The sequence below is a fragment of the Verrucomicrobium sp. BvORR034 genome, from assembly GCF_000739635.1.
Taxonomy (GTDB): domain Bacteria; phylum Verrucomicrobiota; class Verrucomicrobiia; order Verrucomicrobiales; family Verrucomicrobiaceae; genus Verrucomicrobium.
The window spans coordinates 1-115,343 of the sequence record NZ_BATQ01000163.1 but is presented as its reverse complement, the minus strand read 5'-3'; the positions used below and the strand labels follow the sequence as shown (position 1 = coordinate 115,343).

Genomic DNA, 115,343 nt, shown 5'->3' with positions numbered 1-115,343 from the left:
AATCTGGCTGGCTATACGGGCACTCTCAGTAACCTGGCGGGCAATCTGGTCATAGAAACCAACAGCTCGTTGAAAGGGGCGGTGGTCGTCAGTGCGGGAACCTTGTCTGTGGGAAACAATGGCAATCTGGGGTCGCTCAAGGACGCCACCTCCATCACCATCAACGGGACCTCCAGCCTCTATATCCGCCGCACTGACGTGACGAGCGCATCCGCAATCCTGCCGACGAGCATCACCTTCGGTGCCGCAGGATCGATTCTCGAGTACAACCCAACCGACGCCGCGGCCGTTTTGAATCTCGATCTGGACATTGGATCGAGCACGACACTGGGGACCTTCAGAGTTTCAGGTGGAACCGTCAACATGCTAAACGGCACGGATGTGGTGGTGAATTCCGTGATCATGGGGCTTCAATCGGCCACCAACCGGGGCACCCTCAATATCGGGGCGGGCTCATCGTTGAGCACCTTGTTCTTTAACATCGGCGCGACTTCCAACAACTCCGGCACCGTCAATCAAACTGGGGGACTCGTGACCGTTTTGAGTGGCAGCAGCGGCTTCAGGGTGGGGCATTGGTCCAATGGCAGCAATCCGGGGAGCGCGTACAATCTTTCGGGGGGCGTGCTGGACGCCACCGCACTTTCCGCGAACTCAGGATCGGACCGGTTCATCAACGTGGGATGGGATGGCCTTGGCACCATGACTGTGGGCGGTGGAACCGGAACCGCGACGTTGAAGGCGTTCGGAATTCAACTGGACATCCGTTCACCCGACGCCGCATCGGTGAACACCCTGACGGTTCTGAACAATGGGGTGGTGGAGGTCGGCGCAGGAGGCACTGCGGCAGGCAATGTTACGGATGTCATTTACCTGTCTGGAGGCAGCATGAAAGCGACGGCTGCCTCGACTTGGGCTGCCACCATGTCAACAGTCGCAGACACCGTTTCCACGGTGGATACCAATGGGTTTCAAGTGACCGTATCAACGTCCATTGACGGGGCTGGTCGCATTCAAGTGTCAGACTCTGCTGGTGGCGGGGTGTTGACCTTTAGCGCTGCGTCGGGCACCCAGACCATTGCAGCTGGACTCACTGGCACCGGTGCGGTTTCCAAAACTGGGGCTGGCACGACGGTGTTCTCTGGCACTGGGACTTACTCTGGCACGATCTCCCACACTGCCGGCACCCTGCTTGTGACGGGGAACCATCAGTCGGCCGCCATCAATGTTTCAGATGGGGCGGTGTTCGGTGGAGAGGGTTCAATTGGAAGCCTTGTGATGGGCAGCGTTGCCGGGACAGTGTTTCAGATCAATCCGGTCACCGGAGGAGCATTGAGCGTGACGGGCAATGTGGCGTTTAATGGCACCGTTTCCCTGGAATTTGCCGTCCCTGCCACCGTTGTGGGGCAGCCGATCAAGTTGTTTGCCTACGGTGGAACCTTGACCGGACTGGGTAATCTGACCTTTGCTGGGCAGCAGAACTATCGTTCCTTCAGTCTTGTGGATACTTTGGGCACGGTCACGATGGATCTCGGCACCAAGACCCTTCTTTGGAATGGAACCAGTGGTGGCCAATGGCAGGTGGGCGGCGGAGTCAACCGGTGGAACGCCTCCCAGGCTGATGCCTTCTATTGGGGGGATGTCGTCACCTTTGATGAAACGGGGACCACCACCGACATCGTGCTGACCGGCGAACTGCGCCCTGCTTCTGTGGTCATCAATTCCAGCTCCAAGAACTACACCTTCACCGGGGGCACGGGGAACTTCATCTCCGGCATCACCACGGTTCTCAAGTCGGGCACTTCAACGGCAACCTTCACGGGTCCAAACACCTATACAGGCGGCACATTGATCCGCCAGGGACGGGTGGTGGCCCGCAGTGCGACCGCTCTTGGTGCAGGGACGGTGACCTTGGGTGATGGCTCGACCACCGCTGGTGCCCTCGAGCTTTTCATCGATCCCATGGGAGCCGGCTCCAATATTACGTTCGCGAACGCGATCAACATTGGTCCAGTGACTGCCGGAACCACGGCCGTGATAGGCACCCTGGGTTCTACCGTCAATGTAGTGACGCGGTCGGGAGCCTTCAGCGGCTCCATCACCCTGAACGATGACGTCATCCTCCGTTCAGGTGCCCACGACAGCACCACGTTCTCCGGTGCCATCACCGGGGCAGCGGGACTCACCATCACGGTGGAAAACGGCCTGATCCAACCCGCCAACGTGACCAGCACCCTGGTTGGGAAAGGGCAGGCGGGCAATCGTGTCATCCTGAGTGGGGACGCCAACGGATTCGTCGGCAACTGGGTGATCAAAAGTGGCACGTCAGACAACTACACCCTGCTTCAAATCAACAGCGGGAACCGGATCAACGACAGCTCCAATGTGCACATTGAGGAGTTTGCCGTTCTGCGCTTGAACGCGGCGGAATCCATCAACGCCCTCACGGGGAACGGTCGGGTGCGAGGCGCTGTTTCCTCCCGCACCCTGACTGTGGGGGCGGGCAATGGTTCCGGGACCTTCTCGGGAGTGCTGGAGAATGACACCTTTGACGCCGGTACGCTGGCCCTGACCAAGAGCGGAACGGGGACGCAAATTCTCACTGGCGTGAACACGTACACCGGGATCACCACCGTGACGGGCGGCGCTCTGGAGGTGAGCGTCCTGGCCAATGGTGGAGTCGCAAGTTCCATCGGTATGTCAGGAAGTGCAGCCACGAACCTTGTGCTCAATGGCGGGGTGCTGCGTTATGCAGGCAGTGCCAGTATTGCCATTGATCGTCTTTTCACGGTCGGCACCGCAGGAGGAGGGATTGAATCCTCAGGTGCGGGAACGCTCACGCTTTCCGCCCTGGATGCGATCACCCTGTCCGGGACAGATACAGCCCGGACCTTCACCCTTGGGGGGAGCAATACAGGAGCCAACACCTTCGCCGGGATCATTGGAAACAACGGGACCGGAGTCACATCCCTGAGCAAGACGGGTGCCGGAACATGGGTGCTGACTGGTGCCAATGTGTACACGGGCACGGTCACTGTCAGTGGCGGCACCCTGGCGGTTGGGGATGGCGGCACCACCGGCGCCTTGGGTGGAACCAATGCCATCACCGTGTCGGCGGGAGGGACGCTGGTTTACAATCGTTCCGATCTTGTCACGCTGGACCGGGCGTTTGCCACCGGGAGTTCGGGCACCCTGATCAAGAACGGGGCGGGCAACATGACCATCTCCGCCTTCACCCTGTTGCCGACCAGTTTCATCGTCAACAGCGGCGTCGTCACTGTGAACGGAGGCAGCTTTGGGGGCAATCGTCTGGAGGGGAACGGCACGATCACGATTAACGCCGGGGGCAGTCTGGTTCTGGCCTCCACTCATGCTTTGGGAGGCAGCAACGGCGGGATGTCAGACTCCGTTGTGGTCAATGGCGGCCTGCTCACAATCAATGAGGAGCAGTACTTCAACAACCTGACGCTTCAGAACGGCGGCAATGTGAATGGGATAGACGAGGTTCGAGCCTCCAACGCCACCAACTGGCAGGTCACAGGAAGCAGCGCGACCGCGTCGGTGATCAGCACGCTTGTCAGCCATGTGGCGGCTGCCAACTGGACGGTACAGGATATCACGGGAAACTCGGATGCTGACCTTGTCATCAGCGGGCGGATCACCAGTTCGGGATCGCTGAATAAAGGCGGCGCCGGCACGATGGAGCTTAGCAATGATGCCAACAGCTACAGCGGTGGCACCAACATCAACGCGGGTACGCTCCTGGTGAATACGCTCACCGGCAGCGCCACCGGCACGGGTCAGGTCACCATCGCAGCGGGAGCCACCCTTGCCGGGCGTGGCGCAGTCAACACTACGAATGCGAACATCACCATCAATGGCATCCTGAGCATTGGAAACAACGGCGACGACCTGTTCACCTCGGATCTCAATCTCCATCTCGGCACCGGTACGGGGGCGGTGATTTTCAATGGTGTGCTGGTCTTCGACATCTTTGGCCAGGAAGACGACACGCTGGGAAGTGCACACGGGCAGCTCTATGGAGATGTGCTGAAGTTCAATGCCACCGGCTCTGTCCAGCTCGGCGGCACGCTCAAGGTGAATGATGCTACATCTGATGCCTTGAACTGGAACGAGGGAGATTCCTGGCAGTTGATTGACTGGACCAATGTGGCGATCAGCGGCATCACTGGAAGCTTCAGCAACTTTGAGCTTCCCACCCTGGCAGAAGGCCTCAAGTGGGACACCAGCCTGCTCGCGGAAACGGGTGTCATTTCCGTGACTGTGGTCCCCGAACCGGGGCGGATGGTCTTGCTTTCTCTGGCTTGTGGACTGGCCCTGGTCCGCAGAAAACGAAAAGTAAATACACCAGCGGGAAGCGTCGCAAGTCGCGGATGATCAACGTGTAACAGGTGGTCTAATGCATCATTTGAGAATGATCTTTCGCACTTCGGGAATCCAGACATCTCGCCACATGACGGCATTTTGTTGTTCAATTCTACGTGACGCTGGCTTCGCGGAATCGGGAAAGCTGGTTCGTCAGCCTAGTGACAGAGCATCCCGCGTGATCGGGTGACTCAATCAGTGCCCTCCGGGCATCCCGGATGATCTCATGAGAAACAACCCACAGTCCAAGTGCCACAATCCCGATGTCCGGTATATCGGACAAGTGTTCCGATTTGTTGTGGGTATGTTGTTTCCTATAGGTGAGGGCGGATTCTGCCCAGTTTCCCCTGAGAAAACAGCGCTTTTTGCATCGAAGAAGGTGCCGTGCTGGTTTCCTGGTGATGCGTCAAAAGCGAATGCGAATGCGCAATTTGCGAATCTGTCCCGTGCCCTGTTTGGCATGAGCGGCATGCTCCTAGCTTTCATCCAACCCAACTCCGCTTGGAATGCTTGCTGAATTCTTTTCAGCTTTTTTCGAGACTAACGAAACGCCCACTGATTCACAATGAAAAACTTTGAGTTTGTTTTTCTGCCGACAAAAAAGGCTTACGAAGCCGGAAGAAAATTCTTCAAGGCAGGGAACATCCGCCGCCGTCAGTCGGGGGTCGCCTTGATCATGGTATTGAGCGTCGTCGCCTTGCTTGTCCTGCTGGTGACGGGGTTTCTCTCCATGGTGCATACAGAGACTCGCGCCAGCGGATCTTATGCGAAGGGGGAGGAAGCCCGGTTGCTGGCAGACCTGCCGCTTAACATCGTCATCGCCCAGGTGCGCAAGGCGACGGAGAACAACGGCAGCACCAAGACCTGGGCATCACAGCCGGGCATGATTCGCGTGTTCGGCCAGGATGTGGATCCGACCACGCAGCGCACTAAGATGGACCGTGCTTTCAAGCTTTATTCCGCAGCCCAAATGGAGGTGCAACCAAATGCCGGGGGGATGTCCCCGGACATCAATGCGACCGACGAGCTTCCGGACCAGTGGCATGAGAAGAAGGCGTTGTTCACCGATCTGAATGCCCCCGTCTATACCAGCCGTGATAGCTCAGGAAAGGGGATCCAGCCGGTCTATCCGATTGTTGATCCCGAAGGGTTCAAGGATCAAGCTGCGGCGGTTGGGAACCAGGCCAGGGTTGCGGGAGCTGAAATCTTGAGCTCGGGTACAGGACTGGAAAAGCTTGTCCTGGCTCCTGCCACTGGCAGCAACCCGTCCAACCCGCTTCCGATGCCGGTGCGCTGGATCTATGTCCTGCAGGACGGCACGATGAGCGCTGGCACCGAGAGCGGTGCGGATGGTATGAAGGTGTCCGTGCCTGGTGCCACGGTGGACAACCCCGTCACCGGCCGGATCGCCTTCTGGACGGACGACGAATCGTCCAAAGTGAACATCAACACGGCGGGCGAGGGAGCGTTCTGGGATCTCCCCCTTGGCAACACCAACATCGAACGCGGCAACGCGGCTTCGCTAAGCGCCGCGGCCACCGCCCCCTACGGGTTCGCCACCAGCCTGCTGGTGCGGGATGAGTTCACCCGATACCCGGGACATCCCAGCCGCACCAGCATGAGCGCGGTGTTCGGCCCCTGGCTGCCGATGAACAAGTCTCCGCATCTCGCTGCAGAAGCCACGGAATACGCCACCCAACTGGATGCCTACTACAAACTGTCACCGCGGATTGCCATGGGGGGCACGAGAGGGGGCACGGCATTCACGACCAGTAACAATTCCGTCCCTGCGAATCCCCGTGATGCAGACCGCTATTATGCCTCCCCAGATGAGCTGATCTTCAACCCCGCCCGCACCAATGTCGGGGTGGGTGCCATCAACTCCGATGTTCTTTCCAAAACCCGATTTTTTCTCACCGCCCACAGCCGGGCTCCCGAGGTGAACCTTTTCAACAAGCCCCGCCTCTCCATCTGGCCCATCAATTTCAACACTGCGCATCGCAATGCAGTGGACAACATGATCGCTTTCGCCTCCACGGCCAACAAGCGTCCCTTCTATTTCCAGCGGGCCAGTTCGAACGCCCTCGACAACACACAAAACCAGCTCACCAGCGCCCATTATTTGTCGAATGATTATACCGAGGCCAGCATGACCCGGAACCGGTCGATTGTCAGCTATATGCAGAAGATGGCCGGAACCAACATTCCTGGGTTCGGCGGGAACTTTGCCCAGAAATACGCAGACGACTCCGACCAGATTTTGACCGAGACCTTCGACTACGTTCGCTCGGCCCCGAACATGTTGTCCAAGGCCCTGGCACCAAAGTACAGCTATCCCGGCACGGGCGGACCTAATGGGGTCCTTGGTGAAAGCTACGTAGTGCCGCTTCGCCTTGACCTGAACGGCAAAGCCTGCAAGGGCTTCGGGAGGTTTCCGACTCTCACAGAGGCGGCGCTGGTCTTCACGGGTACGGAGAAGGATGCGGAGAAGCGCGTGACCAAGGTGGAGTGCTTTCTCCTGCTCAACTTCCTGCGCCTCATGCCCGGGGAGCCGCAGTTGTCTCCTCGTTACCGTGTGAAGATCACAGGCATGGACGGGTTCCGTCTTGGACCGGTGCTGGCCTCCACGTCCAACCCGCCGACCGCACCCATGGGCTTCGTCAACAGCGCCACGACGCGTCTCAACACCAATACCACATCCGGCGGATGGGGGTCCTGCCAGGCTTACCAGAATCTTCTGGTGCTGCTGATGAAGGATCTGAACGGCTTCAAGAATCCGGTCAAACCAGGTGGCGATGAGAAAGTCGACTACCCGTTCTTCTCTGACCAGGTGTCGGTGCCTTTGGGAGATGACCCCACCAAGATGACCTTCACCGGCAGCAACATCACGATTGAACTGCGGACCGTGACGGACAGCCCCCAAAGCGGCGGCGAGCTCATCCAGAAGCTGACCATGGACTTTTCAGGCACTCACGTCTTCCCGCGCCCGAAGATGGACGATGACAACATTGACGGTACCAACACCAGCACCACCAAGGATGCGGCCTCGCTGGAAGGAAAGGAACGGCGGACCTTCGCCCAACGCCTCAAGCGGCTGAGCATCAACAGCGACTACAACTATCCCGCCGCACCTGCGGGAAAATTTGGCGGTCCGCTGTACACCAGCATGGGTTATTGGAAGGACCACCGCTTCACCCTGATCAACAAGGAGGATGTGGTGCGCGCCGTGCAGCTCAATCCGGCCGGGCCCAGCAAAGGAGATTTCCGTCTGCTTGCCGCCACCCCTGAGGTGCCCTCAAGCTGGTTCTCCAAAAACACCAAGTGGAGCAGCTCCAACTATGCGGATCGCGACGGATGCTCGCTTCGTGAAGACCGGTGGAACCTGCTGGGTCAAGTGGGTTACAACCCCACGCCGAACACGACGGATGCCGATATCGCCCTGACCGGCATCGCATCGAACGCCAACCGGCCGACCAACATCTCCCGGGCCGGTTACCTGGTTTCAGGAATCAAATATGGCCCCAGTGCGGTTCCCATTGTGCCCAAGGGGCTTGCGGCGGCTTTGAATGCCGACAACCGCCCCGGGGACTGGGAGACGGGGGTGGGCATCTTCTCCGACGGTCCTTTCCTCAGATACCCCATTCTTGCCAGCTTCAAATACAACGGCGGAGGTTTCTACTCCTACGGATATGACCCCAGTGATGGCACGGACACGAATTTTACCCCGAACCGCCAGATCGCGTCTCCGGTAACGTTTGGCGCACTGCCCACAGGAGTAAAGGCATCCCGTCCCTGGCAGACGCTTCTCTTCTGCGCGAATCCCGCCTCCCGCCAGACGAGTTCCACCGCGCTGCCCAACGTGCAGGATCACTTTGGATTTGGCTCTCCCAAGGACCACCTGTATCTGGACTGGTTCTGGATGCCCGTGGCGGAGCCCGGTGCCATCAGCGAACCCTTTTCCACGGGAGGCAAGATCAACATGAACACGGAGATCTACCCCTTCCGCTACATCAAGCGCCGCACGGGTCTGCATGCGGTCTTGAAGAACACCCGCATCACCGCCCTGCCGCCCGATCTGGCGGCAGACAAAACGATGGGAAACTCGGACAACTACAAGGGGCTGAACAAGTGCCCGTACGACTTCCGCTATGACATCAACCTGGATGCCACCACCGGCACTCTGCGTGGTTTTGAAATGCGCTTTCAGGCAGGGGATGTCTTCCGCTCCGCCTCTGAGATTTGTGACATATTCCTCGTACCTTCGGCGTTGAAAGGGGCGACCTATCACCCCAATGCTCCGGCGGTGCCCACTTATTCCAGCTCCGTGCTCTGGTGGCGCAAGATGACGCTGACTGGAGACAACGCGCGTGAGAGCCCCTACAACGACATCTACCCACGCCTGACGACCAAGTCCAACGTCTTCCAGGTGCACTACAAGGTGCAGCTTCTGCGCAAGGCCCGCAGCACGGACCCCACCGTGTGGGATGAAGAGAAGGACCAGATGGCCGCGGAACAGCGTGGGTCCTCGATCTTCGAGCGCTACATCGATCCTGGCGACCGGAACATGCCAGACATGGCCAGTGCCTCCGAGTTTGCCAATCCCAATTACAGCCTGGACCGCTACTACCGTCTTCGCGTCATCCAGAACCGCAAGTTTGCCCCTTGAGAAGACTGAACCCACCCCAACTGAACCCCGATATCCCGCCCTATGAAACTCATCACCCGCCGCCCCCTTCGAAGCCGGGGCTTCAGCCTGGTTGAAGTAGTCCTGGCCGTTGGCATCGCCGCCACCACCGTGGTGCTGCTGATCTCCCTGCTGCCCGCCGGCATGGACCAGATGCGTGCTTCATCGAACCAGATGGCCACCGCGCGAATCCTCCGCTGGATCTCCCAGGACCTGCAGATGCGTGACTTTGACGAGTGGGCGAACAATGCGTCCGCCATCACCTACAAGTTCGACGCCGGCGGCGACCCCGTGCAGGGTGGAAAGGTGGATGCAGTGAACAGCATCTATACCGTGCAGGTGTCCCCAGACACCACGGGCAATGTCTCCGGAGTGGATCTTCCTGGGAATGCCCGCAATGGATTCCTCCGGCAGGCGACGGTTGCCATCAGTGACAGCCCGCGCACGGATCCCTTCAGCGATCCCCGCCGCGTCTGGAAGCGTGCAGTAACCGTCGTGCGGATGGAGAAGACGGAAGTGGCCGGTCCGGCCGCCGCATCGCTCTGAATTGCCCTGCTGCTCTTCCGGCTTGAGCTAGCCCAACCCTGACTGACAGAATGATGACTCGCTCCTATCTTTCGCCCCGTGCCCGTAGCCACGGCTTCACCCTGGTGGAGTTGCTGGTGTCCATGACTGTGGTGGCTCTCCTCATGGGGGTGCTGTTGCAGACGGTGTTCCAGACCCAGGTCATCTGGACTGGGGCGAGAAACCGGGTGGAGGAGTTCCGGGAAGCCCGGATCGCGTTCGAGGCAATTACACGACGCCTTTCCCAGGCGACGCTGAATTCCGTGTGGGACTACGACAACCCCACCACGCCCACGCGGTACCAGCGTTACTCGGACCTGCACTTCGTGACCGGGCCTTCGCATAAGACTTCCGGAGGACAGGGATTGCTCCAGACGGTCAACAACACCTGTGGCCATGCGATCTTCTTCCAGGCTCCGATGGGCTTCGCCGGCCAGGAGGTGGGCGGCACCAGTGCCTCTGCCGCCTACGACAACATGGAGGAACTGCTGAATGGCTGGGGATTCTATGTGCAGTACCGCAGCGATCTGGCCGACCGGCCGGAGTTCCTGAGAAAGGACAGTGGGCCCAATGGTCGGAATCCCGAGCGGAACACCTTTTCGCTCATGGAGTTCCGTCAGCCTTCAGAGTCGCTCCCGGTCTTCCTGCAGGGGACGGACTTGAAGCCTCTGCTCGCCACCCAGACCGCCTCTGCCGGACTCTACAGCTGGTTCCGTGACGGCACGGTGGGGGGCGTGAACCCGCCCGTGACGTGTGACATCAACACGGGCTCCCGGGTGCTGGCCCGCAACATCCTGGCGCTGATCATCAGCCCCCGGGTGCCCACCCAGGGGGTGGGAAGTGCGTGCGACTACGATGTGGCCCCGAGTTATTTCTATGACTCCCGCGAGTTCCAGATGGCCACTCCCACGAACAGTGGGACGGATCGCAATGGCACGCAGCTTATCCAGGCCTCCCGGCATCAACTTCCGCCGGTGCTTGAGGTGACGCTCGTCGCTCTGGACGATGCCAGCTGGGGAAACTACCTGGAAGGCGGTGGAGACGAATCCAAGTACCTGGAATATGTCCGCACCCACTTCCAGTCTGTGGGGACGGTGACCAACCGCAATTCTTCGAGCTATGAAGGCACTCTGAGAACAGACCTTGCCAATCTGGAATCCATGCTGGCAGGCGACAGAGTTGCCTACCGGATTTTTTCATCCTCGGTCGAATTAAGGTCGGCCAAATGGACCACCGACGCGGACCTTCCCGCCACGGCATCGACGAACCCATGAATCACCCTATGAAACGGCACCCACTTGCTATCCGGGCCGCCAGCAGGCAGGCCTTTACCCTCATCGAGATGCTGGTTGTCATCGGCATCGTTGGTCTTCTGCTTGCTCTCACGGGAATGGGTTCTGTGGGCAGCCAGACGGCGCAGAAGCTCAAGACCGAGGCCATCAATCTCGCTGGTGACGTCCACAATGCGCTCCTGGAAAGCGTGAAGAACAATCACCCGGTGGTGTTGCGGTTCTACGAGCATGCGGACCCTTCCCAGCCTGGCACGGAGGTAAAGTGGCGCAGCTGGCAGACCCTCCGTCGTACGGACGAAGGGGAGATGAAGGCGGTCACCGAACTCCACCGCATGGACAGCGGGGTCATCATCAATGAGCGTGAGCAGTTCTCCACCATCTTCAACCAGGCGGCCTTGACCAAGGGAACGCAGAGTGCCGATGCCAACAAGGACCCTGAGTTGACCGCGGGCATTGGGCACAGCTACCGTTTCATCGAGGTGGAAGTCCGGCCCAACGGCTCCAATTCCCTGAAATGGAACGCCGCGAACCGTACCTGGGCGGTGGTGTTTGTGGCCGAGCATGGTCCGGCTTCAGCAGACACGGAAGTGCCTGCGGACAACTACCGGGCGGTCTTGATTGATCCGTTTAACACCCGGGCCACGGTTTATTGAACATCGTGGCGGTTGCGATGAGATGAGGTGACGATGCAAACTATCGCATGCGATAGAGCTCCATCATCTGAATGGATTGGCGGGAGGGGAAAAGGCGCACCTTCTCGAAGAGTGCCGGGTCCTCCACCATGGCGATGATCTCGGCATTCGAGGATTCTGCCAGGGTCCGGAAGCCCACCACCATGTAGAGCTCGCCTTTCTTGGATTTTATTTCCTCCATCCTCGCCCGCAGGCCCGGTCCTGAACGCACTTGAATCTCCCCTCGCGGGTCATAGACGGCACTGTAGCGCCACAGCCAGCACATGAGCACATTGGAAGTGGCCTTGGGAGAGAAGCTCTCGTGTTTCTCCCGTGAGGCCGCCAGCACCCCGCGGTAGTCCTCAAAGGGGAGGTGCATCTGGCTCCAGTTCATGGCCCATAGTGAGCCGGCCGCGATGATCAAGAGGCTGATGGTGACCCCTGCGGTGATGGCAACTTCGCGCACCCGAAACAACTGGCAGAGACACCTGCCCAGCAGAGACATGCCGAAGGCTACCGTGATGCTGAGGGCGGGCAGGGCGAAGATGAGATACCAGGAGCGAAGCTCGTCCTTGATGCCGAACTTGAAATGCACGGTGCAAAGCACCACCGCGGCGAAGGTGCTGATGATCAGTAGAGCCCGCTGCCGGTGCCACTTCCACAGCCCGACGAGACCGGTCAGAAAGGCAAGGATGATGAGGGCGAAGCCTGAATAGGTCAGCACCGGTGATGTCTGCATAAGGCCTTCCCAGCTGATTTCACCCGGATTGCTTGCGATCTGGCGATGATAGGGGATGCCGGTAAAGAATTCCGCCACCAGATTGTGAAACCAGACGGCATCCATGGGCAGGCCGCGCAGCCATTGCAGGCGTTCGTGGGCTTCTGCGATCTGTGGCACATGGGGCGCATAGAGGGAAATGAACAGCATGGCTGCGACGAGGTTCACCGTGACCCAGCGCACCATTTGCTGGACCCAACCGGCCTTGGAAACCATCAGCCCCATCGCGACCAGATTGAGCAGGGCCATGGCGTAGGCCATGCCTGCCCAGGAATACATGATCAGGAACTCCAGCAGCCCGAAGGTCAGCCACGCGCGCCAGCGGCCCTGATCAAGCGCATGCGAGAGTGCCAGCAGCAGGAAGGGGTAGAAGGCCAGGGCCAGCGCGTAGCCCCGCGCCTCTGCCGAGTAGCGAACATGCCACGGATGGAGCGCCATGAAGAGCGTGGCCAGCAGGCCGAGCCATGGCACGCCCCACCGTCGCAGTAGCAGAGCCAGCCCCGCCAGGGAGACGAGGCCACCGATGAGGCTGGGGATCCGCGCCACCCATTCCGTGAACTCCGTGTCCTTGCGGCTCGTGATCTTCCGCCAGGCCTCAAGGCAGAGCCGACTCGATGCACTGAAGAGCACATGGTTGTTTGGGCCATGTCGGGCGCTGAAGAAGGTCTGTGGCCAGATGGCCCCCTCAAAGTACACAGGACCTTGCCGGTCCTTCTTCTTCAGAGGCTTGTACATGCCGTGCACATAGGTGGCCAAGGCGTCAGCTTCGTCGCCCCAGAGGGAGTGAGTCATCCGCGGTGCTCGCATGGCCAGGGCCCCCGCCAGCACGGCTCCCAGAAGACTGTAGAAGACGACAGGTGATGGCGATGACGCCGCCCCGCTGGTCGCCAGCAGCTTTTGTGTGCTCGTGGAGGCCGGCGTGGTCGTCCTCCGCCAACCCAGTGAGAGCAGCAGGATGGCTCCCGCGATTCCGGCACGTGCCACGGCACCGTACCAGAGTCCGGTGGCCACGTGTTCCCGGAAGCTCGGATCCACGCCTTCGGCCTTATGGCGTCCCCATGCAGATTTCCACGGGGGCTTTTCCTCGCGCAGATGCCCAATGGCCTGAACGCAGATGATCAGCAGGACGATACGAAAAACGTTGGGGAGAGTGAGAAGGCTTCGGAGTCTGGGCATGGCAGGCTTGCTGCTTGAACTTTGGCCTGACACGGCTAGCGTCCAGCGCCTTTTTTTGGACCGGTTTTCATGATTTTCCCCCGCCCATCAGTTCTGCTTCTCCTGACCGGGTTACTCGGTCCACTCACCGCAAGCGCCGCGGAGAAGATTAGCTATAACTTTCAGGTTCAGCCAGTTCTGGCGGAACACTGCCTCAAGTGCCACGGGCAGGATGAGAAGCAGCGAAAGGCAAAACTGCGTCTCGACGTCCGTGAAAACGCCCTTCTGAACAAGGTCATTGTGCCCGGTAAGCCAGATGAAAGTTCGTTCATCGAAAGGCTCCTGACCCATGATGAAGATGAGGTGATGCCTCCGCCGAAGGAGAACAAGAAGCTGACGGCTGCCCAGATCGATCTCTTCAAGCGCTGGATCGCTGAAGGTGCCGTCTATGAACGGCACTGGTCCTTCATTCCACCCGCGCCGGTGCCCGTGCCAGAAATCGCCAATCGCGAGATCGCCATAGAGAGTCCGATCGATGCTTTTGTAATGCAGCCTCTGGTGGCGGCAGGAATCTCCCAAGCGAAGCCTGCTGAGCGCGAGGAGTGGCTCCGCAGGGTGACCTTTGACCTGACGGGACTGCCCCCCACGCTGGAGGAGCTCGACAAGTTTGCCGCTGACACAGCGTCGAACGCTTATGAGAAGGTGGTGGATCGTCTCCTGGCCTCCAGTGCCTATGGCGAGAGAATGGCGATCGAGTGGCTCGATGTTTCCCGCTTTGCCGACACCTACGGCCGCCACGAAGATCATGATTGCCTGACCTGGCCGTATCGCGACTGGGTGATCCGGGCGTTCAACGACAATCTTCCTTACGACCAGTTCGTCACCTGGCAGACGGCAGGAGACATGTTGCCTGCGCCAACTCAGGACATGTACCTGGCCACGGCTTTCAACCGCCTCCCCCAGCAGTCCAATGAGGCGGGCAGCAATGAGGAGGAGTTCCGCCAGGACATTGTGGCGGACCGTGTCCACACCAATGGCATTGCCTTCCTCGGGCTCTCCATGGAGTGCGCCCGCTGCCACGATCACAAGTACGATCCCATCAGCACCAAGGACTACTACAGTCTCTCCGCCTTCCTCAACAACATTGACGAGTGCGGCCTGTACACGGTTTACACTTCGAACATTCCGGCTCCGTCCATGTTTGTCTACGATGGCGATGATGAACGCCGCCACGCGGAGCTGAAGCTGCAGATCAACCTCAAGGAGCAGCAACGTCAGGCCATGCAGGAGTCTGCGCGCGAGCGGTTCGCCCACTGGATGGCCTCCCGGGACTCCTCAGTCACACCGGTGAAGCCGCAAGTTCATCTCGACTTTGAGTCTTTGAACGATGACAAGGTGCTGGCCAACCGGGCGGATGAATCCAAGCCGGGCAAGGTGCGGCTTAAGACGAAGTTGATGGACGGGCATGTTGGGAAGTCGATCCGCTTCCAGGGGGACAACTCCCTGAGCATCGCCAACGCTGGTGACTTTTCCCGGACGGATCCGTTCTCGTTCTCCGTCTGGATGAAGTTGGAGAAACCTCTCGCGCGGGCTGTCGTAGTGCATCACAGCCGCGCCGGCCTGGATGCAGGCTCCATGGGATACGAGCTCCTGTTGGAGGATACGAAACCCTCCTTCGCCCTCTGCCACTTCTGGCCAGGCAACGCCGTGCGGGTGCGGTCCACGAAGTCTCTGCCGCTCAATCTGTGGACGCATGTCGCCGTGACCTATGACGGTTCCAGCCGGGCCTCAGGCATGCGTATCTATGTGAATGGCCAGCCAGTAGATCAGGAAGTCGTGCGCGACAATCTCTACAAGGACATTGTGTATGACAACTCCTACGAGGGCAAAGACATGGTGGAGATCGCCACGCTGACTCTTGCGGGCAGGCACAATGACGTCACGCTCTCTGCCGCATTGCTGGATGACTTCAAGGTGTATGGCTGTGAGCTCTCTCCAGTTGAAGTGCGTCTGGATGCCGGTGCTGCCGTGTTGAATCAACCCCGTGAGTGGTTTCAGTGGTGGCAGCGTGAAGCGGATGCTCCTTCCAAGAAGGTGGTCGCCGAACTCAAAACCCTCCGTGAAGAGGAGAATGAGATCTCCAACCGCATGAGGGAGATCATGGTGATGCGGGAGATGCCCGGCGAACGGCGCCCCACTCACGTGCTCAATCGGGGGCACTTCGAAGCCAAAGGAGACCGGGTGGAGCCCGACACTCCCTCCAGCGTGTTCCCGTTCCCGTCTGAGTTTTCACGAGACCGCCTGGGTCTGGCCAAATGGCTGGTGGACCGGCGCAATCCGCTGACCTCCCGGGTGTACGTCAACCGGGTCTGGCAGATGTTCATGGGACGCGGCATTGTGGGCACCAGTGAAGACTTCGGTGTTCAAGGACAGCTGCCCACGCATCCGGAACTGCTCGACTGGTTGGCGCTCTGGTTCATGGACAATGGTTGGGATACCAAGGAACTCTGCAAGCTTATCGCGATGAGTGCGACCTACCGTCAGTCTTCCCTGCCGCAGCGGGTGGAAATGCTGAAGGAGGATCCGGACAACAAGCTGCTGGCCCGTGGGCCGCGTCAGCGCCTCACGGCCGAACAGTTGCGCGACAATGCTCTCGCAGTTAGTGGACTGCTGGATCGCCGTCTGCTCGGTCCGCCGGTGATGCCCTACCAGCCTGCTGGCCTTTGGGAGGACTCCGGTACTCAACACAGCTACAGTCAGAGCAAGGGGGCGGATCTGTTCCGTCGCAGCGTTTACACTTTCTGGCGTCGGACCCTGCCGCCACCTGCCATGAGCGTCTTCGATGCTCCGACCCGGGAGTTTTGCAAGACACGTCGTGATCGCAGTGCCAATCCGTTGCAGGCACTGGTGTTGTTCAATGACCCTCAGTTTCTGGAGTCTGCCCGCGTGCTGGCGGAGAATCTGGTCCGAGAGTTTCCGAATGATGATGCTGGACGGATTCGCAAGGGTTACCGGCTGCTCACCTCCCGTCATGCAGCGGACTGGCAGGTGGAGCTCCTCACCGGGCTTCTCAAAGAGCAGCGCGAACACTTTGCCAGCCAACCTGCGGATGCGGACAATCTGCGCCGCAAAAACGGTGAGGCTGCAGTGGATGGCAAACTGCCAGCTGTAGAAGTCGCTGCCACCACGCTGGTCACCCGGGCGCTCCTGGCCATGGACGAATGTGTCATGAAGCCCTGACCTTCATTGTTCTCTTCCTTTTCTTAATTTCATCCCCCAGACCCCACTCATGTTTTGCCAACAGCGCACCTCTGCTTTCGGACTGACCCGCCGGGACATGCTGAGCCGTATGGGCCTGGGATTTGGCGGGCTGGCTCTGGCGGACATGCTCCAGCAGGGGCAGGCCGGGGCTGCTCCATCGCCATCGGTTGTCTCAGAGGGCGGCCTTCCCGGACTGCCTCACTTTGCCCCCAAGGCCAAGCGGGTGATCTTCCTTTTCATGAGCGGCGGCCCTTCGCAGCTCGACAGCTTTGACTATCGTCCTGAGCTGATGAAGCGGCAGGGGGAGGGGCTGCCGGACTCCTATTTGAAGGGGAAACGCCCGCCTGGCATGGCCGGTTCCCAGACATCGTTTCCGCTGGTGCCGTCTGCCTTTGCCTTCAAACAGCATGGCCAGAGCGGCGCATGGGTGTCGGAGATGTTTCCTGAGACCGCCAAGGTGGTGGATGACCTCTGCTTCATCAAGAGCATGACGTCGGAGGCCGTGAACCATGACCCGGCGCTGACCTTCATGCAGACGGGCGCCCCGCTGCCGGGCCGCCCGAGCATCGGGTCCTGGTTGCAGTACGGGCTGGGCACGGACAATCGTGACCTCCCGGGCTTCATCGTCCTCATTTCCCGCCGGCCGGTGGACCAGCCTCTGAGCTACCGTCTCTGGGATGCGGGCTTTCTGCCCACCCAGTACCAAGGGGTGCAGTTCCGCGCCGGGAAGGATGCTGTGCTTTATTTGAGCGAACCCGAGGGGATCGCCCGCGGGGCCACCCGCAAGATGCTGGACACGCTGAGGGTCATGCACGAGCGGCAGTTCGTCTCCCGACCGGATGCGGAGATTACCGCTCGCATCGAGCAGTATGAGATGGCCTTCCGCATGCAGGCCTCCGTGCCGGATGCCACGGACTTCAGCAAGGAACCGGAGTCCGTTTTTGAGATGTACGGTCCGGATGCGAAGACGCCGGGGAGTTTTGCCTCGAACTGCATTCTCGCCCGCCGTCTCGCAGAGAAGAACGTCAAGTTCATCCAGCTCTACCATCCGGGCTGGGATCACCACGGTGGCCTGCCCATGAACTACCCTGTCTCCACCAAGGAGATCGACCAGCCGTGCGCCGCGCTCATCAAGGACCTGAAGCAGCGTGACATGCTGAAGGACACCCTGGTGGTCTGGGGCGGGGAGTTTGGCCGCACCAGCTATTCCCAAGGCAGCTTTAGCACCAAGAGCAAGAGCTACGGACGCGATCACCACCGGGAGTGCTTTACCTTCTGGATGGCTGGTGGCGGCATCAAAGGCGGCATCACCTATGGCGAGACGGACGACCTCGGCTATGAGGTCGCTCGCGATCCCGTGACGGTGCACGACTTCCACGCCACCATGCTCCACTTGCTGGGCATCGATCACGAGCGTCTCACCTATCGCTTTCAGGGCCGGGACTTCCGGCTCACGGATGTGGCGGGGAACATTGTGAAGGGGATTCTGGCGTAGGCAGACCGGGCTGTCGCCCTCTCGTGCACCGTGCGCTGGCTTTTGCAGGCCAGCACCCGTTGACGCGGTGAGGAGGAGGCATCAACCCGGTAGTTGGCGGAGATAGTTCCGGCCTGCCCAAGACCCCTCGACAATGCTCTGCGCCTGGATGGTTTTGGACGTCGTTCCTTCTGGCAACCTCCCGCCTGGGAAGGCTTTCTCCGCTGCCTCATCCCGGGCGGCATTGTAGAAGCTGGACCAGCTTTCAAAGCGGTCATCGCCAAAATCAACATGGTGGGTCTCGGGCTTGTTCAGGATGTAGGGGTCGAATGCCTGGCAGAAGCGGTTCATGCCCTGGCTCAGGAGGAAGTTCGTGAAAATGATGTTGGTCATGGTCACCGTCCTTTCACCCTTGAGCTGGGCCATCTGACTGATGTGCTTTTTGCCCTGGTCGGAGACGATGCTGAGAGAGGCTTCCACGGCGTGGTTGTCGAGCAGGGCATTCACCATGGGGAATTTCCTGTCGAGCATGATGTCTTCCAGGACCTTTTGATTGCGGATGAGCTGCTGTTTGCCCTCATCACTTTTGTACTTGGAGTTCTTGAGCTCAGAACACACGTGATAGTGCAGGCGGGTGAGCTCTGCGGTGGAGAATGGGGCGAGCATCTCCGGGGTCAGATCCGTGGTGCGGTAGGGCAGTTGTTTCACCGAGCCCCCGGAAAGGTCCGGCACCAGGAGGTCCAGCGCCTCATCGCGGTTGCTTCGGGGGTGATCGGGCGAGAAGTGTGCCATGTGATCGAGGATCATGGCGGCGTAGATCTCCCCGTCGCCCTCCTCAGGCATGGGAATGGAGGGGTCCAGGACGCGATGATGATGGGCGAGCCCCCTGGTGACCTCGGCACGGAACGCGTTCATGCTCGTCCAGAGCCGCTCGAGATGGATGGGGTTGGCACGCATCTCGGTCAGCACGGCCTGGCCGAGGCGACGGACTTCCGGGTAGCTGGATTCGATCCTCGCCGTGGCGATCGTGCGCACTTGTTTTCGTATATTGATCTTCGAGGCGGGCAGTTCTTCAAGGTTGACGCCAGCTTTGCCGCCGATCTCCAGCAGCGTGGTGAGATCCTTGCTGCTGAATTTCTCAAGCAGACCGTCCGTCTTCGCGACATTTTCGAAGACGGAGGTCATCACGCCCTCAAAGCCAGCTTTGAGCATGCTTGAGAGGGTGGTCTCACCTGTGTGGGATTCCAGTTGCTGTGCGACCTTGAGAATGCTGAAGAAATCCGAATAGGCGGCTTCCAAAGCGGGAGCGATTTTGTCCGGTGCTTCGGGGTCCAGCGCGGCGAGCGGCCCTGTTATGGAGTTCATCCGGTCCACGAGCGTCTGGGTGATCACCTCCTTCAAGACGCCAAGGAGGGGTTCCTTGGCATTTTTGGCCATGGCCGCCAGTCGGGACGGCTCAATGAGCTGGGCCACCTGTTTCATTTTGTCCGGATCAGTGAGCTCCGATATGAGCTTCATCCGGATGTGGGTCGACATGGCGAACGGCAGGACGTCGACCCCATTTTGCTGGGGGAGTGGTTCTCCCTTGAGGCGTTTTGCCACGATCCAACGGTCGATCAACACTTCGACGTCATCATTCAAACGCCGGGCGGCTTTTCCGGCGTCCAAAGTGGGCTTTGAAAGCTCTGCACGTATTGCTCCCAGTCCGCCTGCGAGGCGGGCATCGGCCTCCTTAATCACCGCCTGACGAAGGAGCGGGCCATCGGGACCCAGCTCATTTTGCGAGTCGGTATTCAGGAGCTTGGCCATCGTGAACAGGGTGCTGTCGTCGATCTGTGTAAGGTGTTTTCCAAGCCGGACCAGCAGGATGTGATCAGCCACTTCTTTGGGGGTGTGTTGCCTGCCGGAGAGCTCAGAGGCCTGATCCAAAACCGCCTTGTCGAGCATGGGTTCGAGGTTCTGACGGGCCTGGGACAACCACTTTCCTGCCGTGGGGATGCTGCCCGAGGCCAGTGCGCCCAGCGCCTCGCCCATGGCGCGACTGGCCGTGCGCACCGATTTTTCAGTGATGCGGGTGGCGCGCGTCGTGGGCTGGCCTACGGTGGTCAGCTTGATACGAGTCAGATCGGATCCGGAAAACCGTGCGCTGCCTCGGGCAAATGGCGTGCGCTCTCCCCGACCCACGTCAGGGCGGCGTCCGGTGCTGAAGTCTTTGGTGACGAAAGCGGACAGGTCGACACCGTGGATGGTAGGTCCTATGGAGGGCATAAGTCTGGCTTTTTACTTTGGGGGAGGGGAGGTTTACAATGCTGCGATGTGAGCTAGGGAGAAGACAGGTCTGAGAGCAAAAGGTCCAGACTGTCCTGAGGACCGGACCTGTGACGCTTCATGCTCAAGGCGCGGTTCAAGTCTCCTCGCAATTCATCGATCTGCTGAAGTGTCTCTCGCAGGACGTGCGGGTGAAGGTTGTTCTGAGGCCATTCCTTTTTCCAGACGATTTCGCACTCCAGCCTGTCGTAGGAGAGGGTTCCCATCCCTGCGGCATGAAGGTCCATGTTCGCTTTCAGCACCGCCAGCATGCCATCGGGATGCAGGGATTCGGGCCGGGACACGGACGAAATCACTCCAAGACAGCAGAAGCGTTCTCTCGCTTCATCGTGCTCCAGCATGAAGGTGGTGTTTCCCATAACCATTTCCAGCGCAGATGACTGCGGAAGGTTGCCGGGATCGTTCCCCAACAAGGCGTAAGTCAGTTCGTGCCAGTCCATTCTTGGGACAACTTGAGGGTTTCAGGAAAGTTAGGCGGTGAAGCGATAGAAGTCTGGAGAGGCTTGCAGCCCGACCGCAAAAGGCTCTTCTTCGCATGCAGACAAGCCTGTTGTGGCCAGGCTTCCATCGAGCCGTTCGGGAATCGTTGTGCCAAGTTCCGCGAATCGCTTCAGGCAGTCCGCGAACTCGCCTGTCGTGTACTCTGTCGCATTGACCGACTGGAGCAGATGCAGTTCACCGGCTTCATCGCAGGCCAGTGTGGAGTCCTGCAGATCCGCATTGAGAGTCAGAACGTCCAGATAGTGTTGTGCGAGGTCCTCTGGAACGCTGACCAGGATGGACCGGTGCAGGGTGACCAGTGGCCAATTGGCGAGGTTCATGCTGACCACTTCGTCGTGGCCGAAGCTGAGACCGACCGTATCCCCGCCTTCTGGAAGGGACAAAGGAACATCGAGGATGTTTCCAGCTTCTTCCAGGTATGTCGAACAGGTGAGCATGGATGAGGGACGGTGGTGGAGGGGGCACCAGCTTGGCGGTGTGATGAACCCTCCTGTCTCTCATTGAACTACCTGAGTGGAAACTGGAGTTACTGAAAAAACTGTAAAAAAAATACTTTCTGGGCAGTCTTTACTTCTTGTCTGTGGCTGGCCTCACTTTCACGGGTTCACCCTCGAGGCCTCGCTCCTCTTTCGCATCCTCGGGAGAGGCGTCATCCTCAGATGACTGTTGGGTTTTGGCGAGAGGCATGCTGCGGGTGATGTCCACACTGGCCGTAGCGCTGAGAACGGGGATCCCGTGTCGGTCGGGATCGTGATCGAACGCTCCAATGTCTTGTCCTTGAATCACGGCTTTTTCCAGCCTCACGTAAGAGATGAGAATGCTCAATTCCTCCGACAGATCATTGCTGGCGTGGAGGGTGTGGAGATGGCCCTCCAGTTCGTCAAGATGCTGGAGCATGTCTTCTGCTCGGGCCGATTCATCTTTGAGCTCTTCCTGGTAGCGGTCAGCGGCTTTCAGGGCGGCTTCGGTCTCTGTGGAAGTTGAGGAGATGGATCGGGATACCAAGGGCTTGAATCCCTCCCGGCTGATTCGTTGGTCCGGGGCCAGGCTCTTCCAGTTTCCAGAGGAAGCTTCGGTCCGCACTTTCATTTGCTGCCACAGAACTTCTTGAGTCTCGCGTACCTCCTCCACCGGGGCTGATGCCAAAGGACGCTGCACATCACGGTTGCCGGGCTCAGAGATAGAAGCGTTCATGGGATTGCAGGATGGAAGGTAGGAGAACAAAGGAAGTTTGCGCACGTTCCCCTTGTTCCAGACTCTGTCCGCAACTCCTTCTGGATTACACTGAAAGCTTTGTTTGTCGGTGAAGCCTGATCAAGGCGGCGACATGGAAAGCACGCCTTGAAGTCTTTCGCCATCCAGCCAATAGCTGGTGCTCGCCAATGCGGGCACCTCCCAGAGGCCGGGAGTTGCGAAGGCGAAGGACAAATTGATGCTTTTGCCTGGGAAGGGGCGGGGGAGTTTGATCATCTCCCACCATTTGACCTCGCTGAGATGCGCGCTTTGTCCTGGTTCCAAGACGACTTCTCCTTGCTGGGAGAGTGAGTCCATCTTCGGGGTGGCAGTGACGAATTCCTGTGAGTCATTCAGCGTGACCCGGACGATGAGTAGCTTCTGCAAATCCCTGACAGGCAGGCGGATTTTCTGTGGTGAGATGTTGGTGATCGTCAGACGTTTGATGGGGGTGGCTTGATTCTCGTGCCCCTGGTGTTCGAGGGTCAGTGACACAAAGGGATTGGCGTACTCGCGTTCAAAAGTGCCGCGTGCGACCAGTCGGGCCGCAGCCGGATACTTTTCATTGGCTGTCGCCGCTTTTAGGAGGGAGGAGGCCTCAGCCTTGCCGTAGGCCTTGGGAATTGCCCTCAAAGCTGTCTCCAATGCTGCATGGTTGGGAGTGGTCAGCGCCAGCTCAAGGAGCGGGCGCAGCTCCTGGCCTCGCGAGTAGGGGGAACTGAGCAGGGTCTGGAGCACCAAGTCACTCCAGGGATTGGTTCGATCCCGATACTGACCCTCCAGATAAAACCACAGATCGCTTCGTCCGGGATAGTAGAGTGGGGATTTGATCAAGATTTGCAATGCTGACTGATATCGGATGCGTGATGCTGATCGGGTCAAGTTGTCCGCATCGTTGCCGCTTTCATTCCGGCGAGCTGTTGCAGCGACACGAGCACGTTCCAGTACTGTCTGGAGAGTTTCTGTCCAAGCCTCCTCCCCTACGAATCGCTCCAAGGCCCTGACCGCCGCCTCTTCTGGATCCTGCCATTGAGCCTCGTCCTGTCTTACCGTCACCGCGCCAGTGGCGAGGGCCGCCACATCCTCAAAGGGGGCAGTTTGCATGGCCAGCACGTCGTACCGGCATTGTAGGATCTCGTCAGCGGCAACGGTGGCCTCTCCTTCGTTGGAGACAAAATCATTGGGTGCTGGCTGATAGAGGCGAAACCGGACCCGTGACTTGACCCCGCTGGAGCTATTGAGAGTCTGGCTCCATGAAACAAACTCTCCCTGAGGCACTGCCCGGCCGCCATAGCTGTTGCCACAATCGCTGAACCGATGGCCGTCGCAGCGACGCCAGACGTCGTCAGGCGCGAAGACCTCCCGCTTGGAGTACAGGCTTCCATCTTGGGCAAGAACCTGGATGGTTTTCTTGGTGGGATTGAGCAGGTAGACCTGAACCTGATTGTCCGCGACGTTTTGAAAGTCTGCATACAGGGTGGCTTTCCCTAAGGAGGCCTGTTTTTTGATGATGTCGGGAAGGCTGGAGATCTCGCCTCTGTTCGGGGGACCAAAGAGAGGGGCAAGATTGTCTTTCGCCTGGGCCTGGGTTGTGAGTGGCAGGAGGACTGCCAGGAGGATTGCCCGGGGGTTGGTAAAGAGCATGAGAGGAATTTACCAGAGCTGCGCGTCCAGATTCCAACTATTTTTTCGATGGGAACGGGGCCAACGAAGGGCCTGGAGCTGCTGAATTCCCCGGGTGCGGCCGGCAATCTTGAACGTGAAGTCTGCAAGCGACGTCTGCCCATGGCGACATCCGTGCTTGCCGATGGTGGCAGGCTTACGGTAAATAGAATCCCTGTGATGCGTGGAAAGAATCTGATCCTGCCGCTGGTTTCGCGGGTGCTTGGCGCCGGCCTTCTTCTGTTTTCTCCGACCCTCGGGTTGGCCCAAGGAGGGAGCCGGGAGTTCCAACTGAAACTCGATCTGGCCCCGTTGCTGGTGATTCCGGAGGTCTGGCAGATGTCCCAGGACAATCTGACAGGCAAATTCCCCGCAGACGGATTCCGTTCCAACCCCTACATCAACTGGCAGGGGCGCAGTCAGGGCGCAAAGGATCTGGCGGTATTCTCCCCCCGACCGTTTGAAAATGTCGGGGTGGATCTGAGCCTTTTCGAACAGAAGGTTCCGGTGGAGCGCGCCATTGTGGAGTTCCGCGAAGGCAAGGCGATCCGGACCCAGATCCTGGTTAATGCACCGGGCAGCTCACCCAGTGGGGATCTGAAAACGCTGAAACTGACCTGTGAACAGCAGCTGAGCGCCCTGCTGGGAGTGCCAGCGGCTCCGCTCAAGCGGGACTTCGGGACCGTAGCAGAGAGCAAGGCGGAGTGTCTGGTGTGGAAAGGGGAGCGCGGGGTGGCCTGCCTCGATTATTCCAGCTCCAGTGGCTTGCTGAGGTTTTCGATCGCTTCTGCCACCGTGAACCCGGGAAGTCTGGCGGCGCTCTATTCCAACGACGGCACGACCGTGGGGGAGGATGGGAAGCTCCAGTTCTTTCTGAATCTGGACTCCATGCTCAACATGCCAGACCTCTGGAATCTGACAGCTGATGCCGTTGAGAAGAAGTTCGCTCTCAGCGGCATGAAGGAGCCGCCTTACTTTCAATGGCTCACGGCAGACAAGTCGGGCGTGCGGTTCACCCGCCGACCCTATGGCAATGTGGAGGTGGATATCTCTCTCTTCAACGGCACGGTGCCCGTGGAGGAAGCCGTGGTGGAGTTTGTGGATGGCAGGGCTGCCAAAGTCTCTGTCTCCCTCTACAACCGGGGTGACAGCGGCGGCTTGAAGCGGCCAGAATTTGAGCAGCGCTACAAGACGGCGGGCGTCGCGATGGGGAAAATGCTGGCGGTCCGCCCCACAGAGCGGAAGCCCAACGCGCAAACAGCCATCAAGATCAGCGGCTGGATGTGGAACTCTCCAGGCGGGCTGGCGGCGCTGGAATACAACACCGAGGCGCTGACCGGCCCTGCTGAGCCGGAGTTTCTCCGCATCAAGCTCGCGGCTCCGGGCCAGAAGGCCGCGTTCCTGCAGGAGAGTGGGCAGACCATCCGAAAGACCTCGCTGGGCCGCTCGGAATTGCCCCGGTTCGTGAAACGGGAAAGCAATGGGGATACCTATGTGAGCAGCGTGCCGATGGTGGACCAGGGGGCCAAGGGCTACTGTGTGGTAGCCTCCTGCCAGCGCCTGTTTGGCTACCTGGGCATCCCGTGTGACCAGCATGAGATGGCTCAAATTGCGGGCAGCGATGCCGACCGAGGGACCAGCCCCATGGCCATGGAGGAGGCTTTGAAGAAGATCGACTCAAGGTTCAAGGTCAACTTCAAGCCCCTGGCTTACCGTCTGCGCGGCGGGGGGCTTGGCGTCCCCTCGGGCACCCGTCTCGTCGATGTGAACCAGGCAAAGTTTCAGAAGTCGATTCAAGACTACACCAGCAAAGGGGTGCCTCTGCTGTGGGCCTTGCAGTTGGGGATCTATCCGGAAGTGCCGCAAATCTCGTTGCAAGCGGGTGGTGGGCACATGCGGCTCATCCTTGGCATCAACGCGGAGAAAGGAGAACTCATTTTCACCGACTCCTGGGGAGCCGGACACGAGATCAAGCGCATGAAAATCAGTGACGCATTTCAAGCCACGCTGGCGGTCTATGTGATTGAGCCCAAGGAGTACTGAGAAGTGCGCTTTTGTGGCGGAAAGAACTTGAAATGGGATCAAGTGAGGTTATTTTTTATATCAAATGAGGAAAGAGGAAAGCAAGGTGAAATACCGAACCACAGCTTCCGCAGAGCAGGCCCCTTTGGTTGTCTCGGATGTGGTGGCGACGTACATGGTCCCCTCAGCCGCCACTCACTGGCCCACCTCGGGTGAGTTGATCGCGTCCATCGTCAAAGGCCTCGCTTTCAAGGAGTTGACCGCCCTTCAGGAAGGTCTCGGCGTCAGCCTGGACAAACTGGCTGGCACGCTTGGCATTGCCAAGGCCACCCTGAGCCGCCGGAAGGTGCAAGGGCGGCTGGATCCTGAGGAGTCTGACCGGGTGGTGCGTTTTGCCCGGCTCATGGGCAAAGCCGTAGAGGTGCTTGAGTCCCAAGACGCTGCCCGCCAATGGCTGAATGCTCCGCAAACGGGTCTCGGCGGGGCCATCCCGCTGGACTACGCCCGCACAGAAGTGGGCGCGCGAGAAGTGGAGGCGCTCCTCACCCGTATTGAGCACGGCGTGTACGCATGATGCTGGAGGCCTGGCGCATCAGCAAAAGTCGGCACGCCGCCACCGCCTTTACGGGTGAGGGGGCGGCGATTGCTGGCGGTCGGTGGAACTCACCGGGCATCCGGCTGGTCTATGTGAGTGCGTCCCAGTCACTGGCGCTTCTGGAGAATCTGGTGCACGTCAATCCAGCGGTGCCTTTTAAGTTGGTGGCGTTTCACATCAAGTTCCCGTCTGCCGTGGTCAAGGTGCTGGAGCTGGCTGATCTGCCGTCGAACTGGGCCGAGTCGCCCGCACCCGTGGCGAGCCAGAAGGTGGGCGATGCGTGGGTGGCGGCGGGTGATTCCGCCGTGCTGGCCCTGCCCAGTGTGATTGTTCCCGGCGAGCGAAATTATCTCCTGAACCCGGCTCATCCCGACTTCAAGAAGGTTGAAGTTCGTGGGCCGGCCGATTTTCCTGTCGATCCTCGATTGCTCTGACGCTGGTTTGTCAGTTCTGTCCTGCCTGGATGGAGGTGAGGGCAATGGTGTACACGATGTCCTCCACCAGGGCACCCCGCGAGAGGTCGTTGACCGGCCGGCGCATCCCCTGCAGCATGGGGCCGATGCTCACCACGCTCGCACTCCGCTGCACGGCCTTATAGGTGGTGTTTCCCGTGTTGAGGTCTGGGAAGATGAAGACTGTGGCCCTGCCTGCCACCTGACTGTCGGGGGCCTTCGAGGCCGCTACGGCGGCCACCGCGGCAGCGTCATATTGCAGAGGGCCGTCCAGCATCAGGTCGGGGCGCTTGCTCCGTGCGATCTGCGTGGCTTCGCGAACCTTTTCAACATCAACTCCGCTGCCGGACTCTCCGGTCGAGTAGCTGATCATGGCTACCCTCACGGGAAGGCCGAAGGTCGCTGCCGAATCGGCACTTTGAATGGCGATGTCCGCCAGGGTCTCGGCGTCCGGGTCCGGGTTCACTGCGCAGTCGCCATAGACCAGCACCTGATCGGGAAGACACATGAAGAAGATGGAGGAAACGACTTTGGCCCCGGGCCGGGTCTTGATGATCTGCAGCGCCGGCCGTATGGTGTTGGCAGTGGAATGTACGGCCCCTGATACAAGACCATCCACCTCGCCCAGCGCCAGCATGACCGTGCCAAGCCAGACGTTGTCCTCAAGCAGCTCCGCAGCGGCTTCAGGAGTCAACCCCTTTGCCTTGCGCATCTCCACCAGGGGGGCGATGTAGTTCTGCCGCAGCGGCGCAGGATCGAGGATCTCCACCAGTGGGGGGAGTTCGACCTCCTGACCCCGGGCGATGCGTCGGATTTCTTCAGGAGACCCGATGAACACACAGCGGGCAATGCCACGCTGGGCGCAGATCGCCGCTGCGCGGATGGTGCGGGGCTCATTGCCTTCAGGCAGGATGATGCGGCGGGTGGTCTGACGGGCCCGCTCCGTGAGGCGGAAACAGAATGCGGCTGGGGACATGCGAGCCTCCACAGGGATGGCGGCATGAGAGGCGATCCATTCACTGTCAATGTAGCTCGCCACGTAGTCCATGCTCTGCTGCACCCTCTCGATGTCATCCACTGGCACCTCCGCGCTCATGCGGGTGAGGGCGGTGGCGGTGTGCCAGCTGTTAGTGGGCACCTGGAGAATGGGCAGTCCGGTGGCCAGTCCGGCGCGGCAGAGATCAAAAATGGCAGGAGGCACTTCCATGTCACCCGTCAGCAGCAGGGCGGCGATGGGAATGTCATTGAGAGTGGCCATGCAGGTGGCGACGATGACGTCACTGCGGTCCGAAGGCGTGATCAGCACGGAGCCCGGCAAAAAGGTGTCCAGCATGTTGGGCACGGTCCGGGCCAGCATGGTGAAACGGCGCACCCGTCGCGTGCTCAACTCCCCTTCATGCAGCACGGTGGCATTCAGATAGCGGGCCATATCCACGGCGCGACAGGAGGCAAGTTCCGGCTTCTCCGGCACCGCGCCGATGAGGTGGAATCCACTGCGATGGAACAAGCGGCTGCGCAAGGCGAAGGTCATCGCCAGCTCCTTGAGCGACTGATCAACGGCGTCAGGAACGCGATTGATGATGCAGCCCACGACGGAGTCGCCAAACTTCCTGGAAGTGTACTCCATGCGCGATTCGAACTCACCCAACGGTACGTCTCCGAGGGAACCGACCAGGATGACTTCGGCGCTCAAGGTCTTGACCAGCTGAAGATTGAGTTCATCGGCCTGAGGCGTCTCGGCCGTGTGGACCAGACCTTCGACGATCACCACATCCGCATCGGTCGCAGAGGCGTGATAGTTTTCAATCACCCGCTCGAGCAGTTCATCCATGCGACCGGTCGTGATCAACCTCTCTGCCTGGTCCAGCGGAATGGGTGTGGATGGCCGCAGATGCGTTGCCTCCCGCACGAAGTGGGTGGAGCGTTCCGGGCCCTTGTCCTGACTGGTGGACTGGCCAATGGGTTTGCAGAACGCCACCTTCACGCCGTGAATGTCAAGGGAGCGAACCAGGCCGAGGGCGATGGTCGTGAGGCCGGCACTGCTGCCGCTGGGGGCGAGGTAGAGGGTGTGGGGCATGCAGTTGGAGGGGGATCAGATTTCTACCAGGCGAAGCCGGTCAGCTTCGCGGGCAATCACGAGTTCTTCGTTCGTCGGCACCACCATGGCCAGGAGTCCTGAGTCCGTCGTGGTGATGCGTCCGGCGACCGCAGAGCCGTGTTGAGCATTCAGATCATGATCAATCCGCGCCTTCAACAGGCCCAGATGAGCCAATGTGCGTGCGCGCACCGGGGCGGAATTTTCGCCAATCCCGCCCGTGAAGACCAGGGCATTCACGTGATCAAGAGAAGCGCAGAGGCCGAGGATAGCCTTGGCAAGGCGGTAGCAAAAGACCTCGATGGCGAGGTGGGCGTGCGTATCGCCCTGTTCGCTCGCGGCCACCAGAGTGCGCATGTCATTGCTCAATCCTGAGATGCCCAGCAGACCGCTTTCACGGTTCAGCAGATCGGTAATTTCCTGCAACGTGCGTCCGGTGTGCTCGGCCAGGTACTGGTGGAGATTGGGGTCCACATCTCCGCTGCGGGTGCCCATGACCAGCCCTTCCAGGGGCGTGAAGCCCATGGTGGTATCCACGCTGCGACCATGCTTTACCGCACAGGCGCTGCAACCATTTCCCAGATGGGCGGTGATGAGCTGAAGCTCCGTCGGCAGCCGGCCCAGGCGGGTGGAGGCCTCACCCGCGACATAGCGGTGACTCGTGCCATGGAACCCGTAGCGCCGGATCCGGTGCTTCTCGTACAGTTCGTGCGGCACCGCATAGAGGTAGGCATGCGCCGGCATCGTCTGGTGGAAAGAGGTGTCGAAGACTGCGATGTGAGGCAGCTCAGGGAAACGTTCCATCGCCGCGCGAATACCGGTGACGTTGGCCGGATTGTGCAGAGGAGCCAGTTCATTGCAGGCCTCGATGCCGGCGAGAGTGTCCGCATTGAGCCGGACACTGTCGGAGAACTGTTCTCCGCCATGCACCACGCGATGCCCTACCGCGCCCAGTGCAATGCCCCTCAGCCCCGACAAGATGAAGTCGAGTGCTTCTTCATGGTCGGCCCTAGGCAGGAGCTTGGTGTGCTTCTCGCCATCGGTTGCCGTCCAGATCAGCCGTGCCTCCGGGGAGCCCAGCCTCTCTGCCAGACCCTGGCTCAACACCTTGCCGGAGACGGGCCAGATCACTGCGAACTTGAGCGAAGAACTGCCGCAGTTGATGACAAGGATGTTGGGGGAATCCATCTCGGGAGGGAATAAAAATTCGGGCAGCCACAGGCATGCTACCCGGCCGGGTGAATCATCTGCGGGAGGGCGGGCGGCAGAAGAATGTTGTGGTGACGATTTTGTGAGGTGCTGGGTCGAAATTCACTTCATGCGCTCCCGCCACCAGCCTTCGTACAGGCCCATCCAGCGTTTTGCGGGTCCCTTGCTGAACTGATCGGCAGGGAGGTAGAGGTAGGCGAGCCAGGATGGGGTGTCATCACGCATGCCGCAAACCATCGATTTGTGTTTAACGGCAACCATGACGCCGTCAGGACCGGCATAGGTTGTCGTTGTAGAGGGAGACGATGTGCTGGAGAGGCCCCTCTGATAGCGCGCCTGCAGCGGTGCCCAGGTGGCGAGTTCGAAGAGAAACACTGCCAGCAGCCATGTGATCAGGGTGGTTGTCTGTCTCCTGTTCATGGTGGCATTGTGCAAAAAATTGAGGCAGGTGTCGAGCCCATTGTCCCTCCTCCGCCTTGCTCCCTGCTGCATCGAAAGTTGTGCGGGACCCGACTTTGTCCCAAAGTGAGCTCATGAGATCGATTGCCGCGCTTTGCATCCTCAGTGCCAGTATTTCCTCCCTCCATGCGCTGGAGGTGCAGGTCAGCCCGGATGGGGCGGTGAAGACAGTAGAACAGGCCCGGGACGCGATTCGGGCCTGGCGGGCCGCGGAGGACAAGGGGAAAGTCGAGCCCGTGACGGTTCGTCTGGCGGCGGGATCTTATGAGATCACCCAGCCGGTGATCTTCGGTCCTGAGGACGGTGGCACCTCCGAAGCTCCAGTGACCTATCAAGGCGAGGGCAAGGTGGTGATCAGCGGCGGCCGGGCCATCAAGGGTTGGCAGGAAGCTGAGGATGGCCTCTGGGTGGCTGAGATCCCGGAGGTGAAGGAAGGCAAGTGGTACTTCCAGGACCTCTGGATCAATGGCCGGCGAGCCACTCGCGCCCGCACACCCAATACGCGCTATTTTCACGCCACACGTCCCGCTCTGGAGGCTCCGGAAGGGGCGCCTCCCATGGGCAAGCCGGAGTTCACTGCCTTCTATGCGGAGGTGGACGACCTCGCTCCGTTGGGCAAGCTGGGGCAGCAGGAACTCAAGGACGCCGAAGTGGTGGTGTTTCAGACCTGGCAAATTGCCCGGCACCGGGTGGCGTATCTGAAACCTGAGGCCGGGTATGTGCAGTTCACTGCGGGCTCACGCTGGCCCTTCCTGGTCTATGAGACCCGGCAGCGTTATTTCCTAGAAAACATGAAATCTGCGCTGGACGCCCCCGGAGAATGGTTTCTGGACCGCTCCGGCAAGCTGTTCTACAAGCCGCTTCCAGGGGAGGAACTGGGCAAGGTGGATGCCGTGGCTCCGGTCGCGGATCAGCTGATCCAGATTCAGGGAGCGCCAGAAAAAGGCGAGTTTGTCCAGCACCTGCATTTCAAAGGCCTGGCGTTCAAGCACAGCCGCTTCGAGCTGGGCAATGATGGGCACATCGACTCCCAAGCTGACTCCAAGGTGCCGGCGGTGGTGATGCTGGACGGCGTGAAGAACGTCACGTTTGAATCATGCGAAATCGCCCACACCGGGATCTACGCGATCTGGTTTCGCAAGGGGTGCACTGAAAGCGCCATCACCCGCTCCTATCTCCACGACATGGGGGCGGGAGGCGTGCGGATTGGCGATGTGCCGCTGGACCCGGATCCTCGGGGACGCACCCACCACATCACGGTGCACAACAACATCATCCACACAGGTGGACGTTATTTCATGGGCAGCGTGGGGGTTTTTATCACGCATAGCGGAGAGAATGTCATCACCCACAACGACATTGGTGACTTCTTCTACAGTGGGGTCTCCGCTGGCTGGGTGTGGGGGTATGCGGAGAGCGTGGCGCACCACAACAAGATCGAGTTCAACCACATCCACCATCTGGGCTATGGGGTGCTGAGTGACATGGGGGCGGTGTATCTGCTGGGCCCGGCCTCTGGTACCACGGTGTCCAACAACCATGCCCATCACGTGAATGGCTACCGTTACGGCGGTTGGGGGCTCTATACCGACGAAGGCAGTTCTGGCGTCCTGATGGAGAACAACCTCGTGCATCACACGCGCCATGCGGGGTTCCACCAGCACTATGGGAAGGACAACATCATTAGGAACAACATCTTTGCCTTTGGGGAAGAGGCCCAGATCCAGCGCTCGCGAACGGAGGAGCACCTATCCTTCTCGTATCAAAACAACATCGTGTACTTCGACAGCGGACTCCTCCTCTACGGCCAGTGGAAGAGCCCGAAGGTGCGCATGGAACAGAACCTTTATTGGGACGCCTCCAAGCGCCCAATGGACTTTGGGGGAGGGGACTTCGCCGCGTGGCAGAAGCAGGGCTATGACCGCGGATCAAAAATCGCTGACCCGCTCTTTGTGGACGTGGCGAAAGGTGACTATCACCTGAAGCCGGAGTCGCCCGCGCTGGCCATGGGTTTCAAGCCCTTTGACTACAGCCTGGCCGGGGTCACGGGCGACGCTGCCTGGAAACAACTCGCCGCCAGTCTGAAGCCCCTGGAGCTGGAGCGCGAAGAACTGCCCAAGTTCACTCTGCATGATGACTTTGAAAGCACTCCGGTGGGCAAGACCATGTGGAATGGCCGGGTCAGCACGGATGAAAAGGGCGGCACCATCCTGGTCAGTGAAGATCACGCAAAGAGTGGGAAGCGCAGCCTGAAGTTTCAGGACGCACCCGGCCTCGCCCAACGTTACCAGCCGCATCTTTCCTTTGATCTGAATCACAAGACGGGCACGACCACTGTCGGGTTCAATCTCTGGCTGGAACCAGAGGCTGAGTTCACCCATGAGTGGAGGGACAAGAATGCGCCCTATCGGTCAGGTCCAAGCCTCGAGATTCGCAAAGGCTCGCTCAAGGTCGCCGGCAAAGAGTTGTTGAAACTTGAACCCGGCCAATGGGTGCGAATTGAAATCCGCGCTGCCCTCGGGGAGTCCAGCACCGCAAAATGGGATCTGATCGTGACCTTGCCCGCTGGCATCCGCAAGGAGTTCAAAGAGCTGGCCTTCAAGAACCCCGACCTCAACGCCCTTGAGAGCATGGTGTTCGTGAGCGATGCCAATGGGGCCACTTCCTTCAACCTGGATGATCTCGACATTCACAATGAGTAGTCATCGTGAACTTCGCGTTGGCATCATTGGGTGTGACACGTCTCATGCGACGGAGTTCACGGCCCGCCTGAATGATGCGGGGCACCCTGGTCATGTGGCCGGGGCCCGGGTGGTGGCAGCCCATCCCACGGTGAGCCCAGACATGCCCTGGAGCCAGACCCGGGCGGCTGGGTTCGTGGAGGAACTGCAGACGCATCATGGTGTGGAGATGGTCGGGAGCATCGACGCACTGCTGGAACAATGTGACGCTATCCTGTTGTGCAGTCTGGACGGTCGGGCTCATCCAGACCAGGTGGCACCCGTGTTGCGGGCAGGACTGCCGGTGTTTCTGGACAAGCCTGTCGCGGGCAGTTTGCGCGAGGCAGAGCAGATCTATGAACTGGCCGCGGAAACGGGCACGCCCCTCTTCAGCAGTTCCGCTTTGCGGTGGTATCCCGGCATTCAAACTCTGGTTGAAACCGATGCGGGAGTCGTTCGAGGAGTAGTCTCCTATGGGCCGGCCCCGATCGAGCCCACGCATCCGGACCTGTTCTTTTACGGCATCCATCCCACCGAGGCTTTGTTCACGGTGTTGGGGACAGGCTGTCAGAGCGTGCAACGCACCACCACTCCGCATCTGTCTGTGGTGACGGGGCTTTGGGATGAGGGGAAGGTGGGCACACTCCATGCCCTTCATCGCTGGCCTGCAGAATATAAGGTGATCAAGTTCGGTGATGCTGCCGTGGTGGAGCAACAGGAGGCCGGAGACTACACGCCGCTGCTCAAACAGATCATCGCTTTCTTTGGCTCAGGTGTGGTCCCAGTTTCTTCGGCCGAGACACTGGAGATCTACGCCTTTATGGAGGCTGCAGACGAGAGCAAGCGTCGTGGCGGGACCAAGGTGGAGCTGAACGAAGTGCGCGGTGAGCGCTGGCGGATCTAGCTAGCGGATGCTCCGGGGATCGAGCGCGTCACGCAGGCCATCACCCACGAAGTTGAGCGAGAGCAGGGTCAGGGAGAAAAAGACACCCGGGAACAGCAGCAGCCACGGGGCGGTGTCCATACGCTGGGCTCCGTCATTGATGAGTACTCCCCACGACGAAGCGGGCGGCTGAATACCGAGACCGAGGAAACTCAGCGTTGCCTCCAGCAGCATCACCCCTGGTACGGTGAGGCTGGCGTACACGATCACTGGTCCGATGACGTTTGGAAGCAAATGCCGCAGAAGGATGCGCCCGGTACCCGCACCGTAGCTTCGGGCCGCGGTGACGAACTCCTGATTCTTCAGCGATAGCACCTGGCCGCGCACGACGCGGGCCATGGTGAGCCATTCCACCGCGCCGATGGCGGCAAACAGCAGGAGGAAACTAGCATTGAACCCGAGATCCGTTGCGGCCCCCTTTAACGCAGGGATCACGGAGAGTTTGTCCAGGACCCAGGCCTCAGCCCCTACCAAGAAAGGGTGAGTTCCGAGAACCGCTGTGAGAATGATCACGAAGTTGAGGAAGGGGAAGGCATAGAGAATGTCCACCACCCGCATCATCGCGGAGTCTGTGCGCCCCCCCACCAGCCCTGATACCATGCCGTAGATGACGCCGATCGCCACGGCGACCCCGGTCGCCACAAAGCCCACCAGCAGCGTCACCCGGCCCCCATACATGGTACGGGTCATCACGTCCCGGCCCAGGGGATCGGTGCCCATCCAGTGACTGGCGCTGGGAGCGGCCGTCTTGTTGTCCAGATTCTGCTCGGTCTGTTTGTAGGGAGAGAGGGCCGGACCGACGATGCAAAAGGCAAAGAGCAGGGTGAGAAAAGCGAGGCCGGTCACTGACCGCGCATTGCTGAACAACCGCCGCCTTGCTGTGCGCCAGGGAGATTCGATGAGGGCCTTGGGAGGCGCGGGAGGAGCCAGGGTCATGACTTCAGTCCGATTCGCGGGTTGAGCGCTGCCTGGATGATGTCCACCAGCATGTTGAAGACGAGGATGAGGACAGCAAAGAGGAGGGTAATCCCGACAGCCAGCGTATCATCCCGGTTGATGGCTGAACTGATAAAGTGCTGGCCGAGACCGGGGATCTGAAAAACGGTCTCCGTTACCATGGAACCCGTGAGCAACCCCGCGGCCGTGGGGCCGAGGAAATTCAGCAGCGGAAGGCAGGCCAGCTTCAATGCATGGCGGATGACCACAACGGGTTCACTCGCCCCCTTGGCGCGGGCTGTGCGGATGAAGTCCTGAGCGAGAGTTTCCCGAAGCCCACCGCGGGTGAGCCGCGCTACATAGCCGCTGTAGATGAGCCCCAAAGTGAGCGAGGGCAGCACCCAGTCCGCGGAATCGTGCCAGCCCGCCACGTTGAACCAGCGGAGGTAGAGCCCGAAGATCATGGCGATGAGTGGTCCAAGAACGAAGCTGGGAATACAAATACCCAGCGTGGCCGTTGCCGTGGCCCAGTGGTCGTCAAAAGTGTTGGGACGCAAGGCGGCGATCGCGCCCAGTGGAATGCCTATGGCCAAGGCGATCAGCAGTGCAGGAACCGCTAGGGCGACAGAGACAGGAAAGGCTTGTGAAATCACCTCTCCAACACCGCGGCCGGGTGACTTGACGCAGTCGGGCGGGTTGAAAGTGGCGAAGGCCTTGATGTGACGCCACATTTGGACCAGCCAGGGTTTGTCGTAGCCATAGTAGGACTCAAGCGTTGCTCTCACTTCTGCGGACACATTGCGCTCCCCGTTAAAGGGACTGGTCGGCGAAAGCTTTTGCAGGACAAAGGTGATGACGAAGACCGCCAGGATCACGACGATGCCTTGCAGAAAGCGGCTGAGAAGGAACCGGATCATGCGATGTCAGGGGGCAGGGGTAGCAACGGTCGCGGGTTGATTGAGGACGGAATGGTCCAGGTACCAGCCCTTGTAGGCGCGGTGCTGCAGGACACTTGGCATACGCCCTTTGAGCTCGGGGCGCGAGGCATACACCTGCACATACCAGTAGAAGGGGATGATGGGCATCTCATCCAGCAGGATGGATTCCGCCTGCCCCAGCAAATTCAGGCGTTTGGTAGCGTCGGCTTCCTGGTTGGACTGGTTGATGAGATCATCAAACTTGGCGTTGCTCCAGCCAGTCTCGTTGTTGCCATCACCAGTCTTCCACATCGAGAGGAAGGTGAGCGGATCTGGGTAGTCGCCGCCCCACGCTGCACGGCACACGGCGTAGTTCATCTGGCGTTGCGATTCCAGGTAAACCCCCCAATCCTGGTTGTAGATGCCCACGTTGATGCCCAGATTTTTACGCCACATCTCCTGCACGGCTTCCGCGATCACGCGGTGGGCTTCGTGAGTGTTGATGAGGATGTCGAACTTCGGGAAACCCTTGCCATCGGGATAGCCTGCTTCAGCCATCAGTCGTTTGGCCTCAACGGGATCAAAGCGGATCGACTTGGGGGCCTGCGGGTAGTCGAGGCTTTCAGGATAGGGGGTCAGGCCCAGCGAGGGCTTTTGGCCGGCGCGCAGGATGTTGTTGATGATGCCGTCGCGATCAATGGCCAGACTGAGGGCCTTGCGGACCCGGACATCTTTCAGCATCTCGCGGGTGGTGTTGATGCGGTAGAAGTAAACGCTCAGGATAGGATCGCTGGTGAGCACGTCCCTCCGGTTCTTCGCGTACTCCTGGATGAGCGGGTTGGGCAGTGTGAAAGTGGAGTGAATCTGGCCGTCCCGAAAAGCGCGCTCTTCGGTGGTGTCACTGGCAATGGGGACGAAGACGATCTTCTTGATGCGGACGACGTCGGCATCCCAGTAGTAGGGATTTTTGTCCACAGTCAGGGAATGCGTAAACCGCCACTCCGTGAGGGAAAAGGGGCCATTGCCCACCAGATTGCCCGCCTTCGTCCAACGGCTGGCCCGGTCCGTGGGGCTGCCAAATTTCTCGATGACATGGCGGGGAACTGGAAACCAGGAATAGTGCTTCATCATGCCCAGAAGGTAGGGCATGGGACCCACGAGAGTGATTTCCAGCGTGTAGTCGTCGGTGGCCTTTATCCCCACCTGGGAGAAGTCTTTCAGCGTGCCCTTGTTGAACTCCTCGGCATTCTTCAGGGGAAAGAGCATGGACGCATACTGCGCGGCGAGGGCAGGGGTCAGAATGCGCTGGTAGGACCAGACGAAGTCGTGGGCGGTGAGAGGGGTGCCGTCGCTCCACTTCCCATTGGGCCGGAGGTGGAAGGTCCAGTGGATGGAGTCTTTGGTCTCCCAGGATGATGCTGCACCAGGAGCGGGTTTGTCGGGATTTGCCGGGTCGGGGGCGACGAGACCTTCAAATAGGGCGGCAAAGACCATGTGCTCGGGCTGGCCCGTGGCAACCTGGAGATCCAGGGTGCTCAGCTCCGTGGCGTTTCCCAGCAGCAGCGTGTCCTCCTTGGTGGCCTCATTCACCCTTAAAGGTCTGTTGGACCGGACGATGTGAAAGCACACCAGCCCGCCGGCGAGCACGGCAAGTACCAGGAGGCGGGTGGTCCACTTCATGGGCGCGCATTCTAGGAGGGTTGAGCGGGCAGTAAAGCGTGGAGGTGAAAATGCAGTGTTTTAGGCGGTTTCATGAAAGAAAACACGTCCCACCCCCGCGAGGGTGAACATCCGGACCGGACAGATTTCTCAACCTCGATCCGGCGGATGTTGACGATGAAAAACTTGTGCGGCCGTGCGTTCTGTACGAAGCGTTTTGATTGACTGAACATGAGGGACTATTTCATTCGCCGCCTTCTCCTCATCATCCCGACTTTGCTCGGGGCGACGATCGCCGTGTTCTTCATCACCCGGATAGTTCCCGGAGGGCCGCTGGAAGCCCGGATGCGACAGGCCATGGCGATGGCCTCCGAGCGCAGCATGAAGGATGCGGGTGGGTCGCTCAGTGAGGAGCAGAAGGAGCAGCTCGCCGCCTACTATGGTTTCGACAAGCCTTTCTTCCCTGCCTACCTGATCTGGCTGGGAGCCGCCCCCCAGGAGGTGGAAAAGCAGTTCATCAAATTCGAAGAGGGGCAGAATGAGGCCAAGGTCACCTTGAAGACCCTGCTGCCACGGGCGCAATGGACGGCCACGAATGCTTTCAAGGTGTCAGAGGCCACAGTGGACCGGAAGGGGGCGTTGACGGGGCCAGATGTCGTGGGCTGGAAGACCAAGGCCGAACCTGAAAAGCAACGGGTCACCGTTTTCCGGACCAAGTTTAATGGCCTGCTTCAGGGCAATCTGGGCGTCTCAACCCGGTACAACGACCGGGTGTGGGCCATGATCAAGGAGCGAATGCCGGTCTCGATCTTCTATGGATTGATCACCTTCATCCTGACCTACGCCGTCTGCATTCCTCTGGGCGTGATCAAGGCGATCAAGCACCGCACGGTTTTGGACAACGCTACCTCGGTGGTCATCTTCATCGGATACGCGGTGCCTGGGTTTGTGCTGGGAAGCCTCCTGGTGGTTTACCTTGCGGCGAGGATGGGCTGGTTCCCCACGGGTGGGTTTGTCAGTGACAACTTCAGTCAATTGTCGGTATCAGGGAAGGTCTGGGATTTGACTCACCACGCCATTTTGCCGTTGATCTGTTACATGGTCGGCGGCTTTGCCTTCATGACCATGCTGGTGAAGAACAACCTGATGGACAACCTCGCGGCGGACTACGTGAGAACCGCGATTGCCAAGGGAGCGACTTTTCGCGGTGCCGTGCTGGGGCATGCGTTGCGAAACTCGCTCATCCCCCTGGCCACCACGCTGGGCCAGATCGTCACCGTGTTTGTGGGTGGGTCCATCCTGATCGAACGGATTTTCGACATCGATGGATTTGGCATGTTGAGCTTCCAAGCCGTTACGGACCGCGACTATCCGCTGGTGATGGGTGTGCTGGTGGTTTCCGCCTTTCTCACCCTGTTGGGGAACATTCTTTCTGACTTCTTCGTGGCGCTGGCGGATCCGCGCATTCGTTTCCGATGAGTTTATCTCCACGCAAACTAGGTGTCGCCCTGCTGGGCTGGGCTTTGGGGTCGGCAGCCTTTCAATGGGCTGGCCTTCGGGTGCCGTTCTTCAAGCTGCCTCAACTGGCCGGGGAGGAGTTGACGGAGGTGACCTTCGCATTGGCCCGGCTCTGCGGGGCCAAAGGGACCTGGACGGCCAACCCGGTGGGGTTTGCAAGCGTCGTCTCATGGATCTTGCTGGCTCTCGTGGTGGTGGTCAGCCTGTATTTTCTGCTCAGGCATGCCCCTGAGTGGCAGTTCAATCCGCTGACGAGGAAGAAGATGCACCGGTTCCGCTCGATCCGGCGTGGGTATGTGGCATGGATGATTTTGCTGGGGCTCGTCTTCGTGGCGTGTCTGGACAATCTGCTGGTTGGCAAGCGGGCCTTGGTCGTGAACTACAATGGGAAGTACTATTTCCCGTTCGTATCTCCTCTGATTCCAGGCAGCACGTTTGGACTGCCCTATGATAGCGAGACGGAATACCGGTCGCTCAAGAAGAAGATTGCCGAAGAAAAAAGCGGATCCAACTGGGTGCTCATGCCGCCTGTGCCCTATGGGGCTCATCTGGATGCGCCAGAGGTGGTGGAGGAGTTGGAGGACCGTAGCGGAGTCATCTATCGCCCTGGGGCCGCCCAGCCTTTTGATGGTCGCGCCTACAGCGTGTTTCCCTCCAAGCCCAGCCAGCCGCGCCAGGAGTGGACCTATCGCAAAGGCCTTCGACAGGGCGACATGCGTGGCTGGAACTCCGCAGGGGAACAGGTGGAGAAAGGCAAATTTGAGGAGGGGAAACAGGTCGCGTACAGCGATTTCACCGATGGCAAGGCCGCCGAACTGGAGGCAGGGGCCGGCCTGCAGACCCAGTTGTTCCCCCCGATGGCACCCTCGCTGCAGCATCGGCATTACCTGGGTACCAACACGAGCGGCGGGGATGTGCTCGCCTCGCTATTTGGCGGATTGCAGCAGTCGATCTACGTGGTGATCTTCTATCTCGTGGTCACCGTGACGCTCGGGGTGGTGGTTGGTGGGCTCATGGGTTTCTTTGGCGGATGGATCGACCTGTTTGGACAGCGTCTCATCGAAATCTGGTCCACCATGCCCTTCTTCTTCATCGTCCTGATTGTCAGCTCGGTGATCCAGCCGCAGACTTCCATCCTCGTGCTGATCATCTGCCTGTTCTCATGGGTGGGGCCCACGCTCTACATGCGTACCGCCACCTATCGTGAAAGGGAGCGTGACTACGTGGCCGCCACACGTCTCCTGGGGGCGGGAACGGGGCGGATTCTGTTCAAGCACATCCTGCCGAACACCATCGCCGTCTTCGTCACCCTGGTGCCCTTCATGGTGCCAGACATCATCATCGCTCTGGCAGGTCTCGATTTCCTTGGATTCGGTCTGCCGCCTGACCAGCCCAGCTGGGGGCGGCTCCTTCAGGAAGGCACCGAGAATTTCAACTATCCCTGGATCGTGAGCTCAGCCTTCTGTGCACTGGTCTTCGTGCTCGTGCTGGTCACCTTCGTCGGGGAGGCTGTGCGTGAGGCATTCGACCCCAAAAAATTCACCACCTATCAATGATGCCTGCGATGAGGAAAGCCCTATGGTGGGGCGTACTGGCTGCATCCCTTGCCATGGGAGGATTCTCCGCCCGTGCGGAGGATGATCGTTTTCCCCCGTATGACAACACAGAAGAGGTCAAGGCGTTCTGGAAGTCCAAACCGGACTTCTTCCAGTGGAAAACACCTGCGGACCTTCCCAGTGACCTGAAGTGGGAAAATGGCGGCGACCTGCCGGAGATGGGAGATCCGGCCGCCAAAAAGGGCGGGACCTTCCATGACTACATCGAGTCATTTCCTGCAACTTTCCGCGTCAACGGGCCGGATGCCAACGGAACGTTCCGCAGCGAGCACCACGACAACATTCTGATCACGCTGGTGCAGCGTCATTTGAATGTCGATGGCTGGGTACCGGGACTCGCCGACGAGTGGGCCATTTCTCCGGACAAGAAGACGATCTACTACCGGCTCTGTCCCACGGCGACCTACTCGGACGGCACGCCCGTGGAGGTGGAGGACTTCTTCATGACGTTCTTCATCATGCTGAGCCCTCACATCCAGGATCCCTGGTACAACGATTTCTATGCCAAGGAGTTCAAGGCGATCACGAAGTATGATGACCACACCTTCTCGATCACCATTCCGAATCTGAAGCCCGATCCGCTGTGGTACGCGGATCTCCCGCCGTCCCCCCGGCATTTCTACAAGGAGTTCACCGACGACTATCCCGCCCGGTATCAGTGGAGGAAGTCACCCACCACCGGAGCCTACGACATCCTGCCAGATGGCATCAAGAAAGGCCGGTCCGTCACGCTCACGCGGGTGAAAAACTGGTGGGCGAAGGACCGGAAGAATTTTCGCTACCGGTTCAATCCGGATTTCCTGGAGTACAAGGTGGTGGCCAACATGGACAAGGCGTTCGAGATGTTCCGCCAGGGCCAGCTTGATTTCTACATCATGAGTCTGCCCCGCTACTGGTACGACAAGGCGGAAATCCCCGAGATTTACAATGGCTACATCGAGCGTGGGCTCTTCTACAGCGTCTATCCACGCATCACCCGGGGTATTTACCTGAACCAGAGCAAGCCCCCGCTCGACAATCTCGACGTGCGCCTGGGTGTCAATCATGCGCTGAACTTCAAGAAGGTCATTGAGATCGACTTCCGCGGGGACCCCAACCGCATGAAGAGCACCTTTGCGGGTTTCGGGCGCTACACCAATCCAGCCCTCAAACCGCGGGAATTTGATGTCGCCAAGGCCGAGGAACACTTCAACAAGGCTGGCTACACCAAACGGGGGCCGGATGGGGTTCGTGTCAATGACAAGGGGCAGCGCCTCAGTCTGACTCTGTCGCTTCCTAATCTTGGACCTATGGTGCAGATTGCCATGCGTCTAAAGCAGGAGGCCCTTAAAACGGGGCTGGATCTGGGGGTGGAGGCGCTCGATACCACCCAGCTCTACAAGAAGTTGGATCAGAAGAACCACGAGATGTGTCTGGTGGGCTGGTCCGCGCAGCCGCCCTATCCACGTTTCTGGGAGTACTATCATTCCGACAACGCCTGGAAGGTCCAGCCGGATGGCACCAAGAAAGTGGTGCCGGACACCAACAACGTGACGATGACGGCCGACCCGGTCATGGACCCGTTGATCGATCAACAACGTGTGGCGCCGACAGAAGAAGAGATGCAGCGGCTCTGCTGGATCCTTGAGGAGATGGTCGAAGCGAAGGCCGTCTCGATCCCCGGCTGGGAGTCTCCCTGGTACCGGTATGGTCACTGGCGGTGGGTGCGCTGGCCCAAGGATGGAAATCTCAAGAACAGCCAGCTCCCCCTCGACACCTATGTGCATTGGATTGACGAAGACGTGAAGAAGGAAACCCTGGAGGCGAAACGCGCCGGAAAATCTTTCGGCGAAACGCTGCGTGTGTTTGACCAGTACAAAGATTAATGAGTGCCCCAGAGAATATTCTTGAAGTGAAGGATCTGGTCACGGTGTTCGACACCGATGCCGGCCGGGTGACTGCTGTGGACGGGGTGCGGTTTGAGGTCAAACGCGGCAAAACGCTGGGCCTGGTGGGAGAGTCTGGGTGTGGCAAGAGCGTCACGGCGTTCTCCATCAACCGCCTGCTCCCCCAACCGCATGGCAAGATCGCGGGAGGTTCCATCTCGTTTGAAGGCCGCAATCTTGCGGAACTGAGCGTGGAGGAGCTTCGCAAGTTTCGCGGGCGGGAGATCAGCATGATTTTCCAGGAACCCATGACGGCGCTCAATCCCGTGCAGACGGTGGGCAAGCAGCTGGCCGAGGCCATCTTGCTTCACCAGAAGTCCAGTTCACGGGAGATCCTGCAGCGGTCCATTGAACTGCTGACGAAGGTTCGCATCCCCTCACCGGAAGTCCGGCTTCAGGAGTACCCGCATCAGCTCTCTGGCGGCATGCGGCAGCGTGTGATGATCGCCATGGCCCTGGTGCACAAGCCCAAGCTGCTGATTGCTGATGAACCCACCACCGCACTGGATGTCACGGTGCAGGCGCAGATTCTGGATCTGATCAACAGCCTCCAGACGGAGATGGGCATGAGCGTGTTGTTGATCACCCATGACCTGGGGGTGATCGCCGAGACCTGTGATGAGGTGGTGGTCATGTATGCAGGCCGGGTGGTGGAACGGGCACCCGTGGCTGAGATCTTTTCCTCACCGCGACACGCCTACACGCAGGGCCTGCTACAGAGCATCCCCAAGATTGAATCCGTTCCTAAGTCGCGGCTCAAGGCGATTCCTGGCAGCGTGCCTCCCATCGAGACCTTGCTTCCAGGCTGTCGTTTCGCAGAGAGGTCGGGACGACCCCATCTGCCGGAACACCTGAACCAGCGTCCGCCCTTCATCGAAATCTCTCCCCAGCACTGGGTGGAACAATGCCCCGTTTGCGTCGCATGAGCCTGCTGAACGTTGAAAATCTGAAGATGCATTTCCCTGTGCGCGGGGGGATCCTCATGCGTGCTCTGAAGACCTGCAAGGCCGTGGATGGCGTCTCGATCTCTGTTTCTCAGGGAGAGACTCTGGGCCTGGTGGGGGAATCTGGGTGCGGGAAAACGACACTCGGGAAGGCCATTGTGAGGCTCTATCAGCCCACCGATGGCAAGCTCCAGTTTGAAGGGCAGGACATCACCCACTCCAGCCAGCGGGCGCTTCGTCCCATCCGGCGTGACATCCAGATGATCTTTCAAGACCCTGCGGAGTCTCTGAATCCGAGGCTGACGGTGCGCGACATCCTTGAGGAGCCTTTCCTGGTCCAAAAACAGGGCACGACGGCCGAACGCCGCCAGTGGGTGGGTGAACTGCTCGACAAGGTCGGCCTGGCTTCCACCGCCGCCGACCGATTTCCCTTCGAGTTCTCCGGTGGCCAGCGCCAGCGCATCGGCATTGCCCGTGCCATTGCGCTCAAGCCCAAGCTGATCGTCTGCGATGAGCCGGTGTCGGCGCTAGACGTCAGTGTGCAGAGCCAGGTGCTGAATCTGATGCTGGACCTCCAGCGTGAGATGGGGTTGAGCTACCTTTTCATCGCCCATGGGCTCTCCGTGGTGAAGCACATGAGTGACCGGGTGGCCGTGATGTATCTGGGCAAGATCGTGGAGCTGGCACCTTCAGAGGAACTTTACCACAATCCGCGCCACGCCTACACCAAAGCGCTCCTGGATGCCATCCCGGTTCCGGATCCCTCGAAGCGTCGGGCCCGCCGACTTCTCTCGGGCGACGTGCCTTCACCCATCGATCCGCCCAAGGGCTGTGCTTTTGGCCATCGCATGAAGCATCCCAAGTGGGAGCAGAGTGTGGGCATGGAACTCAAACTGGAGGAGATCTCCCCCGGCCACTGGGTTCAGAAATGCCCTTGCTGTGTGGACTAGTTTGAGTTGATTCCTGAATCCTTCACCCCGACTTCCAGACATGGCTGCGGACTTCACCCAACGCAAAGAGGCCTGGGCGCGGAAGATGCAGGAGCGGGGAGCGCATCGCCTGGCGGAACGCTCCACGGACCGGCTGCCACCCGGCCAGCATCTGGCCTCAGGGTTTCCAGTGCTGGATCTCGGCATTCATCCCAAGGTCAAGCTGGAGGAATGGAAGCTGGAGATTGCCGGAGAGGTGGAAGTGCCCCTGACGCTCTCTTGGGCTGAGTTGGTCGAGATGCAACAGGACCAGCGCACCAGTGACTTCCACTGCGTCACGACCTGGAGCAAGTATGACTGCGCCTGGAGCGGAGTGCCGCTGGTGGATCTTCTCGACCGGCTCCGACCGCATGAAGGGGCGCAGTACGTCTTCTATACCAGCTATGACGGGTACACCACCAACACTCTGGTGGAAGACTGGACGCATGCCGATGCCCTGCTGGCCACGCATTTTGAGGGAAAACCCATCACCTTGGAACACGGCGCGCCAGCACGGATCGTCATCCCGCATCTCTATGCGTGGAAGAGCGCCAAGTTCGTGAGAAAGATCGAGTTCCTGAGCGCGGAACAGCTCGGGTACTGGGAAAAACGCGGCTACAGCAACACGGCAGACCCGTGGTTGAATGACCGGTTCGCGGAAACGGCAAGGTCTTATCTTCCTTGAGAGGAAGGCGTTGCAGGGGTAGGGATAGACAGAATTAACAGAATTAACAGAATTTACGGAATTGGATTGAGGGATGCCGAGGGGGCAAACCATGTATCGTTTTTTTGGGGCAAGTGAGCCCCAGGGGCCGGCGGTTGTGCAAGCACAAACCGCCGGTCCTTGGATGACTTGGCGTCACCACCTCAAAGCGGTGACTTGGGAGTTGTTGGTGCCTTCAGCCAAGACTTCCGCCAGGAGAGGATGCGCCGTTCCAATGGGGCGCCGAGAAGCCAGCACACGATCAGAGGTGCGGCGATGAAGACCGGGCCGGAGATCCAGACGGGACTGCCTGCGAGCATGGCGCCGGGTTTGAAGAGGAGGTCCGTGAGACCGATGACCGGCTGATGCAGCAGGTAGAGGGGATAACTCCAGATGCCGAGGGTGTGGGCCAGCTTCTTCCAACGAGATTCTCTCAGCCAGGCCGCATCGCGGAGGCGAATGATCAGGAACGCAAACCCAATCCCTGCCACCAGTTCCAGGCCGTGCAGAAGGAAGACCCGGCGGGAGTACATCCAGAAGGCGGTGTAGAGGGCTAGAAAAGCAAGGGCGGCGGCCGCAAACAGCCAGTTGCCCGCGCTTCCGGAATTCCTCGAACTTGTCATTGCTGTCCAGCGTTCATAGAGCCCCACGCCGACAAGCCAGACGAGAAACCGGACCGTGACGGTCCAGGATTCATTCAAGGGCCCATGAGGCTTGCCTTCTGCAAGCCACCAAAAGACGAGGCCGCCGGTGACGAGCAACGTGAGGGCAACACCAGCCCACCAAGCCCGAGCCGAGTGAAATCGACACGCCACCAAGATCACGGGCCACGCCAGGTAGTAGAGGCATTCGTTGGTGAGGCTCCATGAGGGGGCAAAGTGCTCTGTGTAGCCAGTGAACCCCTGGAGCATGAAGAAGTAGCCTCCGACCTTATCCCAGCTGAACTGGTCCGGTCGGGGGTTGAGCCATTCCGCAAGAAGACATGCGGCGATGCCCACCAGGAAGAGCGGGTAGATCCGGCTGAACCGGGCTCGCAGGTAGTCGCTGAAACTCCATGTCCCCGTCTCCAGACTGCGACGGATGCTCATCTGGATGCACAGGCCGGAGATGACAAAGAAGCCCATGACCCACACCAGGCCCTGCCCGACCGAGGCATGGAGCACACGGATCAGAAGGGTGTCGCCCGTGGCCCACTCACTGCGCGTCACCGTCTGGCGGAAGGCGTGGGAAAGCAGCACCAGCACGGCGAGGAGTCCCCTGAGTAGATCGAGGCCCGAGGAGGTGCTCTCGTCCAGTTTTGGTGCGGCGGGTGGGGTCAAACCAGGCCCTCCTTCAGCGCCTTGGCCACGGCCCCCGTGCGGGTGTTCACCTCAAGCTTGCGGTACACGCCGCGCAGATAGGTGTCCACGGTGTGCAGGCTGAGGCTGAGCCGGTCGGCGATCTCCTTGCGGATGAACCCCTGCACCATCAGTTCCAGCGTTTCCCTTTCCCGCGTGCTCAAGCCGTAGTCCGCATGCCGCGGGGCGAAGCGGGAGAAAAGCTCCAGCACCTGGTGGGCGATGCACGGCGTCATGGGCACCCCGCCCTTCAGGGATTGCTGGATGCCGCTGATAATTTCCTCGATTGACGAGTTCTTCAGGAGATAACCCTGGGCGCCGTTGCAAATGGCCTGGGTGATCTTGGCGGCATCTTCAAACACGGTGAGCATGAGCACCCGGCAGTCGGGGGCGCGGTCGCGCATCGCAGGCAGCAGATCGATGCCGCTGCCATCTGGCAGGCCGGCATCCAGCAGGACGATCTGAGGAGGCAGCCGGTCCTGGATGGCCTGCATCAGAGCCTTCCCCGTGCCAAACTGTTCTTCGCAATGGAGCTCCCCGGTGGCGGTCAGGGCACGGGCCACCGCGCCGCGGTACACGGCATTGTCTTCAACGATCCAGACGCGGGGCAGGGACATGGACGAAGGCTTGGTCGGGAAGGTTGGAATTGCAACTCACGAATGTCCGGGAGGCCGGCGTTCCGGTTTCATCAATGGATCACACCGGCCATGGCACCCGGATCTGAACTTCGCAGCCGCCCTCCTCAGGAGAACTCAGCCGCACCTCACCCCGCAGGGAACGCGCCCGCTGTCGCATGTTTTCCAGTCCGTTTCCAGGGTTCGGGTTCTCTCCTGCCTTGGGCAGCCCCTTGCCATCATCCTTGATGCGCACCACCATGAGCCGGCCCTCGCGGATAAAGGAAATTACCACATTTTTGGCTCCGCTGTGCCGGGCGACGTTTTGCAGGGCTTCTTTGAAAATGAGGAAGATCTCGCGCTTGAACTCCAGCTCCAGCCGGGGTGGCAGTGCAGTCTCTGGAGGATGGAACTGCACACTCATTCCGGAAAGCATGCGTCCGGCCGTGAGTCGCAGGCCGCTCACCAGATCCCCCGGCATGCCCGGCTGCACCATCCACACCAGATCCCGCATGGAGGCGGCCGTCTCATCCGCCACTCGGCAGACTTCTTCCAGAATCTGGCGGCGAAGCGGAGGGGATGCCGTTTGACTGGCCTCTCTGCTGAGCAGGGATATGCCGGCCAGGTTGCTGCCCACCTCATCGTGCAGATCACGGGCGATGCGTTGTTGCAGGGCGCGCAGTTCCCTGCGCCGACGCAGCGAGTTGCGCACAAGGGAGGTGGTGAGCCCGGCCAGTGTCAGTAGCACCAGGCCGATGCCTCCTCTTAAGAGGCCACGTTTCCATTTCGCTTCCCGCTGGTATCGCTGCGCCTTCAGCGATTTCAACTCGTGCTCCACCCGGGAGGATTCCTGGAGTTCCTGCACCCAGTTCTGGAGCGGCAGGATCGGGTTGTCACTGGCGTCACCATCCACGAGGTTCTCATTTGCCCAGGGTTTGTCTGGGTACACGCTGGTGGTAGTCACCGTCGCCTGCCGGGCCACATTGGCCCCACCTGAATAGACTTGCACTTCAGAGAGGGCGAAGGCGTGATCGGTGAAGCGCTCCCACTGCTGGGTGGCGGTGATGCGCACGAGGCGGGCCTGGACGCCGTCGGCCGGTAGCGTCACCGCATTCATGCCAGGATTCGGGACATCATGGCCTGTGAAGTCGGCAATCACGCGGGGAGTGCTGAATGACGGATCATCGGCACACTCCACCCTGTAGCGCACGGGAAAGCCAAACCCCAGCCAGTGTGGGTAGCCCTCCCATCGCATGGGAAACAACCGCACATCGTCCAGCGGCATCACTTGGTCAAGATCCAGCGTGATGGAGACAGGAGTGGTGGCTTCTGGGTAGGCTTCGCTGTGCCAGCCCTTGCGCGATTTGGAGCCTGCGCCCACCGGGGCGCCCAGCACGCTCTCGCCGTCAGTGAGGTTTTGCAGAGACCAGACAGGGGCCGCTTCCCGGGAAGTGGGGGCGGTGACCCGCCGGCCTGCAGCCAGATTCCGGTCGCCATACAGCGCCATGACTTCCGCCAGGGCCAGGGAGGGCCAGTTGATCCGGCCATCTGATCCCACTCTGCCGGTGGGGCCGGTGGCCGTTACCCTCAGGTGTTGTCCTCTCGCACCCTTTGCGTGAATCAACAGCGGGGCCCGTCCGGGATTGGGCAGATCGGTTGAGGAGTCAATCAGCACCTGCTCATTCGCCATGTCCGGTGTCTCAGCCACGGCAACGCGAAAGCGGCGGGGGAATCCATAACCCGCGATGCCGCCCAATTCCCGCGGAAGCACGACCGGTACCAGTACAACGGTATCAAATTCCCGGCTCGCCCCCAGATCCACCTGCACCCAGAGATCTCCCACTCTTCCGCCTTGAAGAATGCGGCTGTGATAACCCAGGCGTTCCCCGGTTTGCTCCTCGGGAAGATGGGCCAGTGTGGCCAGGCGTGTCTCAAGGAGCGTGATGTCCTCATTGAGGCGCTTGAGGGTGCCATCCAGATGGGACAGCCAGGACCAACGCGAAGCCTCTGCCGCGACAACGGGAGGAGTGCCCTGAGCCTGAGCGCAGATCGGCTCTCCCCATACGAGGCACCCTAGTGTGCAGGCGGTGATCAGGAACCGGGGGGAATTCATCACGTTGCAGAACGTGCCTTCAGTGAATCACGTTCTGCAACCCTACGGAAGAAAGATTTCCTCTGCTCAGTTCCGGCTGCGGCCAGATTTCTGTATTTCCTCCAGCTTGGCCGCCATCGCTGCGGCTTTGTCAGGATGCTCGCTCAGAACATTCATCTTCTCTCCGAGGTCGCGGGAGAGATCGAACAACTGGCCCTTTTCATCTTTGCCGGACTCCACCCCCGTGTTCTGCTGCCGTTTGGGGCCTTTGCCCGGGGGGATGTATTTCCAAGTACCGTGACGCAGGGAGAGCTGGCTCGCGTGCTCCACCAGATATTCCCTGCCGGTCTTGGATTCGCCCAGCAGTGCGGGCAGCATGTTGAGGCTGTCTGGGGCTACTTCTGTGGGCAAGCTTTGGCCAGTGAGGGCGGCGAAGCTGGCCATCAGGTCAATCTGGCAGACGAGTGCATCTGAGGTGCCCGGTTTGATGCGATCCGGCCAGCGGACGATGAAGGGCACGCGGGTCCCGCCTTCGAAGTTGCTGTACTTGCCGCCGCGCAGGGGGCCGGAGGGGCTGTGATTTCCCAGTTTGGCCACGGCCTCATCCTGGTAGCCGTCGTCCACGACGGGGCCATTGTCGCTGGAGAAAATGATCAGCGTGTTTTCTGTGAGCTTGAGTCGTTCCAGGGTGGCGAGCACTTCTCCCACACACCAGTCGAGCTGGACGATGGCGTCACCGCGGGCACCCATCTCGGTCTTGCCCACAAAGCGGGGGTGGGGCACCCGCGGTACATGGATGTCGTGAGTGGGGAAGTAGAGGAAGAAGGGTTTCTCCTTGTTCTGCTCCACAAATGCCGTGGCCTTGCGGGTGATGGTGTCGGCAATGTCTTCATCCACCCAGCGGGCTGCTTTGCCGCCGGTCATGTAGCCGATGCGGCTGATGCCGTTGACGATGGTCATGTCGTGCCCATGGCTGGGCTTCATCTTCAGCAGGTCTGGGTTTTCCCGGCCCGTGGGTTCATCACCGATCTTCTCGCCATAGCGCACGGAGATGGGGTCGGCGGGATCCAGGCCCACCACCCGGTGATTCTCCACGAACACACACGGGGTACGGTCGCCGGTGGCAGGAATGAGGAACGAGTAGTCGAACCCGATTTCAAGAGGGCCCGGTTTGATCTCGGTGTTCCAGTCCACCTTCTGCTCTGCCGTGCCGAGCCCCAGGTGCCACTTGCCCACCACGCCGGTCGTGTAGCCCGCCTGCTTCATGAGGGCTGGGAGGGTGAGGCTGCCTGGCTCGAAGATGAGTGCGGCATCACCCGGCAGGATCGCGGTGCCTTTTTTTCTCCAGGCGTACTGGCCGGTGATCGTGGCGTACCGGGTGGGGGTGCAGGTGGCGGAGGGGGCGTGGCCATCCGTAAAGCGGAGGCCCTGCGCTGCCAGACGGTCCAGGTTGGGTGTGTTGACCCGGGTGGCTCCATAGCAGCTCAGGTCCCCGTAGCCGACGTCGTCAGCCAGGATGTAGATGATGTTGGGTTTTTCCGCAGCGGGCAGCGCTGCGGACAGGCCCAGTAGGGCAGCAGTCAAGAGGAGGTGGCGAACCGTCATATGCATAGAATGTCCGACTGGAGCGAAGTGTCACTCCTTCTGTTTCGGCAAAATGCACTGCACGGAGTGTCGCGTTCCGGTACATTTGAGGCGGATGCGCTGCGGTTCGCAAGACCCTGCGGCCTGACGGCGATTGGTCAGACATGCGTTCACCTTCCTTCCTCTCGTGGAACTTGCTGATGGCAGCTGCGGCATGCGGCATCCTGCTGAGCCCATCGTTGCCCGGAGCGGCGGATGACAAGCAGGGTGAGGGCAGTCAGGCGGCGTACTTTGAGCGACAGGTCTCGTTGATCGAGGATTCTTCAGCCGTTGCTCAACTCAGGAAAGAGACTTGGAATGCCTTCCGCGACCAAAGCCGGGCAGAGCTGGCAGAGATGCTGGGGCTGGATCTGAACGCGCCGCGCACCGATCTAAAAGTTACGAAGACAGGTGAGTTCGAGCACGAGGGAGTCGTTGTCGAGAACCTTCACTACCAGTCCCGACCCGGGCTGTATGTCACGGCGAACCTTTACCGGCCCAAGGTGGTGGACAAGCCCTTGCCCACCGTGCTCTACGTCTGCGGCCACTCCAACATGGTGAAGGATGGCGTGAGCTATGGCAACAAAACGGGGTATGAGCATCACGGGGTCTGGTATGCGAAGCACGGCTTCGTCTGTCTGATCATCGATACCGTGCAGTTGGGCGAAATCGCCGGGGAACACCACGGCACCTACCGGCTGGGAAAATGGTGGTGGATGGCTCGGGGCTACACGCCTGCCGGGGTGGAGGCGTGGGCGGGCATTCGCGCGCTCGATTATCTGGAGACCCGGCCGGAAGTGGACAAGACCCGCTTTGGCGTGGCCGGGCGGAGTGGCGGTGGCGCCTATTCATGGTTCGTGGCCGCACTGGACGAGCGGATCAAGTGTGCTGTCCCCACAGCAGGCATCACGACGTTACGAAATCACGTGGTGGATGGTTGTGTCTCTGGGCACTGCGACTGCATGTTTTTCGTGAACACGTTCCGCTGGGATTATGACCGCCTCGCCGCGCTCGTCGCCCCGCGGGCTCTGCTGGTCACAAACACGGACAAGGACGGTATTTTCCCCATTGATGGTGTGTTCGACATCTACCAGTCCACCCGGCGGGTGTACAAGGCCCTGGGGGCCGAGCAGAACATCGGCCTGCATATCGCAGAGGGGCCGCATAAGGACTTGCAGCCTCTCAATACGGGAGAGTTTCACTGGATGATGCGCCATCTGCAAAGCGCAGGCCTGATGGACACGACCGATGCTCCGGCAGTAAAAGGCATCCCCATGGAAAAGCTCCGCGTCTTCCAGGAACTGCCTCCCGATCAGATCAACACTCGCGTGGATGAGGTGTTTGTGCCTCTGGCAGGTGCGGTGAAGGCTCCGGAGGATTCTGCGTCCTGGGACAAGATGCGTGCTGGCTGGATGGAGGCGCTGCGTACCAGGTGCTTTGCCGGGTGGAGTGGGCTGGGGGAGCCTGCGGCAAAGTTCTCTGAACCTGTTGTCACCACGAACCAGAATGTCACTCTGACCACCTGGAAAATCACCCCTTCATCGGATCGTGATCCTCAAGGGGGAGGGGACTTGTTTCTGCTCCACGGGGCCGCATTCAAGCCAGAGGATCTACAGTTGATGGTGTTGCACGTGCTGGATGATGAGGGCTGGAAGGAGTTTGGAAACACCTTTGGAGATGCGTTTCCGTCCATCGCGGGAGAAAAGGTTGCCGCGGCGGAGCCCGATGCCAAAGCGTTCGATCAGGAAAGGGGTATGCTCACGCGAATGAAGTGGGGCATGATTTATTTCTGCCCGCGTGGCGTGGGCCCAAGAGCGCTGTCCTCTGACCTGAAGACTCGTACTCATCAGCTGCGTCGCTACTACCTGCTGGGGCAGACCCTGGAAGGGCAGCAGGTCTGGGATGTCCGCTGCGCCATTCGGGGATTGCACAGCGTTGAGGCTCTTAAACAGACGCCGCTGTGGATTCAGGCCAGTCGTCATCAGGCCGGGAATGCTTTGTACGCCAGTCTTTTTGAAGACGGCATCACCCGTCTGGATCTGCATGAAGTTCCAGCATCCCATCGGGACGGCCCGATTTACCTGAATGTGTTGAAGTATCTGGACCTGCCCCAAGCTGCGGCCATGGCGGCCCAGCGCACCCGTGTGATCATCTACGCAGACGACAGGTCGCCGTGGGAATTAGCCCGGTCATTGAACGAAAAGTTCGCGTGGGACGCAGAGAAGAAGGCGGGCCTGCAGCTTCGGGATCTGCCCAAGCCTCGGTGAGGCCTTGTGGACACTGTCGCTATTTTCCACCCCAAGCATTTTTGGGGTTCCGCTAAACCACTTGTACGGAAAGTAGTCATGACAACGAAAGAAGAGATTGCTGTGCTGCTCGCGGAATTCTGGAAAGGGCCAACTGAGGAGCGCACCGAGCAAAAAGACGAGCGGATGAACGTGCTCTCCCCGGACCCTGGGTGGAGCAATTACATTTACTACTCTGACGCACTTGTGAAGTCTGATTGGGTTCTAGATGTCACTGATGTTTTAGATAAGATCTTCTCTGTTCGCCCCATTGCGCCGGATGGCGGCGCGTAGTTCTAAGCGTCATCGGCATGCTGCCCTCCATCTGCCTCGGCTCCGCGTATTGGGAAGATTCTTCTTGGTAGAAGAACGCGATTGCAGTGCGAGGAGACAAGCTACTAGCGGGAACCAAATAGTCGAGTAGTAGCCTGTCTTGCAGAAACTGTCTGCACTGGCGCAGCTAGGCCGAGGCGAGGGCGGGTGGACGCAAGCTTTGTTGGCTTTACACCAGCGAATACTGTCCCGTGGCTCGTACCGTGTGCCAAGTGTAGCCAGCACCCTCTCTGGCTGCCGGGTGTGGCTCCCTGGTCAGGGTGAGGAGGGTTCGAGATGGTTGCGGATCCGACAGCGCGGTGCTGCGCCAGGGCATACGGCGTGAGGTCGTGGAGCAGGTGCGTGCAGAGGAAGGCAAACTGACCCTGGCGGAGACACTGCGGCATCGGGTGATGTGTTTCACCGCTGGCGAGGCCCTGGGACGAAGGACATTTGTGAGCGAGTTCTTTGGAGTTCGCCGCGAACAGTTTAGTGACCGAAGAAAGCAGGGGAGGCCAGTGAAAGGAGGGAACATTTGCCGGGATATTTGCCTTTCTAGCACCGAGTCCAGGGTGTTTGAACGTGATGAAGTATCTTGACTTGCCAAAGCTGCAAGCATGGAGACCCAGTGTTGGGGCGATGGGATGAGGCGCAGTGCACCACGTTCTTCATGGTGGATAAAAGAAGGAACCGTTGCCTGGTGCAAGTTGGCGGCTAAGCAAATCATTTAGCATTCCATCGAGGATTGGAAGTGTAGGCACTAAGAATTCCTCCTCTCTATCTTTTCACTTCGAAATCTAATGTACATTGTATTGACATATTCTGGTGATTTGATCAAATTTGGTGTGTTGGGTGCCAGTTGATATGTGAGCGCAGAGTCGGATTTCAAACGATGGCTGAAGGATTCATGAAATCACAACCCAGGAACCGCCGCGTCAATGTGGGCCGCAACGGCTTCACGCTGATTGAACTTTTGGTCGTGATCACCATTGCGGCGATTTTGCTACTGTTTGCCGTGCCCGTGACAAACTCGGTACTTACGGCGAACCAGATAACCACCGGCACCCAGATGGTGGTAGATGGTCTCAGTCTGGCCCGCCAGACCGCCATCACGCGAAACCGGGTGGTGGAGGTGCGGTTCTATGACTTTGCAAGCCTGGATCGTGGTAACGCCACCACTGCGGAGGTGTCTGCCTTTGAGGCTGTGATCTATGATGAGACCAACACGAAGTCGTCTCCTCTGGCGTCGGTAGAGCATCTGCCGGGCGGTGTGTTGATCAGCAAGGATGAAACGCTGTCCACCCTCTTGAAATCAAGCCGTGAGAAGACCAACTGGACTACGGATGATCCCAAGCAGAGCCTTCCTCGGGGCATTGGCTCCAGCTATCAGACTTATGCGCTGCGTTTCCGACCGGATGGCTCAACGGACCTGGGTGCTGGAAGCTGGTTTTTGACCCTGCATGGCAGCCGCGAAGCGGGCAGCCCTCCACCGAATCATGCCGCCGTGCAGATCGATCCTTACAACGGATCGTTGCGTCTCTACCGCCCCGGCTAACCCCCACCTACATCATGAAAACCTCACGACTTCCCGCAGCCGCTGCTGCCGGGCCGGGTGGCTTCTCGCTTGTTGAAGTCGCCATTGCCGCTGGCATTGCCTCCATCGGCATCATCATGCTCTTTGGTTTGCTTCCGTCAGGGCTCACCATGTTTCGTGACTCCATGACGGTCAGTGTTTCGTCCCAGATTGCGCAAAGGGTGATTCAAGAGGCGGTGCAGACGGACTATGATGTCCTCGTGGGTGCCAGTGGCACCGGTTCCACGCCGGTGGTGAAGCCGTGGCGCTATTTTGATGACCAGGGGACTGAGCGGCCGGTGCCTCAGGATGCCATTTATCATGTGCTGACACGGGTGATTCCCGCCAGCCAGCTGCCTTCAGGCAATGCCGCTGCGGCCAATGCCTCACTGGCCACCATCACGGTGCAGGTGGTCGCCAATCCCTACAACCGCAACGTGGACCTTCTCCCCGCCTCGGCCACAGATCCGCTCGCTCAGACCGTGGACCCTCAAGGCGGCCTGCCGTTCTTCACTTACAACAGCCATGTGGCCCGTGCCCGATGACGACCATGAAATGCCGCGCCTTTACGCTCCTTGAGTTGCTGGTTTCCATGACCATCGTCTCGATCCTCATGATTGTGATGGTCACCATCACCGGGCAGACCAGCGCTGTATGGAGGGACACCACGGGCAAGTCCAACCAGTTCCGGGAGGCTCGCAACGCGTTTGAGTCCATCAGCCGCAATCTTGCCCAGGCGACGCTTAACACTTACTACGACTACTACGCGGCGGACGGCTCCTCGCGAAAGGCATCCGACCCCGCCACCTTTGTGCCCGCCACTTACGGCCGCCAGTCGGAACTTCGGTTTCAGGCGGGCGACGCCTCGGCACTCGTCGGTGGATCTGCCTCGACATTTCCATCCCAGGCGCTCTTTTTTCAGGCTCCCCTCGGGTTCACTCAAACCTCCGACAACGCAGGGCTGGAAAGCCTCATCAACACCTGGGGCTACTACCTTGAGTTCCGGGAGGACTCGGACCGGCCCGCCTACATGCCGGGGACGAAGCGGCATCGCTTCCGTCTCATGGAGTTCATGGAGCCAACCGAAAATCTCAAGGTGTACCAGCAGCCCAACCAGTGGCTTCAGACCGCCGCGGGTGGCTCCAACTCCCACGTCATTGCCAGCAACATCATCTGCCTGACCTTCTTGCCCAAGCTGCCTTCCCAGGGGCCGGTGGGAGATCTGCGTGTGGATCCTAACGGCAACCGTCTTTCACCCAACTATGCCTACGACTCGACCACGGTGGGCCAGGCAGCATCGGGTGCGGAGTTGAACAGTCGTCATCAGCTGCCCCCGGTGGTGGAAGTGATCATGGTCGCCATTGATGAGCCGTCTGCAGTGCGGCTTGAGCAAGGATCCACCCCGCCGGACTTTGGCCTTGCCACCTTGTTCAAGGATGCCACCCCGGCTCGCCGGAAAAGCGATTTGCAGACCCTGGAGACCACCCTGGCCAGCATGAAAGTCAACTACCGGGTGTTCGCCACGGAAGTCAGCCTGCGAGGCGCCAGGTGGAGCCGCGAACAGGCCAACTAGTCTCACGTTTAGACAACCCCCTCTTCGTTCCATGCAGTGGTTTCTTCCTCCTCCCCGCGTGCTGTCCGCCCTGCGCCGTCGCAAGGGCATGGCGCTGGTGCTTGTTTTGAGTTTCCTCGTACTTCTCAGTGCGCTCATTCTCGCCTTCTTCGGCAGCGTGACCACGGAGACCAAGGCCTCCCGTTTCGCAGACAACGGGACAAGGGGGCGTGAGCTGGCGGAGACCGCGACCAACATCGTGATGGCCCAGATCCGGGACGCCACGACACGGGGCTCAAACATCGCGTGGGCGTCTCAACCGGGCATGATCCGTACCTACGGCGTCGCCAGCGGCACCAGCAGCGGAGCCTCCAGCGCCCCACTGGCCTACTACAAACTCTACTCCGCCGAACGCATGAGCTGGACTCCAGCGGATGGGGCCTTTTCTCCTGCGACCGACGTGCCGGCCAACTGGCACACCCTTCCTGCCTTGTACACGGATCTCAACCTGCCGGTGAAAAATCTGTCTGGCACCCGGCTCTACCCCATCATGGATCCCACCGCGGCAACGGTTGCGCCAGTCACCCAGGGGTTTGCCATCACCAGTGCCCCTGTGAAAGGCACCGGCGCTGAGGACAACCCCGCACCGATGCCGGTGAGGTGGCTCTATGTGTTGCAGGACGGCACCCTCACGGGCCCTTCTGGCAGTACGGCGTCCGAGGTGACGTGGGCTCCTGGAACCGCGAAGTCCCCATCCAAGAGAAATCCCATCGTGGGCCGTGTGGCCTTCTGGACGGACGATGAGACCAGCAAGGTAAACATCAACACCGCGGCTGGCGACGAGTGGGCGCTTCCCGCCACGGAGCCGGGTTCCTACTGGGATGTGCCGCATCTGTTTACAGACTTTGAAAAGAACAAGCTCGCCCTGCGCCAGCCGGCGCAGCTTGAGTACCAGCGTTATCCGGGGCATCCAGCCACCACTTATCTCAGCGCGGTCATCCCCAGCCTCACGCGTGAGCAGATCGGCTTGATCGCTCCACGTGCTCAGTTCGGAGGATCCAAAGGGGGCACGGTGTGGGCACCCGGCAAGGTGCTGCTGGACACGGACCGACTGTATGCCTCCGTGGATGAGCTGATTTACAATCCAGACCGCAGCACTCAAGCCGGCATGGACAGGACGGTGCTGAAACCTCTGCTGGAGCGCAGCCGGTTCTTCCTCACCGCTCACAGCCGGGCACCAGAGGTGACTCTCTTCAACACCCCGCGGGTCTCGATCTGGCCTGTTCATGCGCTCACGAACACTCCTGCCGCCAAGTATCGCAGTCCCTTTGATGAACTCATCGCCTTCTGCTCGCAGTACCGGATGGCTGGAGTGACCAAAGAGTACTTCTTCAAGCGCAATGACCCGCTCTCCGTGACTTCAGACCTCGCGGCAATTCCTCGCAATGTCGAGCTGTACACCTATCTCCAGAATCTCACCTCGCGCGACATTCCCGGGTTTGGCGGCAAGTTTGACCAGAAGTACCCGCTGGATCGCGATCAGATTCTCACCGAGATTTTCGACTACATCCGTTCCACCAACCTCTTTGACGACAGCATCGAGCCGCAATCGCTGCCGTGGAGCTATCCCACAAAAGGAAAGCAGTTCACCAAAGGACGTTCTGGTGAATCCAGCGGGGTGGCGGGTCATGGACAGGCCGCTCCGATCTACCGGCCGGATCCCTCCAACCCCGGAGACTTGACCAAGAGCACGATGGGCTTTGGCCGCTTCGACACGCTTTCCGAGGTGGGGCTGCACTTCATCTGTACCGCAGACGGGAGCGGTGATCCCGCGCAGGCGGATGCCACCAATGTGGCCAAGGTGGCGAGCAACAAGACTGCGAACCGCACGCTGGTGCAGCCCCTCGCGAACAGCGAAAAACGGGTTGAGGCATTGTTGCTCCTCGAACTATTCTCCGCGGCGCATGGCTGGACAGCCCTCTGCCGGGACATCCAGATTGAGGTGGTGGGGTTGAACCTCCTGTCCCTCAAAGGAGCGGCAGACGGGGCTGCCCAACCGATGGGGTTTCCTGCCACGGCGCGCATGCACATCACCCAGACTTCCGCCGGCACCATTCATGGTCGCGGTTGGGGCGGGCTTGGCGGCTTCCGTACCCACATGCGAGGACGTGGGCTGCCAGCGAGGGGGAACATGGCCAAGGATGGCAACTCCACGAACATGGACAACACCTATCCCTTTGTCAGTGCCCCGGTCACCATCAAGCCTGGGGCCGCAGGACGCATGTTCCTGGAGGCCTCCGGGCCCATCACGATCAACATCTATGCAGGCGGAACCGGCACCGTGAACTCCACCCAGTTGGTTCAATCCCTGCACATGAATTTCACCGGGCATACCTCTGTGACAGAGTTCCCCGCGCCGCAACTGGCCATCGATGGGGCCAGTTCCGGCCAGACTTGGATGCACACCAACAACTCCGTGACTGAGGCCCGTAACTGGTGGACCTTCTCCCGTGATGGAGCCATCTCAGGAGCTCCCGCGCCGAACTACGGCCGCATCTACTACGTAGGTGAGGAACCGGGGCGCAACACCAATCCGGCCGGTGGTGGGGAGGCGAGTGGCAACCCCATCCGAAAATATGACACAGTGCGCACTCTGGTGCCATTTCACGGGGACTACCGGTTGATTGCAGCCCAGCGTGATGTGCCTGAGGGAATCTTCAAGCCCCACCAGTACTACAACGACACCTCCAAGTTGCTCGCCCACTCCATGACGGAGGTGCTGGGCTCGGACATGATCTATGGTGCCACCATGACGGGCAAGCTGGTGAAGTCCGCAGCCTATGCCAGCAGCCGGCGCCCTGACGTTCCCTTCCGGGCGGATGCAGACGGCGGCCCATGGAGCAGCGACTCCGGAGATTTCGACAATGGCCTGGGACCCGTGCCGGACGGGGCGTACATAAACAAACCAGATGAAGGCAGTGCGTATGACGGGGCTGCAGACGCCATCCCATACTTTTCCTACACAGAGCGGCATGAGACAGCGGGGCCTACTTTCTTCTCCCCCAATCGCCAGGTGATGTCCCCGGTGATGTTTGGTTCATTGCCCACTCAGGTGAAGGCCAACGTCCCCTGGCGTACTTTGCTGTTCTGTCCCAACACGGGAGTGGCGACTCATGTGGGGGCTCAGTCGCCCAAGGATCACCTGCTGCTTGATCTGTTCTGGATGCCTGTAGTGGAGCCCTATGCAATCAGCGAGCCTTTCTCCACTGCTGGCAAGATCAACATGAACTACCAGATCATGCCTTTCACTTACATCGAGCGGAGCACGGGGCTGAGAGCCTTGTTGCGCAGCGAGAGGGTGGCGGCTGTGCCTGTGACAAATGCCAACAACTACAAAACTGGCACTGCCACCAACTTCCGGTTGGAAATTGATGCTGCCCAGACGCTGGAGCAGTTCAAGACCCGGTTCACTGCCAATGATATCTTCAAGGCTCCCTCGGAACTCTGCGACCTCTATCTCGTGCCGCAGGGGGCGGCTTTGGCAAACATGGCCACGTACTGGAACACGACCAACACTCTCACGGGGGACAATATGAAAGAGCGTCCGTACGCGACGCTGTATCCACGCCTCACTACCAAGTCCAACACCTATACGGTGCACTACCGCGTGCAGGCACTCCGGCAGGCGGGGCGCAGTCGTGGAGACAGCCCGGATGCCTGGGCCAAGTGGAATGAGACCAACGACCTGATGGTGTCAGAGACCCGCGGCTCGACCGTGTTGGAGCGTTACATTGATCCAGAAGATTCCCGTCTCCAAGACTACGCAACGAAGTCTGCTTCCGCGGCCGACTATGCTCCGCTGGATACCTTGTACCGATTCCGCGTCATCCACAGCAAGCGGTTCCTGCCGTAGCCGAAGGCAGCGGCGCAATTGAGAAGCTCTTGCTGTCTTGATTCACTGCTGCTCTCCAACACGAGGTGACCCAACCGCCTCCGTATTTCACTTGCCCACGTATCCTCCTCTGGGGGAAGATGGGCCTATGATTTATCTCGACTCGAATGCAACCACCCAGACCGATCCACGGGTGGTTGAGGCCATGATGCCGTTCCTGACGAAGCATTTTGCCAACCCTTCCTCCGGGCATGCGGGAGGCAGATTCGTGCACAAGGCGGTGGAACATGCCCGGGAGCAGGTTGCCGCACTCATCGATTGTGAACCCAACGAGCTGATCTTTACCAGCGGGGGCACCGAGGCCAACAATGCCGCGCTGGCATCGGCCCTGACTTTGCAACAGCCGCGCAAGACCCACTTGATCATCTTCAAGACGGAACACCCCTCCGTCCTTGAGCCGGCCCGCCGTTGGACGGAGGAAGGGCGTTCCGCCAGTTATCTGGATGTGAGCAGAGAAGGGGTGCCCATGATTCGGGAGCTGAAAAGCTGTACACGTTCCGGTCAAACGGCGCTGGTGAGCATGATGTGGGCGAACAATGAGACAGGGGTGATCGGCCCGATCGAGGAGTCTGCGGAACTGGTTCATTCCAACGGAGCCATGTTCCATAGCGATGCCGTGCAGGCCGTGGGCAAGATCCCGGTGTCCGTCAAGAAGGTGCCGGTGGACTACCTCAGCCTCAGCGGGCACAAATTTCATGCGCCCAAGGGCATCGGGGCGCTCTTTATCAGCAAGCGGGTGCGCTTTCGCCCATGGATGCTTGGAGGTGGTCAGGAGTTTGGCCGACGCTCTGGAACGGAAAACGTGCCGCACATTGTGGGATTGGGCAAGGCTGCCGAACTGATGCTTGAGCATTTGTGCGACGACGGAGGGGCCAAGGTGGCCGCCATGAGGGATACCTTTGAGCAGCGCATCCTGGCTGAAGTCCCCGGCACGGAGGTCAATGGCAGTCGCGAATTTCGTGTCCCAGGCACCTCCAGTCTTTACTTCCCGGGACTGGATGCCGCCGGGCTTTTGATCCTTCTTGATGACCGTGGAGTTGCGTGCTCGGAAGGATCCGCGTGTCACGCTGAAACGCTGCGTCCCTCCCACGTACTTTGCGCCATGGGCTTTACGGAGGATCGCCTGCGTGGTACCTTGCGGTTCTCCTTCTCCCGCATGAACACCGCAGAAGAAGCCGTCCTGGCGGCGGAAAGGGTGATCGAGTGTGTCGCAAAACTGAAGTCCCTCAATGTTGAGGGACTCGTCAAGATGAGCGCCTAGATCCTTGGCACTGGTCCGGGTACGAGGCGGGAGTAATGCGCCTCCACCCGACTCAAGAACCAGCGCCAGTTCCGACCCGGCCGCCCGTTGTCGAGCAGGAAATGTGGACAGTTCTTGTTGGGCGGGGTCAGCCCGTGCCGGGGCCAGTGATAGTGGGGAACGACGTTCCGCAGGGGAATCTGGTGTTCCATCATGAGGAAGGCGGTCAGCTTGGCGGTGTTATCGATCGTGCGAGCCAGATCGTTGCCACGATGTTCACACATCTCGATGCCGATGCTGTAGTTGTTGCCCGGCCCGTCAAAGTCGGCGTGTTCCCCCTGTTCATTGGTGGGCAGGTGCTGGATGGCCACGTTGTCCTGCACGGTGAAGTGCCAGGTCAAGAAACCGATGCGGTTGCCGCCTCTGCGCTTGGGTGCGCGCAACGCTCCTCTTTTGAGCGCCAGGGCATGGTTGTAGGCATTACCCGTGTAGTTCTGAGTGGAGTGGATGGTGATGAACTGCGGATTCATGCGCCGGAAGGTCTTACGACCGGCCGTGCCTTTGGTGATCATGTCCTGCTGTAGGCGAACTTCCTGCAGCATCCCTACTGGCAATACCTTCCGTTCCACCGGCACCGGACCCAGCCGTCCCTCCCAGCCAGTCACGCGGGGGCTGGTGCTCTCACAGCCCAGGAGGACGGCAATCAGCACCGCCAGACAGAGAAGAGGGGGAAGTAATCTCATGGAGTGTAATATCCATAGATGTAACGCATCCTCACCGTGTGACAAGGGGGGCTTATCACCGGAATGGAATGTAGGGGTGGAGATTTATGACCGGCGGCCCTCAGGATTCCCCGGCCCGCCATCGTTTTCGTCATCGTCGTCCTTCACTCGACGGTGAGTCAGTGTGAGCAGCAGGTCCCACAGGACGAAGGCCACCGCATAGCCAGCGAAAGCGAGCACCACCCCGGCGACCGAGCCGCCGATGTAGAGTGAGGCGGCCCACGGCTTGAGTTGAGCAAAGAAGTTCCAGAATCCCGTCGCCTCGTTCAGGATGCGTTTGAGATCCTTCCAGTCCAACGGGGGAGGGGTGCCGAGATGAAGCGTGTGGCTCAACCAGTTGCCAAACTCGATTTCCCACCAGGCAATGGGCGGCATGGTGACCGGATTGCTGATCCAGCAGGCCACGATGGCGATGGGGATGTTGACCCGGAACAAAGCGGCCAGCAGCGCCGCGAGAGGCATTTGCCCGGGAATGATCAGCATGTTCACGAACAGGCCGATCGCGAGACCTCCGGCGAAACTGTGCCGGGTGGGTTTCCATACTGTCTTGTCCAAAAAGTGCAGCGCGAACCATTTGCGAAGGCGGCTTTGCTTGAGCTTCCGCGGATGGCGGAACCTCTTGTAAAGGCGCAGAACAAATCTTCGGTAGTGCAGGTGCATGAAGGGCGGGGCAGTGACGGAAGATGTCCGTAAAATCAATGATTCTTTTGGCTTGATTGCGGGGGGTGGACCCGCTTAAACCTCAACAACATCTCACCGCCATGAAGAAAATCGAAGCCATCATCAAACCGCACAAGTTCGAGGAAGTCCAGGAAGCGCTCCGTGAGGCGGGAGTATTCGGGATGACCGTGACGGAGGTTAAGGGCTTCGGCAGACAGCGAGGTCATACAGAGATCTATCGTGGCAGCGAGTACACGGTGGACTTTGTTCCCAAGACCAAGATCGAGATCCTCACCACGGACGAGCAGCTTCCCGGCATCATCAAGACCATCATTGAATCTGCCAAAACTGGCAAGGTGGGTGACGGCAAGATTTTCATCTATGAAATCGAAGACGTGCTGCGCATCCGGACGAACGAGCACGGTGTAGATGCCCTTTGATTTGCCCTATCGGCTCTGAGCCGATTCCAATCTCCTGCAAGCCGCAGGCCCTCCCATTGGAGGGCCTGTTTTATTTTTTGCCGTGGTAACGGTCAGCGTGCCAGCCAGAGCAGCAGCACCCCTCCGAGGACGACCCGGTAGATGGCGAAGCCGTTGAAGGTGTGACTCTGGACAAAGCGGATCAGCCAACGCACCACCACGAAAGCAGAAACAGCGGCGGCGATGAAGCCCAAGCCCACGTGGAACCAGTTGAGGGTGGCAAACTCGCCATCCTTCAAGGCTTTCAGAATCTCATAACCGCCTGCGGCCAGCAGGGTTGGGACGCCGAGCAGGAAGGAGAACTCTGTGGCCACAGGGCGGGACAGCCCCATCATGAGGGCGATCATGATCGTGGCACCGGAGCGGGAAGCTCCTGGGAACACCATTGCGATCAACTGACCGGCAGCCACCCCGATGACGATAGGCCAGGTGAGCGAGTCAGAAAGCACACGGCGCTTGCCGAAGGCTTCCACCCCAAAGATGACGAACCCCCCGATCAATGTGGCCCAGGCCACTGGCCGGGCGTCCTCGGGGAGTTCCAATCCCAGTTTTTTCATCGCCATGCCGGCTACGCAGGTAATCAGGAAAGCCGTGCCCAGCTTCATGAGAAGGTCACGGTTCTCAGCCTTGCCCAGGCCGAAGGCCATGCCGCTGAACTTTTTCCAGAAGAGGGGGACCAGGGCGAGGGCCGCTCCGCTCTGAATGACAATGTTGAACAGCTCCGATTGCCGGGGGAGCCATTTCTGGGCGATCAGCAGGTGACCGGTGGAGGAAACTGGGATGAACTCCGTGAGTCCTTCAATAAGGCCGAGAATGATGACGGTTAGCCAGTCGGGCATGGTGAGGTTGGGGGGATGAGCCGGGCATGATGGGGGAGGATCATGGATGCGCAAGCTTCAATAGCAGGCGGCCGGTGAACTTGGCTTCATATGCAACTTGATCGTGGCAATCCTCGCAACCCCGGCTACGGTGTCGTCCCCCGCCAGCCCGAAGTCTCTTTTTCAACGCATTGATCCTTAAAACTGTCGCAAGCCGAATGCTCCGTCGTCCGACCCTATTGCCGCACCAGAACCCGCCCCGTGGACCCGTATTGGGTTGGCTCGCAGTCGTGGCCATGATGACGGTTCTGTTGGGGGCTGGGCCCGCCGCAGCCTTCGACACGGTCCGCTGTCAGTTGGCGGATGGATTCGACTTCCCCTGTGGCAAGCCAGAGGGCACGGGCTACTACAAAGCCCGCGGATTCTGGCCCAACGGGCACCTCGGCGAAGACTGGAACGGCTCCGGTGGTGGAGACAGTGACCTCGGGGATCCCATCTACGCGATCGGGCGCGGGATCGTGGTGCAGTCGGAGGATATCAAGGTCGGCTGGGGAAACGTGGTCATCATCCGGCACGTCTTCCGCGAAGTGACCGGCAAAATTGAGATGGTGGACTCTCTCTACGGACACCTTCTGGAACGGAAGGTCAAAGTGGGACAGATGATCGAGAAGGGCCAGCTTGTGGGCACCATGGGGGGGAACAACGGCATGTACCCGGTTCACCTCCACCTTGAGGTGCGGAAGAATCTCACCATCGGGATGAACCGTTCCAAGTTCGCCAAGGACTATTCCAACTACCACAGTCCCACGGCCTTCATCAATGCCCATCGCCAGCTGGCCTCCGACTTCAAAAAGTACGATGTGCCGATCAATACGTTTGCGCCTTACGGGGGTGAATTGACGGAGGCTCAAGAGCGTGTTTCTGGAGCCACTTCTTCTGCGGCGAACACCGCCTCTGGGGTTGCGCCCTCCCGAGGATTCACGCGCACGGGTCGCGGATTAACCATCCCTGTCATCAATGGTCCAGGCAGCGGCTATCCAGCTGCTGGCAAACCCGCCGCGGGGGCGACCTCGGCTTCCACCGCGCCAGCGCCTGGTGCACCGGGGCCCTCCACTATTCCAGGCAGCACGCTGCCCACTCCCCCTGCGGATCCGAATGCGGGGAAGGGCGACTTCTGGTCCCGGCTCAAGTCCAAGATTGCCAATGGTGGGGTGACCACCGGTCTTGACGAGAAGTAGCGGCTGAGGGGCGGCAGTTTTCGGTCCGGTCAGGAGAGAATCTCGACCGGACAGGGCGGCAGGGCGTTAAGAAAGGCCCGGCCGTAGGGCTTGGTGAGTACCCGGTTGTCCAGGATGGCGCAGATGCCCTGATCCTTTTTTGTTCGGATCAGGCGGCCCACTCCCTGGCGGAGTTTGAGAATCGCCTCCGGCACGGAGTACTCGGTGAAAGGGTTGCCGCCGCTTTCTTCGATGTGTTCCAGGCGGGCAGCCGTGAGGGGGTGATCTGGCACGGCGAAGGGGAGCTTGGTGATGATGACATTGCTCAGGGCCTCCCCTGGCACATCCACGCCAGTCCAGAAGCTCTCCGTGCCGAAGAGGATACTGTGGGTGTCCCGGCGAAACTCGGCGAGAAGCTGGTGACGCGGCAAATTCCTGCCCTGAACGAGTAGAGTCCAGCCGCGATCTTCGCAGAACTCTTCCATCTGCTCCGCGATGCGGGTCATCTGCGTGTAGCTGGTGAAGAGCACAAAGGCCCGCCCCTGGGAGAGGTCCAGGAAGTGCTCAATCCACTTGGGGAGGGCGGCCTCATGCTCCTTGGTGCCTGGCGCTGGCATCGATTTCACCAGATAAAGCCGCATCTGTTTCTCGAAATCAAACGGGCTGGCGATATTGACCGCCACGGTGGAGGTGGCCCCGACGCGCTGACGGAAATAGCTCAGGTCCTCTCCTTCGCCCACTCCCAACGTGGCACTGGTCAGGATACAGGCCTTGTCTCCACGGAAGAACAGCTTCGAAAGCTGGGGGCTGACATCGATGGGGGCGCTGTGCAGGCTTACGGACTTGTTCTCCCCGTTGCTCCGCTCCACCCAGTACACGTGGTCGTCCTCGCTCTGATCGAGGAAGGCGGTCATCCCAGCCTGCACGGAGGCCAGCCGCCGGGTCAGATCCTGGAATTCCAACCGGGAAGTTTCATTTTTGGCCGCGTCTCCGGCTATTTTTGTCCGCTCGATGACCCGGTGCAAGGGGAGGGCGAGGGTGTTGTCCACCAGCCCCGTTTCCCGGACCCGGAATTCCCGGCTTTGCTGGTTCATGAAGTGAGACGAGCCTTCCACGGCGCGGAAGAACATCTCCATCGCGTCCAGGGCCTCTGTCACCGCGCGGCATCCTATGGAATCCCCCTGGTGGGGGAACTGACCCTTCTTGGTCCGTGGATTGAAGAGCCGTTGCAACTCAAAGCGGATGCTGCTTTCGGACAGGTGGAGGCCGAAGGCCCTCGCGGCCACGTTCTCGATCGTGTGGGCTTCGTCCACGATCAGGAAGTCCTTGGGATAGAGGAAGTTGGCGTCCTCAGGCAGGACATCCTCCGTGGAGGACAGCAGCATGAAGAACAGGGAGTGGTTCATCACCAGGACATCCGCCTCCGCCATGCGCTTGCGCACGGCCTGGTAGAAGCAACGGGTCTGGCCGCAGCGGCGAGGGGTGCAGATGTAGGATTCGCTGCAAATCTGAGACCACACCTTGGGGGACGGGGTAAAGTCCAGATCACTCAGGCTGCCGTCCTGCGTTTTCTGGCTCCATTCCCAGATCAGTTTCAACTCCGCCTGCTCGCTGGTCGTGAAGAGATCTGGCGTGCCTTGAAAGGCCCGATCCAGACGCTGGGGACAGAGGTAGTTGCCGCGCCCTTTGAGGAGTTCTGACTTGAAGGGGGTTCCGATGATCTTCTGCACGATGGGCAGATCCTTGTGAATGAGCTGCTCCTGGAGGTTGATCGTGTGGGTGGTGATGATCGCTTTCCGCTTCTTTTCCACCGCAAATGTCACGGAGGGAAGGAGGTAGGCGAGGGACTTTCCAACCCCTGTGGCCGCCTCAATGACGACCGGACGGGTTGTCTCCAGCGCTTTTCCAACTATTTTTGCCATGCGCTGCTGCTGCTTCCGGTACTCGAAGTCAGGAGACTTTGCCAGGATGCCATCGGGCGAGAATGCCTGCCCCATGCGCTCCGCCAGTGAGGGTTGGGCGGCACTTTCGGCATCGGAGGCAATGTGAATCATGGAGGTTGTTTTGATACGTCCGGCCGGGCTGCTGCGCAAGGTGCAGACGGTGGTTGGGCGTTTGCCCCTCCTTGACGAGGGCCGCTTTGTGTTGAAACCTCCCACCCCCAAGCATGACAAAGCATCTCCGGAAAGTGCTCACTCCCGTTTTAGACGGCTGCAACGCCATCTGGCGCTGGTTGCGGCACTCCCCGAATGCCGGCTGGCTCGCCCTGTTGCTGGCAGTCATCGTCATGTTCATCTGCCAGATGGCCGGGTATCACCGCAACTACATGCCGGTGACACCTTCCAACATCAATGAGCTCCCGAAAGGCTGGGAGGCACCGCCGGAGGGCGCATACTTCACCCTCTACATCCTGTCCTACATGCGCCTGTTCGTGCTGGTCGGCGGGGTGGCCTACCATGCGTTCATCCTGCGGGCTTATCCTGACGCCCGCAAGATGGTGATCCCGACATGGATTGCCTGTGGTTATCTCGCGCTCTGGGCGCTGGTCAGCCAGTTGTATGATCGCTGGGAGACGCTCAGTGCCAGCTTCTCTGGTGAGGTCTTTTCTGTCACGGCATTTGCGGTTCAACTGCTGCTCATTCTTGGGCTGCTGTGCACGCCGCCTCTGGTGCTCATGTACTACGCCCGCAGCAAGATTCTCGAGCGTTACGTCATGCGCTCGTTCCTGCAGCCGGTGATGTTCTGTTTCATCGCCTTCTGCACGCTCTGGATCGTGATGGACCTGCTGGACAACATGCAGGACTTCCAGGAGAACAAGATTTCCAGGACGCAGATCGTGATGTTCTACATCAAGCTGATTCCGTTCATCTTTGTGACGGTGGCTCCCATCACGCTGCTCCTGTCCACCCTGTACACCCTGGGGCGTATGTCCCGTACGAACGAGCTGATCTCGATGCTGGGCACGGGCAAGAGCATGTTCGATGTGCTCAAGCCCTTCTACGTGATCGCGTGCTGTGCGTCGCTGCTGGGCATGGCGGCCAACTACCACTGGGCTCCGGTTTCTGCGGGCAACAAGGAGAAGCTTCTTGAGAACGTGAAGGAGCGTATCGGGAAGAACTTCCTGGTAATGGGCCTGATGTACCGCAACCAGGAAGATCGGCGGACGTGGTTTGTCGGTCAGGTGCCGGAAGATCTGCGCGGAGACCGCATGCGTCGTATCGAAATCCGCCAGGAAGATGAGCAGGGCCGCCTGGTGAAAGGCTGGTTTGCCAAGAGCGCCTTCTGGTGGCCAGATCGCAAGGTGTGGTCCTTCTACTCTGGGGTGGAGGTCACTTATAAGAATGGGCAAGTCGTGGCGATGCAGAACTTTGACACCGGTACGGGGCACCCGCGCATCGACTTTGAAGGCTGGACGGAAACCCCCTGGATCCTCCTCAGCGGCACCTTGGTACCTGACTATCTGGGGGTCCCGGATTTGATCTCCTACATCCGCGGGAACTCCGCGTACGGGCAGCGGAAGCTCGCCCCGTACCTGACCCACCTCTTCTACCGGTTCACATTCCCCTGGCAGTGTCTGGTGGTGGTGCTGTTCGCGGCTCCGCTTTCCGTCGTGTTTTCCCGGCGAGGTCTCGTGGGCGGGCTCTCCATGGCCGTGATCTTCTTCTTTGTGCTGATGTTCATGGACAACCTTTTCCTGAACCTCGGGAAGAGCAACATCATCCCCTCGTTCATCTCCGTCTGGCTGCCGCACCTGCTGCTGGGGAGCATTGGCGTTTACCTGTTCAAGTTGCGATCGCAGAACCGGGAACTGCCTAAACTCTCCATCAAGACACTCCGTGAGAAGCTGGCGCTGGGCTGGCAGGCCCTGCGCTCACGCATCTTCGTCAAGACAGCCTAGCCTTTGGGATGCAAGCGAACTGGAACATCAAATCACGAGCCCACGAATGCTCCCGCACGAACCGCCCATTCGAAGAGGGGGAGAGGTTCTATACTGCCATCTATTTCGATACCGGATCGGGCGAATTCCAGAGACGGGACGTGGCGGAGTCCGCTTGGAAAGAGGAGCTCGCGGAGCGGAAACCCTTTTCCTATTGGAAGTCCGAGTACGTCAAGCCAGAGAGCATGAAGCCGAAGGTGGAAATCACCGGACGCGAAAGTGCAGAAGACCTGCTGAGGCGCTTTGTCGAGGAGGATGAAGAGCACACCGAACACGCTCGCTACATCCTGGCGTTGATGCTCGAGCGGAAAAAGCAGCTCGTGCCCAAGGAGACCAAAGAGACAGAGCTCGGCAAGACGATCATCTACGAACACCGCAAAAGCGGGGAAGTTTACATCATCAAGGATCCTGAACTCCGGCTCGATGAGCTGGCCATGGTGCAGGACGAAGTTGCCATGCTCCTGGGCTTTGGCGGTCCCGCTGCCGAAGCGGCTGCCGCGGTTGGCATGCGGATCACGCCGGACGGCAAGGTCGAAAACTTGGAAAAGGGCAAGAAAGGTGGCAAGGCGGGCAAGGGCGCGAGTGCTCAAGGCCAGCCTCCGATCGAGGCCCCGCCTTCGGACGTGGAAGTGCCTGCTGCAGAAGCGTCAGGGGAATCCCCGACGACAGAGGAAGCGCCTTCCACGGAGAATCCCGAAGGCTCCGAAGCCCCCACAGAAGAGGGGGAGCCGGTTGCCGAAGGGCTTGAAGAAACCCCATCGGATGAGGTGGTCGAAGCGGCCGCAGAATCAGAAGAAGTCGCGACATCTGATGAGGAAGTGACAGACGCAGAGCTGTCCGAGACGGAGGCGGCTGAGAAGGAAACCGCTTCAGCTTCAGACGAGCCAGAAGCCCCTGAACGCTCCGCTTAAGCGGACCCACGCCAGTGCTGTGCCCGGGAAGACCACGGGCTAGCGGCTGAAATTTTTATACCTACACATGATTTCCAGAAATCCTTTTGCTCAGGCTGTCTTGCTTCTCTTCAGTGTCGCGTTCTTCTGCTCCTGTGAGATGGAGGCGAAGGGACGGGCGGCGCCTGACCGGGCTGGAAGTCGTTCGTCGGACAATGCCGTGCCGGGGTATCAAGAGGTGAAGGTGGAAATCCGGGAGGATGGGCTTGCCTATCTCCCCGGTACAGAAGCGCCCTTCACCGGGGATGCGGTTGAGCTCCACTATGATCGGACGCCGCCCCGGTTGGCCCGTCGCACACCGTATGTCAAAGGTCGCCGCCACGGCATGATGGTAAGCTTCACCAGCGGAGGCAAGCTGCGGGAGGAACGCACCTTTGATCAAGGCAGACCCGCGTTCCTGGTGGTGTACCACGGCAACGGCAAGAAGAAGTACCAATTTGCCTTGAACGAGAAGGAGGTTGGGGAAGGCCCCATCTTGCGCTGGTATGACAATGGGGTGCTCTGGTCCGAAGGGCAGCTCGACGCTGAGGGCCGTTTCCACGGCGAGGGGAAGGACTATGATCGCGACGGACGGCTAATGGGGCACTACATCAAGGAGCACGGAAAGCTCAAGGAGATCCGCTTTGAAACGCCCGAGATGATGGCGGAGAGGCTCCAGCAGGAAGCTGGGAAGCCGTCAGCCGATGTCATTGAGGCGGAAGCTTCCGGACAAAGTCCTTAAGGCCTGAGTCTGGCTTTTCAGCGTCGGGTCAGCCAGAAGACTCCAGCCAAGCCAGCGAGGAGGACGGAGGTCAGTACGAGGCGCCACAGCGTGGACGAGTCGTTCTGAGGAGTCGAGGGAGTGATCGGGGCGGGCTCGGGAGGGCTGGTCGTTTTGAGAGGCAATGGAAAGGCCCGGCTGGTCTCGCCGGGGTAAACGGATTGGGGGGTGATTTTGGGATTGCTGAGTTCTGAATTGAGCAGGATCACCGGGACGGCGGCGGAACGGGCGAGGGCAAGCTTGAACTCCCTGGCCTCTGCCATGGGTTCCACCCGACAGCTGGCCAGCAGATGCACTTCCGCACTCGTGGGAGAGAGTGCGGTGGTCAAGGTGCTGTCGATGGCCTGAACGGTCCATGTGGGGTGGGTCTGAGAGGTGCCGAAGACAAACTGGAGGGTGCTGGCCAGGTACTGGCGCGCGCGATCCTGGTTGGCGGCCCGATCTGCCTCGCTCTGATCCCACCACCAAGATCCGGGTATGGGAGGCAGCGTAGAAGGGACTTCGTGGAGAAAGAGCCGAGGATCGAGATTCACCTTCAGCTCGCAGGTGCGGTCCGGGTGAAAAACGGCTTCCACGACGAGCGTGGGGATGGGATGGGCCTGGATACGGACCGCTGTCAGAATGAATAGCAAAGCCATCAGAGCCCACTGCCTACGAACCATAAGGGAACCTCGAAGAACTTGCTGAAAATGCCAACTTGAAATCTTACGCGGGAAGGTGTCTGGAAGGGTTGCCATCAAACTGATGAAAAAAAAAGGAAGAGTTGACTTTCATGGGTCCATTCGGTTGAAAGGAGGTGACAAATGGGAGCCTACCTCAGAACCTTGACCAGCGGTGATACCTTTCCTCTGGAGGACTTTAACCTCATCGGACGCAGTGAGGAGGCCACCATCCGCCTGAACGACGCGGGAGTCTCCAGACAACATGCCACCATCCGCCGTGAAGGGGTGCATTATTGGCTGGTGGACCTGGGCAGCGCGAACGGGAGCTACGTCAATGACATGGCGCTGACGACCGCGCGTGTGCTTCGCGACGGTGACCGGTTGCAGATCGGTGGTGCCGTGTTCCTCTTTGACCAGAGTGAGAGCTCAGCCAACAGCGACACCACCATGCTCGGCACCAAGACCCAGGTGTTGCGCCGCAACCCTGTGCCGATGAAGACCACATCGGCCACCTTGCTGGTGGGCGATCTCAAAGGATTTACCCAATTGAGCTCCCAGCTCAGTGCTGAGGAACTGGCCGAACTGTTGCGCGAATGGTACGCGGACTGCAACACCATCATGAAGCGCTATGGCGCGATGATCGACAAGTTCATCGGCGACTGCGTGTTTGCCTACTGGCCGGGGATTGAGGCCGATATCCGCCAGAAGGCGGTGGCCGCTGCGCGCGCCCTGCGCGAGGTGGAGGTGACGGTGACCACCCCAGTGCGCAAGCACCTTCGCGAGACTCGCGGCGTGGTGTTGGACTGTCGCATTGGTATGCATTTGGGTCCTGTGGCCCTGGGAGCGATGGGCAAGGGCATCAACACCGCCCTGGGCGATGCAGTGAACCTCGCCTTCCGTATTGAAAGCCTGACCCGGCAGACGCGCCAACCCATCTTGGTGAGTGCCGCGTTTCTGGATGGCTGGGCGGAGGGCCAGGAATGGTTCGAGCCTTGTGGAGCCTATGAGGTGAAGGGGCATCCGGACAAAGTGGAGGTCTTTGGCCTACGCCAGGGACAGGCATAGAGGAGTGTATCGGTCCGACACATTTTTTTGAATGTTCACGGGCGGTGGTCGTCGAACTACGACCACCTCCATGAAGATTCCCGCCGTTTGCAGTGTCGGAGCCCTCGCGGCTGCGTTCACCCTGAGTTCCTGTGTGTCCTACTACCCAGGACCCAATGAACGGGTGGGTGGCGTGGCTGGGGCGGTAACCGGTGCCGCGGCTGGCGGCATCATCGGCCACCAGAGTGGTCGGGGATTGGAAGGCGCAGCCATCGGTGGCGTGCTCGGGGCTCTGGCGGGTTCATTGATCGGCAACTCCCAGGATCAATACGCTTACGGCGGCTATGGGTACGGACCGCCCCCGCCGCGATACTATTCTTCGTACTCGTACGACTACTGCCCGCCACCTGTCGTTTACAGGCGGACCTACGCGCCGCGCTATTACGGTGGTCATTGCTGGTAAGCCTGGAGCAGGCTCCTGTCTGCTGGAGGCGGCTGACAAACCTCCTGTAACTTCGTGTTGCGGTCGACGTTGGTAGGCGGCATGGCTTTCTCCATGGCGTATCGGCACACCTTCGCTTCCTTTGGCGGTCTTCTGACATTGATCTTCGGGTTGACCCACTGCGGGCCAAAGCAGGAGTCGCCAGTGCCTGACAAGACGGCTTCCGCGTCCCCTCCTGCCGCCCCTGCACCCACACCCACGCCAGCCCCACCCGCAGGCAAACTCAAGTTTGCCTGGACGGAGGAGCTGCTGAACAAGGAGATCAAGTTCCACAACCCGGAGTACGAGGGCGGTGGACAGTTCCGCATCGAGGGCGGTGAGCCACTCGCAGTCGGCCTGGATGGGGCCAAGGTGAGCAACCTAAAGTTTCTGGAAGGTCGTCCCCACCTGACCGCGGTGTATCTCAGCGACACTCAGGTGAGCGATCTCACTCCGTTGAAGGGGCTGCCGATCAAGGAACTCTACATCGAGCGTACGAAGGTACGGGATCTGTCTCCTTTGCGTGGCATGCCGCTGACCAAGCTTTATCTCACCGGAGCGCCGGTGCAGGATCTGGGACCCTTGGAAGGGCTGCCCCTGACCGACTTCAACGCCAAAGACTGTCCCGTGTCCGACATTTCCGGACTGCGCAAGAGTCCGCTCTCGATGGTGTGGCTGAATGGGTGCCCGGTGAGCAACATTGCTCCGTTGAAAGGGCTGCCGCTGAAGAGCCTCACCTTGCACCTTACCCGGGTGGTGGATCTCAGTCCGCTCACGGGTTCGTCTTTGGAGCGGCTGCACATCGGTGAAACGCCTGTAGAAGATCTCACGCCTCTCCAGGGGCTGCATCTCACGAGGCTGGTGTTCACTCCAGATCGCATAAAAAAGGGGCTGGATGTCGCGAAGGCTCTGCCGCTTGGGGAGATTGGCACCAAGTTTGCCGAAGAGGGCAACGATCTCAAGCCGCCGGCTGCGTTCTGGGCATCCCGTCCCACAGGGCCCTGAGGCCAATGCGGAAACCTTGCGAGTTGGGGATCTCCTTCGAGTCAGACGGAACGGCATAAAAAAGGGGAGTCGGGCCATGCCCTTCTCCCCTGAATTTTATAGCGGCCCAGACCCGAATCAGATCCACATCCCAGCCGGGATGATGGCGTCCTTGGGGATGACCACAATGCCATCGCGGATGTAGTAGAGACCTTCCGGATGGTCGAAGTTTTCTGGTTTGTCCTTGGGCGTGATCACCACGCCATCGCCGATGTGGACGTTTTTGTCGATGATCGCACGCTCGATCTTGCAACGTCGGCCAATGCCGGTGGCCGGCCGATTGATGGGGCAGTTCACGGCACCGGCGTAGTAGTCGGCTCCCATGATGATGCAGTCTTTGATGGAGGTCTCAGCCTCCACCACCGTGCGAATACCGAGGATGCTGTTTTCAATCCGGGCTTCGGACAGAATGCAGCCGTCTGAGAGCAGGGCACGATGAATGCTGCCGCCGTTGATCTTGGTGGCAGGCAGGAAGCGTGCGTGCGTGTAGATCGGGGCCTGCGAATCAAAGAAGTCGTACTGGGGCACCACTGAACAGAGATCCAGGTTGGCCTCGAAGAAGCTGCGGATGGTGCCGATGTCCTCCCAGTACCCCTGGAAGGGATAGCTCAGGACCTTGTAGTCCTTGATCGCCTGTGGGATGATGTGCTTGCCGAAGTCCACGAAGTCATTGTCCAGGGCGGCGATAAGGGCAGCACGGTTGAAGACATAGATGCCCATGCTGGCCTCATAGTAGGGCTGGTCTTCGCCCAGCTTCAATTCCTTCACGATCTCTGCCGGCATGGCGAGAGATTGCAGAACTGCGGGATCCTTCGGTTTTTCAACAAAGTTCCGAATCCGGCCATCGGGATCGGTCTGCATGATGCCAAAGGACTTGGCCTGCCGCTCGTCCACCGGGATGGTGGCAATGGTGATGTCCGCGTTGTTCTCCAGATGTCGGGTCAAGACTTTGCGGAAGTCCATGCGGTACAGCTGGTCACCGCTGAGGATGAGAAAGTACTCGTACTTGCCCTGCGTGAAGTTGCGCAGGTTTTGGCGGACAGCGTCTGCCGTGCCCTGATACCAGGCCTCGCCTTCAGGCGTTTGTTGAGCCGCCAGAATTTCCACAAAACCATGGCTGAAAAGGTCGAACTTGTAGGCTCTGCTGATGTGCCGGTTGAGCGAGGCGCTGTTGTATTGTGTCAACACATACACCTGGCGCACGCCGCTGTTGATGCAGTTGCTGATGGGGATGTCCACTAGACGATACTTGCCAGCAAGTGGGACGGCAGGCTTGGCCCTGTCTTTGGTCAGCGGGAAGAGTCGTGTGCCAGCCCCCCCACCCATGATGATTCCCAACGTGTGACGATTCAGAATCGCTTCAGTTTCGAAACGATTCACGGAGGAAGCAGCAGCAGCCATGGTGGAATTTTCCTGAAACAAGGCATTGGGGCAAGCGTTTCCTTCGCCGCCCTATGACAAAGCTTCCTATAACCCGTCGGTCCATCGTCCTATGGGTCGCTGCCTCGCTCCCGGTGACGCTCTCTGCGAAGGTGGAGTTCAAGTCCGAAATCCTTCCCATTTTGGAAACGAAATGTCTAAAGTGTCACAGCGCGCCGCACGAAGAAGGCGGAAAGCTGGTGAAACCGAAGGCGGAACTCCGCCTGGATGCGGCCTGGGCGATGCTCAAGGGCGGCGAGAGTAAGCGTCCCGCTGTGGTCGCCAAAGAAGTTGCCAAAAGCTACTTGTTTGAAGTGCTGACGCTTCCCAAGGACGATGACATGTTCATGCCGCCCAAAGGCGATCCGGTCACCGCAGAGGAGATGGCCAAGATCAAAACTTGGATTGAGGAGGGGGCGGACTTTGGTGGTTGGGAAGGAAATGTCGCGGGCAAGCCAGCAGATCCTGCTGCATCTGGCAAGGTGGCGCAGAAAGAGCGGGAACATGATGTCCTCTACAAGGCGATCGCCGAAGGTCTGCAGCCTGCCAGTGCTGAGGCACTGAAGAAGGCCAAGGATGCCGGTGCCCAAGTGAGCCCGCTCATGGTGAACAGCCCGCTGCTGCGAGTGGACTTCCTTACCGGCGTGAGCCGTTGTGACGACGCCAGCATTCAGAACCTGCTGGTGCTTAAAGAGAACGTGGTACACCTGGACCTCGCCCGCACGGCCGTGACGGATGCAGGTCTAAAGACCGTGGTGCAATTTCCCCGCCTCACCCGCCTGGATCTGCGCAAGACCAAGGTGACGGACAAGGGAGTGGAGCAACTTGGGGCTCTGAAACATCTCACCTACGTGAACCTCTACGGCACTGAGGTGACGGATGCCTCGCTGGCCACCCTGGCTGGCATCAAGACCCTGAAAAACATCTATCTTTGGGAGACCAAGGCGACGGATGCAGGCGTGGCCAAACTCAAGGCGGCGCTGCCCCAGGCGGAGATTGTTCACAATGTGGTTATCGCAGCCCCTGAAGGAGCCGCCCAGGAGGATACTCAGGGCAAACGCAAGAAGAACAACAAGTAGGGACAACTGGGGGGCGGCGGAGTGACGTGAAGAGGGGTTGTGTTTCGACGGAGTTGCAGGATCGTAGCCTGTCACCGTCGAAGCTTCCCTTATGAAAACCCGCCGCAAACTCCCCATCTTCCCGGCCGCATTTTTTTGCGATCCTGGCCACGATAGGCACTCTTCTCGTTGCCGGGCAGGAAGTTCCTGCGACGCCCGCCACGGCACCCGCAACTCCGACTCCTGCGGCGGTCAAAGAAGACACTCCCAAGGAATCTGCCAAACCTGGGGAGCCGGGCGATGGAAAGAAGGATGAGGTGGCAGCAACCCCGCCCGTCACCACGGAGGCCGCCAAGCCCCTGCCCAAGATGCAGGACTTCGTGCTGCCGCCCCGCGTCAAACCGCCCGCGACCAAAACGGGTGAGTACACGGGCAAGGTGGTGGTCATTCCCATTGGTGAAGAAGATCTCATCAGCCCGGCGCGGTTCGAATACATGTCCCGCACCATGAAGCGGGCGACCGAGGAGGGCGCAGAGGCGGTGGTGTTTGATCTGGACACTCCCGGTGGCCTCGCGTGGCATACGACCACAGTGGTCATGAAGGACCTTCAGGAACTGACGCCTCGCAGCGTGGCGTTTGTGAATCCCCGTGCGCTTTCTGCCGGGGCCATCATCGCGATGGCGACGGACGCTGTGTATATGAGCCCCGCGAGCAGCATCGGCGCAGCAACTCCAGTCTCAGGTGGCGGCGAGAAAATGGACGATGCGGAGCGTGCCAAGATGAACTCCGCCTTCATGGCCATGGCGCGCACCGCCGTGAAGAGCAAAGGCCACAACCCAGAGATCATCGAGGCCATGATCGACAAGGATGTGGGATTGAAAGTTTCCGGTGTGGAAATCTGCCCCAAGGGCCGCATTCTTACCCTGGACCAGCAGGAGGCCACGAAGACCTATGACGGGAAGCCGCTGCTGGCCAAGGCCATCGTGCGCAACCTGGATGAACTGGTGAAGCAGGAAGGCTTCAAAGGTCCGATGATCAAGGCTGAGCCCAAGGGGTTTGAGCTGGTGGCCATTCTGATCACCAAGTACGCCGCCATCCTGTTGCTCGTGGGGATCGCCGGCGGCTACCTGGAAATGCAGCATCCGGGGTTTGGCATTCCCGGGATCATTTCCGCGACCGCTTTCGGCCTGTTCTTCTTTGGGCACTATGTGGCGGGCAGCCTGGTGGGATATGAGACAGTCTTTATCTTCTTTATCGGCGTGCTCTTCTTGATCGTGGAGCTGTTTGTCTTTCCTGGGCACCTCATGTTCGGACTGGTGGGCCTGGTGCTGGTCATTGGATCCATCATCTACACCATGTCCGGCTGGGATGTGAACGTGCCCGAAGGCGGCACCTTCCCGGTGCGGTTCGAGGACTATGTGGTGGCCCTGCGCAATCTGGGGCTGGCCTTCACCGGGGCCCTGCTCTTGATCATCATCTTCATGCGCTACTTCCCCTCCGTGGGCCCGTTCCAGAGGCTGATCCTGCAGGCCGCCGTGGGCGGTGAGCAGGACTCCATTGAGGGCCATGGCCAGAGCCGTGCCGCCTCGGTGGCAGTGGGGACCTCCGGTACCACCCGCAGTGCCATGCGCCCGTATGGGCATGTGGACTTTGGCGAGACCACCATCGAAGCGATGGTGGAGGGGGACTACATCGCCCCTGGGACGTCCGTGAAGGTGAAGTCCGTGACGGGCAACCGGATCATTGTCCAGAAGGCGTAGGGCGGGGATTTTTGATTTGCGATTTTTGATTTTGGATTGGTGATTTTCGAATGCTCGGCCCTCCGGGGTTCAGGTGTGATTAGTTCGAAGTTGATCCCTGCAGGGGATCCGTAGCACAGCCCACCGTTGACGAGCTTCAAGCGAGTCAACGCTGAAAGCGTTGTGTAGATGCTGCGTCTCCTGAAGTGCTTGGCGGGCACCAGGGGGCGTCAACTTGATGGGCCTACCACTCCGTGGTAGATGGCAAGCGGGAGATGCCCATGGGCAGTCCTCTCCCGCCTTGCGGGATCGGCCGGCCCATGGCTTTTCATGGCGAACCCTCCGGGTTCAATGCGCCCTGCGACACGAGAGATCACGTTTGAATGTGATTCTTCAAGTCGGCGGTATAGGCGGAGCCGCTGCTCGAAAAGCCGCACCTCGGAGCAATGCGGATTTCCAATCGCAAATCAAAAATCAAAATTCCAAAATCAAACTGGCCTATTTCCTGAACCCGAACTCAGTCGCCAAGGCCAGGCATTCAGCCACAGGGCGCAGGCCGGCAGAAGGCGTGGGGTCGGCCAGCGATGCCGCTGCCGTGCAGACGGCCAATTGCAGACGCTCGGCCAGGGAAAGCTGTTCATGCAGGCCGTAGAGCAGGCCGGCGGCAAAGGCATCGCCCGCGCCGGTTGCCCCTTTGCTGTAGCCGGGTGGGATGAGCAGAGAGGGCTGGTGGAGCCTTTCACCTGAAATGGTGACCGAGGCGCAACCGTGCTCCGTATGAACGGTCACGGATTGACGTACGCCCAGACTCAGGAGATCCGAAGCGGCACCCAAGAGCGCTTCCGGCTGATCAGCCGGAATGCTCCGGTGCAGCACGCGGGCAGCTTCCACTTCATTCAGCATGAGGTGATGCGTGTAGGGCAGGGCGCTCAGGGCAATTTCCCTGAACTGGGGATGCTCCGTGCTGACCATGTCCACACTGGTCTCGAGGCCGGCGGCCACGGCCTTTTCCAGCAGGTGGGAGGCTTGCGTGCGGCCGTCCGGTGCAAAGGAATCCAGGGTGTCCAGCAGCATGAGGTAGCCCAGATGAAAGATGCGGGCGGAACTGATGCGGAAGTCCACATGCGGCACATCGAAGAGCGCATTGGCTCCGCGCTGGTGAAAGAACGTGCGCCGTCCCGTGCCGGCCACGGTCATGGCGTCGGTGTAGGAGGTGGCGCGTTCCTTCGTGGCATGGAGTTGGACTGTGTCAATACCATGAACCCGGCAGTCCTCGCGGATCCAGCGTCCGTTGTCGTCCTCGCCCACCATGCCGGCGGCAGCCAGGGGGAAGGACGCCCCCATGGCGGCGAGGTCCTTGAGCACGTTGTACGGACCGCCGCCATTGGCCTGGGTTTGGCCCAGGATGCTGGCGAGCATGTCCTGGTCCGGGTAGGCGTCGATGATCTTCACGTGGTCCACGATGAAGTTCCCGCCCGCTAGCAGGCCGCTGCGTGAGGGGCTCATGACAGACCGGGGATGGGGACGACGGTGCTGGTGCGCTGGGACTCCAGGGCGGCGGCAAAGATCTCGTGTGTGGCCACGGCTTCCTCCGGCGTGGCGCAGCCAAACCGACCCTCAAGCAGGCCTTCACGCTCCATGAGATAGGCGGCCCACATCTGCTGGATGACGTCTGGGAATCCGGGTTCGAAGATGCCACCGGTGACGGCCTTGAAGGGCGTGCCGAAGCCGAGCTCAGTCTTCTTCCACCACTGCTCCTTACCACGCTCAAAGACCCAGAGGGTCTTGGGCTCGGCCGTGCTGAAACGGACGCCGCCCTCAGTGCCCAATATTTCAATGAACCAGGTATTGGTGGCCCCTGGGGCGAGACGTTTCATTTCAAGACGCAGCGGCACCTCGTCGCCGCCGATAGTGGTCCAAGTGTGAAGCAGGGCGTTGTCCCAGGTGTCACAGACGGCCAGTCCACCCTTGCCATCCGGACGTTGGGGATAGCCTTTCTGCAACTGGGCGAAAACGCGGGTGGGATTCCAACCGAGGCGCAGGGGCAGGTGGCACGCGTGCATGCCGAGGTCATTGAGCGCGCCGCCTTCGCCGCAGAACTGGTTCATGCGCTTCCAGTTGGCGGCTTTGTTTGGATCCAGATCGCTGCTGTGATGAAAGCCGGAGACCACCTCAAGCACGCGGCCCAGGGTGCCGCTACCGGCTAGACTGAGCGCCCGTTGCGCTCCGGGGAAGAAAGGCATCTCGGAACTGCAGCGGACAAAGCGGCCGCTGGAGCGAACGCCTTCCAGAATGCGCTTCGCGGAGGCGAGGTCGATGCCGAAGGGTTTCTCGGCAAAGAGATCTTTCCCGGCGGCCAGCACATCGAGGTAGATGGGTTCGTGGAGATGATGCGGCACGGCCACATACACCACATCCACATCAGGGCTGGCGAGCAGCTCTTTATAGTCCCCCGTACGCAGCGTGCACGAGGGAATGATGTCAAACCAACCCAGGGTGGCGGGGTTGAGATCTGCCACTGCGGTGAGCACGGGACGCACGCTCACATCGGTGAGGGCGCACCAGCGCGCGAACGCGCTGGCCATTTCCCGGCCCATGAGGCCGCCGCCAATGATGCCAATCTTGATGTCTTTCATGCGGTGCAGCAGGCGGGCGTTAGATTTTGGTCAGGGCTTCATCCACACTGGCTCCGTCATGCACCATGGACATGAGGGCCTGGGTGATGCCCTTGGGGTTCGGGTGCTGGATCACGTTGCGACCGTACACGATGCCGGATGCTCCTTGCTCGAGGAGGCCCTGCGTGCGCTCCAGAATCTCACGATCACTCACCCGGCCACCGCCGCGGACCAGCACGGGAATGCCGCCTGCGGTCTCCACCACCTTGTGGTATACGCTCACGTCGTCAGTAGGATCCGCCTTGATGATGTCCGCACCGAGTTCCACAGCCTGGCGCACCAGGTACATGATCTGCGTGAGGTCGCCGTTGACCATGTAGCCACCGGCTTTCTCATTGGGCTGAAACACAAGTGGCTCCACCATCATGGGGATGCCGTAGTAGTCGGCCTGGGGCTTGAGCCGAAGGATGTTCTCCACGCACTCGGCATGCACTTCCGGGGCTCCGGGGATCTGGAAGAGATTCACGCACACGCAGGCCGCATCGAAACGCACGGCCTGGAGCATGGTTTCTTCGATCATCAGGCTGAACCGGGTCTCCGGCAGTTCCTTGCCATAGATGTTGGCCACGTCCGTGCGCAGCACCAGTGATGGCTTGTGCCGGCCGGGGATCTCCTGAAGGTGGCGGGCCTGCCCCAGCGTGAGCTGGATCGCGTCCGGCGCTGCATCCACGAGGGTCTTCACCACCGTGCGCATGTCTTCAATGCCCTGAAGGAAGCCGGGCTGGTTGAAAAAGCCGTGATCCACGGCGACGTCGAAACAGCGGTTGGACTTGGCGTTGAAGAGGCGATTGAGGCGGTATTGTTTCATGGAGCAGGTTGGGAAAGCGGGAAGGGGCTTTGGATGGGGCAGACGGTGGCAGTGGCTGTGGCTCAAACTCTGGTCTTACTTGATACCCATAAGGTGCTTCAAGATGTAAAGTTCCAGGGCCTCATAATCACGGCCGTCGCGGTACTGCTGGACCAGGCCGTTGTCGAGTGAGCGGACCTTGTCCACCAGATGGAGGAAGATCTCACGGCTGTTCTTCAGGTGGTCGGTCACCGGGCAGCCGCGCTGGGTGCGGATGGCCTTCACATCCAGGCCGATGAATTCACCCCGCTGGCCGTAGCCGGCCTCCTCCAGGACACGCACCTGGTTGAAGGCGGCGCGGAGGTTGGCACCGCCGAAGTTCTTATCCTGGTCGTACTTGAGGCCGTTCTGGTCGTTCAAGTGCACGCTGGCCAGCTTGTCGTGGGAGAGGGCGAAGGCCATCTCATCGCTGGGGTCAAGACCGGCGAGCAGGGCGTGGGCGCTCTCGATCAGGCCTTTGACCCGCTTTGGATCGCTGGAGGCATAGGAAAGGGCGACGGCATGGCCGATCGTGGGGACATAGGCCTGATCCGTGGGCTCATTTGGCTTGGGCTCGATCCAGATCTCGATCTCCTTGTCGTAGTCCAGCATGGCGTTCACCGTCTCCAACAGGCGCTGGTAGGCCAGGCGGGCATCCTTGGACTCGCGGATGTAGGAGCCCTCACGGGCGAGCCAGAGGACGATCGCCTTGCAATCAATGGCCCGGGCGATGTCGATGCACTTCTTCGTGCGGTCCCAGGCGTAGGTGCGGTCGCTGGCGCTGTTGGAGGTGTAGGCACCATCCGTGGTTTGTTCCGCGAACCAGAGGCGGGGCGCGACAAATTCCGGGGTGAGGCCCTGGTTGGCCAGGATAGTCTTCACCTCGGCCGCCTTGGCGGAAATCTGGTCCGGGCTCAGGGTGTCCATGCCTGGGACCACGTCGTCATCGTGGAACTGTACGCCTTCAAAACCCAGCGGGCGGTAAAGGGCGTATTTTTCCTCGTGCGGGAAGGGGCTGCGGACGTCAACGCCGAAGGGGTCCGAACCTTCGCTGATGTTCCAAGGGCCGAAGGAGAAGCGGTACTGGGTGGGATTGCTCATGCCGGGACGATGGCCGGGTCTGGAGGCGGGCGCTACGCTCCCAGACTCAGGGGCTGCGACTATTGTCTCAATTTTCGTGCTGTACACCGTCATTCGGGGATGGAAGTGACATGAAACGGTGGAATTGTGACGGGTGTGGGCCGGGCTCCTGGATGGGCTCCTCCTCCGTGTCCCCCTTTCCGCTTTTTCCCACCATGCAGGTTCTCCGAGAGAAAATCGACTTCCCGCCCGGCCAGTCCTTCCGGGTTATCCGCTGGTCGCGGAATCTCAGGGAGGTGGAATGCGTGCTTGCCCCGGGCAAGGCACAAAAGATCGCGGGTGAGGGCACGCACTGGCACTACCACACGGAGATGGAACTGACCCTCTTCACCAGCGGGGCAGGGATGCGCTTCGTGGGGGATCACATTGGCAGTTTCGCGGGAGGGGATCTGGTGCTGCTGGGGGCGAAGCTGCCGCACTACTGGCACACGAAGGAAGCCTCGTCGGGCGTCTCAGTGCAGTGGCATTTCCCCGAGAGTCATCCGTTCTGGGCGTTTCCTGAAACCCTGAAGCTGGCCGGGCTTTTCAAGAAAGCTGGTCGCGGGCTCCGCTTCAGCGGGCGCACTGTCAAAGCAGCGGCCGGACTGTTGCAGGAACTCACGACCGCCGATGGTGTGGAACGTCTCGCCTTGCTGCTCAAGCTGCTGGCGCTGCTCTCACGGGCTGCCGAGCAGGACCGGAGCTCCCTCTCCGTGCGTTCCTTTGCCCTGCCCATGGAGTCGCACTATCAACAGGCCATTCGGGATGCGGTGCGACATCTCATTGCCAACTTCCGCCAGGAGGTCCGGCTGGAGGAGGTGCTGGAACTGACCAATCTGAGCCGGCCCACCTTTGCCCGGCAGTTCAAGAAACACTCCGGCCGGACCTTCAGTGAGTTCCTGAACCGCCTGCGTCTTCAGGCTGCCTGTCGCGAGCTGGTGGAGAGTGACCGGAGTGTGCTGGAGATCTCCGGCGAATGCGGGTTCTCGCAGATCTCGTTCTTCAACCGGATCTTCAAGCGGGTGCACAAGTGCAGTCCGACCGAGTGGAGGAAGAGGAGAGTTCGGTAAGTCAGTGGGCAGTGGGCAGTGGGCAGCGCGGTGAGCTGTAGGGCGAGCGCTCCGCTTGCCGCGAACGGCTCCTGAGGTGGCAAGCGAGGCGCTCGCCCTACAGTCCAAGAGGTTTGGGAGTGGGAGCGTGATCAGGGCGTCATGAGTGGCTTGTCTGACGCACTGAAGTGCTGCACTCCTTTGCTTCGCTGCAGCGGGCGTCGTCCGGCTGTCCTCAGCCGGTTGGGTGAGCGGAGTTTGATGGCGTCTGAGATCTGTCAGCGTTTTGCCGCGGAGGACGCTGTAGGGCGAGCGCTCCGCTTGCCGCGAACGGCTCCTGAGGTGGCAAGCGGGGCGCTCGCCCTACAGACCAAGAGGTTTGGGAGTGGGGGCGTGATCAGGGCACCATGAGTGGCGTGTCTGACGCACTGAAGGGCAGGACTCCCTTGCTTCGCCGCAGCGGGCGTAGTCCGGCTGTCCTCAGCCGGTTGGGTGAGCGGAGCTGGATCGCGTCTGCCATCCAGCAGCATTCTCACCGTCCAGCACGCTCACTCAGGTCTTCTGTCTTTTGTCTTCTAATCTTTGGTCTCCCGCGAAGCGGGCTCCACATCCTTCACCTTCACCCGCAACAGAGGCGGGGTATTGCTGCCGCTTTCCTTTGTGGCAAAGGCGTGAGCCATGCCGTCGCGCGCGGATTCATCGGTCTCGCGGCAGATGATGAAAGTCACCAGCCCATTGGTGTCGTTCTGCAGGAACTTCACAAGCTCCTGGCCCTTGATGGAGCGGGTTCCGCGGCTGACCCCCTGGGCGATCTGGAAGCGACCGAGTAGGGCGGCCTTCTTCGGATCGGGAAGGTGGTGCTTGCCGGCGTCGGTGGCGACATTGTGGGCGGGAGCTTCCTTCCAGGTGAGGGTGTTTTCGCTCCAGTTGTCCTCCGACTCATCGGTGAGCCCGTACACGGCGAAGGTGCTGTCTGGCACGAGGGTGGCGAAGCCGAGATCGCTGGGTTCGATGCTTAACACCAGCTCGGCATCCTCCTTGAGGTCATCCTTGAACTTGCCAAGGTCGAAGCACACGTAGCCTTTGCGGTCGAGCTCTGGGGAGAAGCTGCTGCGTTTCACCCGGAAGTACGGATCCTTGCCGAAGTTCTTCGATTTGGGATTGCCCTGGATGTAGGTGTCCTTGCCACGGCCATAGGCGGTGGAAACGATCTGCCAGCCACCGCCCGCATCCAGAATGATGTTGGGCTGCCAGCGGCGGGACTCAAGCTCCACGGTGGAGGGATTGGGAGAAGGCGTCAGCTGGCTGCGACGGATACCGGTATCCACGCTCTGACCGCCGCGCAATTGTTTGGCTTCGCCGGTGGCCTTGGGGCTCACTTCCACCAGGCCGTCCAGCACCTTCACCAGATACTTGCCATCCTCACCGGCACTGACACCGAAGCGGGTGCCGTAGTCCACCACCTTGGCGTCGGGCGTGTCTACGACGAAGCCGATGGCGCTGGGGGGCACATCGGCCATGAGGGTGCCTCTGACCAGCCGGCACGCCTTGGCATCGACGATCTCCAGCGTGGCCGGGGCCTCCATGACGATTTCTGCGCCGCTGTCGAACTTGAGCGTGGCAAGGCCCTCGGCGAGTTCCAACATGCCTGCGGCCACGCGTGACCCTTCGGCAGTGGGCAGGGTGCTGCCCGCCCATTTGCAATCGCGGGCCTTGATGACTGTGGCCACGGTGAGAGTAGTTCCGTCGCCCGTGCGAGGGGTGAGCTGCCAGTTCCAGACGGCACCCACAATGCCCAGGACAGCGATGCCTGCGGCCGCCGCAAGGGCGGAGGGCAGCCAGGGGGTGCGCGAGACAATGCTCCTGCCAGGGGAAATCTTCGCGATCGAGGGCGGGGATTCGCCAGCCAGTTGCTTGAGCAGATGGGTGTCGAATTTCAGTTCCGCATGCTGGTGGAGCGCCGCGGCAAACAAGCGGCGCGCTTCCTCATCAATGCGCAATCGCGTATTGAGTTCCTCCTTCTCAGCCGCAGTCAGCTTTGCCGTCAGGCTTCTCTCGCAGAGCTCAAGCAGGTGCCAGCGTTCGGAGTCGCTCATCGGTTGGTCATTCATGGGGTCACCGCCTCATTGGCGTTGGGTTGCAGCTGCATCTGCCGGGCCACGCAGTCCAGCAGGGCCATGCGCACACGACTCAGGGCGCGGTACACGGCCCCCGGAGTACTTTGGATGCGGCTGGCCACCTGATCCACCTCGAGATCCTCATAGTAGCGCAGCAGAATGAGCTGGCGGTGCTCCTTGGGCAGCTTGAGCAAACAGGCCTGAAGGGCATCCCGGCGGTGATCGCCGCCGTCTGTGGCCAGCTTTTCCACCTCGTGGCCGATCGCCTCCAGGACGTCATCTTCCAGCGGGAGGTGCTCCTTTTTCTTCTCCCTCCGGTAGGTCAGGATCTGGTGGAAGGCCACCTTCCGGGACCAGGCGAGGAAATTCGTGCCCAGCTCAAACTGGGAGAAACTCCGCCACATGACCATCTTGGTCTGCTGCAGAATGTCGTCCGCATCGGCCGCCAGAGGCACGAGGCTGTACACATACACCCCCAGCGCACGATCGTGCTGGGTGAGCAGGGTGAGGAATTCGGTCGTGCGGTCGGCGGACTCCATGCGGGCGGAATCAGAGGGTGGCAGGGCTTGAAAGAAGAGACTATCACCCTAACTAGGCCGGAAGGCGCGGGAAATTGGACAGGAAAGTTGAGGTGTGCCGCAAGCGGCACGTTGAGACGCGGCCACCGGGGCGGCCGCTGGTTGAGACGGCTTCGCCTGGTTGAGGCGCTGCCGCTGGTTGAGGCGCTGCCGCTGGGCTGGGGGGGGCCGCTGGGCTGGGGGCCGCTGTAGCGCAGATTGGCAGTCGGCACCAGGTGGCCGGAGCGAGAGAATGCGTATTCTCACACGAAGGCACAAAGGCACGAAGAGGTGAGGCATGGCAAAGGAGGCGGGGGTTCCCAGCCCCGCTCAGTCGCACGGCCTCACCATGTCTCAATCTCCCAAACGTGGCCGGGGGATCACGGCTCGATCAATGTCATTGCACCTCTTCCGCTCAAAGCCCGCCGTAAACTGCCGGGTCGGGCACGATCTTCACCGTTGCCGTGGCCGGGTCACGCCGCTCGATCACAATGCCGCTGCCCAAGGGGATGGTGCCGCGATCCGTGTTATCGCCTCCCACCAGCTTCCAGCCAGCGGTCAGGGGTGGGGCATCTGGAGTGTAGAAGTACTTCTTGTATCCGGTGCTCGTGGTGTTGGGGATCCACACCAGATCGGCCGTAGCGCTGTCGCCCTGCCGAATCTGATCCTGCAGCGTGCTATTGGCCAGGGTAACGCTGACCGGTTGGTTCACGCTCACGGGGTTCTGCCCGGGCTGGACCACGTAGTGGGTGGGGCGTGTCCGGAGTTCGCCCGCGAAGGTGAGGTTCAGACTGGTGAGCCAGCGGCGGGTGATGGTGAGGGCGTCCACATGGTACACCGGGGTGGCGGAGGCATCTGCGGTGCCCGTGGCGGAGTTGCGCCAGCCAGCCGGGCTGGAGGTGCTATAGAAGATCGTCTGCGTGCCGCCCTGGCCGTCGGGAATAACGATGGTGTCCGCACTGCTCGCGCTGCTGCCCGTGCGCAGGCCGGCGGAATTGGTGGCCCCAAAGAGGCTGGCGATCGTGTGCAGCGGCCGGATGGCGTAGGTATCGCCCGCCGCGCTGTACAGGGAGAGGTCATCCTCGGTGGTGATCGAGTTTGCCGTGAAGGCGGTCACGGTGGAGGCCATGCCCTGGTGGGCACCGCTGGTGATCTCCACCCAGTACTCTGTACCTGCCGCGAGCGTGCTGGTGAAGTCCACGTCCGTGTCAGTCAGGGTGTTGGCGGCAGTGCTTTCCAGATGTCCCGCGATGGCGGTGGGCCGCACAAAGCTGACCCCGAGGAGCCGGGAGGACAGTGCTCGCACCGTGACCTTGTGAAATCCGGCCAGATTGGACTGGGCGGTGGTCACCTCCTGCGCCTGAGCCTGCGCTCCGGGGAACGCCGGGAGCAGGCACGTCATCAGGGCCAGACCCATGACAGTGGGGAGAGCGGGGCGGGAGGAGAGGGCGCGCAGAGGCTTCATCGGAGCGGTGGGTGGAGGTTGAGGTTGGAGCTGAAATAAGGAAGGGCGGCAACTTGATTTCCTAGAGCCCGCCGTAAATGTCGGCATTCGGCGGGATTTGCATATTGGTGGCGACGTCCCGCCGCTCAATGATGATGCCCGGCGTGAGGGCGACGGTGCCACGGTCGGTGTTGTTTCCGCCAACCAGACGCCAGCCGGCCGCTGTGCAATAGTATTTCTTGTAGCCTGTGGCGCTGTTGGGGATCCACACCAGGTCACCTGTGGTGCTGTCACCCTGCTTGACCTGCGTCTGAAGGGTGCTGTTGCCCAGGGTGGTGCCGAGTGGATAGTTCACATCCACATAGTTCAGCCCGGGCAGGATGCCGTAGGAAGTGGGGTTCTTGCGGAGAGATCCCGTGAAGGTGAGCTTCAGATTGGAACTGGCGTTGCGGGTGATGTTGATCGCGTCCACGTGGTACACCGGCACATTGGCTGCATCGGCAGTTCCGGTTGTGGTGGTCCGCCATCCAGCCGGAGCGGTGTTGCTGTAGTACACCACTGTCAGTCCACCCTGGCCATCCGGCACCTCCACCGTATCGGCCGTGGCTGAGCTGGCCCCTGCCCGGAGACCGGCAGAGTTGGTCGCGCCAAAGAGGCTCGCGATGGTGTGGGCTGGACGCACCGCATAGGTGTCTCCAGGCCCGCAGAAGGCAGAGAGATCGTCCTCCGTGACCAATCCATGCTGGGTGAAAGAACTGACAGTGCTGGCCAGTCCCTTGTTGACCCCGCTGGTGATCTCCACCCAGTAGGCAACGTCTGGAGACAGTTGCACGGTGAAGTCCACGTCGTTGTCAGAGAGGGTATTGGTCGCGGAGCTTTCCAGCTTGCCGACCGCCACCGAGGTGCGCACAAAATTCGCACCAATGACCTTGGCGGAATTGGCGCGCACCGTGACCCGGTGGTATCCCGCAAGGTCACTGGCGACGATGTCCCCTGTTTGCCCCCAGGCGTGCGAGGAGAGGGGGATGGTGCTGGCGACGAGGAGGAGCGGGAGGAATTTCATGGAAATTTCCCGAGTATTAGCAGCCCTCGAAGAAACTGTCGAGACAGCTCAAATTATGTCGAATTGACATCAATTCTTTAACGTAGGATGCTATGAATGAGCTCGTTGCAATCGGGTCTCATCACTGCATTTGCGAGCCCGAATTCCCGCCATGTCCCCCGACTTCATCTCCCGTTCATTCAGGTTCCTGTGCGGTCGCCGTCCGGGCGCCTTGCCGGTTGTCGGTCGGAATGCAGCATTGGGAGCGGTCCTTTGCCTGACGCTCGCAGCCTTGTCAGGTGTGCATGCCTCGAACCCCGAGGAAAGTCCGGTGTATCTGAAGAAGGTTCGTCCGCTTCTCGATGCCCAATGTGTGAAATGTCACGGGCCGGAGAAACAAAAGGCCAACCTGAGGCTGGACACCCTCAAGGCCATGATGGAGGGAGGAGACAGCGGACCCGCCGTTGTGCCCGGTGATGTGGAAGGCTCGAACCTGATCGCCGCCATCTGCTACGAAGACGCCGACCTCCAGATGCCGCCCGACGGCAAGCTCGACGAGGAGCAGATCGAGATGTTGAAAAAGTGGGTGGGGGAGATGGGAGGATAGGGGGCTTCGTTTTGCGGGTTCGAGGTATAATAATTACGCTGGGTTTTTTGCGCGACTGATTCCGTCCCGCACGCGGGACGGTGCTCCAACCACGCCGCGGGCCTTCTCATGAGGCTTGGAAGTCCCTTTGCCCTGCTCGCAGGCAGCAGCCGCGAACAGCGCGACTTCCCATTCAGTGTACTAAAGACGTCCGCAGCACGGTTGGAGTACCGTCCCGCGTGCGGGACGGAATCAGTCGCAGGCATTGAAGTTTGCCCCTTACCCACTCATTTTCCGACACTGCTCATCATGCCTCCATCCTCGCAACCAAGCGCCACGAACCCTCTAGGCCACCTTCGGCCGGAGCTGGCGTGTCTGCACCTTTCCGCTGGCACCTGCCTGGGCCGGGGCATGCGCTGGCGCAGGCGTCATGACCAGTCCAATGGTCCCCCGGCGCACCACATGGTAGTGGTGCTGGCTCTTGTGGCACACGGTGGTCTCAAAGTAGAGGTCCATGGCGGCCTTCCGTTCTTCCTCAGAGTAGTCGTGCCAGTAGATCTCCCAGAGGCGGTGCTCCTCATCCACATGCACGTCGAAGCCCAGCTCGGCCGCTTCCTGCCCCATGCGGTGCAGAGTGCGGATAAGGCAGGCGGGCTTCATCATCATGAGCAGGCAGACATAAGCAGGCATCACCTTCACCTGCCGGTGCCACACGGCATCCCAGCATTCCGGGCTTACGCAGGTGTCGATCAGCGCGCCGTTTTTGTAGTGAACTCCCAGCCCGTGCACGGCCAGCTCATAGGTGTGCACCACATCGGAGAGGGTGCCATCGTGCACCGCGTTGCAGGTGATCTCTATGAGATGACCTTCCAGGCGGAATTTGAGTGCGTGTGGGTGCTGGGCATCGGGCACCAAGGAGGCCCCACGCTGAATCAGGGCCTGGCAGAGCTTCATCCGGTCCTCAGCCGTGCGCACCCAGAGGTCCACATCATGCACGGGCAGGCTCTTCTTGAGCAGGGGCTTAAAGGCACTCCCACAGAGAAATATCTCGCCGGAAAATCCGTGCGGAAGGAGAAAATGAAACAGCCGCTCAGCATGCGCTCTGACACGCCTTTTGAAGAGTTGGCAGAACATGGAAACTCGGACCCTCCGGTTTGATTTTTATAAACTTGGGCCGAAATTACCAATTTTTCAGCGAATCGGCAACAAGTATTTCGGAATTCTAAAATAAACCTCAATAATGAGGGGGATTTCTTAGAATTTGGAGAGTGAATTCTCAGGGTGCCGCATGAGTTTTTAAAGGATTTACCATATCGAGGTCGAGCAAAATCGACAGAGGACTCAAAAACTGGCTGAAATATTTTTATTCGCGTCCGAATTCGGGTGTTGTTTGAGGCCGTCTTGCCATGGGTAGTGGAATTTGGTATCCTCAAAACGATCACCAAAGAGGAGGCCACGGAGTGCACGAAGAAGCTGCCTCGGAGCCGGTTCGACGGGACTCAACACAGTCCAGCCTGGGCCTTTGCCCGGACTGTGTTCATGGTCGTTCCGTCCGCCAAAGAGGGGGAGGCCTTGGAGGTGCCGCTGTCGCTGCTGAGCCCGCGTTGCCAGACGCTTCCCTTTGTTTCCGAGGATGCCCCTTCTGGAAGACTTTGCGATTTTAGTTCATCGAACCCAATCCGCCGCCATGCAAACTTCTACCCTGCCAGCTTCGTCAACCGGGTCATCTGCCGCCATGCCGCCGGTGGATGAGAAAAAACTGAACGCCTTCGTGGGCAAGATGGTGGGGGACCTCGGGGCCGCTGCCAGTGGCGCCCTCGTATTGCTGGGGGACCGGCTCGGTCTCTATGCCGCCCTGGCCGGGCAGGGCCCTGCGACCTCCACCCAACTGGCGGAGCGCACCCAGTGCTACGAGCGTTATGTGCGCGAGTGGCTCGCCTGCCAGGCGGCCTCAGGCTACGTGGACTATGATTCTGCCACTGAGACTTTTTCCATGAACCCGGAGCAGGCCGCGGTGCTGGCGGACCCCAACAGCCCCGCGGCCATGGTCGGTGGCTACTTTGCGATGGCGTCCATCTACATCGATGAACCGCAGGTGGAGACTGCGTTTCGCACCGGGCGAGGTATTCCCTGGGGCGACCACCACAACTGCCTCTTCTGCGGAACGGAGCGCTTCTTCCGCCCAGGCTATGAGGCCAACATCGTACACCACTGGCTGCCTGCGCTGGATGGGGTGATTGCCAAGCTGGAGCGCGGGGCCCATGTGGCCGATGTCGGGTGTGGCTGGGGGGCTTCCACCTTCATCATGGCGCGGGCTTTCCCCAAGTCGAAGTTCACCGGCTTCGACCTGCATGCGGAATCGATCGAGGAATCGAATCGCAAGGCCCAGCATGCCGGGCTGGACAACCTCAAGTTCGCCGTAGCTTCGGCCAAGAATTTCACTGGGCATGAATACGACCTCGTCACGGTGTTCGATGCTCTGCACGACATGGGCGACCCCGTGGGAGTGGCCGCCCAGATCTGCCGGCACTTGAAGCCGGACGGTACCTGGATGCTGGTGGAGCCCATGGCGGGCGATTCACTTTCCGCGAACCTGAATCCCGTGGGCCGCGTGTTCTATGCCTTCTCCACCATGATTTGCACTCCCTGCGCCATGAGTCAGGGCTTGGGCGTCGCCCTGGGGGCCCAGGCCGGTGAGGCCCGCCTGCGCAAGGTGTTGGAGGAAGCCGGGTTCACCCGCATCCGCCGCGCCGCAGAGACGCCGTTCAACATGATCCTGGAAGCGCGCCCGTGAGATGAGGGAAAAGGGATAAGGGACTAAAGAGGGAAAAGGGGCAGTGTGCCGGTGGCAGCCTGCTAAACTGAGGTCTGGTGTCCGGCCGTCTGGTATCCGGATAGATCATTTTCAAATTTTGTGATTTTGATCTCGCGCCATCGCGGTTCAAAATGGCGGGATGCTGATGCCCCCGTCCGACACGCCTTCAGAGCCCGCTAGCCGCCGCGCTGCCCTTGCGATGCTGGGACGCCTTGGTCTGGCCGTAGGGGCGGGGGTGTCGATTCTGGGGTGCAAGAAGCGGGATCGTACCCAGCCGCAGCCGGATCCCGCCGCCCCTCTACTACCGGAGAAGAAGGGGGTGTTTGGCAAGGAGGCTCCCAAGCGGTCGAAGGTGGTGGTGTTCCTGGACTCGCTGGAGACCCCCATGCAAAACTTCCAGCAGGTGCTGACCGAGCGTCTCGTCCGGACCCGGGCCGGGGTGGATCTGGTGCAGATCATGGCCCTGGGAGACGTGCAACGTCAGATTGCCCAGATACGCACACAGGTTTCCCAAGGGGCCACGCATCTCTTCGTGTTCCCGGTGGATGCTCTGGCACTTGTGCCCGTCCTCACTGAATTGAAGGCCACTGGCGTCACCATCATCGCGTTTTCCAAGGACCTGCCGGAGAAGGCCTGCACCACCGCCCTCTTTGTGGACGAGGCCAAGATCGGTGAGATGGCCGGGAACTTTGTCGTCTCCGCCTTGCAGCAGAAGTCCGCGGAGGAGGGGCGGCCGGAGACCGTTGGCCGGGTGGTGCAGATCACCGGGCCGGAGGGCAATGCGTATTCCAAAGGGGTGTCCACCGCCTTTCAGGCCGCGCTCAAGAAAGCCCCCGGCGTGGTCCTGGTGCATGACGCCCCCGCCAACTGGGCGGCGGAAGAAGCCGGTTATCGGTTCAACGACGCTCTGCGCTTGCAGAAGCAGTTCGATGTCGTCTTCTGCCACAGCGATTTCATGGCCTTCGGCGCTGCCCGTGCGGCTCGTGCCGCCCAGCCGCCCGTTCGTGACTCCCTTCTGATCCTCGGACTCGATGGCAACCCTGGCAACGGCGGCGGCCTCAGCCTCGTGGTGAATTCAGAGATCGACGCCACCGTTCACGTCCCACCGCTGGTGGACTTCGCCTGGGACATCTGCGTGAAGATCCTCGACGACCCCGCCTACACGCCCAAGCCCCGCTACGAACTGCTCCCCGTGCTGGCCTCCGGCGACCTCGCCGCGACGCTCCAGAGTAAGGGTTCGCCCAAGCCGAGAATTTAGGGGGGAGACACCAGACTGCCAGACATCAGACTCCAGACATGAGGTCAGGGACCGGCTGATAGCGTAGCGCAGATTGGCAATCTGCTGTGCCGCAGATTGGCAATCGGCATCGTTCGCTGGATAGGAAGATCTGTATCCTCACACAAAGGCACGAAGGATTCATGAGGTTGGCCGAAGCTAGGCAGCCGAAACGGGTCAGCCAGTCCGAGTTGCAAGCTGCTTCACCTGAACGGGATCGCAGCATTTTCAGCCCCCTCCAACCTCTTCGCACTCAACTTCCCGGGCCTCAAAAAAATCTGAAAAAATCTCTGCCCTCTGTTTGACAAAAACCGCTTTCCGCCTATTCTTCCAATCCCTCGCCGACACGATCTGCGAACGACACAAGCACCCGTAGCTCAACGGATTAGAGCATCTGACTACGGATCAGAAGGTTTCAGGTTCGAATCCTGACGGGTGCGCTTTCTCTCTCCTGAAGAGAGAACATTTAAGACTCTTCGGACGAGTCATCGTTTCCCCCAAAGGTGGTGCTACTTTCCGATATTGCCTTTGCATCAAACGATCCTTCGGTTGAGAGGCGCAGGCATCAATAGCTGCTCCAATTTCGATGCGCTGAAGGCGCCGTCTGAGGCAAAGCTTGCTGACGAGGCTGCATCGGGTGAAAGTGTGAGTGAACCAAGTCATGCACGCCTTTCCAGACATTGACCGCCTCAAAGCTAGGCTCGATCAGCATCGACCTCTGGATCCGGCCATTGTCCGCAATTTGCGGGAGGATCTCATCGTCCGCTGGACTTACCATTCCAACGCCATCGAGGGCAACACGCTCACACTACAGGAAACCAAGGTGGCGCTTGAGGGGATTACGATTGGGGGCAAGACGCTCCGTGAGCATCTGGAAGCCGTGAATCACCGGAATGCCATCCTCTACCTTGAGGAACTCGTGCAGCAGAACGAACCGCTGAGCGAGTGGGGGATCAAGTCGATCCATCAGTTGATCCTGAAGGGGATCGATGACGACAATGCAGGGCGCTATCGCACGATCAACGTGCGTATTGCCGGCGCCAATCATCTGCTGCCTGATCAGGTCGTGGTGCCGGAGTTGATGGAGCGTTTCATCGCCTGGTATCAGACCGAGGCGATGAGTCTGCACCCCGTCGAGCGTGCCGCTCGGGTGCACAGCGATTTCGTGAAGAACCATCCCTTTGTGGATGGAAACGGGAGAACCTCACGGTTGCTCATGAACCTGGAGTTCATGAAGGCAGGCTTCCCGCCAGCCATCTTGCCCGTGGAGCGTCGCCTGGCCTACTATCAGGCGTTGGATGCAGACCACGTCCACGGCCAGCGGGAGGCTTTTGTGCAGATGGTGGCCACGATCGTGAGGGAAGGTTTCGGACCCTACTTTCACGCGTTGAGTCTGCCTTGGGTGGAGGTGTTCTGATTGAACTCTAAGAAGATAGGCTGTGCTTGCCAAGCCAAGTAAGTAATCGCAATCTCGTCTTGGAAAGAATGCTCCCGCTGCCCGGTTTGTGATTTCCCCGTCGTCAGTCAAGAGGCATTTAGTTGTTCTGCCCCGTTGCAGGTCAGTAGCCTCCGACGCGGTCCGTTTGCGAGTTGCCTCAAGAAGTAATACTGGCTATCGTGACGGCGATGGAAGTTCCGCCCCGCACATCTGCTGAGGAGCACCGCAAGTACTTCCCGGGGAAGATGATCCACTTGGGGGAGGGGCCGGCGTGGCAGAACATCCTTGTCGAGATTCATACGAGGCCGGCGGTGGGGAAGACGATGCTCATCCCTGCTGTGGCCGAGCCGCAACTGCACTGGCAGATTTCCGGCCATGTCGTTTGTGAAGACAGGGAGTTGGGGGGAGAATGGAACACGCATCTGGTGGAGCCAGGGGCTCTGTTCTTGATCACCTCACCGGACCCTTACGAGCTCCGTTGGAAGTCCACCGGACCGGACCCAATTGTGGTCATGCACGCCACGATCGGGCTCCCGCTTTTTGGGCGGGCTGCGAAAGAGCTCTTGGGGGCAAGTGCTAGAGCCCCTCAGTTGAAAGAGTTCAATGGCATCCGGGAACCCGTGATAGTCGCCTTCCTGGAGATGCTGCGGCAGGAGCTTTGCGAGCAAAAAGAGGCCAGCCCGTCGTTCGTGCAAGGGATCGCTCAGAGTCTGGCGACGCACCTCGTCCGAGCCTACCGGGACGATGAAAACCCGCGTCACCATCGTGCCACCTCACTTCCTGCGTTTCATTTGCACCGGGTTTTGAAGATGATGGAGGTGTCCTTGGATCAAGGAATCAACATTGGAGAACTGGCGGCGGCGATCAAGATGAGCGAGTCGCACTTTTCCCGCCTGTTCAAGGGCAATACCGGTTTCTCGCCCTCCCAGTATTTCATCCGTCTCAGAATGTCGAAATCGCAGGAGCTTCTACGCGATACCTCGAAGCCCATCATCGAGATCGGCATGGATGTAGGCTACACCAGCCCCAGCCATTTCGCCCATGTGTTTCGCAAGGAGACAGGGCTCAGCCCTCACGAATACCGGGAGAGGACGAAGATCGATGTGTCTCCAGACGATTTTAGCAGAATCGCGACAGGCTGAGCAGAACCGCGAGAGCAGGCGGGGGCTCAACGGGGTACCGTGGGCTCACCATGAAGAATCACCAAGATACGCCTTGCGCAACGCCGCCTCTGAAACCGCCGCACCACCCGCGTCGCGGATGGCGGAAATTGACGAACACCGTGATCGCCGCGCTGGGCTTTGCTTCAGCCGCTGCTGGCCCGGCCATGGCTCAATCGGAGGGCGAATGGGACAAAACATTCCCCAAGAGCGCAAAGGTCGATCATCGGAAGGTCTCATTTAAGAACCGCTATGGCATCACCTTGGTCGCAGACTTGTACCGGCCGAAGAACATTCGCGAGCAGCATTCGGCGGCAATCGCGGTGGGGGGCCCATTTGGCGCAGTAAAGGAGCAATCGTCTGGATTGTATGCGCAAACGATGGCGGAGCGCGGATTCGTCACCCTGGCCTTTGATCCCTCCTACACTGGAGAAAGCGGCGGCCAGCCTCGTCATGTCGCGTCACCGGACATCAATACCGAAGACTTCAGCGCCGCGGTGGACTTTCTCGGCTTGCAACCCGAGGTGGATCGCGAACGCATCGGGATCATCGGCATTTGCGGCTGGGGTGGCATGGCTCTGAACGCTGCGGCTGCGGACAAGCGCATCAAAGCCGTGGTGACCAGCACAATGTATGACATGACCCGAGTCATGTCCAGGGGGTACAACGACAGGGTGACCGTGGAAGAGCGCGCAAGAACCCTGGAGCAGCTCAGCCAGCAGCGCTGGAAGGATGCGGAAAAAGGGGGGGCCGGAGCTGGGCCCCCTCTTCAACGTGCTAAAAGGGGGAGAACCGCAGTTCATGGTGGACTACGCCGACTACTACAAGGAGCCGCGCGGATTCCATCCTAGGTCGATCAACTCAAACAGCTGATGGACCCTCACGAATCCGCTGTCCTTCATGAACATGCCGATACTGACTTACATCAAAGAAATATCGCCCCGTCCGATCCTCTTTATTCACGGGGAAAAGGCTCATTCACGCTACTTTAGCGAGACTGCCTATGAGGCGGCGGCGAAGCCGAAGGAACTCCTCATCATCAAAGGGGCGAACCACGTTGATCTGTATGACCAGGTAAAGGTGATCCCCTTTGACAGGATCGGAGAGTTCTTTGCCACGAACCTGAAATGATGCCCCGACGGCAGTTTCTGGGAGCATGCGGGTTGCGCTTGGTCTCAAGCTTGCAGGCCAGCATTCTTCCAGAGGACAATAACACACCCACCCGATCGGCCAGACCACTATTGTCACCTCTGGATTGGGCAGGACGCAGTGCGAAGGCGGGCCCCTAGAGGAGATCAGCCCTGGCGATGTGGTCTGGTCCCCACCCGGGGTGAGGCACTGGCACGGCACCAGTGCCAGCGATAGTCGTCCGGCCTCACCCCTTCTTTAACGCATGAAACTACCGACCGATGTATTTGCGCGGCTTCGGAATGGCGGAACCATTCCCGCTGATGACCCCGAGTTCGGCAAGCTTGTGGACGCCTCCTTTGCCACGCGGAAGCTACTGCTGCGATTGAACCAGTCCGCCGATCCCAACGAGATACGTCACCTTCTGAGCCAAATTACGGGTAACGAGATCGACGAAAGCACCGCCATCTTCCCGCCCTTCCACGTCAACTACGGCAGGCACACCAGGATCGGGAAGCGCGTCTTCATCAACTTCAACTGCGTCTTTCTCGACCTGGGAGGGATCACGATTGAGGACGACGTCTTCATCGCCCCTGGAGTGAGCTTGCTCACTGAAGGGCACCCGGTGTCGCCAGAAAACCGACACTCGCTCACTGCGGCACCCGTCCACATCAGAAAAAATGCGTGGATAGGCGCGAATGCCACCGTCATGCAAGGAGTCACCATCGGGGAAAACGCCGTTATCGCGGCCGGTGCGGTGGTGACCAGAGACGTTCCCGAAAACACGATTGTGGGTGGTGTTCCTGCCAGAGTTTTCAAGTCCATCGCATGAAACCGCCAGTCATCACCCTCCTTTCGACAATGCTCCTATCCATTGGCGTCCCAGCGGCGTGCCAAGGTGACCCGCCGCCGGTTGCCAAGATGGCGACGTGGAGCGAGACTGCCAATGCTAGAACAAACGTGAATGCAACTCGCATGAAGATCTGGATCGGAGGGAAGTCTTTTTCAGCCACATTCGCCGACCATCCTGCTGCATCCGCCTTCAAGGCCATGCTGCCTGCAAGCTTTGAAATGACTGAGCTGAACGGAAACGAAAAGCTCTTTCGACTGCCATCTTGGCTGCCTTCGAATGACGTGAACCCAAGAACAATCAAGGCGGGTGATCTGATGCTGTGGAATTCAAACACCCTGGTGCTCTTCTATGAGACCTTCCCGACCTCTTACAGTTACACAAGATTGGGGCGCATCGACAACGCTGGGGGACTCTCCGCTGTGGTCGGAAAGGGAGATGTCACCATCCGGTTTGAGTTGGAATAGGCAACCTCCGAAACGCAACTGCGTTAGTTTGATCTAGAACCCTGGCAATGTTCCGAAGGGGGCGCGTGCTTGGTTGACGACGAGGTCGCATGATCCGGAAGGGGCCAACTTCATGTGAAGAGCTTCCGGTGAAGCAGGATGGGCTGGATCTGCTGCGAGCGGAACCAGCCCTTTCTTGTTTTTGGGCGGCCGCCTCCTCCTCCTATTGGCTGCCCTCTGGGTACTCCTGCAAAGTGAAGACGCCTCCTGCTTGACCCGTCTACCCAGTCGGTCACAAAAACTTCTTGCCAGTCTCAATTCCCCGTGTGAATCTAGCGTCGTTATGAACGCGATGCTCTTCCCGTACTTCGGCGTCTCCTGGAACAATCCAGGGGTGGAGAGCTGCCTGATCGCTGATTGACTTGATTCCCTTTTCGAGATCCGTCCAGCCAGTTCCTCCACCAAAGCCAGTGAGCGGGTGGCAGACCGGACCAGATCGAAAGTGCAGGCATCTCGTCTAGGAAGGAACGCCCCCCCGCTGCCCCAAAACGGTCAGCGACCCTTTGTCAGTGTTCCTCTTCCGAAAGCCCCTTTCGGCATCCTCATCAGAATCCGCATCTCTATCTGTCTGCCCGTCTTCGTCCCAGTCTCCCGTCTTCGTTCGTCAGTTCCTGCTCACGCATTGCAACGCTTTTTCATAGCCCTCCACTCCCATGGAAAAATCATCCAGTGATTCATCGCCCTCCGATCCGGCCGCCTCTGATGCAGGGGCGCAGTCGGTCACCGATCCGGACTCATGTACCAGCCCGGACTCGGACTTGAAGTCCAAGTTCATGTCCACGCCTGAGTCCGAGGCGCAGCCTGGGGCCGGCACGACCTCCGGGCCCACATCTGCCCCTGCTGCTGCAGAGGCGGCTTCTGCTAAGACCAAGCCCAAGCAAGCTCCCGCGGCGCTGCTCTGGACCCTGATGCAGGGGTTCCGCAGCCAGTATGCGCTGGCCATTGCGGCGCTGCTGGTCTTCACCGTGATCAACTACCTCATCCCGCTGGTGGGCAGTGCGACGATCGACTTTGCCCTGAAGTCGGGTGTCTTGCCTGGAGTGACCCCGGCCAAGGCGGCACCGGAAGCGGTGCTCTCCACGGTGCTGATCTCTTGGATGGGGGGAGCGGATCTGGTGCGCCATCATCTCTGGCTGCCGGCTCTGGTCATGGTGGGGCTGACCGTGATCGCGGGCTTCTTCAGCTACCTGAAGGGGCGGTTTGCGGCCCAGGCCTCGGACGGCATTGCCCGGCGGCTCAAGGACCGGCTCTATGATCATCTGCAACGTCTCCCCACGCGCTATCATGACCACGCAGAGACGGGCGATCTGATCCAGCGCTGCACCTCCGATGTGGAGACGCTGCGGATGGCGCTCTCCACCCAGGTGGTGGACATCAGCAATGCCATCTTGATGTTGCTCACGGCGGTGCCCGTCATGCTGTTGCTCGATGGCCGGATGACGGCCATCTCGTTCGTGTTGGTGGTGCCGATTGTGCTCTTTGGCTACATCTATGTGGGCCGGGTGAAACACCTGTTCCGCGAGGTGGATGAGGCGGAAGGACAAGTGACGCGCGTGGTGCAGGAGAACCTGACCGGCCTACGGGTGGTGCGGGCCTTTGGGAGGCAGAGCTTCGAAATCAACAAGTTCGCCAAGCCGAACCAGCTCTACCGGGATCGGAGCCTGCGCCTGCTGCGCCTCATGGCGTGGTATTGGTCCACTTCTGACCTCATCGTGCTGATCCAGCAGGGGATCGTCCTCATTGCCGGAGCGTGGTTCATCTCCCAGGGCACGCTGACGGTGGGCACGCTGTTCGCCTTCATCATGTTCCTGAGCATGCTCCTCTGGCCGGTGCGCCAGATGGGCCGCACGCTCACGGATCTGGGCAAGGCCACGGTGGCGCTGAACCGCATGGGCGAGATCTTGAGCGAGGCGGAGGAAAGCAAGCCGGATCCTGTCGGAGTGCATCCTGATCCTTTCCAAGGTGGCATTGAGGCGCGGGATCTGGTGTTCGACCACGACGGCAAGAGCGCGGCGCTCAACGGCATCAGCTTCACGGTGCGACCAGGTGAAACCCTGGCGATCCTGGGGCCTTCGGGTTCAGGGAAATCAACCATCATGCACCTGCTGCTGCGGCTCTATGACTACCGCTCCGGCTCGATCCGCCTGGACGGGCAGGAGCTCACCACTCTGGACCGCCAGTGGGTACGCTCCCAGTTCAGCGTGGTGATGCAGGAGCCCTTCCTCTTCTCCAAGACGATCGGGGAGAACATCCGCCTGGGACGCGAAGGCGCGGCCAAGGAGGAGATCCAGGAAGCGGCGCGACTTGCAGACATCCACGATACGATCAACACCTTCTCCGCCGACTACGGCACTCTGGTGGGTGAGCGAGGCGTGACGCTCTCTGGCGGTCAGCGTCAACGCGTGGCCCTGGCCCGCGCCCTGCTGCGCGAGACGCCAGTGCTGCTGCTGGACGATGCCCTGAGCGCGGTGGATGCGGAGACCGAGACCAACATCCTGCACGCCCTGCGCAGCCGCCATGGACAGCGCACCACGCTGGTCATTGCCCACCGGCTCTCCACTCTGGCCCATGCCGACCGCGTGATCGTGCTCGACAAGGGCCGGATCATCCAGGAGGGGCGGCCGGAAGACCTCTTGAAGCAAGAGGGCCTCTACCGTCGCCTCTGGACCATTCAAAACGCCGCCCAGCAGGAGATCCTCGATGACGAGCGGCTCGCGGCGACCTCTACCGCCGCCCATTCTGACCTGGCCGCTGCCCAAGCTGCTGCCGCTCCGGCTTTAACCTCTGTCCCTGCCAGCCGATGAAAAACGAACCTCAGGAAGATGTCTTTAGTGAAAAGCTTGATCTCAAGCTCTGGGGGCGCGTGTTCCGACATGCGCTGCCCTACAAGAAATTGTTGACTCCTCTAGCCATTGCCGCGGTGGGCATTGCCCTCTGCGACGCGAGCTTCGCGCTCATCACCCGGTGGACGGTGGACGCCGTGGCCCAGCAGCAGCAGGTGAACCTGTGGCCCTATGCGACCGTGTACTTCGTGGCCGCCCTGGCGCTCTCCATCGGGGTCTGGATGTTCATCAATGCGGCGGGCGGGCTCTCCAACAACATGAGCCACGACATCCGGCAGGAGTGTTTCAAAAAGCTCCAGGAGCTGGAATTTGCCTACTTCGACCACCGGCCCACCGGATGGTTGATCTCGCGGCTGACCTCCGACTGCGACAAGCTGGCCCGCATCATCGCGTGGGGCACGCTGGACGTGCTCTGGGCGGTGTGCCTGGTGTTCATGATTGCCGTGGTGATGGTGGTCCTGCAACCGCTGCTAGGTCTGCTCGTTCTCTCAGTGGTGCCGCCGCTGGTGTGGGTGAGCGCCGTGTTTCAGAAGAAACTGCTGCTCAGCTCCCGCGAGACGCGGAAGTACAACTCCATGATCACGGCCTCCTACGCTGAGGAGTTGCAGGGGCTGCGCACCACGAAGTCTCTGGTGCGTGAGAACGAGAACCAGCGGGAGTTCGAGGTATTGTCGTCCCAGATGTATGGCGTCTCCATCCAGAATGCCCTGCAGTCAGCGGTGTACATTCCCATCGTGCTGACGTTGGGCAGCGTCGCAGCTGGCATCGCCCTATGGCGCGGCGGCGCGGACGTGATGAGCGGCACCCTGAGCCTGGGCACGCTGGTGGCGTTCATCTTCTACGCCGGGCAGTTCTTCAATCCCATCAACCAGATCGCGCAGACGCTCGTGCAGATGCAGGGCGCTCAGGCGGCGGGTGAGCGGGTGCTGAGCCTGCTGGCCACCGTGCCGGGGATCCTGGACCACGAGGAGGTGCGGGCCCGTCTGCATCTGTGGGATCGTCCCGACCGGCCTGTGGAGCTGGCGCCGGATGGCTACGAGCGGGAGATCCGCAGTGTGGCCTTTGACCATGTGGACTTCGCCTACCAGACAGGAGAGCCGGTGCTGAAGGACTTCAACCTCAAGGTGGAAGCCGGGCAGACCATTGCCCTCGTGGGGGCGAGTGGTGGGGGCAAGAGCACCATCGTGAACCTTGCCGCGCGATTCTATGAGCCAACGGGTGGACGCATTCTGGTGAACGGGCGGGACCTCCGCGATCGCAGCCTGGAGTGGTATCACTCCAACCTGGGCATCGTGCTCCAGGGGCCGCACCTGTTCAGCGGCAGCGTGCGTGAGAACATCCGCTACGGCAGGCTGGATGCGACCGATGCCGAGGTGGAGGCGGCCGCCCGCAGTGTGAATGCGGACAGCTTCATCCGAGCGCTGGAGAAGGGGTATGACACGGATGTGGGCGAGGGCGGGAATCGCCTTTCCACCGGTCAGAAGCAGCTCGTGTCCTTCGCACGGGCGCTGCTGTCGGATCCGCGCATCTTCATCATGGACGAGGCCACCTCATCCATCGACACGGAGACGGAGCAACTCATCCAGCAGGGGCTCAAGGCGATCTTTCACGGTCGCATCAGCTTTGTGATCGCCCACCGGCTCTCTACGATTCGTGGGGCGGACCGCATCCTGGTGATCGAGAAAGGAAGGATCCTGGAAAGCGGCACGCATGACGAGCTGATGGTCGCTCACGGGCACTACCATGCGCTCTACACGCAGCAGTTCAGGAATGAACAGGTGGAGCATATCCTCGATGCCGCGGTGGAGAAGTCAGTGCGTCAGTAAGCGGTGCGTCAGTGGTCAAGGTGTTGGGGCTGAAGCTGTAGGGAGTACAGGCTTCAGCCTGCGATGCTGGATGCTGGGGCGGGGCAGAGAGTGAGCGGGGCTGGGAGCCCCGCCTGCTTTTCCAAGGGCCTCAACTCTTCGTGCCTTCGTGTGAGAATACATCTTCTCCGCTCTTGCCATCCGTGCCGATTGCCAATCTGGGCTACGCCGTCGCTGGCCGGGCGGGCGTGTCCCAGCGCGAGCAACCTTTAAGGGCCGAACGAATCCTGATTCCGTCCCGCATGCGGGACGGTACTCCAACCCCGGCGCGGACCTGGACTCACCAGCTAGAGCATCCACCGCCCTGTTCACATTCGGCGTGCTCCAACACCCATCACTCCCAAACCACCCCCTTCTGATGTACTGACGCACTGCCCACTGACGCACTGGGCTCCGAAGGGACCAACTCCCATCTACCCAGCACGCCTAACCGCCCCACCGCTCCCATCTATCCCTGACCCTACCCCTGACTGCTAAGTTTCGCCCGCTGCGCCGCGATCTCCTTATATTGGAGCTGCTCCAGCTCGTTGATCTTGTGCCGGGCGTTGCCGCTGTGGCGGGTGCCGGGGAAATTACCAGCCACCTGCTCCAGGATGTCCTTCGCGGCATCGTAGTTCCGGGTGGCCATGTGGATGTCAGAGAGGCGGAACATCAGGAACGCTGCGTTCTCCTCCGTCCAGTCACGGTTTTCCAGGTTCTCCTGAATGACGTGCAGCGCCTGATCGGGCGCGTGGAGCTTTTCCGAGTAGATCTTGGCGATCTCAGACACCGGGAACGGATCCTCGGGTTTGTTGGCGATCATCTTCTCATACTCCTTGATCGCCCCGTGGTAGTCGCCCTTGGCCACCAGGGCCACGGCCTTCATGCTCTCATCCTGCTCCACTTCCTCGCCGGATGAGTACATCACCGTGCCGATCGCATCGCCGAACTTGGGAAGGACGACGGTCACGAAAAAAACACCACCCACAATCGCCAAAACGATGATGGAAATTAGAGGGTACATGGGATTGTCCTGCCATTCAGGAGTATTCCATTGTGCCATTACATAGAGAACTGCCAGAACGAACAAGGCACCGACACAGATATTGACAATGGTTCGCGAAGTCATGGTCAGGGGAATGCTGTTGAAAAAAAATTATCAGACCGATTACGGCTCGAAAAGGAAAACCTTCATCCAGAAGCGGCAATGCTGCGAATAACTGGATGAGAACGAAAAAAACCTAAAAATTGGGCCTTGCCACAATCGCTCCTTGCAAATCTGCGAACCTGATGTTTTTATAAGCCAGCCAGTATCATTTACTGGATGAAGATCCTTGCTGAGACGGAATATAACGACCTCTAGTTTTTTAATAATTTCAAAGCTTTCTAAAAATTATCTTGAGATTATTGGGATTAGGGTGTTGGTTATCAGAGACGCGGGCATAGCATAGTGGTAATGCGCTAGCCTTCCAAGCTAGCAAGACGGGTTCGATTCCCGTTGCCCGCTCCACTTCCGAACCGTTTAAAACGCTCAGAATCAGCAAGTTATGAAACTTCACCTGCTCCTCACAATGGCCCTCGCCGGGGCAATTTGCCCGGTTATGATGGCAGGCGACTTGACGGAATGTGACCGAGTTGCTGACAAGGTTCGATCAGATGTGGAAGTCGAACCTGCGAAAGTTCTTCTTATTGTTGAGGACGCAATGGTCAAGAATGAGGCTTGCGCTTGTGAGATTGTAAAGGCCGCCATCCTCGCCTCCCATGCCACGGATGAGCTGGTGAAGCAGATCATGCTCACTGCCACGAATGTGGCCCCCAACCGCTCCGCCTTGATCGCGGAATGTGCCAACGCCATGGTGGCCCAGCGGGCCGGCGGCAAGGAAGTGAAGCAGGTGATCGCGGTGCAGCCTGAGGTGCAGCCGGATTCTGACTACAAGGTGGCTCCTGCGGACATCCGGGGCATCTACCTCATCCAGCCTGCAGCAGGTGGGGTGGTCATCACGCAGGATAATCCAAAGCGTACCCCCCCGCCGCGGCGCAATCCGCTTTCCCCGTCGAAGGCCAAGCAGAAGTAAGATTCTCCCCGCGGGCATCAGACCCAACCTCCTATCAGGTTTTTTTGTCCCCGATTATTTAGCTCCGCACATTACGCATCAGGCATCTTGAGCCCGCACCCTCAGCTTCCTATGAAGGTCACCCTCGCCCTGTTCCCCCTGACAGCTCTGCTGTCACTGGCACCCGCCCTGCAGGGGCAGGGCTTGCTGGGTATCGGGCGCTCCACAGATTATCTGGACGAAATACCGCTGACCTTCAACGTCGGGGCCAGCGTGGGCTACGACCGGACGGAGTATGACTCCATGGGACTGGAAAATGAAGAATCCGCCTTCATCCAGGCAGGAGTGGGCCTCACCTATGCCAACAACACCGCGCCCACCAAGTGGAACGTGGGTGTGGACCTGGGCACGATTTATTACCTCGATGATTCGGTTCGAGGAGAGAATTACGACTACACTGCGCGCGTCGCCTTCAACGTCGCGCACCAGGTGAACCGTCGCCTCCAGGTGAGCAACAACCTCTACGTCACCTATGAGACGGAGCCGAACTACGGCATCGGCGTGACGACCGGCCGGCGGTCTGGCCAGTACCTCTACGGGTACAACAACACCTCCGTGGCCTACGCCTGGAGCGAGCGCGTGGCCACCACCACCGGCTACACCATCGACGGCATCATCTATACGGACGATGACACGGTGGCCGACTTCGAAGACCGCCTCAGCCACCTCATCAGCCAGCAGGTGAGTTATGCTCTGAACCGCACCACCAAGCTCACGGCCGAGTACCGCTTCCGCTACACGCGCTTCGCCAATGACCCCGCCACCGCCCTGGACGAGGAGGTGGCCAGCCCGGATTACATGAGCCACTACATCCTCGTGGGGGTGGACAAGGCCTGGAGCGAGCGCTCCTCCGGCAGCTTCCGCGCCGGGGTGGAGATGTATCAGAGTGACCGCTCAAACGAGACCGCGCCCTATATGGAAGGTGCCATCAACTACGCCCTCACCCGCCGCAGCAACCTGCGCTGGTATGCTCAGATGGGCTATGACGCCTCGGAGATGTCCCTCTACGACTCCCGCTACTCCTACCGCACCGGTGTGGTGGCCGGCTACCAGTTCACCCAGAGCCTGACCGGCAACTTCGGGCTGCACTATGTGCACAGTGACTTCGAGGGGAATCAGGAGATCGAATCTTCCTCCGAAGACGAAGTCAATGCCAGCCTCGGCTTCAGCTACAACTTCTGGAACAATCTGAGCCTGGACGCGAACTACAGCTACACCACGATCTCGTCGGACTCGTCCTTCCGCGAGTATGACCGGCACCGTGTGAGCGTCGGCCTGAACGCGGTGTTCTGAGCCACTCCCGCCCATGAACGCCGCATCCGGGCAGAGCCTCCCCCGCACTCTGCGGAAAGGTGGAGCCGCTGCGGCTGGTATGAGGTATGGTGCACTGCCGGACCCCTGTGCCACCGTCCCGGGAACGAGGGCCGGAGCTTTCTCAAATTGACCCCTTGCCATGAGCACGACGCCCAACCGTCTTGAGATCCAGCGCCACGCCCAGGACTACTGGCAGATCGTCCGCAACCGGCTTGGATTGATCTTTCTCGCCTTCCTCCTCGTCTTCAGCGTCGCGGCCATCATCACCTACATCATGCCGCGCAAGTACGTGGGCCGGGTGGAGATGGTCATCGAGCGGGTACAGAGTGATGCCCGCGTCATCGGCCACATGGGCGATGCCCTCGCCGTGTCCACCGACGGCTTCCTCAAGACCCAGTTCGAGATTCTCTCCAAGCGCAAAACCCTCGACCGGGTGGTGGACAAGCTCGACCTTGTGGCCCGGTGGAACGCCCCTAACAAGGCCGCCGCCGCCGGCAAGCTCATGGGGAATCTGGAGCCCCAGAGCAGCATGAAGAGTGACTTCATCACGCTGGAGTACTTCGACGAGGACGCCAAGCTGGCCGCAGACATCGCCAACTCGATCGCAGAGAGTTACAAGGAAACCCGGCTGGCGCTCGACAACGAGCGCACGGACAAGGCGCTGGCCCAGATCACCGCCCAGATCACTGCGAAGGAAGAGCAGGCCACCCAGGCGCTTGCCAAGGTGCTGGATATCAAGAAGCGTCTCGGCATCGTGGAGATGCCCGGCTCCGTGGGCCGCGCCGCCAACCAGGATGACGTCTCCACGCCGGAGAGCAGCTCCCTGGTGGACACCATCAAGGACGTCAGCAGAATCCAGCGCGAGATCCGCGACATGACCGCGCAGATTGAGCAACTCCGCTCCCTGCAAGGGGATGACCTCATCCGCCAGGCGGGTGAGCTGCGGGTGGAGAACGAGACCATCAAGAAACTCGGCCCCACCTACCAGGACCTCCTGATCTCGCAGAAAAACTTGGGCAATGCCGGTCTCGGCCCCAAGCACCCCACCATGAAGGGCATTGCCGACTCCATCCTGCAGACCCGGGGCATGCTGCTGGAGGCGGCGGAGGACTATCGCAAGAACCTCACCTTCCGCGTGGAGACTGCGCAGAAGCAGCTCACCGAGGCCGAGCGCATGCGGGACAATCAGAAGGACACCTCCATCCAGGCCCAGACAGATCACCAGGAGTTCCTCGCCGCCCAGCGGGAATGGGAGATTCTCCGCCAGGACGTCACCCGTCTGAAGGACACGCTTTCGCAGAAGCAGATCGACCAGCAGATGACCAAGACCCCTGTGACCGTGTACCAGGCAGCGGAGCCCGGATCGGCACCGGTGAAGCCCAATGTGCGCCTGCACCTGCTCCTTGGCGGAGTGGTCGGCCTGCTCTGCGGCCTCGGTTTGGCCTTCTTCCTTGAGTACCTCGACACCAGTGTGAAGAGCATGGATGAGGTCGAGTCCATCATGGGCGTGCCCGTGCTGGCCGTGATCCCCAAAGGCGTGGGCATCCTGCACCGCTCCAGCGGCGTCACGCCCGATGCCGAGGCCTACCGCATCCTGCGCACGAACATCGAGTTCAACCGCAAGGACATGAGTGCCAACTGCATCAGCGTGGTCAGCGGCAGCCCCGGTGAAGGCAAGAGCACCACCATGGTGAACCTCGCCACCGTCTGTGCCCAGGCGGGATACACCACCCTGATCATCGATGCAGACATGCGCCGCCCCCGCCAGCACACCTTCTTTGATGTGCCGCACAACTTTGGCCTCAGCAACTACCTCACCGGAAACGTGCCTCTGGAGGAAGTGGTGGTGCAGACTCAGGTGGACAATCTCTACCTCCTGCCCAGCGGCATCATGCCCGCCGACTGCGCGAGCCTGTTGAACTCCCAGAAGTTCACGGATCTCATCGCGGACATGAAGAGCCGCTTTGACCTCGTGCTCATCGACTCCCCGCCCATTCTCGGCGTCAGCGATGCCAGCGTGCTCTCGGCAGAGGCCGACATGACCCTCATCGTCGTGCAGCACCGCAAGATCCCACGACACATCCTCGGCCGTGTGAAGCAGGCCATTGAGCAGGTCGGCGGCTCTATCGTCGGCGTCGCGCTCAACCGCGTGGACATCCGCAGCGACAGCAACTACAGCTACCAGACCACGTACTACGGCTACTACCACAACACGCCCAACTACGACGATGCCCCCAAGGGCACACGCCAGACTTCTTCAAGGAAACAACGCAAGGCCAAGGATGCATCCGAGCCCCGGAGCCAACGTGGCAACACTGGTGGCGACGATGTGTTCTAAGCCAAGGCCAAGGTCCACCCTGAAAGGATTCCCGTTTATGAGCACGTCCACTTTCCGAGCCCTCCTCATCGGCCTCCTCAGCAGCCTGATGCTGGGGCAGGCCATGGCCCAGCAGACGACCGAGTCCGTCCTGCGCATCGGAGACAGCATCGTCATCAAACTCTCCGGCGTGCCCGCAGAGGAGATCTCTGTTGTTTCCAACAGCTATGACATCGCCGACAACGGCTCCATCAATCTTCCGTACATCGGCGAGATGAAAGCGGCTGGTGTGCGTCCCTCGACTCTGCAGAAGAACATCGAGTCCGCGTACAAGCACGCCGAGATCTTCACGCACCCTACCATCCAGGTCACGCCCAACCGCGAAGCCGCCACCCAGGTCATTTATGTCAGCGGTGAAGTGCGTGCCCCCGGTCGCATCGGCCTCACTCCCGGCATGACCATCCACGACGCCATCACCAGCGCCGGCGGCCCCACCGAATTCGCCGGCATGAAGAAGGTGAAGTTCACCCGCGGCGGCCAGACCCGCGAGCTCGACCTCCGTCGTGCTGATGGTGCCGAGGCCGCCATCCAGGCTCAGCCAGGTGACCGGATCCATGTGCCGCAGTGAGCTGCGCTGGTTGAGACGCTGCGCTGGTTGAGGAGACCCGCGTAGCGCAGATTGGCAATCTGCTGTGCCACCGATTGGCAATCGGTATCAGTGGACTCCGAGCCGAAACCTATTCATCCACCCGCGCGCTGCCGCCAGCAGGGTTGGAGTTTCGCTTTTAAGCGGTCAGTCCGCGCTTCCCCGGACACCGCCCCACCAACTTCCTTCTATCCAAACGACGGCCTGTTGGGTAAAAACGATCCGCCGTCTCTCAGCGGTTCACCCTATGAATCTTCCACCTGCAGAAAGCGGCAGCGAAAACCGCAGGCCCAAATCCTTCTGGTCCCGCGTGGAAGCCGCGGGCGACACCATGGAGCTGGGCATGCGGGCCTTCCTCGGCTTCTTCTTCGCTATCGTGCTCTCCAGCGGCGCAGGCTACTTGGGCGGCGAGGTCTGGGTTGGCGTTGGCGTCATCCTCGCCATCCTGACCTTCCCCTTCGCCTTCTTGATCGGCTTCTTCTGGCTCGAAGTGAAGTTCGCCCTGCAACTCCTCATCCGGTTTGTCATCCGGTCTATCGTTGACGGGTGATCGTCGCTTCAGGTGCTCCGTGCAGTTTCCAATAACCGACATCTATCCCGGCCCAATCCCGGCCCTAATACGGCACCAACGGATGAACCCTCCACCTCTTCCCAAGCCGCACACCTCATCCATGGTCTTGAGGCTCGCCGTCCTGTCGGCCTCTGTTGTGGCCGCGCTTGCTGTGACCAGTCTGCTCACTCTGGTGTGGGATTTCAGTTTGGACCATAGATCTGCACGGCTGTTGTACCCGCCCTCCTTGATCTGGGGCATCTGCCTCTTTGAAGGCGTTGTCGGGCTGGGTCTGGCCTGGTGGGAGCTTCGCAAGAGACCTGCGTTTTCCGTGGTCATCTATCCAATCCTGGCCGTCCTCCTTGCCCTTGGATGCTGGGGCTTCACCAAGTTCATGACCTACGACTATGCCCTGGCGAGGGACAACCCTCTTCTCAAGACTCGACAACTGTAGGGCCCGCGGTCGAATCTCTTCAGCCGGCGCTACTTTGGTTTTGGCAAGCTCCCGAAGCTGGCAGATGAAGATGCCATCTAAGGTGGAAGAACTTCATCTTGGCCGGAGTAGAGTCGCTCAGCTTCGTGGCACAGATTGCCGGAGTGAAGCATGCATGTTTCTCACACGAGGGCACAAAGGCACGAAGGGTTGAAAGGACTTCAGCAGGGCGGTGAGGAGTCCTTAGTCTCAGAAGAGGTCCGCGCCGGGGTGGGAGTACCGTCCCGCATGCGGGACCAATGCCATCAGGGAAAAGGGGAGAGGTCGAGCATCTCCCTTTTGTGAAAGTATTGAGGGCCGAAGGTCCGGCATCATTGCAGCCTTGGGCAACGCCCAAGGCAGGCGCTCGTTTTAGATGTTGAGGGCTGTAGGCCCGACGTCATTCAGGGATGCTCGTCATAGGCAGATTTGATGACACCGGGCCTACAGCCCTCAAGGGTAGTTTGGCCATCTATCCCTGGGGCGTTGCCCCAGGCTGGTATGAACCCGGACCTTCGGCCCTTCTGAAAGGGGCTCACCAGTTACAGTCGTGGCGGTTGCACCATCGCGGCTCCGAGGCGCGCCAAGGCAAAACAGCAAGACGATGCGTTTTCCCTGATGGCATTGGCTTTTAAGCGGAATCACTCCTCACGCGTCCCATGGCGTGAATCCTTCCCAGGACTTCCTGGCAACCACCAACTGGTCGCCCGCATCCACCGCGGGCAATATCAAGGACATTCGCATCCTGATTCCGCTTAAAAGCGGTACTCCAACCCTGCTGCGAAGCGGGGGTGATGGTTTGGCTGTGCCAATCGGGGAGGAGCCCGATGGAGCAGGCTGGCTCCAGCGTAGCGCAGATTGGCAATCTGCTGTGCCGCCGATTGGCAATCGGCAACCGTCGCCGGAGTGGTTGAGTTTCATGCCCACACAACGCCCCAATGCCTTCTAAACACGTGTTTTTCCGTTACAGCGCCTCATCCGTTGCAGCTCTATTGGTGGTTGATATTTAAATTGCTCATTCCACCTTCCGCACCCTGGCGCAGTCCCGCATGCGAGACTGCACTCCATCTTACTTTCCAACTCCCGTTTCCCATAGCCAGTCGATGAGTTCGCCAGCTCGTTCTGAATCTCTTCCTCCCAGACCCGCTTCCCATCGTTGGGTGATCGGAATCTTTGGGTTCATGACCTTCGTGTTTATTCTGATTCTATTTCGTGCTTTCTTGGACAAATCCTTCGGTCAGTTTCTGAGGCTGCCGCCTCTGTTTGCGTCAACAATCGTAGTCATCGTTGCGATCTTCTCTATGTGCTGTGGAGGTCGCCGTCGATGGGTCTACTATTTGAATTCGGCGGTGCTGATGTTCTTTGTCGTGAGGAGCAATCAGCTAGTCTACCTCTTTGCATCCTTCCGGCTGTCACATCCCCCGAGGAAATTCCCTTCTCTTTTTGGGACATGCTTTTCCATTTCACCGCTGCCTTCCTGATCATCCTCCTGGCATGGCGCTTCATCCTGGGGCGTCCCAGTCGGCGTTACTTTGGTTTTGGCAAGTCCCCAGAACTTGCAGATGAAGTTGCCGTCTAAGGTGGAAGAATCTTCCCGGTTTTTGAATCTCAGAATTTCCGGTGTCATGTCATTGACCTCACGTCATTCGGCATGGAGTGTTTAATCGACAGATGGTCAAATCCACCTTTGGTTGTCATGCGTATTGATCCTGCTGAAGTCTTTGCCTCGACCGTCGCCTCCTTGCCGGTACGTTTGTTGCTTGCGTGGGGCGTTGGCACCCTGGGGGCTTTCACGCCACTCCTGCTTGCACATGGCCTCAAGTCCTTTGCGGCCATCGGATGGCAGGCGCTGTTCTTCCCCATCTACCTGTTCTTCACGGCCATGATCAGTGGTTGGTGGGGGTTCGTTGCTGTACCCCTCGTTGTCGTCTTTGGTTGGAAAGTGCTGGTATTCTTGAGAGGTGAAGGGGGGAGGCGCGGATCTGTGCTGGATCTTCCTTTTGCCCTTCCTCATCACCATCCGCACTAGCGGGTCCGCGTGGCCTTTCGCCGCCGTCGGCGCTGGCATTGCCATCTTCTTCGTCGTGAGACATCAGCGTCAATACAGCGTACAATCCTGGTAGCGCCTTATGAGCCATTGCATCCACACTCTGCTAGCCCTCTGCCTCCTTGCGGTCCAAGCCGTGGCCAATCCCATGGTGTATGACGACGGCAAGCTCTCCTCGACCATGATCCACGAGGAGGTCACGATTGCCGTTAAAGCAGGGAAGTCGCAGGTGAAAGGCGTCTACCGATTCAAGCTGGAGACCACGAGCACCGAAGAGAAAGTTTCAAAGGACACGCTCGTCAAGATCCTCGTTCCCGTGTTTGAACCGCCCCAGCAGGGGGCACATTCTGCTGTGGATCCCTCCATCACCGTCGGGAAGCGTATCTATCGGGCAAAGAAGTGGAACGGTCTCTCCATCCCGCCGCCAGATTGGTATCTGCAGACCTACGTCTGCGAGGTGCCGTTGCGATATCTCGGCAACGAGTTCGAGGCGACCCTGTCCTATACGCAGCCCCACTTTGATGGAGTCATCGTACGGTATTTCCCCATCCGGCCTCCGCTGGATAGCCAGGCTGGCCGTATTGTTTTCATCGCGGACGAGGGCCGGGCCTTGCGCGCGAAGTCACGCTGGTCCTGGTTGAACAGAGCCAGGAGCAGGCTCCAGTTCACGCCCAGGGATCGGGTGTTGATTCAGGTGCGGTCAGAACCGGCGTCTTGATTCAACTCTTGCTGGTTCTAGGAGTAAAAGTGACACTGGCGTCCCGCCGGAGTGGCGAATGCATTTTTTCACACGAAGGCGCGAAGGCACGAAGGGTAGCAAGGGCTTCAGCAGGGTGGGGTGGGTTCCTTTGTCCCAGTGGATATTCGCGCCGGGGTTGGAGTACCGCTTTTAAGCGGAATCACGCCCCGCACGTCTCATGGCGTAAATCCCGCCCAAGATTCCCAAGCCATCGCTGGCCCGTCGGGAGCGACTCACCGGGAGCGCTATCAAGGGTCACTCGCTTCCTGATTCCGCTTAAAAGCCAATGCCATCAGGGAATAGATAGCCTTGCTGATTTGCGTTGGTGAGCCTCGGAGCCGCGATGGCGCATCCGCCACGACTGTAACTGGTGAGCCCCTTTCAGAAGGGCCGAAGGTCCGGGTTCAATACTTTCACAAAAGGGAGATGCTCGACCTCTCCACTTTTCCCTGATGGCATTGGTCCCGCATGCGGGACGGTACTCCAACCCTGCTGCGGAGCGGGGGCGGTGATTTGGCTGTGCCAGGCGAGGAGGAGCGCGATTGGGGGCAGGGGCGCTGGCGACCGCGTAG

The 115,343-nt window shown here is 60.0% G+C and carries 86 protein-coding genes, 2 tRNA genes and 2 pseudogenes (1 of these 90 running past the window's edge); 58 read left to right on the top strand and 32 right to left on the bottom strand.

Annotated elements, in window-relative coordinates; translation table 11 throughout:
- The 5 genes from BV034_RS28555 to vccD (BV034_RS28535) all read left to right on the top strand — a co-directional run.
- Positions 1–4,395 carry the 3' portion of an autotransporter-associated beta strand repeat-containing protein gene (locus tag BV034_RS28555; protein ID WP_081888180.1) on the top strand. It extends 795 nt beyond the left edge of the window, so 4,395 of the gene's 5,190 nt are visible here — the last part of the coding sequence; the start codon falls outside the window, past its left edge; it ends in the stop codon at positions 4,393–4,395.
- A 553-nt stretch (positions 4,396–4,948) separates the two neighbouring features.
- Positions 4,949–9,049 (top strand): Verru_Chthon cassette protein A, encoded by a 4,101-nt coding sequence (gene vccA / locus BV034_RS28550; protein ID WP_050030355.1) that lies wholly within the window; start codon positions 4,949–4,951, stop codon positions 9,047–9,049.
- Positions 9,050–9,091: 42 nt separating this feature from the next.
- Entirely contained in the window at positions 9,092–9,613 is a 522-nt protein-coding gene (gene vccB, locus BV034_RS28545; RefSeq protein ID WP_050030354.1) for a Verru_Chthon cassette protein B, read from the top strand.
- Between the two features lie 50 nt (positions 9,614–9,663).
- The gene (gene vccC / locus BV034_RS28540) at positions 9,664–10,905 is read left to right on the top strand and encodes a Verru_Chthon cassette protein C (RefSeq protein ID WP_050030353.1); all 1,242 of its coding nucleotides are present in this window, start codon (positions 9,664–9,666) and stop codon (positions 10,903–10,905) included.
- A gap of 8 nt (positions 10,906–10,913) precedes the next feature.
- Complete coding sequence (vccD, locus tag BV034_RS28535) at positions 10,914–11,576, top strand: Verru_Chthon cassette protein D (RefSeq protein ID WP_050030352.1); 663 nt, start codon at positions 10,914–10,916, stop codon at positions 11,574–11,576.
- A gap of 40 nt (positions 11,577–11,616) precedes the next feature.
- On the opposite strand, the gene BV034_RS28530 is transcribed toward vccD (BV034_RS28535), so the two are convergent.
- Positions 11,617–13,548, bottom strand: a complete 1,932-nt coding sequence (locus BV034_RS28530; protein ID WP_050030351.1) for a glycosyltransferase family 39 protein — start codon at positions 13,546–13,548, stop codon at positions 11,617–11,619.
- Positions 13,549–13,617: 69 nt separating this feature from the next.
- Between BV034_RS28530 and BV034_RS28525 the strand changes: the two genes are divergently transcribed.
- Both BV034_RS28525 and BV034_RS28520 read left to right on the top strand, forming a co-directional pair.
- Complete coding sequence (locus tag BV034_RS28525) at positions 13,618–16,767, top strand: DUF1553 domain-containing protein (RefSeq protein WP_050030350.1); 3,150 nt, start codon at positions 13,618–13,620, stop codon at positions 16,765–16,767.
- 49 nt (positions 16,768–16,816) lie between these two features.
- Positions 16,817–18,283: a DUF1501 domain-containing protein gene (locus tag BV034_RS28520; protein ID WP_050030349.1), complete on the top strand. Its 1,467-nt coding sequence runs from the start codon at positions 16,817–16,819 to the stop codon at positions 18,281–18,283.
- 81 nt (positions 18,284–18,364) lie between these two features.
- Here BV034_RS28520 and BV034_RS28515 read toward each other — a convergent pair whose 3' ends face one another.
- The 5 genes from BV034_RS28515 to BV034_RS28495 form a co-directional block, all read right to left on the bottom strand.
- The gene (locus tag BV034_RS28515) at positions 18,365–20,530 is read right to left on the bottom strand and encodes a hypothetical protein (protein ID WP_050030348.1); all 2,166 of its coding nucleotides are present in this window, start codon (positions 20,528–20,530) and stop codon (positions 18,365–18,367) included.
- Positions 20,531–20,583: 53 nt separating this feature from the next.
- On the bottom strand, positions 20,584–21,030 hold the full coding sequence (locus tag BV034_RS28510) for a type III secretion system chaperone (RefSeq protein WP_050030347.1): 447 nt from the start codon (positions 21,028–21,030) through the stop codon (positions 20,584–20,586).
- Between the two features lie 30 nt (positions 21,031–21,060).
- The gene (locus tag BV034_RS28505; RefSeq protein WP_050030346.1) at positions 21,061–21,528 is read right to left on the bottom strand and encodes a hypothetical protein; all 468 of its coding nucleotides are present in this window, start codon (positions 21,526–21,528) and stop codon (positions 21,061–21,063) included.
- 130 nt (positions 21,529–21,658) lie between these two features.
- A complete protein-coding gene (locus BV034_RS28500) occupies positions 21,659–22,285 on the bottom strand; it encodes a hypothetical protein (RefSeq protein WP_050030345.1) in 627 nt (208 codons plus the stop codon).
- A 120-nt stretch (positions 22,286–22,405) separates the two neighbouring features.
- Positions 22,406–23,968 (bottom strand): hypothetical protein, encoded by a 1,563-nt coding sequence (locus BV034_RS28495; protein WP_050030344.1) that lies wholly within the window; start codon positions 23,966–23,968, stop codon positions 22,406–22,408.
- A gap of 141 nt (positions 23,969–24,109) precedes the next feature.
- On the opposite strand from BV034_RS28495, the gene BV034_RS28490 reads away from it, so the two are divergent.
- The 3 genes from BV034_RS28490 to BV034_RS28480 all read left to right on the top strand — a co-directional run bounded on the left by BV034_RS28490 (position 24,110) and on the right by BV034_RS28480 (position 27,037).
- The gene (locus BV034_RS28490) at positions 24,110–26,029 is read left to right on the top strand and encodes a hypothetical protein (protein ID WP_265593572.1); all 1,920 of its coding nucleotides are present in this window, start codon (positions 24,110–24,112) and stop codon (positions 26,027–26,029) included.
- An 85-nt stretch (positions 26,030–26,114) separates the two neighbouring features.
- Positions 26,115–26,582, top strand: coding sequence for an antitoxin Xre/MbcA/ParS toxin-binding domain-containing protein (locus BV034_RS28485; protein WP_265593571.1), 468 nt, complete (start codon positions 26,115–26,117; stop codon positions 26,580–26,582).
- Positions 26,579–27,037, top strand: a complete 459-nt coding sequence (locus BV034_RS28480; protein WP_063768928.1) for an RES family NAD+ phosphorylase — start codon at positions 26,579–26,581, stop codon at positions 27,035–27,037. The genes BV034_RS28485 and BV034_RS28480 overlap by 4 nt, the downstream gene beginning before the upstream one ends.
- 10 nt (positions 27,038–27,047) lie before the next feature.
- Here the strand turns inward: BV034_RS28480 and pta are convergent, their stop codons facing one another.
- From pta to BV034_RS28465, 3 genes are all read right to left on the bottom strand, one after another.
- Positions 27,048–29,132, bottom strand: a complete 2,085-nt coding sequence (gene pta, locus BV034_RS28475; protein ID WP_050030341.1) for a phosphate acetyltransferase — start codon at positions 29,130–29,132, stop codon at positions 27,048–27,050.
- A 15-nt stretch (positions 29,133–29,147) separates the two neighbouring features.
- On the bottom strand, positions 29,148–30,338 hold the full coding sequence (locus BV034_RS28470) for an acetate kinase (RefSeq protein WP_050030340.1): 1,191 nt from the start codon (positions 30,336–30,338) through the stop codon (positions 29,148–29,150).
- A gap of 123 nt (positions 30,339–30,461) precedes the next feature.
- Positions 30,462–30,779 carry a hypothetical protein gene (locus BV034_RS28465; protein ID WP_050030339.1) on the bottom strand — a complete coding sequence of 106 codons (318 nt, stop codon included), beginning with the start codon at positions 30,777–30,779 and terminating at the stop codon, positions 30,462–30,464.
- A 113-nt stretch (positions 30,780–30,892) separates the two neighbouring features.
- Between BV034_RS28465 and BV034_RS28460 the strand changes: the two genes are divergently transcribed.
- Both BV034_RS28460 and BV034_RS28455 read left to right on the top strand, forming a co-directional pair.
- Positions 30,893–33,520 carry a right-handed parallel beta-helix repeat-containing protein gene (locus tag BV034_RS28460; protein ID WP_050030338.1) on the top strand — a complete coding sequence of 876 codons (2,628 nt, stop codon included), beginning with the start codon at positions 30,893–30,895 and terminating at the stop codon, positions 33,518–33,520.
- The gene (locus BV034_RS28455; protein ID WP_050030337.1) at positions 33,513–34,442 is read left to right on the top strand and encodes a Gfo/Idh/MocA family oxidoreductase; all 930 of its coding nucleotides are present in this window, start codon (positions 33,513–33,515) and stop codon (positions 34,440–34,442) included. Before BV034_RS28460 ends, BV034_RS28455 begins: the two co-directional genes overlap by 8 nt.
- Here the strand turns inward: BV034_RS28455 and BV034_RS28450 are convergent, their stop codons facing one another.
- The 3 genes from BV034_RS28450 to BV034_RS28440 are packed head-to-tail and all read right to left on the bottom strand — an operon-like array spanning position 34,443 to position 38,014.
- Complete coding sequence (locus tag BV034_RS28450) at positions 34,443–35,417, bottom strand: ABC transporter permease (protein ID WP_050030336.1); 975 nt, start codon at positions 35,415–35,417, stop codon at positions 34,443–34,445. It lies immediately after the preceding gene.
- Positions 35,414–36,334 carry an ABC transporter permease gene (locus tag BV034_RS28445; protein ID WP_050030335.1) on the bottom strand — a complete coding sequence of 307 codons (921 nt, stop codon included), beginning with the start codon at positions 36,332–36,334 and terminating at the stop codon, positions 35,414–35,416. The genes BV034_RS28450 and BV034_RS28445 overlap by 4 nt, the downstream gene beginning before the upstream one ends.
- A gap of 6 nt (positions 36,335–36,340) precedes the next feature.
- Positions 36,341–38,014, bottom strand: a complete 1,674-nt coding sequence (locus tag BV034_RS28440; RefSeq protein WP_050030334.1) for a peptide ABC transporter substrate-binding protein — start codon at positions 38,012–38,014, stop codon at positions 36,341–36,343.
- A gap of 210 nt (positions 38,015–38,224) precedes the next feature.
- On the opposite strand from BV034_RS28440, the gene BV034_RS28435 reads away from it, so the two are divergent.
- From BV034_RS28435 to BV034_RS28410, 6 genes are read left to right on the top strand one after another with little or no spacing between them, the layout of a single operon-like run.
- Positions 38,225–39,472, top strand: coding sequence for an ABC transporter permease (locus BV034_RS28435; protein WP_050030333.1), 1,248 nt, complete (start codon positions 38,225–38,227; stop codon positions 39,470–39,472).
- Entirely contained in the window at positions 39,469–41,067 is a 1,599-nt protein-coding gene (locus BV034_RS28430; protein WP_081888177.1) for an ABC transporter permease subunit, read from the top strand. The genes BV034_RS28435 and BV034_RS28430 overlap by 4 nt, the downstream gene beginning before the upstream one ends.
- An 8-nt stretch (positions 41,068–41,075) precedes the next feature.
- The gene (locus BV034_RS28425; RefSeq protein ID WP_265593570.1) at positions 41,076–42,992 is read left to right on the top strand and encodes an extracellular solute-binding protein; all 1,917 of its coding nucleotides are present in this window, start codon (positions 41,076–41,078) and stop codon (positions 42,990–42,992) included.
- Positions 42,992–43,978: an ABC transporter ATP-binding protein gene (locus BV034_RS28420; RefSeq protein WP_050030330.1), complete on the top strand. Its 987-nt coding sequence runs from the start codon at positions 42,992–42,994 to the stop codon at positions 43,976–43,978. Before BV034_RS28425 ends, BV034_RS28420 begins: the two co-directional genes overlap by 1 nt.
- Positions 43,975–44,946: an oligopeptide/dipeptide ABC transporter ATP-binding protein gene (locus BV034_RS28415; protein ID WP_050030329.1), complete on the top strand. Its 972-nt coding sequence runs from the start codon at positions 43,975–43,977 to the stop codon at positions 44,944–44,946. Before BV034_RS28420 ends, BV034_RS28415 begins: the two co-directional genes overlap by 4 nt.
- A gap of 40 nt (positions 44,947–44,986) precedes the next feature.
- Positions 44,987–45,649 (top strand): molybdopterin-dependent oxidoreductase, encoded by a 663-nt coding sequence (locus BV034_RS28410; protein ID WP_050030328.1) that lies wholly within the window; start codon positions 44,987–44,989, stop codon positions 45,647–45,649.
- Positions 45,650–45,831: 182 nt separating this feature from the next.
- Here BV034_RS28410 and BV034_RS28405 read toward each other — a convergent pair whose 3' ends face one another.
- From BV034_RS28405 to BV034_RS28390, 4 genes are all read right to left on the bottom strand, one after another.
- Positions 45,832–46,986, bottom strand: coding sequence for an acyltransferase (locus tag BV034_RS28405; RefSeq protein ID WP_081888175.1), 1,155 nt, complete (start codon positions 46,984–46,986; stop codon positions 45,832–45,834).
- Positions 46,983–47,621 carry a response regulator transcription factor gene (locus BV034_RS28400; RefSeq protein WP_050030326.1) on the bottom strand — a complete coding sequence of 213 codons (639 nt, stop codon included), beginning with the start codon at positions 47,619–47,621 and terminating at the stop codon, positions 46,983–46,985. The genes BV034_RS28405 and BV034_RS28400 overlap by 4 nt, the downstream gene beginning before the upstream one ends.
- A gap of 79 nt (positions 47,622–47,700) precedes the next feature.
- Positions 47,701–49,731 (bottom strand): histidine kinase, encoded by a 2,031-nt coding sequence (locus BV034_RS28395; RefSeq protein ID WP_050030325.1) that lies wholly within the window; start codon positions 49,729–49,731, stop codon positions 47,701–47,703.
- Positions 49,732–49,797: 66 nt separating this feature from the next.
- Positions 49,798–51,315: an arylsulfatase gene (locus tag BV034_RS28390; RefSeq protein ID WP_050030324.1), complete on the bottom strand. Its 1,518-nt coding sequence runs from the start codon at positions 51,313–51,315 to the stop codon at positions 49,798–49,800.
- 143 nt (positions 51,316–51,458) lie between these two features.
- On the opposite strand from BV034_RS28390, the gene BV034_RS28385 reads away from it, so the two are divergent.
- From BV034_RS28385 to BV034_RS28355, 7 genes are all read left to right on the top strand, one after another.
- A complete protein-coding gene (locus BV034_RS28385; RefSeq protein WP_265593568.1) occupies positions 51,459–53,600 on the top strand; it encodes an acetylxylan esterase in 2,142 nt (713 codons plus the stop codon).
- A 78-nt stretch (positions 53,601–53,678) separates the two neighbouring features.
- Positions 53,679–53,912: a hypothetical protein gene (locus BV034_RS28380; RefSeq protein WP_050030323.1), complete on the top strand. Its 234-nt coding sequence runs from the start codon at positions 53,679–53,681 to the stop codon at positions 53,910–53,912.
- Between the two features lie 925 nt (positions 53,913–54,837).
- Positions 54,838–55,485, top strand: a complete 648-nt coding sequence (vccD, locus tag BV034_RS28375) for a Verru_Chthon cassette protein D (protein WP_081888185.1) — start codon at positions 54,838–54,840, stop codon at positions 55,483–55,485.
- Between the two features lie 14 nt (positions 55,486–55,499).
- Positions 55,500–56,048: a Verru_Chthon cassette protein B gene (gene vccB, locus BV034_RS28370; protein WP_050030321.1), complete on the top strand. Its 549-nt coding sequence runs from the start codon at positions 55,500–55,502 to the stop codon at positions 56,046–56,048.
- Between the two features lie 5 nt (positions 56,049–56,053).
- Complete coding sequence (gene vccC, locus BV034_RS28365; protein ID WP_081888184.1) at positions 56,054–57,076, top strand: Verru_Chthon cassette protein C; 1,023 nt, start codon at positions 56,054–56,056, stop codon at positions 57,074–57,076.
- A 31-nt stretch (positions 57,077–57,107) separates the two neighbouring features.
- Positions 57,108–60,968, top strand: a complete 3,861-nt coding sequence (gene vccA / locus BV034_RS28360) for a Verru_Chthon cassette protein A (RefSeq protein ID WP_050030319.1) — start codon at positions 57,108–57,110, stop codon at positions 60,966–60,968.
- A gap of 127 nt (positions 60,969–61,095) precedes the next feature.
- Positions 61,096–62,268: a cysteine desulfurase family protein gene (locus BV034_RS28355; protein ID WP_050030318.1), complete on the top strand. Its 1,173-nt coding sequence runs from the start codon at positions 61,096–61,098 to the stop codon at positions 62,266–62,268.
- Here the strand turns inward: BV034_RS28355 and BV034_RS28350 are convergent.
- Together BV034_RS28350 and BV034_RS28345 are read right to left on the bottom strand one after the other, a co-directional pair.
- Positions 62,265–62,990 carry an N-acetylmuramoyl-L-alanine amidase gene (locus BV034_RS28350; RefSeq protein ID WP_265593567.1) on the bottom strand — a complete coding sequence of 242 codons (726 nt, stop codon included), beginning with the start codon at positions 62,988–62,990 and terminating at the stop codon, positions 62,265–62,267. The genes BV034_RS28355 and BV034_RS28350 overlap by 4 nt on opposite strands.
- Positions 62,991–63,074: 84 nt before the next feature.
- On the bottom strand, positions 63,075–63,689 hold the full coding sequence (locus tag BV034_RS28345) for a DUF2062 domain-containing protein (RefSeq protein WP_050030316.1): 615 nt from the start codon (positions 63,687–63,689) through the stop codon (positions 63,075–63,077).
- Between the two features lie 101 nt (positions 63,690–63,790).
- Between BV034_RS28345 and BV034_RS28340 the strand changes: the two genes are divergently transcribed.
- Positions 63,791–64,129 carry a P-II family nitrogen regulator gene (locus tag BV034_RS28340; RefSeq protein WP_050030315.1) on the top strand — a complete coding sequence of 113 codons (339 nt, stop codon included), beginning with the start codon at positions 63,791–63,793 and terminating at the stop codon, positions 64,127–64,129.
- A gap of 92 nt (positions 64,130–64,221) precedes the next feature.
- Here BV034_RS28340 and BV034_RS28335 read toward each other — a convergent pair whose 3' ends face one another.
- Positions 64,222–65,007 carry an undecaprenyl-diphosphate phosphatase gene (locus tag BV034_RS28335; RefSeq protein WP_050030314.1) on the bottom strand — a complete coding sequence of 262 codons (786 nt, stop codon included), beginning with the start codon at positions 65,005–65,007 and terminating at the stop codon, positions 64,222–64,224.
- Positions 65,008–65,282: 275 nt separating this feature from the next.
- Here BV034_RS28335 and BV034_RS28330 point away from each other — a divergent pair, with 275 nt between their 5' ends.
- Positions 65,283–66,224, top strand: coding sequence for a M23 family metallopeptidase (locus tag BV034_RS28330; RefSeq protein WP_265593566.1), 942 nt, complete (start codon positions 65,283–65,285; stop codon positions 66,222–66,224).
- Between the two features lie 29 nt (positions 66,225–66,253).
- On the opposite strand, the gene BV034_RS28325 is transcribed toward BV034_RS28330, so the two are convergent.
- Complete coding sequence (locus BV034_RS28325; RefSeq protein ID WP_050030312.1) at positions 66,254–68,257, bottom strand: helicase C-terminal domain-containing protein; 2,004 nt, start codon at positions 68,255–68,257, stop codon at positions 66,254–66,256.
- A gap of 113 nt (positions 68,258–68,370) precedes the next feature.
- Here BV034_RS28325 and BV034_RS28320 point away from each other — a divergent pair, with 113 nt between their 5' ends.
- The 3 genes from BV034_RS28320 (at position 68,371) to BV034_RS28310 (ending at position 71,811) form a co-directional block, all read left to right on the top strand.
- Positions 68,371–70,101, top strand: coding sequence for an LptF/LptG family permease (locus tag BV034_RS28320; protein ID WP_050030311.1), 1,731 nt, complete (start codon positions 68,371–68,373; stop codon positions 70,099–70,101).
- A gap of 8 nt (positions 70,102–70,109) precedes the next feature.
- On the top strand, positions 70,110–71,051 hold the full coding sequence (locus tag BV034_RS28315; RefSeq protein ID WP_050030310.1) for a hypothetical protein: 942 nt from the start codon (positions 70,110–70,112) through the stop codon (positions 71,049–71,051).
- A gap of 67 nt (positions 71,052–71,118) precedes the next feature.
- Positions 71,119–71,811 carry a hypothetical protein gene (locus tag BV034_RS28310; RefSeq protein WP_050030309.1) on the top strand — a complete coding sequence of 231 codons (693 nt, stop codon included), beginning with the start codon at positions 71,119–71,121 and terminating at the stop codon, positions 71,809–71,811.
- A 17-nt stretch (positions 71,812–71,828) separates the two neighbouring features.
- Here BV034_RS28310 and BV034_RS28305 read toward each other — a convergent pair whose 3' ends face one another.
- Entirely contained in the window at positions 71,829–72,488 is a 660-nt protein-coding gene (locus tag BV034_RS28305) for a hypothetical protein (protein ID WP_050030308.1), read from the bottom strand.
- A 165-nt stretch (positions 72,489–72,653) separates the two neighbouring features.
- Here BV034_RS28305 and BV034_RS28300 point away from each other — a divergent pair, with 165 nt between their 5' ends.
- From BV034_RS28300 to BV034_RS28295, 3 genes are all read left to right on the top strand, one after another.
- Positions 72,654–73,577 (top strand): adenylate/guanylate cyclase domain-containing protein, encoded by a 924-nt coding sequence (locus tag BV034_RS28300; RefSeq protein WP_050030307.1) that lies wholly within the window; start codon positions 72,654–72,656, stop codon positions 73,575–73,577.
- Between the two features lie 70 nt (positions 73,578–73,647).
- Entirely contained in the window at positions 73,648–74,019 is a 372-nt protein-coding gene (locus tag BV034_RS35255) for a glycine zipper domain-containing protein (RefSeq protein ID WP_081888173.1), read from the top strand.
- Between the two features lie 81 nt (positions 74,020–74,100).
- Positions 74,101–75,042 (top strand): leucine-rich repeat domain-containing protein, encoded by a 942-nt coding sequence (locus BV034_RS28295; RefSeq protein ID WP_050030306.1) that lies wholly within the window; start codon positions 74,101–74,103, stop codon positions 75,040–75,042.
- Between the two features lie 117 nt (positions 75,043–75,159).
- On the opposite strand, the gene BV034_RS28290 is transcribed toward BV034_RS28295, so the two are convergent.
- Positions 75,160–76,482, bottom strand: coding sequence for a glucose-1-phosphate adenylyltransferase (locus tag BV034_RS28290; protein ID WP_081888183.1), 1,323 nt, complete (start codon positions 76,480–76,482; stop codon positions 75,160–75,162).
- A 53-nt stretch (positions 76,483–76,535) separates the two neighbouring features.
- Between BV034_RS28290 and BV034_RS28285 the strand changes: the two genes are divergently transcribed.
- Both BV034_RS28285 and BV034_RS28280 read left to right on the top strand, forming a co-directional pair.
- Positions 76,536–77,579: a c-type cytochrome domain-containing protein gene (locus tag BV034_RS28285; protein WP_081888172.1), complete on the top strand. Its 1,044-nt coding sequence runs from the start codon at positions 76,536–76,538 to the stop codon at positions 77,577–77,579.
- A gap of 296 nt (positions 77,580–77,875) precedes the next feature.
- Positions 77,876–79,318, top strand: coding sequence for an NfeD family protein (locus BV034_RS28280; RefSeq protein WP_265593565.1), 1,443 nt, complete (start codon positions 77,876–77,878; stop codon positions 79,316–79,318).
- 477 nt (positions 79,319–79,795) lie between these two features.
- On the opposite strand, the gene BV034_RS28275 is transcribed toward BV034_RS28280, so the two are convergent.
- The 4 genes from BV034_RS28275 to BV034_RS28260 all read right to left on the bottom strand — a co-directional run bounded on the left by BV034_RS28275 (position 79,796) and on the right by BV034_RS28260 (position 83,899).
- The gene (locus BV034_RS28275) at positions 79,796–80,803 is read right to left on the bottom strand and encodes a carbohydrate kinase family protein (protein WP_050030303.1); all 1,008 of its coding nucleotides are present in this window, start codon (positions 80,801–80,803) and stop codon (positions 79,796–79,798) included.
- Positions 80,800–81,933, bottom strand: a complete 1,134-nt coding sequence (locus BV034_RS28270) for a Gfo/Idh/MocA family oxidoreductase (protein WP_050030302.1) — start codon at positions 81,931–81,933, stop codon at positions 80,800–80,802. Before BV034_RS28270 ends, BV034_RS28275 begins: the two co-directional genes overlap by 4 nt.
- A 19-nt stretch (positions 81,934–81,952) precedes the next feature.
- On the bottom strand, positions 81,953–82,780 hold the full coding sequence (locus tag BV034_RS28265) for an aldolase (protein WP_050030301.1): 828 nt from the start codon (positions 82,778–82,780) through the stop codon (positions 81,953–81,955).
- Positions 82,781–82,855: 75 nt separating this feature from the next.
- Positions 82,856–83,899 carry a TIM barrel protein gene (locus tag BV034_RS28260; RefSeq protein WP_050030300.1) on the bottom strand — a complete coding sequence of 348 codons (1,044 nt, stop codon included), beginning with the start codon at positions 83,897–83,899 and terminating at the stop codon, positions 82,856–82,858.
- Between the two features lie 194 nt (positions 83,900–84,093).
- Here BV034_RS28260 and BV034_RS28255 point away from each other — a divergent pair, with 194 nt between their 5' ends.
- Complete coding sequence (locus BV034_RS28255; RefSeq protein WP_265593564.1) at positions 84,094–84,987, top strand: AraC family transcriptional regulator; 894 nt, start codon at positions 84,094–84,096, stop codon at positions 84,985–84,987.
- 554 nt (positions 84,988–85,541) lie between these two features.
- Here BV034_RS28255 and BV034_RS28250 read toward each other — a convergent pair.
- From BV034_RS28250 to BV034_RS28235, 4 genes are all read right to left on the bottom strand, one after another.
- On the bottom strand, positions 85,542–87,077 hold the full coding sequence (locus BV034_RS28250; RefSeq protein ID WP_050030298.1) for a DNRLRE domain-containing protein: 1,536 nt from the start codon (positions 87,075–87,077) through the stop codon (positions 85,542–85,544).
- A complete protein-coding gene (locus BV034_RS28245; protein WP_050030297.1) occupies positions 87,074–87,622 on the bottom strand; it encodes a sigma-70 family RNA polymerase sigma factor in 549 nt (182 codons plus the stop codon). Before BV034_RS28245 ends, BV034_RS28250 begins: the two co-directional genes overlap by 4 nt.
- 433 nt (positions 87,623–88,055) lie before the next feature.
- The gene (locus tag BV034_RS28240; protein ID WP_050030296.1) at positions 88,056–89,105 is read right to left on the bottom strand and encodes a TIGR02597 family protein; all 1,050 of its coding nucleotides are present in this window, start codon (positions 89,103–89,105) and stop codon (positions 88,056–88,058) included.
- Between the two features lie 61 nt (positions 89,106–89,166).
- Positions 89,167–90,147, bottom strand: coding sequence for a hypothetical protein (locus BV034_RS28235; protein ID WP_050030295.1), 981 nt, complete (start codon positions 90,145–90,147; stop codon positions 89,167–89,169).
- Between the two features lie 151 nt (positions 90,148–90,298).
- On the opposite strand from BV034_RS28235, the gene BV034_RS28230 reads away from it, so the two are divergent.
- Positions 90,299–90,733, top strand: a complete 435-nt coding sequence (locus BV034_RS28230; protein ID WP_050030294.1) for a c-type cytochrome domain-containing protein — start codon at positions 90,299–90,301, stop codon at positions 90,731–90,733.
- A gap of 324 nt (positions 90,734–91,057) precedes the next feature.
- Here BV034_RS28230 and BV034_RS28225 read toward each other — a convergent pair whose 3' ends face one another.
- Complete coding sequence (locus BV034_RS28225; RefSeq protein ID WP_050030293.1) at positions 91,058–91,846, bottom strand: hypothetical protein; 789 nt, start codon at positions 91,844–91,846, stop codon at positions 91,058–91,060.
- A gap of 553 nt (positions 91,847–92,399) precedes the next feature.
- On the opposite strand from BV034_RS28225, the gene BV034_RS28215 reads away from it, so the two are divergent.
- The 11 genes and pseudogenes from BV034_RS28215 to BV034_RS28170 all read left to right on the top strand — a co-directional run bounded on the left by BV034_RS28215 (position 92,400) and on the right by BV034_RS28170 (position 104,554).
- On the top strand, positions 92,400–93,506 hold the full coding sequence (locus BV034_RS28215) for a class I SAM-dependent methyltransferase (protein ID WP_265593563.1): 1,107 nt from the start codon (positions 92,400–92,402) through the stop codon (positions 93,504–93,506).
- 160 nt (positions 93,507–93,666) lie between these two features.
- Complete coding sequence (locus tag BV034_RS28210) at positions 93,667–94,785, top strand: substrate-binding domain-containing protein (RefSeq protein ID WP_050030290.1); 1,119 nt, start codon at positions 93,667–93,669, stop codon at positions 94,783–94,785.
- A 384-nt stretch (positions 94,786–95,169) separates the two neighbouring features.
- Positions 95,170–95,243, top strand: a tRNA-Arg gene (locus BV034_RS28205).
- A gap of 221 nt (positions 95,244–95,464) precedes the next feature.
- Complete coding sequence (locus BV034_RS28200) at positions 95,465–96,220, top strand: Fic family protein (RefSeq protein WP_050030359.1); 756 nt, start codon at positions 95,465–95,467, stop codon at positions 96,218–96,220.
- A 209-nt stretch (positions 96,221–96,429) separates the two neighbouring features.
- The gene (locus BV034_RS28195) at positions 96,430–97,383 is read left to right on the top strand and encodes an AraC family transcriptional regulator (protein ID WP_050030289.1); all 954 of its coding nucleotides are present in this window, start codon (positions 96,430–96,432) and stop codon (positions 97,381–97,383) included.
- A gap of 89 nt (positions 97,384–97,472) precedes the next feature.
- A pseudogene (locus BV034_RS28190) lies at positions 97,473–98,532 on the top strand (alpha/beta hydrolase).
- An 82-nt stretch (positions 98,533–98,614) separates the two neighbouring features.
- Positions 98,615–98,761: pseudogene (locus BV034_RS36905) on the top strand (cupin domain-containing protein); the annotation flags it as partial.
- 33 nt (positions 98,762–98,794) lie between these two features.
- The gene (locus BV034_RS28185; protein ID WP_050030288.1) at positions 98,795–99,361 is read left to right on the top strand and encodes a sugar O-acetyltransferase; all 567 of its coding nucleotides are present in this window, start codon (positions 98,795–98,797) and stop codon (positions 99,359–99,361) included.
- A gap of 143 nt (positions 99,362–99,504) precedes the next feature.
- A complete protein-coding gene (locus tag BV034_RS28180) occupies positions 99,505–99,846 on the top strand; it encodes a cyclophilin-like fold protein (RefSeq protein WP_050030287.1) in 342 nt (113 codons plus the stop codon).
- 692 nt (positions 99,847–100,538) lie between these two features.
- A complete protein-coding gene (locus BV034_RS28175; protein ID WP_050030286.1) occupies positions 100,539–102,689 on the top strand; it encodes an ABC transporter ATP-binding protein in 2,151 nt (716 codons plus the stop codon).
- Complete coding sequence (locus BV034_RS28170) at positions 102,686–104,554, top strand: ABC transporter ATP-binding protein (protein ID WP_050030285.1); 1,869 nt, start codon at positions 102,686–102,688, stop codon at positions 104,552–104,554. The genes BV034_RS28175 and BV034_RS28170 overlap by 4 nt, the downstream gene beginning before the upstream one ends.
- Positions 104,555–105,053: 499 nt before the next feature.
- Here BV034_RS28170 and BV034_RS28165 read toward each other — a convergent pair whose 3' ends face one another.
- The gene (locus BV034_RS28165) at positions 105,054–105,701 is read right to left on the bottom strand and encodes a tetratricopeptide repeat protein (RefSeq protein WP_265593560.1); all 648 of its coding nucleotides are present in this window, start codon (positions 105,699–105,701) and stop codon (positions 105,054–105,056) included.
- 307 nt (positions 105,702–106,008) lie between these two features.
- Here BV034_RS28165 and BV034_RS28160 point away from each other — a divergent pair.
- The 10 genes from BV034_RS28160 (at position 106,009) to BV034_RS28115 (ending at position 114,750) form a co-directional block, all read left to right on the top strand.
- A tRNA-Gly gene (locus tag BV034_RS28160) sits at positions 106,009–106,082 on the top strand.
- Between the two features lie 37 nt (positions 106,083–106,119).
- Positions 106,120–106,647, top strand: a complete 528-nt coding sequence (locus tag BV034_RS28155; protein ID WP_265593559.1) for a hypothetical protein — start codon at positions 106,120–106,122, stop codon at positions 106,645–106,647.
- Positions 106,648–106,758: 111 nt separating this feature from the next.
- Entirely contained in the window at positions 106,759–107,979 is a 1,221-nt protein-coding gene (locus BV034_RS28150; RefSeq protein WP_050030282.1) for an outer membrane beta-barrel protein, read from the top strand.
- A 160-nt stretch (positions 107,980–108,139) separates the two neighbouring features.
- Positions 108,140–110,338 (top strand): polysaccharide biosynthesis tyrosine autokinase, encoded by a 2,199-nt coding sequence (locus tag BV034_RS28145; RefSeq protein ID WP_050030281.1) that lies wholly within the window; start codon positions 108,140–108,142, stop codon positions 110,336–110,338.
- 37 nt (positions 110,339–110,375) lie between these two features.
- Positions 110,376–110,945 carry a polysaccharide biosynthesis/export family protein gene (locus BV034_RS28140; protein WP_050030280.1) on the top strand — a complete coding sequence of 190 codons (570 nt, stop codon included), beginning with the start codon at positions 110,376–110,378 and terminating at the stop codon, positions 110,943–110,945.
- 265 nt (positions 110,946–111,210) lie between these two features.
- Positions 111,211–111,513 carry a hypothetical protein gene (locus BV034_RS28135; protein WP_050030279.1) on the top strand — a complete coding sequence of 101 codons (303 nt, stop codon included), beginning with the start codon at positions 111,211–111,213 and terminating at the stop codon, positions 111,511–111,513.
- Between the two features lie 82 nt (positions 111,514–111,595).
- Positions 111,596–111,967: a hypothetical protein gene (locus BV034_RS28130; protein WP_265593558.1), complete on the top strand. Its 372-nt coding sequence runs from the start codon at positions 111,596–111,598 to the stop codon at positions 111,965–111,967.
- 1,468 nt (positions 111,968–113,435) lie between these two features.
- Entirely contained in the window at positions 113,436–113,564 is a 129-nt protein-coding gene (locus tag BV034_RS36525; RefSeq protein WP_265593557.1) for a hypothetical protein, read from the top strand.
- Positions 113,565–113,681: 117 nt separating this feature from the next.
- The gene (locus BV034_RS28120; RefSeq protein WP_050030276.1) at positions 113,682–114,014 is read left to right on the top strand and encodes a hypothetical protein; all 333 of its coding nucleotides are present in this window, start codon (positions 113,682–113,684) and stop codon (positions 114,012–114,014) included.
- 100 nt (positions 114,015–114,114) lie between these two features.
- Positions 114,115–114,750 carry a hypothetical protein gene (locus tag BV034_RS28115; protein WP_050030275.1) on the top strand — a complete coding sequence of 212 codons (636 nt, stop codon included), beginning with the start codon at positions 114,115–114,117 and terminating at the stop codon, positions 114,748–114,750.
- Positions 114,751–115,343 lie beyond the last annotated feature (593 nt).

Bases quoted from the DNA above. Each gene is read 5' to 3' on its own strand.
- vccA (WP_050030355.1), top strand. From the start codon at position 4,949: ATGAAAAACTTTGAGTTTGTTTTTCTGCCGACAAAAAAGGCTTACGAA.
- vccB (WP_050030354.1), top strand. From the start codon at position 9,092: ATGAAACTCATCACCCGCCGCCCCCTTCGAAGCCGGGGCTTCAGCCTG.
- vccC (WP_050030353.1), top strand. From the start codon at position 9,664: ATGATGACTCGCTCCTATCTTTCGCCCCGTGCCCGTAGCCACGGCTTC.
- vccD (WP_050030352.1), top strand. From the start codon at position 10,914: ATGAAACGGCACCCACTTGCTATCCGGGCCGCCAGCAGGCAGGCCTTT.
- BV034_RS28530 (WP_050030351.1), bottom strand. From the start codon at position 13,548: ATGCCCAGACTCCGAAGCCTTCTCACTCTCCCCAACGTTTTTCGTATC.
- BV034_RS28525 (WP_050030350.1), top strand. From the start codon at position 13,618: ATGATTTTCCCCCGCCCATCAGTTCTGCTTCTCCTGACCGGGTTACTC.
- BV034_RS28520 (WP_050030349.1), top strand. From the start codon at position 16,817: ATGTTTTGCCAACAGCGCACCTCTGCTTTCGGACTGACCCGCCGGGAC.
- BV034_RS28515 (WP_050030348.1), bottom strand. From the start codon at position 20,530: ATGCCCTCCATAGGACCTACCATCCACGGTGTCGACCTGTCCGCTTTC.
- BV034_RS28510 (WP_050030347.1), bottom strand. From the start codon at position 21,030: ATGGACTGGCACGAACTGACTTACGCCTTGTTGGGGAACGATCCCGGC.
- BV034_RS28505 (WP_050030346.1), bottom strand. From the start codon at position 21,528: ATGCTCACCTGTTCGACATACCTGGAAGAAGCTGGAAACATCCTCGAT.
- BV034_RS28500 (WP_050030345.1), bottom strand. From the start codon at position 22,285: ATGAACGCTTCTATCTCTGAGCCCGGCAACCGTGATGTGCAGCGTCCT.
- BV034_RS28495 (WP_050030344.1), bottom strand. From the start codon at position 23,968: ATGCTCTTTACCAACCCCCGGGCAATCCTCCTGGCAGTCCTCCTGCCA.
- BV034_RS28490 (WP_265593572.1), top strand. From the start codon at position 24,110: ATGGCGACATCCGTGCTTGCCGATGGTGGCAGGCTTACGGTAAATAGA.
- BV034_RS28480 (WP_063768928.1), top strand. From the start codon at position 26,579: ATGATGCTGGAGGCCTGGCGCATCAGCAAAAGTCGGCACGCCGCCACC.
- pta (WP_050030341.1), bottom strand. From the start codon at position 29,132: ATGCCCCACACCCTCTACCTCGCCCCCAGCGGCAGCAGTGCCGGCCTC.
- BV034_RS28470 (WP_050030340.1), bottom strand. From the start codon at position 30,338: ATGGATTCCCCCAACATCCTTGTCATCAACTGCGGCAGTTCTTCGCTC.
- BV034_RS28465 (WP_050030339.1), bottom strand. From the start codon at position 30,779: ATGAACAGGAGACAGACAACCACCCTGATCACATGGCTGCTGGCAGTG.
- BV034_RS28460 (WP_050030338.1), top strand. From the start codon at position 30,893: ATGAGATCGATTGCCGCGCTTTGCATCCTCAGTGCCAGTATTTCCTCC.
- BV034_RS28455 (WP_050030337.1), top strand. From the start codon at position 33,513: ATGAGTAGTCATCGTGAACTTCGCGTTGGCATCATTGGGTGTGACACG.
- BV034_RS28450 (WP_050030336.1), bottom strand. From the start codon at position 35,417: ATGACCCTGGCTCCTCCCGCGCCTCCCAAGGCCCTCATCGAATCTCCC.
- BV034_RS28445 (WP_050030335.1), bottom strand. From the start codon at position 36,334: ATGATCCGGTTCCTTCTCAGCCGCTTTCTGCAAGGCATCGTCGTGATC.
- BV034_RS28440 (WP_050030334.1), bottom strand. From the start codon at position 38,014: ATGAAGTGGACCACCCGCCTCCTGGTACTTGCCGTGCTCGCCGGCGGG.
- BV034_RS28435 (WP_050030333.1), top strand. From the start codon at position 38,225: ATGAGGGACTATTTCATTCGCCGCCTTCTCCTCATCATCCCGACTTTG.
- BV034_RS28430 (WP_081888177.1), top strand. From the start codon at position 39,469: ATGAGTTTATCTCCACGCAAACTAGGTGTCGCCCTGCTGGGCTGGGCT.
- BV034_RS28425 (WP_265593570.1), top strand. From the start codon at position 41,076: ATGAGGAAAGCCCTATGGTGGGGCGTACTGGCTGCATCCCTTGCCATG.
- BV034_RS28420 (WP_050030330.1), top strand. From the start codon at position 42,992: ATGAGTGCCCCAGAGAATATTCTTGAAGTGAAGGATCTGGTCACGGTG.
- BV034_RS28415 (WP_050030329.1), top strand. From the start codon at position 43,975: ATGAGCCTGCTGAACGTTGAAAATCTGAAGATGCATTTCCCTGTGCGC.
- BV034_RS28410 (WP_050030328.1), top strand. From the start codon at position 44,987: ATGGCTGCGGACTTCACCCAACGCAAAGAGGCCTGGGCGCGGAAGATG.
- BV034_RS28400 (WP_050030326.1), bottom strand. From the start codon at position 47,621: ATGTCCCTGCCCCGCGTCTGGATCGTTGAAGACAATGCCGTGTACCGC.
- BV034_RS28395 (WP_050030325.1), bottom strand. From the start codon at position 49,731: ATGAATTCCCCCCGGTTCCTGATCACCGCCTGCACACTAGGGTGCCTC.
- BV034_RS28390 (WP_050030324.1), bottom strand. From the start codon at position 51,315: ATGACGGTTCGCCACCTCCTCTTGACTGCTGCCCTACTGGGCCTGTCC.
- BV034_RS28385 (WP_265593568.1), top strand. From the start codon at position 51,459: ATGCGTTCACCTTCCTTCCTCTCGTGGAACTTGCTGATGGCAGCTGCG.
- BV034_RS28380 (WP_050030323.1), top strand. From the start codon at position 53,679: ATGACAACGAAAGAAGAGATTGCTGTGCTGCTCGCGGAATTCTGGAAA.
- vccD (WP_081888185.1), top strand. From the start codon at position 54,838: ATGAAATCACAACCCAGGAACCGCCGCGTCAATGTGGGCCGCAACGGC.
- vccB (WP_050030321.1), top strand. From the start codon at position 55,500: ATGAAAACCTCACGACTTCCCGCAGCCGCTGCTGCCGGGCCGGGTGGC.
- vccC (WP_081888184.1), top strand. From the start codon at position 56,054: ATGAAATGCCGCGCCTTTACGCTCCTTGAGTTGCTGGTTTCCATGACC.
- vccA (WP_050030319.1), top strand. From the start codon at position 57,108: ATGCAGTGGTTTCTTCCTCCTCCCCGCGTGCTGTCCGCCCTGCGCCGT.
- BV034_RS28355 (WP_050030318.1), top strand. From the start codon at position 61,096: ATGATTTATCTCGACTCGAATGCAACCACCCAGACCGATCCACGGGTG.
- BV034_RS28350 (WP_265593567.1), bottom strand. From the start codon at position 62,990: ATGAGATTACTTCCCCCTCTTCTCTGTCTGGCGGTGCTGATTGCCGTC.
- BV034_RS28345 (WP_050030316.1), bottom strand. From the start codon at position 63,689: ATGCACCTGCACTACCGAAGATTTGTTCTGCGCCTTTACAAGAGGTTC.
- BV034_RS28340 (WP_050030315.1), top strand. From the start codon at position 63,791: ATGAAGAAAATCGAAGCCATCATCAAACCGCACAAGTTCGAGGAAGTC.
- BV034_RS28335 (WP_050030314.1), bottom strand. From the start codon at position 65,007: ATGCCCGACTGGCTAACCGTCATCATTCTCGGCCTTATTGAAGGACTC.
- BV034_RS28330 (WP_265593566.1), top strand. From the start codon at position 65,283: ATGATGACGGTTCTGTTGGGGGCTGGGCCCGCCGCAGCCTTCGACACG.
- BV034_RS28325 (WP_050030312.1), bottom strand. From the start codon at position 68,257: ATGATTCACATTGCCTCCGATGCCGAAAGTGCCGCCCAACCCTCACTG.
- BV034_RS28320 (WP_050030311.1), top strand. From the start codon at position 68,371: ATGACAAAGCATCTCCGGAAAGTGCTCACTCCCGTTTTAGACGGCTGC.
- BV034_RS28315 (WP_050030310.1), top strand. From the start codon at position 70,110: ATGCAAGCGAACTGGAACATCAAATCACGAGCCCACGAATGCTCCCGC.
- BV034_RS28310 (WP_050030309.1), top strand. From the start codon at position 71,119: ATGATTTCCAGAAATCCTTTTGCTCAGGCTGTCTTGCTTCTCTTCAGT.
- BV034_RS28305 (WP_050030308.1), bottom strand. From the start codon at position 72,488: ATGGCTTTGCTATTCATTCTGACAGCGGTCCGTATCCAGGCCCATCCC.
- BV034_RS28300 (WP_050030307.1), top strand. From the start codon at position 72,654: ATGGGAGCCTACCTCAGAACCTTGACCAGCGGTGATACCTTTCCTCTG.
- BV034_RS35255 (WP_081888173.1), top strand. From the start codon at position 73,648: ATGAAGATTCCCGCCGTTTGCAGTGTCGGAGCCCTCGCGGCTGCGTTC.
- BV034_RS28295 (WP_050030306.1), top strand. From the start codon at position 74,101: ATGGCTTTCTCCATGGCGTATCGGCACACCTTCGCTTCCTTTGGCGGT.
- BV034_RS28290 (WP_081888183.1), bottom strand. From the start codon at position 76,482: ATGGCTGCTGCTGCTTCCTCCGTGAATCGTTTCGAAACTGAAGCGATT.
- BV034_RS28285 (WP_081888172.1), top strand. From the start codon at position 76,536: ATGACAAAGCTTCCTATAACCCGTCGGTCCATCGTCCTATGGGTCGCT.
- BV034_RS28275 (WP_050030303.1), bottom strand. From the start codon at position 80,803: ATGAGCCCCTCACGCAGCGGCCTGCTAGCGGGCGGGAACTTCATCGTG.
- BV034_RS28270 (WP_050030302.1), bottom strand. From the start codon at position 81,933: ATGAAAGACATCAAGATTGGCATCATTGGCGGCGGCCTCATGGGCCGG.
- BV034_RS28265 (WP_050030301.1), bottom strand. From the start codon at position 82,780: ATGAAACAATACCGCCTCAATCGCCTCTTCAACGCCAAGTCCAACCGC.
- BV034_RS28260 (WP_050030300.1), bottom strand. From the start codon at position 83,899: ATGAGCAATCCCACCCAGTACCGCTTCTCCTTCGGCCCTTGGAACATC.
- BV034_RS28255 (WP_265593564.1), top strand. From the start codon at position 84,094: ATGCAGGTTCTCCGAGAGAAAATCGACTTCCCGCCCGGCCAGTCCTTC.
- BV034_RS28250 (WP_050030298.1), bottom strand. From the start codon at position 87,077: ATGAATGACCAACCGATGAGCGACTCCGAACGCTGGCACCTGCTTGAG.
- BV034_RS28245 (WP_050030297.1), bottom strand. From the start codon at position 87,622: ATGGAGTCCGCCGACCGCACGACCGAATTCCTCACCCTGCTCACCCAG.
- BV034_RS28240 (WP_050030296.1), bottom strand. From the start codon at position 89,105: ATGAAGCCTCTGCGCGCCCTCTCCTCCCGCCCCGCTCTCCCCACTGTC.
- BV034_RS28235 (WP_050030295.1), bottom strand. From the start codon at position 90,147: ATGAAATTCCTCCCGCTCCTCCTCGTCGCCAGCACCATCCCCCTCTCC.
- BV034_RS28230 (WP_050030294.1), top strand. From the start codon at position 90,299: ATGTCCCCCGACTTCATCTCCCGTTCATTCAGGTTCCTGTGCGGTCGC.
- BV034_RS28225 (WP_050030293.1), bottom strand. From the start codon at position 91,846: ATGTTCTGCCAACTCTTCAAAAGGCGTGTCAGAGCGCATGCTGAGCGG.
- BV034_RS28215 (WP_265593563.1), top strand. From the start codon at position 92,400: ATGCAAACTTCTACCCTGCCAGCTTCGTCAACCGGGTCATCTGCCGCC.
- BV034_RS28210 (WP_050030290.1), top strand. From the start codon at position 93,667: ATGCTGATGCCCCCGTCCGACACGCCTTCAGAGCCCGCTAGCCGCCGC.
- BV034_RS28200 (WP_050030359.1), top strand. From the start codon at position 95,465: ATGCACGCCTTTCCAGACATTGACCGCCTCAAAGCTAGGCTCGATCAG.
- BV034_RS28195 (WP_050030289.1), top strand. From the start codon at position 96,430: ATGGAAGTTCCGCCCCGCACATCTGCTGAGGAGCACCGCAAGTACTTC.
- BV034_RS28185 (WP_050030288.1), top strand. From the start codon at position 98,795: ATGAAACTACCGACCGATGTATTTGCGCGGCTTCGGAATGGCGGAACC.
- BV034_RS28180 (WP_050030287.1), top strand. From the start codon at position 99,505: ATGAAGATCTGGATCGGAGGGAAGTCTTTTTCAGCCACATTCGCCGAC.
- BV034_RS28175 (WP_050030286.1), top strand. From the start codon at position 100,539: ATGGAAAAATCATCCAGTGATTCATCGCCCTCCGATCCGGCCGCCTCT.
- BV034_RS28170 (WP_050030285.1), top strand. From the start codon at position 102,686: ATGAAAAACGAACCTCAGGAAGATGTCTTTAGTGAAAAGCTTGATCTC.
- BV034_RS28165 (WP_265593560.1), bottom strand. From the start codon at position 105,701: ATGACTTCGCGAACCATTGTCAATATCTGTGTCGGTGCCTTGTTCGTT.
- BV034_RS28155 (WP_265593559.1), top strand. From the start codon at position 106,120: ATGAAACTTCACCTGCTCCTCACAATGGCCCTCGCCGGGGCAATTTGC.
- BV034_RS28150 (WP_050030282.1), top strand. From the start codon at position 106,759: ATGAAGGTCACCCTCGCCCTGTTCCCCCTGACAGCTCTGCTGTCACTG.
- BV034_RS28145 (WP_050030281.1), top strand. From the start codon at position 108,140: ATGAGCACGACGCCCAACCGTCTTGAGATCCAGCGCCACGCCCAGGAC.
- BV034_RS28140 (WP_050030280.1), top strand. From the start codon at position 110,376: ATGAGCACGTCCACTTTCCGAGCCCTCCTCATCGGCCTCCTCAGCAGC.
- BV034_RS28135 (WP_050030279.1), top strand. From the start codon at position 111,211: ATGAATCTTCCACCTGCAGAAAGCGGCAGCGAAAACCGCAGGCCCAAA.
- BV034_RS28130 (WP_265593558.1), top strand. From the start codon at position 111,596: ATGAACCCTCCACCTCTTCCCAAGCCGCACACCTCATCCATGGTCTTG.
- BV034_RS36525 (WP_265593557.1), top strand. From the start codon at position 113,436: ATGCTTTTCCATTTCACCGCTGCCTTCCTGATCATCCTCCTGGCATGG.
- BV034_RS28120 (WP_050030276.1), top strand. From the start codon at position 113,682: ATGCGTATTGATCCTGCTGAAGTCTTTGCCTCGACCGTCGCCTCCTTG.
- BV034_RS28115 (WP_050030275.1), top strand. From the start codon at position 114,115: ATGAGCCATTGCATCCACACTCTGCTAGCCCTCTGCCTCCTTGCGGTC.